The organism is Streptomyces sp. NPDC001351 (assembly GCF_042896045.1).
Classification (GTDB): Bacteria; Actinomycetota; Actinomycetes; order Streptomycetales; family Streptomycetaceae; genus Streptomyces.
Window position 1 is genome coordinate 226088 of record NZ_JBIAWS010000003.1, and the last position, 112932, is coordinate 339019.

The 112932-nt window shown below is 71.1% G+C and carries 105 protein-coding genes (2 of these 105 only partly in view); 45 read left to right on the forward strand and 60 right to left on the reverse strand.

Annotated features, from left to right (window positions below):
* Positions 1 to 534, reverse strand: partial view of a polysaccharide deacetylase family protein gene (locus ACFY1U_RS11375; protein ID WP_390693872.1) — the 5' portion only. 315 nt of this gene lie to the left of the window's left edge; only the first 534 of its 849 coding nucleotides appear in the window; the start codon lies at positions 532 to 534; its stop codon lies off the left edge, out of view.
* A gap of 290 nt (positions 535 to 824) precedes the next feature.
* On the opposite strand from ACFY1U_RS11375, the gene ACFY1U_RS11380 reads away from it, so the two are divergent.
* Positions 825 to 1604, forward strand: a complete 780-nt coding sequence (locus ACFY1U_RS11380; protein WP_390693873.1) for a hypothetical protein — start codon at positions 825 to 827, stop codon at positions 1602 to 1604.
* Between the two features lie 4 nt (positions 1605 to 1608).
* Here the strand turns inward: ACFY1U_RS11380 and lysX are convergent, their stop codons facing one another.
* A complete protein-coding gene (lysX, locus tag ACFY1U_RS11385) occupies positions 1609 to 4887 on the reverse strand; it encodes a bifunctional lysylphosphatidylglycerol synthetase/lysine--tRNA ligase LysX (RefSeq protein ID WP_390693874.1) in 3279 nt (1092 codons plus the stop codon).
* 90 nt (positions 4888 to 4977) lie between these two features.
* On the opposite strand from lysX, the gene ACFY1U_RS11390 reads away from it, so the two are divergent.
* Positions 4978 to 5439 carry a universal stress protein gene (locus ACFY1U_RS11390; RefSeq protein WP_390693875.1) on the forward strand — a complete coding sequence of 154 codons (462 nt, stop codon included), beginning with the start codon at positions 4978 to 4980 and terminating at the stop codon, positions 5437 to 5439.
* 46 nt (positions 5440 to 5485) lie between these two features.
* Here ACFY1U_RS11390 and ACFY1U_RS11395 read toward each other — a convergent pair whose 3' ends face one another.
* The gene (locus tag ACFY1U_RS11395) at positions 5486 to 6511 is read right to left on the reverse strand and encodes a GlxA family transcriptional regulator (RefSeq protein WP_390693876.1); all 1026 of its coding nucleotides are present in this window, start codon (positions 6509 to 6511) and stop codon (positions 5486 to 5488) included.
* A 155-nt stretch (positions 6512 to 6666) separates the two neighbouring features.
* Here ACFY1U_RS11395 and ACFY1U_RS11400 point away from each other — a divergent pair, with 155 nt between their 5' ends.
* Complete coding sequence (locus tag ACFY1U_RS11400) at positions 6667 to 7245, forward strand: cysteine hydrolase family protein (protein ID WP_390693877.1); 579 nt, start codon at positions 6667 to 6669, stop codon at positions 7243 to 7245.
* Positions 7246 to 7261: 16 nt separating this feature from the next.
* On the opposite strand, the gene ACFY1U_RS11405 is transcribed toward ACFY1U_RS11400, so the two are convergent.
* The 3 genes from ACFY1U_RS11405 to ACFY1U_RS11415 all read right to left on the reverse strand — a co-directional run bounded on the left by ACFY1U_RS11405 (position 7262) and on the right by ACFY1U_RS11415 (position 9474).
* Complete coding sequence (locus ACFY1U_RS11405; protein WP_390693878.1) at positions 7262 to 7972, reverse strand: helix-turn-helix transcriptional regulator; 711 nt, start codon at positions 7970 to 7972, stop codon at positions 7262 to 7264.
* A 10-nt stretch (positions 7973 to 7982) separates the two neighbouring features.
* Complete coding sequence (locus ACFY1U_RS11410; RefSeq protein WP_390693879.1) at positions 7983 to 8921, reverse strand: alpha/beta hydrolase; 939 nt, start codon at positions 8919 to 8921, stop codon at positions 7983 to 7985.
* 154 nt (positions 8922 to 9075) lie between these two features.
* On the reverse strand, positions 9076 to 9474 hold the full coding sequence (locus ACFY1U_RS11415) for a VOC family protein (protein ID WP_390693880.1): 399 nt from the start codon (positions 9472 to 9474) through the stop codon (positions 9076 to 9078).
* A 102-nt stretch (positions 9475 to 9576) separates the two neighbouring features.
* Here ACFY1U_RS11415 and ACFY1U_RS11420 point away from each other — a divergent pair, with 102 nt between their 5' ends.
* Entirely contained in the window at positions 9577 to 10566 is a 990-nt protein-coding gene (locus tag ACFY1U_RS11420) for a helix-turn-helix transcriptional regulator (RefSeq protein WP_390693881.1), read from the forward strand.
* Between the two features lie 88 nt (positions 10567 to 10654).
* Positions 10655 to 11536, forward strand: a complete 882-nt coding sequence (locus tag ACFY1U_RS11425; RefSeq protein WP_390693882.1) for a hypothetical protein — start codon at positions 10655 to 10657, stop codon at positions 11534 to 11536.
* Here the strand turns inward: ACFY1U_RS11425 and ACFY1U_RS11430 are convergent.
* Positions 11533 to 12348, reverse strand: a complete 816-nt coding sequence (locus ACFY1U_RS11430; protein WP_390693883.1) for an alpha/beta fold hydrolase — start codon at positions 12346 to 12348, stop codon at positions 11533 to 11535. The two genes, ACFY1U_RS11425 and ACFY1U_RS11430, sit on opposite strands and share 4 nt — an antisense overlap.
* A 57-nt stretch (positions 12349 to 12405) precedes the next feature.
* Between ACFY1U_RS11430 and ACFY1U_RS11435 the strand changes: the two genes are divergently transcribed.
* Positions 12406 to 12879, forward strand: a complete 474-nt coding sequence (locus ACFY1U_RS11435; protein ID WP_390693884.1) for a MarR family winged helix-turn-helix transcriptional regulator — start codon at positions 12406 to 12408, stop codon at positions 12877 to 12879.
* Position 12880: 1 nt separating this feature from the next.
* Here ACFY1U_RS11435 and ACFY1U_RS11440 read toward each other — a convergent pair whose 3' ends face one another.
* Positions 12881 to 14041 carry a CapA family protein gene (locus ACFY1U_RS11440; RefSeq protein WP_390693885.1) on the reverse strand — a complete coding sequence of 387 codons (1161 nt, stop codon included), beginning with the start codon at positions 14039 to 14041 and terminating at the stop codon, positions 12881 to 12883.
* Between the two features lie 254 nt (positions 14042 to 14295).
* Between ACFY1U_RS11440 and ACFY1U_RS11445 the strand changes: the two genes are divergently transcribed.
* From ACFY1U_RS11445 to ACFY1U_RS11460, 4 genes are all read left to right on the forward strand, one after another.
* Positions 14296 to 14841, forward strand: coding sequence for a sigma-70 family RNA polymerase sigma factor (locus ACFY1U_RS11445; protein ID WP_123969136.1), 546 nt, complete (start codon positions 14296 to 14298; stop codon positions 14839 to 14841).
* Between the two features lie 157 nt (positions 14842 to 14998).
* Complete coding sequence (locus ACFY1U_RS11450) at positions 14999 to 15514, forward strand: hypothetical protein (RefSeq protein WP_390693886.1); 516 nt, start codon at positions 14999 to 15001, stop codon at positions 15512 to 15514.
* A 152-nt stretch (positions 15515 to 15666) separates the two neighbouring features.
* Entirely contained in the window at positions 15667 to 16323 is a 657-nt protein-coding gene (locus ACFY1U_RS11455; protein ID WP_390693887.1) for a zf-HC2 domain-containing protein, read from the forward strand.
* 69 nt (positions 16324 to 16392) lie between these two features.
* On the forward strand, positions 16393 to 17688 hold the full coding sequence (locus tag ACFY1U_RS11460; RefSeq protein ID WP_390693888.1) for a protein kinase: 1296 nt from the start codon (positions 16393 to 16395) through the stop codon (positions 17686 to 17688).
* Positions 17689 to 17697: 9 nt separating this feature from the next.
* Here ACFY1U_RS11460 and ACFY1U_RS11465 read toward each other — a convergent pair whose 3' ends face one another.
* The 3 genes from ACFY1U_RS11465 to ACFY1U_RS11475 form a co-directional block, all read right to left on the reverse strand.
* Complete coding sequence (locus tag ACFY1U_RS11465; protein WP_390693889.1) at positions 17698 to 18561, reverse strand: Fpg/Nei family DNA glycosylase; 864 nt, start codon at positions 18559 to 18561, stop codon at positions 17698 to 17700.
* 56 nt (positions 18562 to 18617) lie between these two features.
* A complete protein-coding gene (locus ACFY1U_RS11470; RefSeq protein ID WP_390693890.1) occupies positions 18618 to 20720 on the reverse strand; it encodes a SpoIIE family protein phosphatase in 2103 nt (700 codons plus the stop codon).
* Positions 20721 to 20801: 81 nt separating this feature from the next.
* Positions 20802 to 21050 (reverse strand): hypothetical protein, encoded by a 249-nt coding sequence (locus ACFY1U_RS11475; RefSeq protein WP_390693891.1) that lies wholly within the window; start codon positions 21048 to 21050, stop codon positions 20802 to 20804.
* 134 nt (positions 21051 to 21184) lie between these two features.
* On the opposite strand from ACFY1U_RS11475, the gene ACFY1U_RS11480 reads away from it, so the two are divergent.
* On the forward strand, positions 21185 to 22609 hold the full coding sequence (locus ACFY1U_RS11480; RefSeq protein ID WP_390693892.1) for a lipase maturation factor family protein: 1425 nt from the start codon (positions 21185 to 21187) through the stop codon (positions 22607 to 22609).
* Between the two features lie 16 nt (positions 22610 to 22625).
* On the opposite strand, the gene ACFY1U_RS11485 is transcribed toward ACFY1U_RS11480, so the two are convergent.
* The 9 genes from ACFY1U_RS11485 to ACFY1U_RS11525 all read right to left on the reverse strand — a co-directional run bounded on the left by ACFY1U_RS11485 (position 22626) and on the right by ACFY1U_RS11525 (position 31142).
* A complete protein-coding gene (locus tag ACFY1U_RS11485; RefSeq protein WP_390693893.1) occupies positions 22626 to 22871 on the reverse strand; it encodes a hypothetical protein in 246 nt (81 codons plus the stop codon).
* A 402-nt stretch (positions 22872 to 23273) separates the two neighbouring features.
* Positions 23274 to 24107, reverse strand: a complete 834-nt coding sequence (locus tag ACFY1U_RS11490; RefSeq protein WP_390693894.1) for an amidohydrolase family protein — start codon at positions 24105 to 24107, stop codon at positions 23274 to 23276.
* Positions 24104 to 24418: an L-rhamnose mutarotase gene (locus tag ACFY1U_RS11495; RefSeq protein WP_390693895.1), complete on the reverse strand. Its 315-nt coding sequence runs from the start codon at positions 24416 to 24418 to the stop codon at positions 24104 to 24106. The genes ACFY1U_RS11490 and ACFY1U_RS11495 overlap by 4 nt, the downstream gene beginning before the upstream one ends.
* Positions 24415 to 25401, reverse strand: coding sequence for an aldo/keto reductase (locus ACFY1U_RS11500; RefSeq protein ID WP_390693896.1), 987 nt, complete (start codon positions 25399 to 25401; stop codon positions 24415 to 24417). The genes ACFY1U_RS11495 and ACFY1U_RS11500 overlap by 4 nt, the downstream gene beginning before the upstream one ends.
* The gene (locus ACFY1U_RS11505) at positions 25398 to 26153 is read right to left on the reverse strand and encodes an SDR family NAD(P)-dependent oxidoreductase (protein ID WP_390693897.1); all 756 of its coding nucleotides are present in this window, start codon (positions 26151 to 26153) and stop codon (positions 25398 to 25400) included. The genes ACFY1U_RS11500 and ACFY1U_RS11505 overlap by 4 nt, the downstream gene beginning before the upstream one ends.
* Complete coding sequence (locus ACFY1U_RS11510) at positions 26150 to 27502, reverse strand: L-fuconate dehydratase (RefSeq protein WP_390693898.1); 1353 nt, start codon at positions 27500 to 27502, stop codon at positions 26150 to 26152. Before ACFY1U_RS11510 ends, ACFY1U_RS11505 begins: the two co-directional genes overlap by 4 nt.
* A 34-nt stretch (positions 27503 to 27536) precedes the next feature.
* Entirely contained in the window at positions 27537 to 28562 is a 1026-nt protein-coding gene (locus ACFY1U_RS11515) for an ABC transporter permease (RefSeq protein WP_390693899.1), read from the reverse strand.
* A complete protein-coding gene (locus tag ACFY1U_RS11520; RefSeq protein WP_390693900.1) occupies positions 28555 to 30072 on the reverse strand; it encodes a sugar ABC transporter ATP-binding protein in 1518 nt (505 codons plus the stop codon). Before ACFY1U_RS11520 ends, ACFY1U_RS11515 begins: the two co-directional genes overlap by 8 nt.
* On the reverse strand, positions 30069 to 31142 hold the full coding sequence (locus ACFY1U_RS11525) for a sugar ABC transporter substrate-binding protein (protein ID WP_390693901.1): 1074 nt from the start codon (positions 31140 to 31142) through the stop codon (positions 30069 to 30071). Before ACFY1U_RS11525 ends, ACFY1U_RS11520 begins: the two co-directional genes overlap by 4 nt.
* A gap of 164 nt (positions 31143 to 31306) precedes the next feature.
* Here ACFY1U_RS11525 and ACFY1U_RS11530 point away from each other — a divergent pair, with 164 nt between their 5' ends.
* Both ACFY1U_RS11530 and ACFY1U_RS11535 read left to right on the forward strand, forming a co-directional pair.
* Positions 31307 to 32035, forward strand: coding sequence for a FadR/GntR family transcriptional regulator (locus ACFY1U_RS11530; RefSeq protein WP_390693902.1), 729 nt, complete (start codon positions 31307 to 31309; stop codon positions 32033 to 32035).
* A 54-nt stretch (positions 32036 to 32089) separates the two neighbouring features.
* Positions 32090 to 33004 (forward strand): LLM class flavin-dependent oxidoreductase, encoded by a 915-nt coding sequence (locus ACFY1U_RS11535; protein ID WP_390693903.1) that lies wholly within the window; start codon positions 32090 to 32092, stop codon positions 33002 to 33004.
* Positions 33005 to 33042: 38 nt separating this feature from the next.
* On the opposite strand, the gene ACFY1U_RS11540 is transcribed toward ACFY1U_RS11535, so the two are convergent.
* The 7 genes from ACFY1U_RS11540 to ACFY1U_RS11570 form a co-directional block, all read right to left on the reverse strand.
* Positions 33043 to 33510 (reverse strand): DUF4231 domain-containing protein, encoded by a 468-nt coding sequence (locus tag ACFY1U_RS11540; RefSeq protein WP_390693904.1) that lies wholly within the window; start codon positions 33508 to 33510, stop codon positions 33043 to 33045.
* Between the two features lie 91 nt (positions 33511 to 33601).
* Positions 33602 to 36622, reverse strand: a complete 3021-nt coding sequence (locus ACFY1U_RS11545) for an alpha-mannosidase (RefSeq protein WP_390693905.1) — start codon at positions 36620 to 36622, stop codon at positions 33602 to 33604.
* Between the two features lie 44 nt (positions 36623 to 36666).
* Positions 36667 to 38697: an endo-beta-N-acetylglucosaminidase gene (locus ACFY1U_RS11550; protein WP_390693907.1), complete on the reverse strand. Its 2031-nt coding sequence runs from the start codon at positions 38695 to 38697 to the stop codon at positions 36667 to 36669.
* A complete protein-coding gene (locus ACFY1U_RS11555) occupies positions 38694 to 39950 on the reverse strand; it encodes a glycosyl hydrolase (RefSeq protein ID WP_390693908.1) in 1257 nt (418 codons plus the stop codon). Before ACFY1U_RS11555 ends, ACFY1U_RS11550 begins: the two co-directional genes overlap by 4 nt.
* A gap of 29 nt (positions 39951 to 39979) precedes the next feature.
* On the reverse strand, positions 39980 to 40891 hold the full coding sequence (locus ACFY1U_RS11560) for a carbohydrate ABC transporter permease (RefSeq protein WP_390693909.1): 912 nt from the start codon (positions 40889 to 40891) through the stop codon (positions 39980 to 39982).
* Positions 40888 to 41790, reverse strand: a complete 903-nt coding sequence (locus tag ACFY1U_RS11565; protein WP_390693910.1) for a carbohydrate ABC transporter permease — start codon at positions 41788 to 41790, stop codon at positions 40888 to 40890. Before ACFY1U_RS11565 ends, ACFY1U_RS11560 begins: the two co-directional genes overlap by 4 nt.
* A 6-nt stretch (positions 41791 to 41796) precedes the next feature.
* Positions 41797 to 43089 carry an ABC transporter substrate-binding protein gene (locus ACFY1U_RS11570; RefSeq protein ID WP_390693911.1) on the reverse strand — a complete coding sequence of 431 codons (1293 nt, stop codon included), beginning with the start codon at positions 43087 to 43089 and terminating at the stop codon, positions 41797 to 41799.
* 221 nt (positions 43090 to 43310) lie between these two features.
* On the opposite strand from ACFY1U_RS11570, the gene ACFY1U_RS11575 reads away from it, so the two are divergent.
* The 3 genes from ACFY1U_RS11575 (at position 43311) to ACFY1U_RS11585 (ending at position 46451) form a co-directional block, all read left to right on the forward strand.
* Positions 43311 to 44381, forward strand: coding sequence for a LacI family DNA-binding transcriptional regulator (locus ACFY1U_RS11575; protein WP_390693912.1), 1071 nt, complete (start codon positions 43311 to 43313; stop codon positions 44379 to 44381).
* A gap of 413 nt (positions 44382 to 44794) precedes the next feature.
* Positions 44795 to 45904, forward strand: a complete 1110-nt coding sequence (locus tag ACFY1U_RS11580; protein ID WP_390693913.1) for a C1 family peptidase — start codon at positions 44795 to 44797, stop codon at positions 45902 to 45904.
* A gap of 31 nt (positions 45905 to 45935) precedes the next feature.
* Positions 45936 to 46451, forward strand: coding sequence for a hypothetical protein (locus ACFY1U_RS11585; RefSeq protein WP_390693914.1), 516 nt, complete (start codon positions 45936 to 45938; stop codon positions 46449 to 46451).
* A gap of 53 nt (positions 46452 to 46504) precedes the next feature.
* Here ACFY1U_RS11585 and ACFY1U_RS11590 read toward each other — a convergent pair whose 3' ends face one another.
* Positions 46505 to 46813, reverse strand: coding sequence for a protease inhibitor I42 family protein (locus tag ACFY1U_RS11590; RefSeq protein WP_390693915.1), 309 nt, complete (start codon positions 46811 to 46813; stop codon positions 46505 to 46507).
* Between the two features lie 90 nt (positions 46814 to 46903).
* Positions 46904 to 47452 carry an ATP-binding protein gene (locus ACFY1U_RS11595; protein ID WP_390693916.1) on the reverse strand — a complete coding sequence of 183 codons (549 nt, stop codon included), beginning with the start codon at positions 47450 to 47452 and terminating at the stop codon, positions 46904 to 46906.
* Between the two features lie 242 nt (positions 47453 to 47694).
* Between ACFY1U_RS11595 and ACFY1U_RS11600 the strand changes: the two genes are divergently transcribed.
* The 3 genes from ACFY1U_RS11600 to ACFY1U_RS11610 all read left to right on the forward strand — a co-directional run bounded on the left by ACFY1U_RS11600 (position 47695) and on the right by ACFY1U_RS11610 (position 49849).
* On the forward strand, positions 47695 to 47937 hold the full coding sequence (locus tag ACFY1U_RS11600; RefSeq protein ID WP_123969107.1) for a DUF397 domain-containing protein: 243 nt from the start codon (positions 47695 to 47697) through the stop codon (positions 47935 to 47937).
* A gap of 158 nt (positions 47938 to 48095) precedes the next feature.
* The gene (locus ACFY1U_RS11605) at positions 48096 to 49001 is read left to right on the forward strand and encodes a DUF5753 domain-containing protein (protein ID WP_390693917.1); all 906 of its coding nucleotides are present in this window, start codon (positions 48096 to 48098) and stop codon (positions 48999 to 49001) included.
* Between the two features lie 239 nt (positions 49002 to 49240).
* Entirely contained in the window at positions 49241 to 49849 is a 609-nt protein-coding gene (locus ACFY1U_RS11610) for a DedA family protein (protein WP_390693918.1), read from the forward strand.
* Between the two features lie 37 nt (positions 49850 to 49886).
* Here ACFY1U_RS11610 and ACFY1U_RS11615 read toward each other — a convergent pair whose 3' ends face one another.
* Positions 49887 to 50210: a hypothetical protein gene (locus tag ACFY1U_RS11615; protein ID WP_390693919.1), complete on the reverse strand. Its 324-nt coding sequence runs from the start codon at positions 50208 to 50210 to the stop codon at positions 49887 to 49889.
* A 545-nt stretch (positions 50211 to 50755) separates the two neighbouring features.
* Here ACFY1U_RS11615 and ACFY1U_RS11620 point away from each other — a divergent pair.
* From ACFY1U_RS11620 to ACFY1U_RS11630, 3 genes are all read left to right on the forward strand, one after another.
* On the forward strand, positions 50756 to 52099 hold the full coding sequence (locus ACFY1U_RS11620) for an amidase (RefSeq protein WP_390693920.1): 1344 nt from the start codon (positions 50756 to 50758) through the stop codon (positions 52097 to 52099).
* A 52-nt stretch (positions 52100 to 52151) separates the two neighbouring features.
* On the forward strand, positions 52152 to 52580 hold the full coding sequence (locus tag ACFY1U_RS11625; protein ID WP_390693921.1) for a VOC family protein: 429 nt from the start codon (positions 52152 to 52154) through the stop codon (positions 52578 to 52580).
* A gap of 104 nt (positions 52581 to 52684) precedes the next feature.
* Positions 52685 to 53326, forward strand: coding sequence for a LysE family translocator (locus tag ACFY1U_RS11630; protein ID WP_390693922.1), 642 nt, complete (start codon positions 52685 to 52687; stop codon positions 53324 to 53326).
* Between the two features lie 7 nt (positions 53327 to 53333).
* Here ACFY1U_RS11630 and ACFY1U_RS11635 read toward each other — a convergent pair whose 3' ends face one another.
* A complete protein-coding gene (locus tag ACFY1U_RS11635; RefSeq protein ID WP_390693923.1) occupies positions 53334 to 53819 on the reverse strand; it encodes a GNAT family N-acetyltransferase in 486 nt (161 codons plus the stop codon).
* Between the two features lie 53 nt (positions 53820 to 53872).
* A complete protein-coding gene (locus tag ACFY1U_RS11640; protein ID WP_180292383.1) occupies positions 53873 to 54046 on the reverse strand; it encodes a hypothetical protein in 174 nt (57 codons plus the stop codon).
* A gap of 376 nt (positions 54047 to 54422) precedes the next feature.
* On the opposite strand from ACFY1U_RS11640, the gene ACFY1U_RS11645 reads away from it, so the two are divergent.
* The 4 genes from ACFY1U_RS11645 (at position 54423) to ACFY1U_RS11660 (ending at position 57190) form a co-directional block, all read left to right on the forward strand.
* Positions 54423 to 55550, forward strand: a complete 1128-nt coding sequence (locus ACFY1U_RS11645; protein ID WP_390693924.1) for an ABC transporter ATP-binding protein — start codon at positions 54423 to 54425, stop codon at positions 55548 to 55550.
* 73 nt (positions 55551 to 55623) lie between these two features.
* Positions 55624 to 55764 (forward strand): hypothetical protein, encoded by a 141-nt coding sequence (locus tag ACFY1U_RS11650; protein ID WP_390693925.1) that lies wholly within the window; start codon positions 55624 to 55626, stop codon positions 55762 to 55764.
* Between the two features lie 114 nt (positions 55765 to 55878).
* A complete protein-coding gene (locus ACFY1U_RS11655) occupies positions 55879 to 56328 on the forward strand; it encodes a hypothetical protein (RefSeq protein ID WP_390693926.1) in 450 nt (149 codons plus the stop codon).
* A gap of 25 nt (positions 56329 to 56353) precedes the next feature.
* On the forward strand, positions 56354 to 57190 hold the full coding sequence (locus ACFY1U_RS11660; protein WP_390693927.1) for an SDR family oxidoreductase: 837 nt from the start codon (positions 56354 to 56356) through the stop codon (positions 57188 to 57190).
* Between the two features lie 23 nt (positions 57191 to 57213).
* Here the strand turns inward: ACFY1U_RS11660 and ACFY1U_RS11665 are convergent, their stop codons facing one another.
* The 8 genes from ACFY1U_RS11665 to ACFY1U_RS11700 form a co-directional block, all read right to left on the reverse strand.
* Entirely contained in the window at positions 57214 to 57447 is a 234-nt protein-coding gene (locus ACFY1U_RS11665; protein ID WP_390693928.1) for a hypothetical protein, read from the reverse strand.
* A 75-nt stretch (positions 57448 to 57522) separates the two neighbouring features.
* Complete coding sequence (locus ACFY1U_RS11670; protein ID WP_390693929.1) at positions 57523 to 59040, reverse strand: SDR family NAD(P)-dependent oxidoreductase; 1518 nt, start codon at positions 59038 to 59040, stop codon at positions 57523 to 57525.
* A 116-nt stretch (positions 59041 to 59156) separates the two neighbouring features.
* Entirely contained in the window at positions 59157 to 60491 is a 1335-nt protein-coding gene (locus ACFY1U_RS11675; RefSeq protein WP_390693930.1) for a wax ester/triacylglycerol synthase family O-acyltransferase, read from the reverse strand.
* Positions 60492 to 60635: 144 nt separating this feature from the next.
* Positions 60636 to 62966, reverse strand: a complete 2331-nt coding sequence (locus ACFY1U_RS11680) for a GH92 family glycosyl hydrolase (protein WP_390693931.1) — start codon at positions 62964 to 62966, stop codon at positions 60636 to 60638.
* A gap of 19 nt (positions 62967 to 62985) precedes the next feature.
* Entirely contained in the window at positions 62986 to 65598 is a 2613-nt protein-coding gene (locus ACFY1U_RS11685; RefSeq protein ID WP_390693932.1) for a PA14 domain-containing protein, read from the reverse strand.
* A 197-nt stretch (positions 65599 to 65795) separates the two neighbouring features.
* Positions 65796 to 67016: a glucose-1-phosphate adenylyltransferase gene (gene glgC / locus ACFY1U_RS11690; RefSeq protein WP_390693933.1), complete on the reverse strand. Its 1221-nt coding sequence runs from the start codon at positions 67014 to 67016 to the stop codon at positions 65796 to 65798.
* A gap of 79 nt (positions 67017 to 67095) precedes the next feature.
* A complete protein-coding gene (gene glgA, locus ACFY1U_RS11695) occupies positions 67096 to 68247 on the reverse strand; it encodes a glycogen synthase (RefSeq protein WP_390694510.1) in 1152 nt (383 codons plus the stop codon).
* 38 nt (positions 68248 to 68285) lie between these two features.
* Positions 68286 to 69023, reverse strand: a complete 738-nt coding sequence (locus ACFY1U_RS11700; RefSeq protein ID WP_390693934.1) for a (2Fe-2S)-binding protein — start codon at positions 69021 to 69023, stop codon at positions 68286 to 68288.
* 228 nt (positions 69024 to 69251) lie between these two features.
* Here ACFY1U_RS11700 and ACFY1U_RS11705 point away from each other — a divergent pair, with 228 nt between their 5' ends.
* Positions 69252 to 70370 carry a DMT family transporter gene (locus tag ACFY1U_RS11705; RefSeq protein ID WP_390693935.1) on the forward strand — a complete coding sequence of 373 codons (1119 nt, stop codon included), beginning with the start codon at positions 69252 to 69254 and terminating at the stop codon, positions 70368 to 70370.
* Here ACFY1U_RS11705 and ACFY1U_RS11710 read toward each other — a convergent pair.
* Positions 70360 to 71505 carry a transglycosylase family protein gene (locus ACFY1U_RS11710; protein ID WP_390693936.1) on the reverse strand — a complete coding sequence of 382 codons (1146 nt, stop codon included), beginning with the start codon at positions 71503 to 71505 and terminating at the stop codon, positions 70360 to 70362. The genes ACFY1U_RS11705 and ACFY1U_RS11710 overlap by 11 nt on opposite strands.
* 278 nt (positions 71506 to 71783) lie before the next feature.
* Here ACFY1U_RS11710 and gndA point away from each other — a divergent pair, with 278 nt between their 5' ends.
* Positions 71784 to 73223 (forward strand): NADP-dependent phosphogluconate dehydrogenase, encoded by a 1440-nt coding sequence (gndA, locus tag ACFY1U_RS11715; protein ID WP_390693937.1) that lies wholly within the window; start codon positions 71784 to 71786, stop codon positions 73221 to 73223.
* A gap of 499 nt (positions 73224 to 73722) precedes the next feature.
* Here gndA and ACFY1U_RS11720 read toward each other — a convergent pair whose 3' ends face one another.
* The 6 genes from ACFY1U_RS11720 to ACFY1U_RS11745 form a co-directional block, all read right to left on the reverse strand.
* A complete protein-coding gene (locus tag ACFY1U_RS11720) occupies positions 73723 to 74355 on the reverse strand; it encodes an aspartate/glutamate racemase family protein (protein ID WP_390693938.1) in 633 nt (210 codons plus the stop codon).
* A gap of 39 nt (positions 74356 to 74394) precedes the next feature.
* Entirely contained in the window at positions 74395 to 74748 is a 354-nt protein-coding gene (locus ACFY1U_RS11725) for a GNAT family N-acetyltransferase (protein ID WP_390693939.1), read from the reverse strand.
* A 35-nt stretch (positions 74749 to 74783) separates the two neighbouring features.
* Positions 74784 to 75203 carry an aspartate 1-decarboxylase gene (gene panD / locus ACFY1U_RS11730; protein ID WP_390693940.1) on the reverse strand — a complete coding sequence of 140 codons (420 nt, stop codon included), beginning with the start codon at positions 75201 to 75203 and terminating at the stop codon, positions 74784 to 74786.
* Between the two features lie 153 nt (positions 75204 to 75356).
* A complete protein-coding gene (locus ACFY1U_RS11735) occupies positions 75357 to 76328 on the reverse strand; it encodes an antibiotic biosynthesis monooxygenase (RefSeq protein WP_390693941.1) in 972 nt (323 codons plus the stop codon).
* A 6-nt stretch (positions 76329 to 76334) separates the two neighbouring features.
* Positions 76335 to 79052: a molybdopterin-dependent oxidoreductase gene (locus ACFY1U_RS11740; protein ID WP_390693943.1), complete on the reverse strand. Its 2718-nt coding sequence runs from the start codon at positions 79050 to 79052 to the stop codon at positions 76335 to 76337.
* Positions 79049 to 79876 (reverse strand): FAD binding domain-containing protein, encoded by an 828-nt coding sequence (locus ACFY1U_RS11745; RefSeq protein WP_390693944.1) that lies wholly within the window; start codon positions 79874 to 79876, stop codon positions 79049 to 79051. The genes ACFY1U_RS11740 and ACFY1U_RS11745 overlap by 4 nt, the downstream gene beginning before the upstream one ends.
* Positions 79877 to 80442: 566 nt before the next feature.
* Between ACFY1U_RS11745 and ACFY1U_RS11750 the strand changes: the two genes are divergently transcribed.
* Positions 80443 to 81486, forward strand: coding sequence for a PP2C family protein-serine/threonine phosphatase (locus ACFY1U_RS11750; RefSeq protein WP_390693946.1), 1044 nt, complete (start codon positions 80443 to 80445; stop codon positions 81484 to 81486).
* 138 nt (positions 81487 to 81624) lie between these two features.
* Complete coding sequence (locus tag ACFY1U_RS11755; RefSeq protein ID WP_390693947.1) at positions 81625 to 84438, forward strand: SpoIIE family protein phosphatase; 2814 nt, start codon at positions 81625 to 81627, stop codon at positions 84436 to 84438.
* Between the two features lie 156 nt (positions 84439 to 84594).
* Here ACFY1U_RS11755 and ACFY1U_RS11760 read toward each other — a convergent pair whose 3' ends face one another.
* A complete protein-coding gene (locus ACFY1U_RS11760) occupies positions 84595 to 85812 on the reverse strand; it encodes an acyl-CoA dehydrogenase family protein (protein WP_390693948.1) in 1218 nt (405 codons plus the stop codon).
* A gap of 119 nt (positions 85813 to 85931) precedes the next feature.
* Between ACFY1U_RS11760 and ACFY1U_RS11765 the strand changes: the two genes are divergently transcribed.
* The 6 genes from ACFY1U_RS11765 (at position 85932) to ACFY1U_RS11790 (ending at position 92831) form a co-directional block, all read left to right on the forward strand.
* Positions 85932 to 86768: an enoyl-CoA hydratase/isomerase family protein gene (locus ACFY1U_RS11765; protein WP_390693949.1), complete on the forward strand. Its 837-nt coding sequence runs from the start codon at positions 85932 to 85934 to the stop codon at positions 86766 to 86768.
* 93 nt (positions 86769 to 86861) lie between these two features.
* On the forward strand, positions 86862 to 87494 hold the full coding sequence (locus tag ACFY1U_RS11770; protein WP_390693951.1) for a hypothetical protein: 633 nt from the start codon (positions 86862 to 86864) through the stop codon (positions 87492 to 87494).
* Entirely contained in the window at positions 87491 to 90100 is a 2610-nt protein-coding gene (locus tag ACFY1U_RS11775; RefSeq protein WP_390693952.1) for a putative PEP-binding protein, read from the forward strand. Before ACFY1U_RS11770 ends, ACFY1U_RS11775 begins: the two co-directional genes overlap by 4 nt.
* Entirely contained in the window at positions 90097 to 91215 is a 1119-nt protein-coding gene (locus tag ACFY1U_RS11780) for an acyl-CoA dehydrogenase family protein (protein ID WP_390693953.1), read from the forward strand. The genes ACFY1U_RS11775 and ACFY1U_RS11780 overlap by 4 nt, the downstream gene beginning before the upstream one ends.
* A gap of 21 nt (positions 91216 to 91236) precedes the next feature.
* Positions 91237 to 91680: a Zn-ribbon domain-containing OB-fold protein gene (locus tag ACFY1U_RS11785; RefSeq protein WP_390693954.1), complete on the forward strand. Its 444-nt coding sequence runs from the start codon at positions 91237 to 91239 to the stop codon at positions 91678 to 91680.
* Positions 91677 to 92831, forward strand: coding sequence for a thiolase family protein (locus ACFY1U_RS11790; RefSeq protein WP_390693955.1), 1155 nt, complete (start codon positions 91677 to 91679; stop codon positions 92829 to 92831). The genes ACFY1U_RS11785 and ACFY1U_RS11790 overlap by 4 nt, the downstream gene beginning before the upstream one ends.
* Positions 92832 to 92884: 53 nt before the next feature.
* Here the strand turns inward: ACFY1U_RS11790 and ACFY1U_RS11795 are convergent, their stop codons facing one another.
* Positions 92885 to 93547: a TetR/AcrR family transcriptional regulator gene (locus tag ACFY1U_RS11795; RefSeq protein ID WP_390693956.1), complete on the reverse strand. Its 663-nt coding sequence runs from the start codon at positions 93545 to 93547 to the stop codon at positions 92885 to 92887.
* 144 nt (positions 93548 to 93691) lie between these two features.
* On the opposite strand from ACFY1U_RS11795, the gene ACFY1U_RS11800 reads away from it, so the two are divergent.
* The gene (locus ACFY1U_RS11800) at positions 93692 to 94297 is read left to right on the forward strand and encodes a TetR/AcrR family transcriptional regulator (protein WP_390693957.1); all 606 of its coding nucleotides are present in this window, start codon (positions 93692 to 93694) and stop codon (positions 94295 to 94297) included.
* An 8-nt stretch (positions 94298 to 94305) separates the two neighbouring features.
* On the opposite strand, the gene ACFY1U_RS11805 is transcribed toward ACFY1U_RS11800, so the two are convergent.
* The 4 genes from ACFY1U_RS11805 to ACFY1U_RS11820 all read right to left on the reverse strand — a co-directional run bounded on the left by ACFY1U_RS11805 (position 94306) and on the right by ACFY1U_RS11820 (position 98263).
* The gene (locus ACFY1U_RS11805) at positions 94306 to 95682 is read right to left on the reverse strand and encodes a 2-oxo acid dehydrogenase subunit E2 (protein ID WP_390693958.1); all 1377 of its coding nucleotides are present in this window, start codon (positions 95680 to 95682) and stop codon (positions 94306 to 94308) included.
* Between the two features lie 5 nt (positions 95683 to 95687).
* A complete protein-coding gene (locus ACFY1U_RS11810) occupies positions 95688 to 96701 on the reverse strand; it encodes an alpha-ketoacid dehydrogenase subunit beta (RefSeq protein ID WP_390693959.1) in 1014 nt (337 codons plus the stop codon).
* Positions 96702 to 96706: 5 nt separating this feature from the next.
* A complete protein-coding gene (locus ACFY1U_RS11815; protein ID WP_390693960.1) occupies positions 96707 to 97711 on the reverse strand; it encodes a thiamine pyrophosphate-dependent dehydrogenase E1 component subunit alpha in 1005 nt (334 codons plus the stop codon).
* A 96-nt stretch (positions 97712 to 97807) separates the two neighbouring features.
* Positions 97808 to 98263 (reverse strand): VOC family protein, encoded by a 456-nt coding sequence (locus ACFY1U_RS11820; RefSeq protein ID WP_390693961.1) that lies wholly within the window; start codon positions 98261 to 98263, stop codon positions 97808 to 97810.
* A 155-nt stretch (positions 98264 to 98418) separates the two neighbouring features.
* Here ACFY1U_RS11820 and ACFY1U_RS11825 point away from each other — a divergent pair, with 155 nt between their 5' ends.
* From ACFY1U_RS11825 to ACFY1U_RS11840, 4 genes are read left to right on the forward strand one after another with little or no spacing between them, the layout of a single operon-like run.
* Positions 98419 to 99699 carry an aromatic ring-hydroxylating dioxygenase subunit alpha gene (locus ACFY1U_RS11825; RefSeq protein WP_390693962.1) on the forward strand — a complete coding sequence of 427 codons (1281 nt, stop codon included), beginning with the start codon at positions 98419 to 98421 and terminating at the stop codon, positions 99697 to 99699.
* Positions 99700 to 99728: 29 nt separating this feature from the next.
* Positions 99729 to 100520: an SDR family NAD(P)-dependent oxidoreductase gene (locus ACFY1U_RS11830; RefSeq protein ID WP_390693963.1), complete on the forward strand. Its 792-nt coding sequence runs from the start codon at positions 99729 to 99731 to the stop codon at positions 100518 to 100520.
* 52 nt (positions 100521 to 100572) lie between these two features.
* Positions 100573 to 102396 carry a PEP-utilizing enzyme gene (locus tag ACFY1U_RS11835; RefSeq protein WP_390693964.1) on the forward strand — a complete coding sequence of 608 codons (1824 nt, stop codon included), beginning with the start codon at positions 100573 to 100575 and terminating at the stop codon, positions 102394 to 102396.
* Positions 102389 to 102703 (forward strand): putative quinol monooxygenase, encoded by a 315-nt coding sequence (locus ACFY1U_RS11840; protein ID WP_390693965.1) that lies wholly within the window; start codon positions 102389 to 102391, stop codon positions 102701 to 102703. Before ACFY1U_RS11835 ends, ACFY1U_RS11840 begins: the two co-directional genes overlap by 8 nt.
* Before the next feature lie 41 nt (positions 102704 to 102744).
* Here the strand turns inward: ACFY1U_RS11840 and ACFY1U_RS11845 are convergent, their stop codons facing one another.
* Genes ACFY1U_RS11845 through ACFY1U_RS11860 form a run of 4 tightly spaced genes read right to left on the reverse strand, consistent with a single transcriptional unit; the run spans position 102745 to position 105718 of the window.
* The gene (locus tag ACFY1U_RS11845) at positions 102745 to 103770 is read right to left on the reverse strand and encodes an NADP-dependent oxidoreductase (RefSeq protein ID WP_390693966.1); all 1026 of its coding nucleotides are present in this window, start codon (positions 103768 to 103770) and stop codon (positions 102745 to 102747) included.
* A 4-nt stretch (positions 103771 to 103774) separates the two neighbouring features.
* Positions 103775 to 103990: a transposase gene (locus tag ACFY1U_RS11850; RefSeq protein ID WP_390693967.1), complete on the reverse strand. Its 216-nt coding sequence runs from the start codon at positions 103988 to 103990 to the stop codon at positions 103775 to 103777.
* Positions 103991 to 103997: 7 nt separating this feature from the next.
* Positions 103998 to 104324, reverse strand: a complete 327-nt coding sequence (locus ACFY1U_RS11855) for a 2Fe-2S iron-sulfur cluster-binding protein (RefSeq protein WP_390693968.1) — start codon at positions 104322 to 104324, stop codon at positions 103998 to 104000.
* Complete coding sequence (locus ACFY1U_RS11860; protein ID WP_390693969.1) at positions 104309 to 105718, reverse strand: SRPBCC family protein; 1410 nt, start codon at positions 105716 to 105718, stop codon at positions 104309 to 104311. The genes ACFY1U_RS11855 and ACFY1U_RS11860 overlap by 16 nt, the downstream gene beginning before the upstream one ends.
* A gap of 382 nt (positions 105719 to 106100) precedes the next feature.
* On the opposite strand from ACFY1U_RS11860, the gene ACFY1U_RS11865 reads away from it, so the two are divergent.
* The 4 genes from ACFY1U_RS11865 to ACFY1U_RS11880 all read left to right on the forward strand — a co-directional run bounded on the left by ACFY1U_RS11865 (position 106101) and on the right by ACFY1U_RS11880 (position 111060).
* Positions 106101 to 107243 (forward strand): sugar ABC transporter substrate-binding protein, encoded by a 1143-nt coding sequence (locus ACFY1U_RS11865; protein WP_390693970.1) that lies wholly within the window; start codon positions 106101 to 106103, stop codon positions 107241 to 107243.
* A 67-nt stretch (positions 107244 to 107310) separates the two neighbouring features.
* Positions 107311 to 108888: a sugar ABC transporter ATP-binding protein gene (locus ACFY1U_RS11870; RefSeq protein WP_390693971.1), complete on the forward strand. Its 1578-nt coding sequence runs from the start codon at positions 107311 to 107313 to the stop codon at positions 108886 to 108888.
* 1 nt (position 108889) lies between these two features.
* The gene (locus ACFY1U_RS11875) at positions 108890 to 110020 is read left to right on the forward strand and encodes an ABC transporter permease (RefSeq protein ID WP_390693972.1); all 1131 of its coding nucleotides are present in this window, start codon (positions 108890 to 108892) and stop codon (positions 110018 to 110020) included.
* Positions 110017 to 111060, forward strand: a complete 1044-nt coding sequence (locus ACFY1U_RS11880) for an NAD(P)-dependent alcohol dehydrogenase (RefSeq protein WP_390693973.1) — start codon at positions 110017 to 110019, stop codon at positions 111058 to 111060. Before ACFY1U_RS11875 ends, ACFY1U_RS11880 begins: the two co-directional genes overlap by 4 nt.
* Before the next feature lie 35 nt (positions 111061 to 111095).
* Here ACFY1U_RS11880 and ACFY1U_RS11885 read toward each other — a convergent pair whose 3' ends face one another.
* The 3 genes from ACFY1U_RS11885 to ACFY1U_RS11895 form a co-directional block, all read right to left on the reverse strand.
* Positions 111096 to 111893, reverse strand: a complete 798-nt coding sequence (locus ACFY1U_RS11885) for a ThuA domain-containing protein (RefSeq protein ID WP_390693974.1) — start codon at positions 111891 to 111893, stop codon at positions 111096 to 111098.
* Positions 111894 to 111896: 3 nt separating this feature from the next.
* Positions 111897 to 112661 (reverse strand): SDR family NAD(P)-dependent oxidoreductase, encoded by a 765-nt coding sequence (locus ACFY1U_RS11890; protein ID WP_390693975.1) that lies wholly within the window; start codon positions 112659 to 112661, stop codon positions 111897 to 111899.
* A gap of 63 nt (positions 112662 to 112724) precedes the next feature.
* Positions 112725 to 112932 carry the 3' portion of an acyl-CoA dehydrogenase family protein gene (locus ACFY1U_RS11895; RefSeq protein ID WP_390693976.1) on the reverse strand. The gene runs 1034 nt beyond the window's last position, so only the last 208 of its 1242 coding nucleotides appear in the window; the start codon falls outside the window, past its right edge; the stop codon is at positions 112725 to 112727.

Here is a 112932-nt window from a genome sequence, read left to right on the forward strand (position 1 = left end):
GACGTCGCTGGTGCGTTTCATCTCGGAGCGGATCTCGGACCGCGTCAGCTGGGTCAGCAGCGGGTGGGTCCAGGTGTGGTTGCCGACGATGTGACCGTCGTCGGCCATCCGGGCCAGCAGGTCCTGGTTGTCGACGGCCATCTCGCCGCACACGAAGAACATGGCGCGGACGTCGTACTCGGCCAGGGTGTCCAGGATGTGCGGGGTGTAGCGGGGGTCGGGCCCGTCGTCGAAGGTCAGCACCATGGTGCGACCGCGTCCGTACACACGCACGAACGGCTGGTGCCGTACCCGGGTCCTGCGGGGTGCCCGGCGCACCTGCTGGTATCCGGTCAGCGGCTGCAGGCGGTAGTCGGACGGCTCTAGCGCATGGCTCTCCTGCGGGGCGGGATCGGGGCCGGGCGCGGGAGCGACGGGCCGAACCGTCTCGTCGTCCCCGCCCGACGCGAGCACCCCGGCGGCGCCGACCGCGCCCAGAGCGGCGGCACCCGCGATCAACGCCCGGCGCCTCGTGAGCAACTGATCCTTCTTCATGACTCATCAGTCGCCCGAACCGGCACCGACGGTCCCCCACGACACCGCAGCGGCGGCAGGAAAACACACGCCCGGCCCAAGCCGCCTGGCGTGTCTTGGACGGGCGGGGTAGGGCACGGCCGTGCGGCCGAATTCGCTTTCCTCCTTACGGGCATTGCGGCTACCGTCGGGTCCGTGCAGTGATCTCCCGCGCGGCGTCCCGGACGCCGCAGAAGCGAACCGGTCCGTCTTCGTGTCCGCGGCCGTCGGCCGTCGGCCGTCCACTGTTTCCGCTCGGAGAGATCACCGACATGCCTGCGCTTCCTCCTGCCCCCGGCGACACCCCCGCGGCCACCTTGGCGGCCTTCGTCGCCCGGGCCGCCGCCGACCCCGCAGTCGCCGGACTGGTCCTCAGCGGCTCCCAGGTGCACGACGGGATGCCGACCGTCCGCTCCGACCACGACCTGCACGTCGTGCTGCACGATGGCGACGCCTCGCCGCTCAGGGAACTCGACCGCTTCCGCTCGGCCCATCTGGACCTGGTGGTCCTCACGCTCGCCGAGTTCCGCCGGCGCGGACTGCCCGGCGACCCGGCGGCCTTCAGCCGGTACGCGTACGTGCACGCCCGGGTGCTCCTCGACCGGCTGGACGGCGAGATCGCCGCCGTCCTCGACCGCAAGCGGACCCTGGACCCGGACGAGGCGCGCACCGCCACGGCCGGCTACCTGGACGCCTACGTCAACCAGACCTACCGCTCCCTGAAGAGCTACCGCGACGGCCGCGGCGCTATGGGGCACCTGGACGCCGCCGAGAGCGTGCCGTACGCGCTGGAGGTGCTCTTCGCCCTGCACCGGCGGGTACGGCCGTACAACAAGTACCTGCAGTGGGAGCTCGAGCGGCAGCCCCTCGGCGACGACCGGTGGAGCGCCGGGCGGCTGCTGCCGGTGCTGCGCCGCATCCTGGCCGACGGCGATCCGCGCACCCAGCGGGCCTTGTTCGGCGACCTCGCACCGGCCGCGCGGGCCGCCGGGCACGGTGAGGTCCTCGACTCCTGGGGAGACGACCTGCGGCTGCTGCTGCCGCGGCCCTGAGCGGTCAGCGGCGGCGCACCAGCGGGAACGGCAGCGTCTCACGGATCGTCAGGCCGGTGAGGAACATGACCAGCCGGTCGACGCCGATGCCGAGGCCCCCGGTGGGCGGCATGGCGTATTCGAGGGCGTCCAGGAAGTCCTCGTCCAGTTCCATCGCCTCGGGGTCTCCTCCGGCGGCCAGCAATGACTGGGCGGTCAGACGGCGGCGCTGTTCGACCGGGTCGGTCAACTCGGAGTAGGCGGTGCCCAGTTCGGTGCCGAAGGCGACGAGGTCCCAGCGCTCGGCCAGCCGCGGGTCGCGGCGATGCTGGCGGGTCAGCGGGGAGACGTCGGTCGGGAAGTCCTTGTAGAAGGTGGGCAGCCGGGTCTTCTCCTCCACCAGGCGTTCGTACATTTCGAGTACGACCTCGCCGCGGCCGTCGTCCGGCGTGTACGGCACGCCGGCGCGGTCGCACAGCCGGTGCAGCACCGGCAGCTCCGTGTCCGCGTCGACCTCCTCCCCCAGCGCCTCCGAGAGCGCACCGTGCACCGTCTTGACCGGCCAGGCGCCCGAGATGTCGTACTCCTGGCCGTCCTTGCGGGCGATCGGCGCGCCGAAGGCGGCACGGGCCGCGCCCTGGATCAGTTCGCGGGTGAGGTCGAGCATCACGTCGTAGTCCGCGAAGGCCTGGTAGGCCTCCAGCATCGTGAACTCGGGGTTGTGCTTGTAGGAGACGCCCTCGTTGCGGAAGGTGCGGCCCATCTCGAAGACCTTCTCCAGGCCCCCGACGCACAGCCGCTTGAGGTACAGCTCGGGCGCGATGCGCAGGTAGAGGTCGAGGTCGTAGGCGTTGATGTGGGTGGTGAAGGGACGGGCGTTGGCGCCGCCGTGGATCTGCTGCAGCATCGGGGTCTCGACCTCCAGGTAGCCGCGCTCCAACAGGCCCTGGCGCAGGGCCTGTACGGCGGTGGAGCGGGCGCGGATCACCTGGCGGGCGTCGGGGCTCGAGACCAGGTCGAGGTAGCGCATGCGGACCTTGGCCTCGGGGTCGGCCAGGCCGCGGCGCTTGTCGGGCAGCGGGCGCAGGCACTTGCCGATCAGCTGCCAGGAGGTGACGAAGACGGTCGGTTCACCCTTGTCGCTCACGCCGGCCCGGCCGGTGGCGGTGATGTGGTCGCCGATGTCGGAGTCGGCGGTGAAGCGGTCCAGGGCGGGCCCGGAGTCCTCGCGGGTGAGGGCGAGTTGGCGGTCGCCCGACCAGTCGCGCAGGGTGACGAAGACGATGCCGCCGAAGTCGCGCACCAGCATGACGCGGCCGGCGACGGTGACCTGCTCGCCCTCGCGGACGTCCCCGAGGGCGTGGGTGCGCTGCGGGATGCCGACCGGGTAGGGGTCGACGCCGTCGGCCCGCAGCCGGTCGAGGGTGCGGTACCGGATACAGACCTGTTCGGGCAGGCCGGCATGAGGCTCGCCGGGCCCGGCCTCGCCCCCTCCGTCGAGGCCGAGCGCCGACAGCGACGGCAGGCCCTCGGTGGTCGCGGGCCTGGACGCGCCCTTCGGGTGCCCCTTTCCCCAGAGTTTGCGCAAGGACGGTACCGAAACGAAACCTTCGGCGATGCCGGAGGCCAGCCCGATACGGGCGAGGGAGCCTGCGTCGCCGTAGCAGATGAAACGCGGATACCACTCCGGCTGGTACTTGGCGTTGGAGCGGTACAGCGCCTCCAGCTGCCACCACCTGGAGAAGAAGAGCAGCAGTCGGCGCCACAGGCGCAGCACCGGTCCGGCGCCGATGCGGGCCCCCTCCTCGAAGGCCGAGCGGAACACCGCGAAGTTCAGCGAGATTCTGTGGATCCCCAGCTTGGGTGCCGCCTCGCACAGTTCGGCGACCATGAACTCCATGACGCCGTTGGGGGCGCTGCGGTCACGGCGCATCAGGTCGAGGGAGACGCCGTCGCGGCCCCAGGGCACGAAGGAGAGCAGCGCGAGGAGACGGCCGTCCTCGCTGAGGGCCTCCACGAGGAGGCAGTCGCCGTCGGCCGGGTCGCCGAGGCGGTCCAGGGCCATGGAGAAGCCGCGCTCGGTCTCGGTGTCACGCCAGGCGTCCGCCTTGTCGATCACCTCCTCCATCTCCTCGTCGGTGAGGCCGGCGTGGCGGCGGATGCGGCAGCGGGCGCCGGTGCGGCGCACCCGGTGCACGGCCTGCCGGGTGACCCGCATGTCGCGGCCGTCGAGGTCGAAGTCGGACACGTGCAGGATCGCCTCGTCGCCGAGCTGGAGCGCGCCGAGGCCCGCGCGGGCGAAGGCCTTGGCCCCGTCCTCGGAGGCACCCATCACGGCGGGCGCCCAGGCGTGCCGGCGGGCCACGTCCAGCCAGGCGGCGATGGCGTGCGGCCAGGCCTCCCGGTCGCCGACGGGGTCGCCGCTGGCGAGGCAGACACCGGCCTCGACACGGTAGGTGACGGCGGCCTTGCCGCTGGGCGAGAAGACGACGGCCTTGTCGCGGCGGGTGGCGAAGTAGCCGAGGGAGTCCTGCTCGCCGTAGGCCTTCAGCAGGGCGCGGATACGGGGTTCCTCGTCGCCGTGCAGGGCGCCTTCCAGGCGTTGCGAACGGAACAGGGTGGCGGCGGCGTTGAGCAGGGCGAGCGCGCCGAACAGGCCCAGCAGGAAGTGCAGGGCGGGGGGCGGGCGGCCGTCGAAGGAACTGCCGGAGACCAGGCCGCCGCAGACCCGGTTGGCGGCCCACAGCAGGTGCTGGCTCTCGGGCAGGGTGCCGGGGAAGAGGGCGACCAGGCCCCAGCCCACGAGGATGGCGACGGCGATCCCGGCCAGCAGCACCACCAGGGCCCGGCGTACGGCGGCACGGCGGGAGGCGGCGTAGAACTCCTTGCGGGCAACGATCAGCACGGTCAGTGCGAGACCGCAGAGGACGAGGGACGGGACGGACTCGACATACAGGCCGAGCGCCACGCCGAGGATGTCGTCCAGGGCCAGCAGGCCGAGGTAGACGACCACCAGCCACCAGGCGATCTTCTTGCGGGCGGCGGTCGCGGCGGCGAGCAGGAAGAGGAAGACGGCGTAGGCGAGATTGGCGCTGACCGGGATGATGAGCACGTCGAGGAAGCGGACCACCGGGCGCAGCAGGATGCGCAGCGGAGGGATGAGGGCCAGCAGGCCGCACAGCAGGCCGAGGGCGCCGAAGAAGGCCGCGAAGGCCCCGGGCACCTTGCTCGTCCGACCGCTGCCCGGCGGCCGTATCGGGCCCGGGGTGTCCTTGGCCGGGGAGGCCTCCGCTGTGGCACTCATGGTTCCGACTGTAGGAAGGGCTCGGCCGCCTCGCCCGTCGAGGGGCCCCGCACGGCGGCGGGACCTGCGGTTTCCGATAGCCTCACAGCCGTGACGGAACAGCACTCGCACCAGTTCGAGCGGGGCACGGACGGGCCCAAGGTCATCGTGGTCGGGGTGGACGGCTCGGACAGCTCGATGCGCGCCGCGGCATATGCCGCCGGCCTGGCCAGGCGCCAGCATGCGCTGCTCGCCGTGGTCTATGTACAGCCGGTGATGGCCGCGGGCGCGGCGATGGGCGCGCCGGTCGCCGAGACGACGGACGAGATCGCCGAGGACCTCAAGACCTATATCCGGGACGCCACCGAGCGGCTCAAGGGGATATTCGACGTCCGCTGGGAGTTCCACACCTTCCGCGGCGACCCCTACAGTGGCCTGGTCAAGGCGGCGGACGAGCTGAAGGCGGACGCGGTCGTAGTGGGCGCCTCCGAGCAGGCCGGGCACCGGATCGTCGGTTCGGTGGCCGTGCGGCTGGTGAAGGCGGGGCGGTGGCCGGTGACGGTCGTTCCGTAGCCGACGGGCGGCGGGACCGGGTCTCGTCGGACCCAGGCACCCGTGCTCACAGGGTTTCTGACGTCCTGCGTACCGGGCCGGCGCGGAATCTGGCACGGTACTCGCTCGGCGTCATGGCGAGGCGGCGGCGGAAGGCCCGGATGAGCGTGTCGACGGTGCCGAACCCGCAGGCGGAGGCGACGCGTTCCAGGGTGTCGTCGGTGGTCTCCAGCAGGTTGCGGGCCTTCTCGACCCGGGCCGACTCGATGTAGGCGTGCGGTGTCGTGCCGAGTTCACTCTTGAAGATCCGGGTGAGCTGGCGGTCGCTGACATGCGCGTACGCGGCCAGGTCCGGGACGGTGAGGCGCCGGTCGAGGTGGGTCAGGATGTGATGCCGGAGCTCCTCGACGCGCCGCGTCGTGGAGACCTGCTCCAACGGCACGCTGAACTGGGACTGTCCGCCGGGCCGCTTCAGATACATCACGAGTTCGCGGGCGACGCGCAGCGCGACCGGCTCGCCGAAGTCCTCCGCGACCAGCGCGAGGGACAGGTCCAGGCAGGCGCTGATCCCCGCGCCGGTCCAGACCTCGCCCTCCTCGCGGATGAAGATCGGGTCCGGGTCGACCCGCACCGCCGGATGGTCGGCGGCGAGCCGCTGCGCGGTCGACCAGTGGGTCGTGGCGCGCTTGCCGTCGAGGAGACCCGCGGCGGCGAGGATGTGCGCGCCGACGCACACCGAGGCCACGCGCCGGGTGCGATGGGCCAGCGCCTTCACCCGGGCCACCGTGCCGGGCTCGACGACGGGCTGGATCATAGGCTCTCCGTCGACCTCGACGGACTCCACGGAGCCGGGCACCAGCAGGGTGTCGATCGACCGTGCGCCGACGTCGTGGAAGGTGGCGTCGGGCAGGATCCGCACGCCGGCCGCCGTGGTCACCGGTTCCAGGGTCTCGGCGGCCAGGACGACCTCGTAGCCGGCTCCGTCCGTGGTCTCGTGCCGGACGAGGGAGAACACCTCCGGCGGGCCGGTGACATCGAGAAGGTCGACGCCTTCGAACAGAACGATCACGATCAGTCGATTCACGGTCCCCACCCTGCACCCCCGCTTTCACACCCGGCCGCGGGTGTCGTTTTCTGCAAGGAGTGCGTCATTGCCGACACGCCCGTACACGCCATAGCGTCGCACGTGTGTTCAACAGGTCGTTGAACAACCCGCCCGAGCCCCCGGCAAGACCCTGGAGAAGACCTGTGGCAAGCAAGACGCTGCGCGAACTCGACAACGCCGACCAGACCCCCGCCGCCCTCGCGTCCTCGACGCTCATCCTCGTCGACTACCAGAACACCTACACCCGTGGGGCGATGGAGCTCGACGGCTGGAAGCCCGCCCTGGACGCCGCGTCGGACCTGCTCGCCCGCGCCCGCAGGGCCGGAGCCGGCATCATCCACGTCCAGCACGACGACGGCGAGGGTTCGCTCTACGACATCCGCACGGAGATCGGCGGCATCCACCCAGGTGTGGCGCCGGTCGAAGGGGAGCCCGTGGTCGTCAAGCACGCCCCCGACGCCTTCCACGGCACCGACCTCGGCAGGCTCGTGGACGAGGCCGGGAACGAGACCGTGATCGTCGCCGGGTTCATGACCCACATGTGCGTCGCGTACACGACGGCGTCCGCTGCCCTGCGCGGCAACAAGCCCACCGTCCCGGCCGACACCTGCGCCACCCGGTCGATCGTGGACGTGTCCGCGGACGAGCTGCACCGCAGCGCGCTGGCGGCCATCGCCGACGCGTACGGCGTGGTCGTCGCCTCCGGAAAGGAGCTGGTCTGACAGATCGTCTTCCTGGCTAGGTCAGCGGGGCCAGCGCGGCAGGCGGCACCGCGTCGGCGGCTGCCGAGCCGTGCAGCAGGTCCGCCAGGTCATGGGGGCCTGCCTGCTCGCCGGTGGTGGCCGCTGCCGCGATCCGGTCCAGCCGGAAGCCCCGGCCGGCCCGCCGGGTGCGGCACCAGGCGATGAGGTACCAGCGGCCTTCGGCGGTGAGCAGTCCGGCCGGTTCCACCTCGCGCTCGCTCTCGCGTCCGGCCGCGTCGACGTAGGACAGGCGCAGCACCTCGGCGTCGGTGAGGGCCTGTTCCACTGCTGCGCGGACCCCGGGGTCGGTCCGCGCCGGCAGCGCGACGATCCGTGCGGAGAGTTCCCGGGCCGCCGCCGAGCCGGGACCGGTCATCGAGGCAACGATCTTCTGGTACGCCGTGCGGGCCGCCCCGGCGTAGGGGGCGCAGGCGTCGGCCGCGGCGAGCGCGGCGGCCAACGCCGCTGCCTCGTCGGCGGTGAAGTGCATCGGGGGCAGCGTCGTCGCCGGGTCGATCGTCCAGCCTCCGCCGCGCCCGGGTGTGGTGCGCACCGGAACGCCGGACTCCATCAGCGCCTGCAGGTCACGCTGGACGGTGCGGGTGCTGACCTCGAACCGCGTGGCGAGCACGGCGACCGTCAGCGGTCGCGGTGCCGCCGCGCGCAACTCTTCCACCAGCGCATAGAGCCGGGCAGTGCGGTTCATGGGGCCGACGCTACCGTCCCGCCGTGGTCAGGAACTCCCGCTCACGCCGCTGTTCCCGCTCGGTGACGGTCAGGGGGAACAGGGTGAATCCGTGCATCGCACCGGCGACGACGCCGAGTTGAACGGGCGCACCCGCCGCCTGCCACCGCTGGGCCAGAAACAGCGAGTCGTCCAGCAGTGGATCCTCGGTGCCCACGACGATCCGGGCGGGCGGCAGACCGGTCAGGTCGGCGAAGAGCGGCGAGATGTCCGGGTCGCGGCGCTGCTCCGCCCCCATGCCCGGGGTGAACAGCTCATAACTGCCGGACAGGGATTCGGTGTTGCTCAGCAGCGGCTTCGAGCCGAACGACCGCTGGCTCGGTGTCATCGACAGGTCGTACGGTCCGAAGAGCAGCTGGGCCGCCCGGAACGCGCCGGTGATGTGGTGCCGGTCGCGCAGGCGCAGCAGGGTGACGACGCTCAGGTGGGCGCCGGCCGATTCGCCGCCGATCAGCAGCCGTCCGGTGCCGAACTCGGCTGCGGCGTGCTCCACCAACCACCGGGCGGCCGCTTCGCAGTCGTCGGGTCCGGCGGGGAACGGGTGCTCCGGCGCCAGCCGGTACTCCACGCTCACCACCGCCAGCCGCGCCTGCACGGCAAGCCGCCACAGCCTCTCGTCCTGCCCGCCGGCGGAGCCGAACGCCCAGCCGCCCCCGTGCAGGTGCAGATATACGCCGTCGACCTGGTCCGGCACGAACACCCGCACCCCGACCCCGCCCGCAACGACCCGGTCCCGGCCCTGCGGCAGTCGCACCGGCGGGGTGTTGCCGCCCAGCCGGTTGCGCCGCAGCAGCGCCAGCACGGTTGCGTCGGGCGCCTGCCCGCGGGCCGGACGGCTTGCGGCAGCAGCCTCGAACTGCTCGTTGAAGGCCAGGGTCTCGGCGAGGCAGTCCTCGTCTGTGATGGTCATGACGCCGACCCTCGCAGCCGTCCGCGACAACGCCCTGTCATCCTTTCCGGGTGAGCTGCGTCACGCCGCGAGATGTGGCGGCCCGGGGCCTTGGTTGCACGAAAGCCATCGAAGGTGAGCTGTACGGCGAGCGCGGGCCGGGCCGTGCATGGCGTCAGCGTGCGAATTTTTCGACGGCCTGCGGGGTGACGGGGGTGAAGAAGTTGACGAGGTTGCCGTCCGGGTCGCGGAACAGCAGCGACCGGTTGCCCCAGGGCATCGTGGTGGGCTCGTTGACGAAGTCGGTGACGAAGCCGGTCAGGTTCCGGTGGACGCGGTCCACGTCGTCGACGAGGAACTCGGTGATCACGCTGTGGTTGTCCGCCGGGCGGGCGGAGCCCGGGGCGAACAGCGGGACGGTGCGGGTGCCGGCGATCGCGAGGGTGGCGCCCGCGGTCCTGAGTTCGGCGAAGTCCTCGGTGGCCCACGTCGCCCGCGCCCCGGTGACTCGCTCGTAGAAGTCGACGAGGCGTGCCACGTCGCCGGTGATGATGCGGATCGAGACGAAGTCCATGGGAATCTCCTTGGCCGTGCTGGAAGCGAAGCGGGCGTGCATGTCGCAGGCTAGGAGAAATAGGGGACAGAATCGGTCCTGTATTCGCGTTAGGCTGCGGACATGCCTCGACCCACCGGCCGCGTGCTGACACTCCTGGAGCTGCTGCAGTCGGGCGGCACCCGGACCGTGGCCGAGCTCGCCGACCGTCTCGGCGTCGAAGGGCGCACCGTGCGGCGGTATGTGGACCAGCTGATCGACCTGGATGTGCCCGTGGAGTCGGTGCGCGGCCGCTACGGCGGGTACCGGCTGGCTCCCGGGTACCGCTTGCCTCCGCTCATGCTCAGCGACGACGAGGCACTGGCCGTGCTGCTCGGCCTGGTCGCCGGCCGCCGGGCGGGCCTGACGACGGCGGAGCGCACGGCGAACGAGACGGCATCGGCGAAGATCCGGCGGGTGCTGCCCCAGCACATCGCCCGCAGGCTCGACGCCCTTCTGGAAGCTCTCGCCTTCACGGACCGGCCCGGCGAGTTGGACCACCCGGACGCCGGGCTCCTGCTCACGGTCGCCGATGCGGTGCGCCACCGCCGGCCGGTCTCGATCCGCTACACCGACCGCGACGGACGGCGCAGCGAACGCACTCTGCACGCGTACGGGATCGTCGCGCATGCGGGCCGGTGGTACGTCACGGGCAAGGACGCCCGGATCGGCGAGGACCGGACCTTCCGGCTCGATCGCATCGCGGACGCAAGGACCCTGCCCGGCTCGTTCGAAGCGCCCGTGGGCCCCGGTCCGGCACAGCGTCTGTTGTCAGGATTCGCCGCGGCCGAGTACCGGCATGAGGTGACCTTGCGGATCCAGGGGACCGTTGAGCAGATCCGCGCGCACCTCCCCGCGGGCGTCGCGAGCGTGGAGGAACATGAGCCCGCGGCCGGCCAGGACCCGGCAGCCGAGGGCTGGCTGCGTGTCGAACTGCGGGCGGAGCGGCTCGACTGGTTGCCTCCGGTACTCGCCGCACTCGACCGGCCGTTCGTCATCGAGCGTCCCGCTGAACTGCGCGACCGCGTCATCGCGCTCGCCGATCGCCTCATGTCCTGCGCCGGCCGGGCCTGACAGCGAGGAACCCATGTCGTGAGAGACACGGCTAGAGTTCTGCGTCGGCCCGGACAACACGGCTGCGACACGGGGGAATTGAGCGCTGATGGGATCAGCTGGAAGACGTGACGGGCGCGGGGCGGTCGTGGGCGCCGTGCTCTGTGTGGTGGCCGTGCTGCTGCTCGGCGGGTGCGGGACGCAGGTGGCCGGCCCGCGGGCGTCGCCGTCGGCGACCGGTCCGATCCCGTGGACAGTTTTCGAGCCCTCGGAGGTCACCGGGGCCCGCCTGGCCGACGGCGGCCGTACTGTGCTGTTCGACGCGCAGGTGCCCAGCGGTGCGCGCCCGTGTGTGCGGGACTTCAAGGCGGTGCTCACCGACCCCGTGCAGAAGGACCTCGTGCGGGTGCAGCTCACCTTCTCCTCGCCGTCGGGGGACCGGAGGTCCGGCTGCGACAAGGAGCGGTCGGCCACGGCGCGGGTCAGGCTGCCCGTCGCCCTGGGCAGCCGGGAAGTGGTCGTCGACGACTATGTGCAGTTCACCGCCGGCGGCGCGAAGGCGCCGGCGTTGCGGCTGTGCGGGAAGCTGGGCTGCACCCCGCCGGCGACGGGCTGTACGGACGCCTCCTACGACCAGGCGCTGATGGCGGTCGACGCACCCGAACACACCTACCGGGACTCGCAGGAGTGCGACGGCAAGTGGCTGGTGATGGACTTCTCCTGGCGGACCGGACCGGCCTGCGGCGACGACTCGGCGCCCGGCTGCTCGTCCCGGCTCGGTGACCGCTGGTTCTTCAGGGCCGAGAAGTCCGCCTGGGTGCCGATCGTCGAGGGGGCGGCGGGAGGCTGCCGGGTCGTGCAGCGCAGGGCGCCGGCGTTTCCGGCCTCGCTGTGCAGTGGCCTGGCTCCGCTTTCTGCCTCGTTGCACCCGAGTTATCCGCCGGTGTCCGCCTCTCCGAGCCCGTCCCCCTCGTCGAGCGGCCGCTCCTAGAGGGCGCGGAGGAACTCCAGCAGGATGTCGTTGAAGACCTCCGGCTTCTCCATGTTCAGGTAGTGGGCGGTGTCTTCGACGGTCTGGGCACGCCCGTCGGGGACGGTACGCGCGAGGCGTTCGGCCGCCTCCAGCAGCTCGGGGGGCTCCAGGGTGCCGTTGACGGTGAGCACCGGGACGTCGATCTTCGGCAGGCGGGACCAGGAGTCGGTCACGCGCACGTGCCAGTCCTTCTCGCCGGGCGTGTGCTTGGAGATGGTGTGGAAGGCCATCTCCCGCAGGCGGCGCGCGATGCCCGGGTCCACGTCCTCGGCACGGCGGTACGGGCCGGGCACGACACGCACGAACGCATCGAGCCAGCCCTCGACGTCGCCGGCGCCCAGGGTGCGGGCGTACTCGGCCTGGATCTGACGGGTCCAGTCGTCCGTGTACTGGAAGTCGCCGGTCGCCGCGCCGCAGGTGACCACCGCGCGCACGAGCTCGGGGTGCTCCAGCACGGTGTCGGTGGCGATCACGCCGCCCATGGACAGGCCGACTAGGACGGCGGGGCCCGCGTCGAGGTGGCGGAGCAGGGCGGCGAGGTCGTCGGCCCAGCGGAAGGGCTCGGTGGCGTTGGCGGAGGATCCGTGGCCGCGAACGTCCGGGGCGATCACACGGTACCCGGCGGCCAGGGCCGGTATCTGGTCGTCCCAGACGCAGTGGTCGACGTATCCGGAGTGGAGGAGCACGACGAGATCACCGGAGCCGGTGTCGAGATAGGCGAGGTCACCGTCGGAAGACGGGAAGAGGCGAACGTCCGAAGCACCATTCATGACAACCAAGGTGTCATCTTCGGAGGGATTTGACAACCGGGATGTCATGATGGCCGGGTGAACGACATCGACAAGCCCCTCACCCCCGACGAGCTGGGCCACCGCCTGACCGAGGTGTTCGACCTGGTCGGCCCGCTGTACCGGCGCGCCGTGCGCAAGGTCGAGCAGGGCGAGGCGGTCGAGGGGGTCTCCGTCGGCATCCGCGCCGTCCTCGACCTGCTGCGGCAGCACGACCCCATGACGGTGCCTCAGATGGGCCGGGTCCTGGCGCTGAGCCGGCAGTTCGTGCAGCGCATGGTCAACGACGCGGCGGCCCAGGGGTGGGTCGAGGCCGTCCCCAACCCCGCGCACCAACGCTCGTCCCTGATCCGGATCACGGAGGAGGGCCGGGCGACCATCGCCGCCATCCTGGGCCGTGAGCACCATCTCAACCGGCAGGTCGGCGGCGATCTGACGGATGCCGAACTGCGGGCGACCGTGCGGGTGTTGAGGGAGATGCTGAAGACCTTGGACCACGTGGACGTGGACTGACCTACTGCCCCATCGTCAGCCCGTCCTTCGCCGCACCCCTGCTCAGCACCACGGTGCGGATCGCGTCGCGCACGGCCTTCACCTCGGCGCCCTGGGCGATGGCCTGGTTGAGGTTCACCGCGCGCCCCGCGTCGACGTCGAACATCAGCGGGACGAACTCCGCCTTGGCGACCTCCCAGCGGCCGCCCGCCCGGGCCGGACGGGTGAAGGTGAAGCGACCCAGGGTGGACTCGTTGCCGCGCGGGTCCTGGGCGCCCGACCTGTTGGACATCTCTCCGGCGATCTGGTCGCCCAGGCCGTAGACGACCCAGGTGCCGTTGACCTTCTCGTACGCCTGCGGGACATGGGCGCGGGTGCCGAGGACGAGGTCGACGTCGGGGCGGCCGCCGGTGCGGGAGGCCGTCAGCTGCCGGGCCAGGGCGAGCTGCTGCTGGTCGGGCGCGTCCTGCCATTCGGTGCCCCAGTACACGGAGACGACGACCACGTCCGCGCCGGCCCGCCGGGCCGCCCGCGCGTCCTCGATGATCCTGTTCCCGTTCAGGAGACTGACGGCCCATGGCGCGCCCTGGGGCAGCGGGATGCCGTTGGTGTCGAAGGTGTAGGCGAGGTGGGCGACCCTCGCGGGTCCCGCGCGCAGGATGGTGACGGTGCGCGCCTCGGCCTCGGTGCGGGCCGAACCGGCATGCCGTACGCCCGCGCCGTCCAGGGCGTCGAGGGTACGGCGGACGCCGTCGGCGCCGTCGTCGAGGCTGTGGTCGGAGGCGGTGGAGCAGCCGTCGTAACCGGTGGCGGCCAGCCCCCGGGCGATCTCGGGCGGGGACGTGAACAGGGAGCGGCCCGAGTAGTGGCCGTTCGCGCCGTAGACGGTGTCCATGTGACACAGCGCCAGATCGGCGCGGGAGACGACGGGTTTGATGCCGGAGAACATCGGCCGGAAGTCGTAACCGGCGCCGCCGCCGTCGAAGCGGGCGCGGTCGATGATCGAGCTGTGCGGGATGATGTCGCCGGAGGCGACCAGCGTGAAGGTACGGGCGGCGGACGCCGCCGGGGCCCCCGGGTCTCCGGTACGGGTGGCCGCCTGCCGATGCTGGGCCTGGCAGGCCGCGCCCGCGGTCAGAACGGCCATCAGGGCCAGGGCAACCTTTCGTCTCCGTGCAATCATCAGCTCACCCCAACTGTTGTCACATTTACGTATAAATAGGTACGAACCTGAGTGCGCGGCCAAACAACCGCGCCACCCCGATTAACCCGTCCGGTGCCCGCGAACGGGCGCGCCGGGCCGCTCGCGGGGTGCGCCGGACCGTTCGCGGGCGCATGGAACCGTTCGTCGTACCGTTCGTCGACGCGATCGACCGTCCGTCGCAGATCCCGGCACGGGCCCTGTCCCGGGGCGGCACCCTGCGGTGCCATACGGCCATGACGGCCGGAACCACCCTCACGAACGCGACGACCGCCGAGCACGAGCTCGCCGCGCTGCAGCGCGAGCACGGCCGCCCCCTCTTCGCGCTGCTGCTCCGCCTGTGCGACGGCGACCGGCAGCGCGCCGAGGACCTGGTGCAGGAGACCCTGGTGCGCGCCTGGCAGCATCCCGAGGCACTGCGCGCCGACGACTTCGACTCCGTACGGCCCTGGCTGATGACCGTGGGACGGCGGCTCGCCATCGACGCGCGGCGGGCCCGCCAGGCACGGCCGCCCGAGGTCGGGGACGCGGTCCTGGAGAACGCGCGGGTGATCGGCGACCACGCCGAGCGGGCCGCAGCCGCACTCGATGTCCGCGAGGCTGTGAAGACACTCACTCCGGAGCACCGTGAAGTCCTGGTGCTCGTGTATTTCCAGGGGGCGAGTGTTGCGGAAGCCGCCGAAACCCTCGGAATTCCTCCCGGTACGGTGAAGTCCCGCGCGTACTACGCGCTGCGCGCCCTGCGCCGGGTGCTTCCCGGATATGCGGCCGACCTGCGGTGAAACCGACGGCTGAGTCAAACCTCCGTAAAGCGCCTTGCTGAGGACCCCGGTTGAGCAATCAGCTGTCCTCATCCGTGTTCCGGACTGGGGGCTCGGGGCCCCGCGACCGGGGCCCGGAGTCGGGCGACGCGCACGCACCGGAGGAAGGCAGGAAGGGATGCTGCACAGAGGTCAAGAGAGCACGGACGGCACCGGCGGCGGTGAGCTGGTCGTCCCGATGGCCTGGCTGTACGCCGAGTACATCGCCGACGAGCTGCTGCGGACGGGCGATCTGATGCCGCCGACGTCCTTCGAGTTCCGCGCCGGGCGCGACGCCCTGGCGCTGACCGTCTTTCTCTCGGACACGGACGGCGAACTCCCGGGGATCCGGGTGGTCTCCCAGCTGGAGACCTGGCTGTCGCTGACGGCGTACGACCAGCCGTGGCAGGACTGGGTGCGCGAGCGGATGGCGAAGCTGGCCGCCCAGGCGGCCGAATCCGGCGGCCCCGCCCCCGACGTGGAACTGGCCCGGGCGGCCTGGCGCTGGCTGGAGGAGACCGAGCTGCTCGCACCCGATCTGAACGCGGTGCCGGGCGGCGCGGCGGTGGTCGGCGAGGACGAGGGTCCGAAGGTGTGGACGAAGGCGTGGCAACTGGGCCTGCCCCTGGGCCACCTCGCCATCCACCTTTTTTAGACTCGTTTTGATTCGGACCAATCCGCGGGCCGGACGGCTCCGAATCCCAGGGTTTGCGATTCTCCGTATGCCCTGAGTGATTCGACTGTCTGGTGCGTACCTGTGGGAGCAAGGAGTAACCCCACCCGCACCCAACGGCACGAGGATTCGGCATGAGGTCCCAGGAGAGGCATCGCGACGTCGCCGCGTACGCGCTCGGCGTGCTGGACGAGGCGGACGCCTTCCGCTTCGAGGACCACCTCATGGAGTGCGCGCGCTGCGCCGCTCACGTGACCGAATTCGGGCCCATCACCCGGCAGATGATGCTGTACCGCCGGGCGACGCCACGGTTCGTGAGCCCCATGACCAAGCCCGGCCCGCAGTTGCTCGACCGGCTGCTCGGCGCGGTGGCGGCCCGGCACCGGGCCGGCCGGCGGCGCTTCCTGTACGCCGTGGCCGCGTCCCTGGCGATCGGGGTGGCCGGGCCGGGAATCGCGATGACGATGGCCGGCGGCGGCACCACCGACACGGTGCGGATCGCGGCGACCGACGCGAAGTCGGGCGTATGGGCCCAGGTGACCACCCAGGACGAGTATTCGGGCAGCCAGATCAAACTCGAGGTGAAGGACGGCGCGGGCCCGCGCCCCTGTCGTCTGGTCGCCATCGGCCGCGACGGCTCCGAGCAGATCCTGACCAGCTGGACCGTTCCCAGCCACGACGCCCGCCCGATCACGATGCAGGGCAGCTCCTCCATGCACACCGGCGAGATCGCCCGCTACGAGCTCCGCACCGCGGACGGGGAGCATCTCGTCACACTCCAGTCCCACTAGCGCCACCGCGGCAGTGCCTCACCGCCCGGTGTGACACCCCCGTCCGACGCTGCGCTGTAGGCAGTGGTGATGTCGGAATCCGGGATGGGTGTGCACGTGCTGCTGGCGGACCGCTATCAGCTGGAGGAACTGCTGGGCAGCGGCGCGATGGGCGAGGTGTGGCGCGCGGCCGACCGGGTCCTGGACCGTCCGGTGGCGATCAAGCTGCTGAAGGCGGAGGACACCGCCGACATCGAGCGGTTCCGCATGGAGGCGCAGACCACGGCCCGTCTCAACCATCCGCATGTGGTGGGCGTGTACGACTTCGGCTCCGATCACGGCCGGCTCCATCTGGTGATGGAACTCGTGGAGGGCCGGACCCTGGCCCGGGAGAGGTCCCGGCGCGGCAGCCTGACAGCACGGGAAGCCACCGCCATCGCCGCGCAGGTGGCGCAGGGGCTGTCCGCCGCGCACCGCCAGGGAGTGATCCACCGGGACATCAAGCCCGCCAACGTCATGCTGACCGCCGACCGCACCGTGAAGATCACGGATTTCGGCATCGCCCGCTTCACCGACGAGAGCGCCGGCACCGCGACCGCCCCCGGCAAGATCCTCGGCACCGCCGACTACCTTGCTCCCGAGCGGGCCCTGGGGCGGTCCGCTCAGCCCGCCTCCGACGTCTACTCGCTCGGCTGCGTGCTGTACGAACTGCTCACCGGCCGCCCGCCGTTCGGCGGCGCGACCTCGCTCGCCGTGGTGCAGCAGCACGTCGGCACCGCCCCGCCGCCGCCCCACCGGTTGAGCGCCGGCATACCCCGGCCGCTGTCCGACTACGTGCTGCGCCTGCTGGCCAAGGACCCCGCGCAGCGGCCGAGCGCGGAGGAGGCGGCCGAGTGGCTGGGCGCGCGGGAATGGGAAGTGGACGCGGCCGCATCGGCGGAACCTACGCAGCCGCTGGACCCGGTGGAGCCGGACAGTAAAGCGCTCAGCCCCACACCGCCGGCCGTCACGTCTCCACGAGCGCTCCAGACCGGCGCCCCCGCACCGCATTCCCGTCCCCACAACCGCCGAAGGCAGGCCTCCAAGGCCCTGCTGGGTGGCGTGGCCGTCGCCCTGTTCGCCGCGGCGACGGCCCTGGGGGCCGCGCTGAACTCCGACGGCGACCGCCCTGCCTCGACCGTCTCGCCGAGGCCGGCAGCGACTCGTGCACCTTCCTCGCACCCGACGGCCGTAGCCTCATCGCCCGCGGGCGGGACCGCCGGGGCCCGCACCGCGCCGCCGTCCGCCAAGCCGACTCCGCCGAAGGACCACAAAGGCCCGCAGCACGGCGGGAAGGACAAGCACGGCAAGGACAGGACGAAGGGCCGCAAGGGACCGGCCGGCTGACCCGCGCGGCTACTTCAGCAGCCGCGACATCCTCCGGTCCGCGAGCGGTTTGCCGCCCGTCTGGCAGGTCGGGCAGTACTGGAGCGAGGAGTCGCTGAAGGAGACCTCGCGGATGATGTCGCCGCACACCGGGCAGGGCTCTCCGGTGCGGCCGTGGACGCGCAGACCGCTCTTCTTCTCCGCCTTCAGACGGCCGGCCGCCACGCCCCGCGAGCGCTCGACCGCCTCGGTGAGGGTGGTCCGCAGGGCCTTGTAGAGCCGGGCGGTGTCCTCGGGGGTGAGGGTCGCGGCCAGTTTGAAGGGGGACATCTTCGCCGCGTGCAGGATCTCGTCGCTGTAGGCGTTGCCCACGCCGGCGATCAGGCTCTGGTCGCGCAGGGCGCCCTTGAGCTGGCGGCGCTCGGATCCGAGGAGAGCCGCGAGACGGCTTTCGTCGAAGTCGTCGGCGAGCGGGTCGGGGCCCAGGCGTGCGACGCCCGGGATCTCCTGGGGGTCGTGGACGACGTAGACGGCGAGGCGTTTCTGGGTGCCCGCCTCGGTGAGGTCGAAGCCCTCGCCGGTCTCCAGGGCCACCCGCAGCGCGAGAGGGCCCTTGCCGGGGCGGGGCGGGCCGTCCGGGAGCCGGTCCTTCCAGTGCAGCCAGCCCGCGCGGGCCAGGTGGGTGACGAAGTGCGGGCCGCCGTCCGTCTCCAGGTCGAGGAACTTGCCACGCCGGTGCACGGCGGTGACCTCACGGCCCTCGACGGCGGTGAGGGGCGGGTCGTACGTCTTGAGGACGCTGATCGCGACGGGCAGCACCCGCACGATCTCGCGACCGACCAGGTGCTCGGTGAGGAAGTCCTTGAGCGCTTCGACCTCGGGGAGTTCCGGCATACGTCCAGAGTGCCACCCGGCACCGACAGTGGCGGGCGGGAGCTGCCGCGGTGGGTTCAGTCGCCTTCGGTCCAGTCGCCTTCGGGGACCAGGAACTCGCACCACACGCACTTGCCGCCGCCGCGCGCCTCCACCCCCCACACGTCGGTGAGCAGGTCGACCAGGAGCAGGCCCCGCCCGGACACCCCCGACTCCCCCGCATCACGGCGGCGCGGCAGGGCGCTGGAGGAGTCCTCGACCTCGACGCGCAGCCGCCGCTCGCTGCCGCCGAGGACCCGCAGGGTGACGATCGCGGATCCCTCGGTGTGCATCAGCGCGTTGGTGATCATTTCGTCGGCGACCAGCTCGATCTCGTCGGCGCGCTCCTTGGCGCCCCACGCGCGCACCGTGGCCCTGATCATGTGCCGGGCCTCGGTGAGGGCCTCGGGGTCGCCGGGGGCCACGTGCTGCTGGAGCCGGCCGCCGGACCGCTGGGCCTCCAGGCCGCGGCGGCGCAGCAGGAGCAGGGCCACGTCGTCGTCGCCGTCGCGTTCCTCGGCCACGGAGATGAGACAGTCCGCGAGATCCCGTACGTCGTCCGGGCCGCTGGTGATGAGGGCGGTGAGGGTGCGCATGCCGTCGTCGAGGTCGGCGCCGGGCTGTTCGACCAGGCCGTCGGTGCACAGCAGGAGGGTGTTTCCGGGGTCGAGTTCGAGGGTGCCGACCGGGTACTCGAGGCGACCGAACTCGGCGGACAGACCGAGCGGCAGTCCACCCGGCAGGGAGACACGGCGGCAGCTGCCGTCGGCGTCCCGGATCAGCGGGTCGATGTGGCCGGCCCGGACCACCTGGACCACTCCGGTGGCCAGGTCGGCCTCCGCGTACAGGCAGGTCGCGAAGCGATCGGTATCGAGTTCGTGGAGGAAGACGGAGGCACGGGCCATCACGGTGGCGGGCGTGTGTCCCTCGGCGGCGTAGGCGCGCAGCACGATGCGCAGCTGGCCCATGACGGCGGCCGCGTGCGTGTCATGGCCCTGGACGTCGCCGATGACGGCGCCGACCCGGCCGCCGGGCAGCGGGATCAGGTCGTACCAGTCGCCGCCGATGTCCCGGCCCAGGGAGCCCGCGGTGGAACCGGAGCGGTAGCGGACGGCGACGTCGGCGCCTCGGACGCTGGGGATGGTCCGCGGCAGCATCGCCTGCTGAAGACCGGTGGCGAGGTCCTTCTCCTGCTCGTAGAACATGGCGCGCTGCATGCTCTGCGCGATGCTGCTGCCGAGGGCGAGCAGGACGTTGCGCTCCTCGGGCGAGAAGCCGCGCCGGTCGCTGTAGAGCAGGCCCATGGCGCCGATCGGCCGGGCCTGGACGATCAGCGGGAGGTAGGCGGCCGCCGTGATGTCCAGGCCGGTGAGGTGCGGCCACAGCACGGGGTAGCGCTCGGCGAACTCCTGCGGCGACTCGATGAAGCGGGGCGTGAGGGTCCGTACGACCTCGCTCATCGGGTACGGCTCGTCGATGCGGGTGAGGTCGGTGCCGGGGACGAAGCTGCCTGCGGGGCCCTCCGCCACCAGCCGGATACGGCCGGCCTCCACCAGGCCCACGACCAGGCTGGTGGCACCGAGGTGGGTGAGACCATGGGTGTCCTTGAGGACGTCGATGACGTCCTGGACGGTGCGGGCGTGCGCGAGGGCGGCCGTGGTGAGCTGGACGACGTTGGTCTGCTCGCGCCGCGCCGCGTCCTCGGCGGCGTGCTCGCGGCGGTCCCGGCTCTCGCTCAGCTCCTGGGTCGCGTCCCGGACGATGCCGATGATCCGGCGCGGACGGCCCGTCTCGTCGCGCCGTATGTAGCCCTGGGTGTGGGTCCAGCGCAGGGTGCCGTCGCGGCAGCGGATGCGGAAGTAGGTGCCGTAGTTCTCGCTGCCGTCCTTCAGGGCCTGGGCGACCAGGCCGTCGATCCGGTATGCCTCCGCCCTGGGGACCCGGACGCCGAGCGTCTCGGGGTGGTCGTCGTATTCGTCGGGGCGCAGGTCGAAGACCTCGTGGGCCTGGGCGTCCATGTGGAACAGACCGGTGTCCAGGTCCCAGTCGAAGCTGCCCATGCGGTTGAGCGCCAGGATCGGATCCGGGTGGGCGGGCCAGTCGTCCGGGAGAGACAGGGCGCTCACGCCCCGATCAACCATGGGCCCACCTTGCCAGGGTTCACGCGATTCTTCGACCGGGATGCGCCGAGGAATTCCCGGCTCTGCGGTCACCATCGGTGCTCAGCCGTCGAAAATGCCCGTGGGGCTGTCGAAGATGCTGCGGCTGGTGGTGTCGCCGGGGCTGGGTCCGCGGCCGTCGGGGAGGCCGGGGGTGCCCGGCACGGACTCGGGGCTCATCCGGCCGGTGGCGCCGGGCGTGGCGGCCGGAAGGACCTCTTGGCTCGAGTCCGCGTCCTGGCCGCCGCAGCCGCCGACCAGGAGCACCGCGAGCGCGCAGGCCATGGCGAAGGTTCTGGTGACTGTCCGCACCGCTTCCTCCCGCCTCGCTCAAGACAATTCGTCACTATTGTCTGCGTCACTCACTCGGGTTACGCAAGCGGAAGATGGACACACGGAGAGTGACGTGGGGTTCGGCGCGACAATGGAGTGAGGAGGGCACGGCCGTGGAGTGGTTCATCGCACCCGAGTACTGGTGGAGCCGGCTGGTCTTCCAGCGGGCTCTGGCCGGGCTGTACCTCGTGGCGTTCCTGGCGGCGGCCCTGCAGTTCCGTGCGCTGATCGGCGAGCGGGGCATGCTGCCGGTCCCCCGCTTCGTCGCCCGGGTGCGCTTCCGGCAGGCCCCCAGCCTGTTCCAACTCCACTACTCGGACCGCTTCTTCGCGGCCTGCGCCTGGACGGGCTGCGCGGTCTCGGCGGCGCTGATCGCGGGACTGGACTCCCGGCTCCCGCTCTGGGCAGGCATGTTGCTGTGGCTGGTCCCCTGGGCGCTGTACCTCTCGATCGTCAACGTCGGCCAGACCTGGTACGCCTTCGGCTGGGAGTCGCTGCTGCTGGAGGTGGGCTTCCTGGCGGTCTTCCTCGGCAACGACGAGGTGGCACCGCCGGTCGTGGTCCTCTTCCTGCTGCGCTGGATCCTGTTCCGGGTGGAGTTCGGCGCGGGCCTGATCAAGATGCGCGGCGACGCGTGCTGGCGGAAGCTGACCTGTCTGTACTACCACCATGAGACCCAGCCGATGCCGGGCCCCCTGAGCTGGTTCTTCCACCACCTCCCCCGGCCCCTGCACCGCGTCGAGGTGGCCGCCAACCACATCACCCAACTCGTCGTCCCCGTGCTGCTGTTCACCCCTCAGCCGGTCGCCACGGCGGCCGCCTCGCTGATGATCGTCACCCAGCTGTGGCTGGTCCTGTCGGGCAACTTCGCCTGGCTGAACTGGATCACCATCGTCCTCGCCGTCTCCGCCCTGAAGCTCCCGGCCGGTCCGCCGTCCGCCGCGCCCGGCGCCCCGCTCTGGTACGAGGTCGTGGTCCTCGCGGTCGCCGCGCTGCTCCTCGGGCTCAGCTACCACCCGGTCACGAACATGATCTCCCGCCGTCAGATCATGAACCGCTCCTTCGACCCCCTCCACCTGGTCAACACCTACGGCGCGTTCGGCAGCGTCAGCCGGATCCGCTACGAGGTGGTCGTCGAGGGCACGGACGATGCCGTGCCGCACGAGCACTCGGACTGGCGGGAGTACGAGTTCAAGGGCAAGCCTGGCGATCCACGGCACTGGCCGCGCCAGTTCGCGCCCTACCATCTGCGTCTGGACTGGCTGATGTGGTTCGCCGCGCTCTCGCCCTCGTACGCCGGCGCCTGGTTCGGCGCCCTGGTGGAACGGCTCCTGGAGAACGACCGCGACACACTCCGCCTGCTGCGGCGTTCCCCGTTCCCGCCCGACGCCCCGCCCCGCTACGTCCGGGCCCGCCTCTTCCGCTACGAGTACACGAGCTGGCGGCAGCTTCGGGAGACGGGGGCCTGCTGGGAGCGGACGTATGTGCGGGAGTATCTGCCGCCCACCCGGCTGGCGGGGGTCGCTCAGCGGAGCTGACCTGCGGCGCCACGCGCTACGCGCCGGGTCCGTCCGGCTCCTCGGCGGGCGTGGACACGGGCTCGGGCGCGGAGCGGGTCTCGCCGGGGCCGATGGGCTCCGGCAGGTGGCGAAGGACCATGCTCGCCGGCCCGAGGGTCGGCCCCGTCACGGTGATGCGGTCACTGCCCGCCGGGACCGTGACGTGCCCCCCGGAGCTGAAGACCGCGGAGCCACGGACCTGCAGCGCGGTCGATCCGGGGTTCGGCGCGGTGGCGTACACGCCGATGCCGCCAGCGTTCGCCGACGTGGCGCCGATACCGCCCTCGCCGAGCGCGTCACCCTCGACCCCGATGCCGTACTGGGTGAGGTCACGGCCGATGACGCCGCTCGTCCCGCCGCCCCAGACGCCGGTACCGCCACCCGTGTCCTGGCCCTAGACCGCGGCCCCGCTGCGGAGACGCCGTGCACACCGGCTCCGTTCGCGCGGGTCGCCCCGTACACCCCGTCGCCGTTGTAGCTGTACGCCCGCACGGCGCACCCCTGGTAGGACACGCTGTACAGACCGTCCCCGTTTCCCCGGTGCCGGGGAAGGAAGCCAAGCTCACGACCGGGGGCCGTAAAGCGCGCGAGGGGTGCCAGAAAAGACGTAAATCTCCGTGCCGTGCGGCCAGTTCCAGGGGTGTCAAAGACCGTAGACGCGGGTGGCCGTGGCGTGGAAGACGTCCGCCCGGGCGGCCGCGTCGAGGTCGGCTGTCAACTCCTGTGTGGCGGACAGGACTTCGCCGTACGTCGCCCTATCCGTGCACACCGGCCAGTCCGAGCCGAACATCAGGCGGGCGGGGCCGAAGGCCTCCAGGGCGGTGTCGGTGTACGGGCGGAGTCCGTCGACGGTCCATGAGCCGGGGGCGGCCTCGGTGACCAGGCCGGAGAGTTTGGCGGCCGTGTTGGGCAGGGCGGCGAGGGCGTGGAGCTCGGTCGCCCAGGGTTTCAGGGCGCCGGAGTCGATGGGCGGCTTGCCCAAGTGGTCGAGGACGAAGGTGAGTTGGGGGAGGGCGTCGGCCGCCTTGGTGCAGGCCGGCAGTTGGTGCGGGAGGACGACGAGGTCGTAGACCAGGCCCGCGTCGGCCACGGCCGCCAGGCCTCTGCGTACGTCCGGGCGCAGCAGCCACCCGGGGTCGGGTTCGCCCTGGACCTGGTGGCGGATGCCCTTGAGGTAGTGTCCGCCGGGTAGTTCGCGCAGGCGGGCGAGCTCGTCGGTGATGTCCGGGCGGGTGAGGTCGGTCCAGCCGACCACACCCGCGATCAGGTCGTGGGCGGCGGCCAGGGCCAGGAACTCCGGGGTCTCCTCCGGCACCGTGATCGTCTGGACGAGGACCGTGCGGTCGACTCCGGCCGCCTGCGCCTCTGGGATGAGGTCGGCTAGGGTGAAGTCCCGGCGCAGCGGGCTGAGTTCGGGAATCCACTCCTGGTCGCGGACGGAGAGGTCCCACACGTGGTGGTGGGCGTCCACCGTCATGGCAACTCCCAGACCACGGGCAGACCGGCGGCCGCGCCCTCGTCGGAGTAGTCGTGCACGACGTCCAGCAACTGCGCCATGCGGGCCTGCCAGGCGATGTTGACCGGGAGTTTCTCCAGTTCGGCGAGGAGACGGGCGTAGTCCTCGCACTCCAGGACGTGGAAGAGGTCGGTGCGGCTGCGCCAGATCGTCCAGGAGGTGGCGCCGGCCGCGCGGATCGCGTCCGTGAGTTCCGTCGGGACCTCGCGGTGCGCGGCCTCGTACTCGGCGATGCGGTCCGCGCGGACCTTGGTGTGCAGGGCGACTCTCATGAGGCTTCCTCGACGGGTACGGGGGCCTCGGGCGGCAGGAGCCCTTCGGCGCGCAACTGCTGCCAGAAGGCGGCCGAAGGGGGCGTGGCGAACTGCTCGGCACAGTCGCGGACCTCCGCCGCCGAGCGAGCACCCACGAGGACGCTCGCGACCGCCGGATGGGCGGCGCAGAAGGCGAGGGCGGCGGCGCGCACCGTGGTGCCGTGCCGGTCGGCGACCGCCTTCAGGTGCAGGGCACGGTCCAGCAACTGTGTCGGAGCGGCCGCGTAGTTGTACGTCGCTCCCGGCTTGGGGTCGGCGAGCAGACCGGAGTTGAAGGCGCCGCCGATGACCACCGACGTGCCGCGTTCCCGCGCCGCGGGGAGGAGTCCGGTGAGCGCCGGCTGCTCCAGGAGCGTGTAGCGGCCGGCACACAGGACGACGTCGACGTCGGTGTCGCGGACGAACCGGGTGAGCATCCCGGCCTGGTTCATGCCCGCGCCGATGGCGCCCACGACACCCTCCGAGCGCAGCTTCTCCAGCGCCGGGTAGCCCTCGTGAAAGGCCTGCTCGGCGTGGTCGTCGGGGTCGTGGAGGTAGACGACGTCGACGTGGTCCAGGCCGAGCCGTTCCAGGCTGGCCTCGATGCTGCGGCGTACGCCGTCGGCGCTGAAGTCCCACACGCGGCGGTGGGTGGCGGGCACGGCGAATCCGTTGGCGAGGTCGTCGCCGCCCTCGTCGGAGGGCTCGAGGCGGCGGCCGACCTTGGTGGAGATCGTGTAGGCGCTACGGGGGTGTTCGCGCAGGGCGGCGCCGAGGCGGCGTTCGGACAGGCCGAGGCCGTAGTGCGGGGCCGTGTCGAAGTAGCGGATGCCCTGCTGCCAGGCGGCGGCCACCGCCTCGTGCGCCTGTTCCTCGCTGACCTCGGTGTAGAGGTTGCCGATGACGGCGCCGCCGAAGGCCAGGGCGCTGACCTCGACGGCGCTGTTGCCGAGCCGGTTCACTGGCCCACCGGCCTCAGACGCAGGCCCTGCATGCCGCCGTCCACGGCGAGTGAGGTGCCGGTGGTGGCGCCGGACAGGGGGCTCGCCAGGTAGGCGATGGCGCCCGCGACTTCGGCCGCGGAGACGAGGCGGCCTGTGGGCTGGCGGGCCTCCAGGGCGGCGCGCTCGGCGACGGGGTCGTCGGCCGCGTCCAGCAGGCGGCCGACCCACGGGGTGTCCGCCGTACCGGGGTTGACGCAGTTGACGCGGATGCCCTCACGGACGTGGTCGGCGGCCATGGCGAGGGTCAGCGAGTACACCGCGCCCTTGCTCGCGCAGTACAGGGCGCGCTGCGGCAGGCCCGCGGTGGCGCCGATGGAGCACGTGTTGACGATCGCCGCGTGCTGCGAGCGGCGCAGATGGGGCAGGGCAGCGCGGGAGACGCGGACCATGCCCACCACGTTGACGTCGAGGACGCGGTGCCAGTCGGCGTCGTCGTTGTCCTCGATGGTGCCCTGCGCGCCCACGCCCGCATTGTTGATCACGATGTCGAGGCCGCCGAGCTCGGCGACCGCGGCCGCCACCGCCTCCCGTACGGACGCGTCGTCGCTGACGTCGGCCCGGAAGCCGAGCAGCGGCTTGTCGACCGAGGCCGGGTCGAGGTCGAGGACGGCGACCTGGGCGCCGCGGGCGGCGAGGAGTTCCGCCGTCGCCCGGCCGATGCCGGAGGCCCCGCCCGTGACCAGGGCCTTCAGCCCCTCGAAGTCGTTCATGCCGCCCGTCCTTCTTTCTTCTCGTCGAGGTCGGCGGCCCAGAAGGTGCCGCCGGGGAAGGTGTACCGCGCGATGGACTCCGGGCGCATGGCCGCCGAGAAGCCCGGCGCGGCGGGTGCCGTGTAGTGACCCTCGCGGATCACCACCGGATCGAGGAAGTGGTCGTGCAGATGGTCGACGTACTCGATGACCCGGTCCTCGGTGGTGCCGGAGACCGCCACGTAGTCGAACATCGACAGGTGCTGGACGAGTTCGCACAGGCCGACGCCGCCCGCGTGCGGGCACATCGGCACCCCGAACTTGGCCGCGAGCAGCAGGATCGCGAGGTTCTCGTTGACGCCGCCGACGCGGGCCGCGTCGATCTGGAGGACGTCGATGGCACCGGCCTGCAGGAGCTGTTTGAAGACGATCCGGTTCTGGACGTGCTCGCCGGTCGCCACCTTGACGGGCGCCACCGCGGTGCGGATGGCCGCGTGGCCGAGGACGTCGTCGGGGCTGGTGGGCTCCTCGATCCAGTACGGGTCGAACTCGGCGAGGGCCTCGGTCCAGCGGATCGCCTCGTCGACGCCCCAGCGCTGGTTGGCGTCGATGGCCATGCGGATGCCGGGGCCGACGACCGAGCGGGCGACCCGGCAGCGCCGTACGTCGTCGTCGAGGTCCGCCCCCACCTTCAGCTTGATCTGGGTGAACCCGTCGGCGACCGCCTGGGCGGCGAGCCGGGTGAGCTTCTCGTCGCTGTAGCCGAGCCAGCCCGCGGAGGTGGTGTAGGCGGGGTAGCCGCGCTCCAGCAGCCGGCCGGTGCGCTCCGCGGAGCCCGCGCGGCCCCGGCGCAGGATCTCCAGCGCCTCCTCGGGGGTGAGCGCGTCCGTGAGGTACCGGAAGTCGATCTGGGCGACCAGCCACTGGGGATCGGCCTCGGCGAGCAGCCGCCACAGGGGCTTGTCGGCGCGCTTGGCCGCCAGGTCCCACACGGCGTTGACGACCGCGCCGATCGCCATGTGCATCACGCCCTTCTCGGGTCCCAGCCAGCGCAGCTGGCTGTCGCCGATCAGGTCGCGGTAGACGGCTCCCGGGTCGGCACACACCTCGTCGACGGACCGTCCCACCACGTGGTGGCGCAGCGCGTGGATCGCGGCGACCTGGACCTCGTTGCCACGCCCGATGGTGAAGGTGAAGCCGTGCCCCTCCGGCTCGTCCTCGCCGTCGGTGCGCAGCACCACGTACGCGGCCGAGTAGTCGGGGTCCGGGTTCATCGCGTCGGAGCCGTCGAGCTCGCGCGAGGTCGGGAACCGGATGTCGTAGGTGTCGACCGCGGTGATGCGGCAGGAGGGGCCGGGCGTCGGGGACACGGAGGGCCTTTCGGTCGGGGGCAGGGGGCGGGGGTCAGTCCTGGGCGCGGCCCGTGGTGAGGCGGGCGAGGATGAGCGCGAGCAGGATGATTCCGCCGTAGATGGCGTCGATCCAGAACGACGGCACCTGGGCCATGGTCAGCATGGTCTTGACCACACCCAGCAGGAGTACGCCGGTCAGGGCGCCGAACATGGTGCCCTTGCCGCCGTCGAGGCTGATCCCGCCGATCACGGCGGCGGCGAACACCGTGAAGATCATGTTCTGGCCCTGGTTGGCGCCGATGGCACCGACGTAGCCGGTGTACATCAGACCGCCGATCGAGGCGAGGACACCGGCGACGACATAGACGCCGAGCCGGACCCGGTCGACGCGGATGCCGGCGGCGCGGGCCGCCTCCAGGTTGCCGCCGATCGCGTACAGCGAGCGGCCCACCCGGTGGTACTTGAGCACCAGCCCGGCGATGGCGAAGGCCGCGGCGGCCACCCACACGGAGATCGGGATGCGCAGGAACGTGGTGGTGGCCGGCGAGAAGAACGAGTCGGGCATCCCGAACAGCGTCTTGCCCTTGGTGGCACCGACCAGCAGCCCGCGCAGGATGATCAGCATGGCGAGGGTGACGATGAACGCGTTGAGCTTCACCTTCACCACCAGGATGCCGTTGAAGGCACCGATGGCCGCGCCCACCAGGGGGATGGCCAACAGGGCCAGTCCGGCGGGGAGTTCGGTGCCCCAGCCGGCCTCGGCGGCCGGCAGCACCAGCAGCGCCGCCACCGCCGGCGCGATGCCGACCACCGACTCCAGCGACAGGTCGAACTTGCCGGTGATGAGGACCAGCGACTCGGCCAGCACGACCATCGCCAGCGACGCCGACGAGGCCAGGATGGAGATCAGGGTGGCCTCGGTGAAGAAGGAGTCGTTCAGGAGGGCGCCGAGCAGAAGCAGCAGCAGCAGCGCGGGTACCAGGGCGAGTTCGCGGGCGCGGCGCAGCAGGACCGCCCTCGCCGCCCGGGCGTCGGGCATGCTCACCGGCTTCACCGGCGGAGCCTTGGTGTCAGCCATGGTCCACTCCTTCGATGGAGGCGATCAGCTCATGGTCGCGCCAGCCTGCCGGGTGTTCGGCGACGACGCGGCCGTGGAAGAGGACGAGGACGCGGTCGCAGCGGCGCAGGTCGTCGAGTTCGTCGGAGACGACCAGGACCGCGGTGCCGTCCTCGCGGGCGCTGTCCACGCGGGCCAGCAGTGACTCCTTGGACTTCACGTCGACGCCCGCGGTGGGGTTGATCAGGACGAGCAGCCGCGGGTCGGAGGCGAGGGCGCGGGCCATGACGACCTTCTGCGCGTTGCCGCCGGACAGGTCGGCGACGGGCTGCTCGGGGCCCTCGGTGTGGATGTCGAGGCGGTCGATCAGCTCGGTGGCGAAGCCGCGTCTGCGGTCGGTGCCGATGAAGCCGAAGCGGCCGAGCCGGTCCAGGACGCTCATGGTGGCGTTGTCGCCGATGGTCATCCCGGCGACCAGGCCCTGGTCGTGCCGGTCGCGCGGGACACAGCCGACCCCGGCCTTCAGTGCGGCCCGCACCGAGCCGAACCGCAGCCGCTCACCGTCCAGTCGGGCGCTTCCACCGATGGGTTCACGCAGGCCCGCGATGGCCTCCGCCAGCTCGATCTTGCCGCTGGCGCTGGATCCGGCGAGTCCGACGACCTCGCCGCGCCGCACGGTCAGGTCGACGTCCTCGTACGCGTCCGAGGTGAGCCCGCGGGCCTCCAGCAGAACGGGCGCGTGCTCGTCGACGAGCCTTTCCTGTACGGCCTGTTCGGCGATCACCTCGATGGACTCCCCCGCCATGGCCTCGATCAGCGCCGCCCTGGGCAGGTCAGCGACGGGGGCCGTGGTGATCCAGCGGGCGTCGCGCAGCACGGTGACGGTCTGGCAGACCTCGTACACCTCCTGGAGGTGGTGCGAGATGAACAGGAACGTGACTCCGGAGTCCTGGAGCGCGCGCATGCGGCTGAAGAGCCGCTCGATCTCGCGCTTGTCCAGCTGGGCGGTCGGCTCGTCGAGGACGATGAAGCGGGCACCGAAGCTGAGCGCCCGGGCGATCTCCACCATCTGGCGGTCCTCGACCTTGAGGTCGGCCGTGCGGGCGTCCGGGTCGACGCGCACGTCCCAGGTGTCGAGGAGGGCGGCCGCCTCGCTCTTCAGCCGGCGCCAGCTGATGAAGCCACGCTGCAACGGCTGCCGGTTGATGAAGAGGTTCTCGGCAACCGTCAACTCGGGCACGACCGTGGGGTGTTGGTAGACGCAGGCCACCTTGCGGCGCCAGGCGTCCCGGTCGGCGAGCGGAGGTGCGGGTTCACCGTCGAAGCGGACCGTGCCCTCGTCGGGCGCCTGGAGTCCGGTGAGGACGTTGACCAGGGTCGACTTTCCGGCGCCGTTGCGGCCGACGAGGGCGTGGGACTCGCCGGCCAGCACGGTGAGGCGGCCGTCCGCGAGGGCGGTGGTGGGGCCGTAGCGCTTCACGATGCCCCGCGCCTCGACGAGGGGAACGGGCGGGCTGTCCTGGGCGCTCACTTGACCGTGTTCCCCCACAGCTTGGGGTCGTCCACGTTGTCCTTCGTCACCAGCGGGGCGGGCAGCTGGTCCTCGAGGATGCCGCTGGGCAGCTTGACGATGGTCGAGTCGTGGTCGGTCGGGCCGGGCTTGAAGGTCTTCCCCTCCATCGCCGCCTTGATGTAGTACATGCCGTACTTGGCGTAGGCGTCGGCGGGCTGGGAGACGGTCGCGTCGATCTCGCCCCTGCGGATGGCGTCGAACTCCTGCGGGATGCCGTCGTTGGAGACGATGGTGATGTGGCCCGCGGAGCCGGCCTTCTTCAGCAGGCCCTTGGCCTTGAGGGTCTGCAGGGTCGGCGCCAGGTAGACGCCTCCCGCTTGCAGGTAGATGCCCTTGATGTCGGGGTTGGCGTTGAGCAGGGTGCCCAACTGGGAGGCGGCCGTGTCGGACTCCCACTTGGCCGGGATCTCAAGCACCTTGAGCTTCGGGTACTTCTTCTTCACGCAGTCACGGAAGGCCTGGGAGCGGTCGCGGCCGTTGACCGAGGCGAGATCGCCCATGATCTGCACGACCTTGCCGCTGGTGACATGCTGCCCGAGGTAGTCGCAGGCCTTGGTGCCGTAGGCGACGTTGTCGGCGCGTACGACCATGGCGACCTTGCCCTTGTCGGGCGCGACGTCGACCGCGACGACCGGCACGCCCTTGCGGTCGGCCTGGTCGAGGCCGGCCTCGATGGCGGCGCTGTCCAGCGGAGCGACGACCAGGCCCTTCACACCCTGGTTGAGCTGGTTGCTGATGTCGGTGATCTGCTGTGAGGGGTCGCTGTTGGAATTGACCGTCTTGAGCGCGTCGACGCCTTCGGACGTCGCCATCTTCGGCACGTAGTCGTTGTACGACTGCCAGAACGGCGAGGTGAGCAGGGGCAGGATCACCCCGACCTTGCCGGTGCCGCCGCCTCCGGCGCTGCCGGATCCGCCGGTGTCCTTGGTGCTGCCGCACGCGGCGAGCGCGAGCGAGGCGCCCGCGGCCACGGCCATCACACCGACCGTTCGAAACCTGTTCCGCTTCCCCACTGTCCTGCCGGGCATCTGGCGGCTCCTCGTTGAGGGTGTTCGAGCAGATGCCCGCATATTTATCAGACCACTTCCCCGGAACAACACCCTCCGACACCAGATTTTCGCGGCTTCCGGCGGTATTGGTCGGACCACCTCCGCGATTAGACTGCGGCGCACCGGGTGACAGGAGGAACGGCGTGGACGAGACCGCCCCGCAGAAGGGCACGGTGACGCAGCGCGCCATCGAGCGGATCAAGGCGATGATCGGCGAGGGCCGTCTGGAGCCCGGCCAGCGGCTGCCCACCGAACGCGATCTCGCCGCCCAGCTGGGCATCTCCCGCAGCTCGATGCGCGAGGCGATCCGCGCGCTCACGGTGCTCGGCGTGCTGGAGGCCCGGCACGGCTCCGGCATCTACGTCACCCAGCTGGAGGCCGGCGACCTGCTGGAGACGTTCGGGGTGGTCGCCGATCTGTCCCGGGGTCCGCGGCTGGTGGAGCTCCTGGAGGTGCGCCGCATCCTGGAGTCGACGGCGACCGCACTGGCGGCCGCCCGCATCACCCCTGACCAGCTGGCCGAGGTCGAGAAACACCTCACGGCGATGAACGCCACCGACGACCCGGAGGTGATCCTCGCCCACGACCTCGCCTTCCACCGCGAGATCGCGGCCGCCGCGGGCAACGACACCATGGCGGCCATCCTGGAGGGCCTGTCCTCCCGCACCTTCCGCGCCCGCGTCTGGCGCGGCTATCAGGAGGAGGGCGCCTTCGCCCGCACCCGGCGGGAGCACGCGGCCATCTACCGGGCGCTGGTGGCCCACGACCCGGAGGCGGCACGGGCGGCGGCGGCCGCGCATGTCGGCGAGGTGGAGGAGTGGCTGCGGGCGCAGCTCGGAGGTCAGGCGCGAACGTCGGCCTCGCCGTCCTGACGGCGTCCTGCCGGACGGGCCGCGTTCGGCTCCGGTCGTCGATACGTTGGAGTCATGCGATTTGCCATCTCCATCCCTCAGTTCTATCGAGACGGACAGTTCGATCCGGGAGCCTTCCGCGCATACTTCGCGAAGGCCGAGGACCTCGGATACCACAGCGCATGGGCGCAGGACTCGCCGTTGGGGACCGGGTCGGTGCTCTCGCCCATGGAGGCCATGACCTACGCCGCCGCGTGCACGACCCGGCTACGGCTGGGCACCACCGTGTTCGTCAGCACCCTGCACCAGCCCGTGCACTTCGCCAAGGCGCTGGCGACCATCGACCAGATGAGCGGCGGCCGACTGGAGGTGGGGGTCGGCTCCGGCGGCCCTGACCGGCCGTTCGCCGCGTTCGGCATGGACAAGGCCCGGTACTTGGCCCGGTTCACCGAGGGCATCGCCCTCACCAAAGCCCTGTGGACGCAGCCGAGCGTCACCTTCGACGGCGAGTTCTGGCAGCTGGAGGACGCCGCGTTGGAACCGAAGCCGCTCCAGAAGCCGCATCCTCCGCTGTGGTTCGGCGGTTCGAGCGAGTCGGCGCTTCGGCGTGCGGTGCGGCTGGGCAACGGCTTCTTCGGCGCGGGGTCGTCGACCACGGCCGCGTTCAGGGAGCAGGTCGCGTTCGTCACCGAGGCGGCGGCCAAGGCGGGCAGGACGGACTTCTCGATCGCGAAACGGGTCTACATCGACATCGACGCGGACGCAGAGCTCGCCCGTGAGCGGGTCAACGCCGGTCTGGCCCGCGTCTACGGCCGGCGCATTCCCCGCATCGAGGCCGCCGCGATCGCCGGCACTCCGGAGGACTGCGTGGCCGCCGTCCGGGAGGTGATCGACGCCGGCGCGGGCCTCGTCCTGTTCACACCGATCGGCGACCCCACCGCCCTCGCGGAACGCATTGCCGCCGAGGTGATCCCCGCACTGGCGGTCTGACCTCCACCGGTCCCCCGAGTGCGCGCAAGCTGCCGCGTTCAGCCGCTCGCCGCGGGCAGCGAGGCGTTGGCGCGCTGCGCCTGCGTCTCGGCCCACTCCCGCAGCTCGCTGCTGCCCACCTCCTCGATCACTGTCTGCAGGGCGGCCCGCGCCGCCGCATCGCGTTCCGCGGGCGGCAGCAGCAGATAACGGTCGACGGCTCGTCGCAGGGCCTCGTGGGACTGCCCGCCGGCGATCCAGCGTGCGCCGGGGTTGTACAGCTGCCGCAGGCCGGTGAAGAAGACGGCGCCGCCCGCGATCAGCGCGGTCAGCCAGGCCGGGGCGTGCAGCCCGGCCGCCACGACCGTCGCCGAGGTGGAGGCGAGGGCGCCCAGTTCCGTGGCGTGGTGCAGCCGTCTGGCCCGGTCGCGGGTGCGCCCGTAGAACGCCAGGTCCTGCCGCGCGAGGGCCAGTACCGGGTCCGGCTGCGCGGACCAGTCCGGGTCGGTGACCGTGCTTCGTCTCATCGGCACATCATCGGGGCCACACGCGCGCGGAGGAAAGGCCGGCCGGGCGCCAACCCGGCCGGCACCGCACCGATCCCGTCTTCGGTCCGCCTCAGGCCCGCCGGAACCGCAAGGTCACCAGCTGGAAGGGGCGCAGCCGCACACCGACCCGGTCCCCCTCCCGTCGCTCGATCGCCGCCTCGGGCACCGGGCGTTCCAGCAGATCCGTCTCCGTCACGCCCGCCACCTCGAATCCGGCCGTGAGCGTGGCCCGGGCGCGTCCGCCGTGGGCCTCGTGGAAACGGACCACCACGTCGCCGCTGCCGTCGTCGGCCAGCTTGACCGCGGTGACCACGACCGCCTCGTGATCGACGCTCACCAACGGGGCGACCTCGGCTGCCCCGTTGAGCCGCCCCTCCCGCACATTGATCCGCCACCCTTCGCGTACCGCGTCCGCGATCCCGGCCCCCGGCACCAGCGCATGCCGGAAGCGGTGGACGCCCTGGTCGGTCTCCGGGTCCGGGAAGCGCGGGGCACGCAGCAGCGACACCCGGACCGTGGTGGTCGTACCGCGGTCGCCGTCGGTGCGGACCGTGCGGGTCACGTCATGGCCGTACGTCGAGTCGTTGACGACGGCGACACCCCAGCCGGGCTCCTCGAAGTGCACGAAGCGGTGGTTGCAGGCCTCGAACTTGGCGGCTTCCCAGGAGGTGTTGGTGTGCGTGGGCCGGTGGACGTGCCCGAACTGGGTCTCCGACGCATACCGCTCCGCGTGCACGTCGAGCGGGAAGGCGAGCTTGAGGAACTTCTCCGTCTCGTGCCAGTCCACCTCCGTGTCCAGCACCAGCCGCCGCTCCCCCGGTGGCAGCGACAGCACCTGCGTGACGTGCGAGGCACCGAAGGACCGGACGATCCGCACCGACGCGCCGTCCTCACCGGCGACCACCTCGTCCACGTCCGTGAGATCGGTGACCGTGTTGCGGTAGAACTCGTCCACGTCCCAGGCGTCCCACATGTTCGGGAAGTCGGGATGGAGCTGCAGGAGGTTCGCGGCACGCCCCGGAGCGACCGTCTCCCGGTCGGCTGCGAGGTCGTAGGCCGATACGACGAGGCCCTGCGCGTCGATCTCGCAGCGCAGCAGCCCGTTGTCGAGGACGAATCCGCCGGCCGGGCGCGCAGCCAGGCCTGTCCTGCCCTCCGCGACCGCCGTGCCCGCACCGCCCGCCGGGACCCCGTGCCGGGCGTGCGGCGCCGAGTTGAAGACGAGCGGCGTCGATCCCTCACCGGCCAGGGCGCGTTGGGCCGCAGTGACGATGGCGTCCAGTTCGGCCGCCACGCGCTCGTACGTCGCCCGCGCCTCCCGGTGCACCCACGCGATCGACGACCCCGGCAGGATGTCGTGGAACTGGTGCAGCAGCACCGTCTTCCAGACGCGGTCCAACTCCTCGTACGGATAAGGGAATCCGGTGCGTACGGCGGCCGTCGCGGCCCAGAGTTCGGCCTCCCGCAGGAGGTGTTCGCTGCGCCGGTTGCCCTGCTTGGTCTTCGCCTGGCTGGTGAGGGTGGCGCGGTGGAGTTCGAGGTAGAGCTCGCCGACCCAGACGGGCGGTTCGGGGTACTCGGCCTCGGCCTTCTCGAAGAACTCCTGCGGGGTCTCCCACACGACCCGCGCCGAGCCCTCCAGGTCCCGCAGCCGCGCCGCCTTCGCGACCATCTCGCGGGTGGTGCCGCCGCCTCCGTCGCCCCAGCCGGTCGGGGCGAGGGAGTGCCGGGCGACTCCCTTGTCCTTGAAGTTGCCTGCCGCGTGGGCGATCTCGCTGCCCTTCATGGAGCAGTTGTAGGTGTCCACGGGCGGGAAGTGCGTGAAGATGCGGGTGCCGTCGATGCCCTCCCAGCGGAAGGTGTGGTGCGGGAACTTGTTCGTCTGCGACCAGGAGATCTTCTGCGTCAGCAGCCACTTGGAACCGGCGGCCCTGATGATCTGCGGGAGTCCGGCCGCGAAACCGAAGGTGTCGGGCAGCCAGGCCTCTTCGTTCTCGATGCCGAACTCGTCGAGGAAGAACCGCTTGCCGTGCACGAACTGGCGGGCCATCGCCTCCGAGCCGGGCATGTTGGTGTCCGACTCCACCCACATCCCGCCGGCCGGCACGAACCGTCCGTCGGCCACCGCCTTCTTCACCCGCGCCCACACCTCGGGCCGGTGCTCCTTCACCCACGCCCATTGCTGGGCCTGCGACATGGCGAACACGAAGTCGGGTTCGTCGTCGAGCAGCGCGGTCATGTTGGAGGTCGTACGGGCGACCTTGCGGACCGTCTCGCGCAGCGGCCACAGCCACGCCGAGTCGATGTGCGCGTGTCCGACCGCGCTGATGCGGTGGGCGGAAGGGGTGGCGGGTGCGGACAGGACCTCGGCCAGGCGTGAACGGGCCTCACCCGCCGTGCCGTTGACGTCCTGCAGGTCGATCGCGTCGAGTGACCGCTCCACCGCGCGCAGGATCTCCCAGCGGCGCGCCGACTCCACGGGCAGCTCGGCCATCAGCTCGCCGAGCACCTCCAGGTCGATCACCAACTGCCACACCGTCTCGTCGAACACGGCGAGGTCCATACGGGTGAGGGTGTACTGCGGTTCGCTGCCCGCCGTCTCCTTGTCACCCAGCTGAGTGGGCAGGAACGGGTGGTAGTCGAGGATGACGGGGTTGGAGGCCGCCTCGACGTGCAGGCGCACCTCCTCGCCGCCCTCGACCGGGGCGCCGATCCGCACCCACTGGTTGCGCGGGTTGAGGCCCTTCACCGGGGTGCCGTCGGGCCGGTATACCAGGCCCTCGCACTGGAATCCGGGCATGTTCTCGTCGAAGCCGAGGTCGAGGATCGCCTCGACGGTCCTGCCGGCCCAGGCCTCGGGGACGGTCCCCGTGACGCGGAACCAGCTGGTGCCCCACGGAGCACCCCACCGGGCGCCGACCGCGATCGGCTCGGGCTCGGCCGCCAGCCCCTCGGCCACCGGCACCGGCTCGCCGGGGGCGTGCCACACCGCCACCTCCAGCGGTACGGACTCGGGGTACACGGCGGGGCGGATGCGCTCGTCGAGGACGCGCTTGAGACGGGCTTCGACCAGGCTGCGGTCGTCATGCATGCGGGGTGCTCCGTAGGTCTGCCGGTGCTTCCGGTGGCGGATGGTTACCAGGTGTGGGTCACGGTGACGGGGGCCGACGTGGTGTACAGCTCCCCTACTGCGCGCAGCTCCAACCGGGCCGCCTGCTCTCCCTGTTCGGGCTGCAGGCCGCTGATGAAGTAGGCGTGCTGGCCGGTGGCCCCGAGAAAGCGCCGGGTGCCGTCGGGCAGGAGGCGGTGCAGCGTGTAGTGGCGTACCGCGCCCGGGGGCGGGTTCCAGGCCAGGCGCAGGTCGCCGCCGGAGGCCGCGGTGATCCGCAGCCCGGAGGGGGCGGCGGGCGTGTCGACGGTGTCGCGCACCGCAAGCCCGCCGAGCCGCCACCGCACCGGGCCGTCGGTGGCGGTGAGCCGTACGGCGATCGCATGGAGCGTTCCGGAAAGGCCTGTGAGCGGCACGGTCACGGTCTGCCAGCCGTTGACCGACTTCACAGCCGCGCCCTGCCTCCTGTTGACCGAGTTCACAGGCAGATAGCTGTACGGCGGTGTCACACCCGGAGCGCTCGGCTCGGCGGTCGCCACGGCGAGCTCGACGTTCACAGCCCCCGCGTCGATCCGGTGCGTCAGCTCGACAACCGTGTCAACGGTGATCGGCAGCCGTGTCGCATACAACTCCACGGTCGCGGGTTCGTCCAGTTCACCGTCCACCAGCACACTGCTGCCGCCACGCCACGCCTCCGCGAAGTCGAACGACACAGCAGGCCGCTCCCCCTCCGTCCGCACCACCCACCGCCGCGAGGGCAGCCGGTCCTGCAGCCCCAGGTGGTTCCACGGCGTGTCCGAGGTGACCGCCCCGTCCTCGTACCACCGCAGCCCGTGCCCCGTGTTGAACACGCTCGCGAACGGCACGGCCGACACCGTGGACCGGTCCGCGACCGACACCGCCGGCGCCCGCCACGGGTCGGAGGCGTCGGGCTGCGACGGATCGAGTGAACGACCGGTCCAGAACCGGTCGTCGGCGGCGTGGAAGTCTGCCGGGGTCCGGGAGGCGGGCAGGTGGTTGCGCGTCCATTCGGGCCGGTAGAAGCCGATCGAGGTGACGTGGGCCTTGGTCGAAGGCACGATGGCGTCCCAGCTCACGCTCGTGTTCGACCCGTTGGACTCGACATCGACACCCGCCCACAACTCATAGCGGCTACGCCCGAGTTGCTGCGCCCTCTGCCCGGACGACGCCAACGTGCCCGCACTCCACCGGAAGTCGACGAACATGTCGTCGGCGGCCTGGAAGAACGCCTGGTTCTGGCTGTCGAGCGCCCCCTGCCAGCTCACCGTGCCGTTCACGGTCATCGCGTCGTACCAGGTCACCCGCTGCCCACGGGCGGCGGCCAGCGACTTAAGCTCCGTGACGAAGCCGAGCATGTCGGCGCCGAGCGCGGCATTCCCGCCACCGGTCTCGGCGTTGACGAACCACCCGTCGAACCCGTAGGCCGCCGCGACGGCAACGAGTTGAGCGGCGAGGGGGTAGTGCCCGGAGGAGTCCTTCTGCACCAGGTCCCGTGTCCACTGCAACTGCCCGCCGTACGCGGTGGGCGGCAGGAAGATGGTGCCGAGCACCGGGACGCCGTGCCGGTGGGCGGCGTCCACGATCGGTGCGTTCGGGGCGAGGATCAGCCCTTCACCGGAGGAGCCGCCCCAGAACACCAGCTCGTCCATGTACGCCCAGTGCGTGAGCGTGTAGTAGTCGGCGGTCGCCGACCCCTGTGAGGGGTTGCCGGAGGTCGGTCCGAAGGACACCAGCGACTGGATGCGGGCCTGTCCGGATCGGGCGGTGGCGTTCGCCGGCGTCGGGGTGAAGCGGGGAGCCAGCGGCACGGACGCGGTGTTGAAGGCGAGGTCGGTGTCGTCGGCGGCGCGCCAGGCCTTCAGGCTGCGCCAGGTGATGCCGGTGCCCGGGGTGCCGGAGGGCAGGGAGTCCGGGTACCAGTAGGAGGCGTACGGCGGGGTCGCGGTGGCGGCCTTCGGCGCGGCGGAGGCCGGCAGCGGCGGCACCAGGGCGGCCGCGGCGCCGGCGAGCAGGACGGTGCGTCTGGTGGGGTTCACGAGCTGGTTCCTCCTTGTGGGGTGCGGAGTACCTGTCCGGGAGTGACGACTTCGGTGATGCCGCGTGCGGTGAGGTGGTCCTTGTCGTCCGCACGGGTGTCCAGGACGGTCGTGGGTCGGGCACCGTCGGCGGTCAGCCGGAAGAAGGCGTCGAAGACCGGACCGCCGGGGGCGCAGAGCGAGCGCGTGGCCGGGTCGGCGGGGACGACCAGCGCGGTGGTGCGGGATGCGGGAGGCGCATGTTCGCGTGCTGCCGTCTGCGCCAGCGCGTGTGCCGTGTCCTTGGGCTTCCGGTCGTTCGTCAACAGGCCCAGCCCGTATTCGAGTTCGGGGAAGTCCGCGAGGCTCCGGGACACGTCGTGCGAGCACCACCAGGTGATGCCCCACAGGTCGGGGCAGTCCAGGGCATGGGCGACCGTGGCCGCGGTGAAGGCGGCGGCGTGCTGGGGCGGGATGAGGGGCGCGGGTGCGCCGACTTCCTGGAGCCAGACGGGGCGGTGCGGGTCCTCGGCCCAGGCCTTGCTCAGTTCGACGAGATACGCAGCATGGTGTTCCGTGGGGACGGACGTACGGCCGTGCCGCTGGGCCGTGCCGTTGAAGACCCAGGAGTGTACGGCGGTGACGGCGCCGTGGCGGGCGGCCTGGGCCGGGGTGAAGGGCATGTCGTCCTGGTACCAGGTGGCGTCGTACTCGGCGTGCAGATGCAGCTTGCCGGGGGCGCCCTGCTCGCAGGCGGCGAGCATGCGCGCGAGCCACGCGTCGATCTCGTCGGAGGTGGCTCGGTCCGGATCGGGATGCGGTCCCCCCGAGAACTGGTTGACCTCGTTGCCGAGGGTCATGCCGAGGAAGTTCGGCCGGTCGGCGAGGGCGGCGGCGAGGGCGCGCAGATAGGCGGCCTGGCCGTCGAGCACGTCCGGGTCGGTGAACAGGTTCCGCCGGTGCCAGGTGCGGGTCCAGGCGGGCAGGAAGTCGAAGCTGCTCAGGTGCCCTTGCAGACCGTCCACGTTGATGTCGAGCCCGCGCTCGCCCGCCGCGTCCGCCAAGGCGACGAGCTGCTCGACCGCCCGCGGCCGGATCAGGCTCCGGTTGGGCTGGAAGTACGGCCACAGCGGGAAGACCCGGATGTGGTCGAGGCCGAGCGCGGCGATGGAGTCGAGGTCGGCCCGTACGGAGTCGAGGTCGAAGTCGAGCCAGTGGTGGAACCACCCTTCGCTGGGGGTGTAGTTGACGCCGAAGCGCACGGCAGCAGGCATGCGGAAGTCCTTGAACTCGATGGCGGCGATCAGCCCTTGACGGCACCCTCGCCGACCCCGCGGAAGAAGTACCGCTGCAGACAGGCGAAGAGGGCGATCAGCGGTGCCACGGCGATGACCGTGCCCGCGGCGACGAGCCGTTCGTCGCCTGCGAAGGTGCCGTGCAGATAGTTGAGGCCGATGGTCAGCGTGAACTTGGAGGGGTCGCTCAGCACGATCAGCGGCCACAGGAAGTCGTCCCAGGCGCCCATGAAGGAGAAGATCGCGACGACGGCGATCGTGCCCTTCACCGCGGGCAGCGCGATGCGCAGGAACCGCTGCCAGACGTTGGCGCCGTCGACATAGGCCGCCTCCTCGATCTCGTACGGCAGGTTGAGGAAGGCGTTGCGCATCAGCAGCACGTTCATGGCTCCGATGCAACCTGGCAGCACCACGCCGACCAGGGTGTTGTTGAGGCCCAGCTCCCGCATGGTGGTGAACTGGGCGATGACGACGCCCTCCACCGGTACGAGCATCGCGAGGATGAAGGCGAGGGTGGCCACCCGGCGGCCGCGGTAGCGCAGCCGGGCCAGCGCGTAGCCGGCCAGGGCCGATCCGACGCAGTTGGTGACGACGTTGGCGGTGGCCACCTTGAGGGAGTTGAACGCGTAGTCCCAGACGGGGATGGTGTCGGCGACCCGCTCGTAGTTGTGCAGGGTGGGGTGGCCCGGCAGGAAGGTCGGCGGGGAGCTGTAGATGTCCTCGGTGGGCCCCTTGAGCGAGGTGGACAGCTGCCACAGGAACGGGCCGACGGTCAGGGCGAGTACGGCGAGCAACAGCACATAGCGCAGGACGAGTTCCCAGGCCCGGATGCGGCGGCCGTGCTCGTCGGTGACGTGCACGCGGGGCTCTCGTACGGGAGCCGGCGCCTCCACGGGTCGTACCTTCTCGACGACGCTCATCCGTCCTCCTTCCGGTCGGTGCGCAGCACGAGCAGCATCAGGGCGACGGTGACGACGAAGACGACGACCGAGAGGGCGGAGGCGTAGCCGACGCGGCCGGTGAGGCCGGTGCCGGTGCGCTGGACGAGCATGACGAGGGTGGTGTCCTCGCCCGCCGGTCCGCCGCTCGGGCCCGCCATCAGGTACACCTCGGAGAACACCTTGAAGGCGGCGACCGAGGAGAGCGCGCCGACCAGAACCATGGTGGAGCGGACGGCGGGCACGGTGACGGTGAGGAAGCGGCGGACCGCGCCCGCGCCGTCGACGGCGGCGGCCTCGTGGAGTTCGCGTGGCACATCGGCCAGCGCCGCCAGATAAATGATCATGTAGTAGCCGAGGCCCTTCCAGACCGTGACGGCCATGGCGCTCAGCAGGAGCAGCCACTGGTCGCTGAGGAAGCCGACCCGCGCGACCCCGATGGTCTCCAACAGGGAGTTGATCAGACCGCGTTCGTCGAGCAGCCACACCCAGATCAGCCCGACGACGACGATCGAGGCGACGACCGGGGTGTAGAAGGCGGACCGGAAGAAGGTGATGCCGGGGATGTTCTTCTGCACCAGCAGCGCGAGCAGCAGGGGCAGGACGACGAGCGCGGGGACGACGCCCAGCACGTACAGCGTGCTGTTGCGCAGACCGATCCAGAACATGTCGTCGTGCAGCAGTTCGCGGAAGTTGGCGAGACCCACGAACCGGCCCGGGATCAGGGTGCGGCGGTCGGTGAAGGCGTTGACCAGCGTGGAGACGAACGGGTACAGGATGAACGCGCCGGCGATCAGCAGCCCCGGCGCGGCGAACAGCCAGGGACTGGTGGGCAGTTGGCGCCTGACGCGTCGCCCCCTGGATACGGCAGATGTGGCCATCGCGCGCTAGCCCTGCTGCTGGAGGAGGGTGTTGCAGGCCCTGACAGCGTTGTCGAGGGCCGTCTTGGGGCTCTCCTTGCCCTGCAGGGCCTTGGCGACCTCGTTGCGCAGCGCCGTCTTCATCTGCTCACTGAACAGGACGGGCGTGTAGTTGACCGCGTTCTTCAGCGACTTGGCGGCCGCGATGCGCACCCGGGTCTCGTCGGTGCCGTCCTCCTTGGTGAAGTACGGATCGTCCAGTGAGCCGGCGGTGCTGGGGAAGATGGCGACCTTCTCGGCGAAGGACATCTGGTGCTCGGCGTCGGTGACCCAGTGCGCGAAGGCGACCGAGGCGGCCGTGTGCCTGGTCCTGGAGTTGACCATCACGCCCATCACATACATGTTGACGTGGCCGGTGCTGGTGATCTGGTCGGTGATGCCGATGTTCTTGTACAGGTTGGGAGCCTGCTTCTTGAAGTTGCCGAGGTCGAGGGCGCTGCCGGGGTTCATGGCGACGGCCTCGGTGAGGAACTTCTTGCCGGACGACTCGGGCGTGGCGGTCAGCGCCTGCGGGTCGAGGGCCTTCGCGTCGTACAACTCCTTGTATTTGGCCAGGAGTTGGACGCCCTTGGCGTCGTTGAAGGTGAAGGCGGTGCCCTGCTTGTTCATGAGCTCGACGCCGTAGCGGCCGAAGTCCTCGATGGTGGGGACGTTGGCGAGGGTGGCGACCTTGCCGTCGCTCTTCCTCGCCAGTTCCAGGGCGTCCGCGAAGAGGTCGTCGTACGTCTTCGGCGGCTGGTCGGGGTCAAGTCCGGTCTTCTTGAACAGGGACTTGTTGTAGAACAGCGGGCCGGTGTTGAGGTACCAGGGGAAGGCGTACGTGCCGGTCATGCCCGGTATCCGGTGGCTGGCCCAGGCGCCCGCCAGGTACTCCTTCCTGTACTTCGCGGCGACCTTGTCGAGGTCGAGGGCGAGTCCGGCCTTGGCGAGCGGGGCGACGAGGTCCGGGGAGACGTTGACGACGTCGGGCAGGGTGCCGCCGGCCGCATCGGCGCTGATCTTGTCGGCGTAGCCCTCGGCGGGCTGGTCGACCCACTTCACATGGGTGCCCGGGTGCTTCTTCTCGAAGTCGGCGATCACGCCGTCGAAGTAGTCCTTGAAGTTGGCGCGCAGGTTCCAGGTCTGGAAGGTGATGTCGCCCTCGATCTTGCCCGAGGCGTCGCCCGAGCCCCCGCCGTCGCTCCCGGAGCCGCAGGCGCTCAGCGGCAGGAGAAGGGCGGAGACGGCGAGGGCGGCGAAGGTTCTGCGGGATGTGGGCACGGTGACACGGCTCCCTTGGCGGCGTCGGCGGCTGGGACGCCAGCGACCATGCCCGCGGCTCTCGGTGAAAGTCAATGGACTGATCCCAGCTAAAGAAATTCAGGCGGCATTAGTACAGGTCAGAGACGTGTTGCCGGAAACTTGCCAGTCATCACTAATGCGCTTTAGGGTTCTTGCACTCAAGCGCATTAGCTACCGACCCGGAAGAAATGGGGAGCAACGTGCCGGCCAAGCGTTCCCCGGCCCGCCGACCGACGATGAAGGACATCGCGCAGCGCGCCGGTGTCTCCGAGAGCGCGGTCTCCTTCGCGCTCAACGGCCGGCCCGGAGTCTCCGAGGTCACCCGCGACCGGGTGCGCCGTGTCGCCGAGCAGCTGGGCTGGCGGCCCAGCACCGCGGCCCGCCAGCTGTCCGGGGAGGGCGCGGCCACGGTCGGCTTCGTGCTCGCCCGCCCCGCGGACACGCTCGGCGTGGACTCGTTCTTCCTCCAGCTGGTCTCGGGCATACAGGAGGTGCTGGCGGAGCGTCATCTCGGCCTCCTCTTCCAGGTGGTGGAGGACGTCGCCGACGAGTGCGCGGTCTACCGGCGCTGGTGGGCCGAGCACCGCGTGGACGGCGTCCTGGTCGTCGACCCGCGCACCGACGACCCGCGGCCCGACCTGCTCGACGAACTCGGCCTGCCCGCCGTGGTGATCGGCGGCGCCCCCGACGAACGCCACCCGGGCCTGTCCACGGTGTGGGCGGACGACGCGGGTGCGATGGCCTCGGTGGTGGACGAGCTGTACGCGCTGGGCCACCGCCGGATCGTGCACATCGCGGGCCTTCCGGGCCTCGCCCACACCGAGCGCCGTATCCGCACCCTGCGCGCCGAGGCGGAACGCCGGGGGCTGGGGGAGGTGGAGTCCGTCACCACCGACTACTCGGACGCGGCGGGCGCGGCCGTCACCCGCCGGGTCCTCGGACGTCCCGCTCCCCCGACCGCCCTGATCTACGACAACGACGTGATGGCCGTCGCGGGCGTGGCCACCGCGACCGAACTCGGCTTCTCCGTACCTGCCGACGTGTCGGTGCTGGCCTGGGAGGACTCCGCCCTGTGCCGCATGGTCAAGCCCTGGCTGTCCGCCCTGTCCCGCGACAGCGTGGAGTTCGGGCGTACGGCGGCCAGGGAGCTGACCGCGCTGGTGGACGGCGGACCCGCGCGGACGGTGCGGGTGCCGGTGCCCCGGGTGATCGTGCGGGACAGCACCGGGGTGGCGCGCGGGGCCGTCGGGATCGACGGGGAAGGCCCCTGACCCCGCACCCTGACCCCGCACAAGCGCCCGTCCGCAAGAGGAGCGGTGTCTCTCCCTTGTGGTACCCGCATTCCGTCGTATTCCCGACCCCCTGGTTCTCTGCTTAGCTGCCTCTCGACAGCCGCGGAGCACCGGGGGTTGCCGCTGTCGCTCAACTACGGGGGTACGGCTGTGAAAGCCTCTCAGAGAATGTGATCTCTCTCCAGGCGGGAGTCGGCGTGCAGCGCCGTCCGCCCCGCCGTTTCACAGGTGCCACCGTCTCCAGCGTTTCCCGCCGTGCGGCGACGTGTGCCCGCACGGCGTGACGGACGCGCCCCGCCCCGTCCGGGTTCGGTCGCGCTCCGCCCTGCCCTGCCCGCCGTGCGGCGGCCGCAGGGGCACCGACACGCCCCGAGCACGAAGGAGTGTTCCTCATGCCTGTCAACGACCCGTTGGACCTCGACCACCTCAGGTCGGTACTCGACCAGGCGGGCAATCCGTGGCACATGACCACGACCAGCATGACGGCGCTCACCGAGGAGCAGCGCGTGGTGCGCCTCGGCGTCCCCGTCGAGTCCGGTGACCGCTCCGCGATCGAGAGCGCGAAGCAGAGCAACATCGCGGCCGCCGTGTCCGCCACCGCCGACTCGGTGGGCGCGCCCGCCGCGTTCGACCTGCGCAACATCGGCGGCGTGAACTACACGACGCCCGTCAAGAACCAGGGTTCGTGCGGTTCCTGCGTGGCCTTCGGCACCGTGGGCATGATGGAGCACGTCACGCGCTTCAGCTACGGCGCGCCCTATCTGCCGGTCGATCTGTCCGAGGCGCAGGCGTTCTACTACTACGGCCGCCAGGCCGGCCGCACCTGCTCCACCGGCTGGTTCCCGGAGCCGCTGGCCGACCAGGCGCGCGACAACGGCATCACCATCGAGGAGTACTTCCCGTACACGGCGGGCGACCAGGACGCCTCCAAGCTCAACGCGGACTGGCCCAACCGCCTGGTGAAGATCCGCTCCTGGCAGTCCGTCACCAACAACCCGGCGGCGATGAAGGAGAACATCGCCCGCTACGGCTCCATCACCGCCTGTTTCCTGGTCTACCAGGACTTCTTCAGCTACTCGAGCGGCGTCTACCGGCACCGCACCGGTGACCTCGCGGGCGGCCACTGCGTCACGCTCGTCGGCTACGACGACGCGCAGCAGTGCTGGATCGGCAAGAACAGCTGGGGTCCGGGCTGGGGCGAGCAGGGCTTCTTCCGCATCGGTTACGGCGAGTGCGGCATCGAGACCTGGCACAACGTGGCGGCGCTCGGCACGCTCATCCACAACTGGCTGCCCGACCAGCGCATCCTCGCGCTGTGGAGCAACGAGGCCGACGCCAATGTGTGGGCGTACGGCGAGCTGCGCGGCTGGCTGAACCTCAACGGCTCCGTCGGCGCGACCGACGCGGCGATGCTCGCCGAACTGGCCGCGTCCAAGGCGAACGGCGCCAAGGTCGGCCTGTACGAGGACAACGGCAGCGTCCAGCAGATCTACGCCTGGTGAGACCGGGCAACCAGGGAGAGGAGAGCACGACATGAGCCCGCAAAGCAGCGGCCCCAAGCAGCCCCAGCAGCAGCCGCCCACGACGCAGGCGGTCCGCTCCGCGGCCGAGCAGGACGAGGCCGGGCGGCCCGTACTGCTGCCGCCGGGCGTGGACATCGGCCTCAACGGCAGCGCGCTCACCGCGCCCGGCAAGCCGGCCAGTGATGTGATGGTCGCGCGGTTCGAGCAGACGGCGTCCGGCGAGGCCCGGCCGACGATCACGCCCGAACTCCGCGGCGACCTGCAGGCGTTCGCAGCGGCGCAGGCCGCCACGGCGGTCACGGGCACGTGGACGCAGAACGCGATCGTCGACGCGATGTGGTCGATCAACCAGACCCGCAACGCCTTCCTGCACGTCAAGGGCGGCGCCTGGAAGAAGATCTTCAACGGCAGCGACTGGGCGTTCACCGCGCTGACGACGCTGGCCTCCCAGGCCCGCCAGACGGGCCGGCCGATCTCCTTCCGTGAGGAGGCGGACGGGCTGGTCCACGAGATCTATCTGCTGTAGCCCTGCCCGGCGAGGGGCCGCGTCCGAGCGTGCCGGGCGCGGCCCCTCGCGCGTCACTCGACGGTGACGCGCAGCGCGTACCGGCCGGCCACGTCCTCACCCCACGGCTGCCTGAGCGCGAGCTCCAGCCGCCCCTGGCCGGCCTTGGTCGGCCGCAGCCGCAGCACCCGGGTGCCGCCGGCGCCCGGGGCGAGCTCTCCCGGCGGCGCATAGTCGCTGGCCGCCACCTCCAGCCCGCCCTCGATGCCCTCGACGTGCCACCGGTAGCCGGTGGTGGCGTTCTCGGCCAGCCGCACCACGAGGTCGTCGCCGAGCCCCACCCGCACCTCGCCGTCCTGCGCCGACACCTGTACCTCACCCACAAGACCGCACCTCCTCGGCTCTGGTCCTATCGGTGTACTCCGCCTTCCGGTGCCTGGCCAGCCGGTGCGACGGCCGAACCGACAGCGGCGTCAGAGCCGGAACAGGGCCCAGACCAGCTTTCCGCCGGCGGCCCGCGGATTCCATCCCCATGCGTCGCTCAGGACGGAGACGACCTGCAGTCCCCGCCCCGACTCCGCGAGGTCGTCGGCCTGCACGGCGACGGGGATCAGGTCGCTCTCGTCGGTGACCGCGCACACGGCGCAGGACAAGCGGTCCCAGTACGCGAGCCACAGCGCCGGCTGCAACTCCGCCTCGCCGTCGGCTGCCTGGCCGTAGCGCAGGGCGTTGCTCAGAAACTCCGAGACAGTGACCGCCACGTCCTCGACGCGTTCTTGCGTGGCCCGTTCGACGAGCGTCGTCCGCGTGAAGTCGCGGGCGACGTGGGCGGATTGGGCGATCGGCGGTACGACGAGGACCGAGCAGTCGGCGGGGCCGGGGCCGTCCGCGGAGCTCGGCGCGAGGGGAAAGCTGAGCCCGGGCCCGGGCCGGCCGATGTGGTCCACGGCCTGGCACAGCCACTGCCAAGCCGCCTCGATACGCAGGGGGTTGACCGGTTCTGCGACTTGCTCTGCGGACATCGCGACCCCTGGTACCCCTGCGGAGAGAACAACCGAGCGCTACACCTGTGCGAAGTATCGTGCTACGCCCGGCAGTCCGTACGCAAGTGCATCGGCAATTACCCCTGCAATTGCAGATGATCTTGCGAGCGGCGGGCACCGGACGCTATCGTCCCGCACATCACCCGTGGATGCAATTGAGGATGCAATTGCAGCGCCGACCACGAGTCCACTCAACGCGACTTCATCTCAAAGAGGTTCAGATGCAGCACGTGAGCAACGGCATGCCTGCCACCGAGCTGGCAGGGGCGGTCTGGCGCAAGAGCCACCACAGCAACCCCGAGGGCAACTGCGTCGAGCTCGCCGCCCTCCCGGACGGGAGCGTCGCCGTCCGCAACTCCCGCCACCCCCAGGGTCCGGCGCTCGTCTACACCAGTGCCGAGATCTCCGCCTTCGTCCGCGGTGTGAAGGACGGCGACTTCGACGGCCTACTCCCCGCCGGCTGAGGTCGGGCACACCCGCGGACGGCCGGAGGGCGGAGGCCACTGGTCGGCGCCCTCCGGCCACTTCACGCACCGCAGTCGTACGACGCCTCGGTGCTACCCTCCTTGGTTGAGTCCCGAACACATGCAGACACGGCCGGTGCGGCGGCGAGGGGATGACCATGACGGCAGTTCAGCGAGAACCCGCTCCCTCCGAGGCCGACGTCCTGAGCCCCCGGCGCGGCGGGCCGACCGTGCAGCGCATCATGCTGGGCACGCGCCTGCGCCGCCTGCGCGAATCCCTCGACATCAGCCGGGACACGGCGGCTGCGGCCATACGCGCCTCGGACGCCAAGCTGTGCCGCATGGAGCTGGGCCGCGTCGGCTTCAAACAGCGCGACATCGCCGACCTGCTCACGCTGTACGGCGTCCAGGACCCCGACGTACGCCAGGAGTTCCTCGACTCGGTGCGGCGGGCCAACGAGCCCGGCTGGTGGCGGGCGTACGGAGACGCGTACCCGAGCTGGTTCGAGCAGCACCTGGGCCTGGAGGAGGCCGCCTCCCTCATCCGGACCTACGAAGTCCAGTTCATCCCGGGCCTGTTGCAGACCCCGGAGTACGCCGAGGCCGTCATCCGGCTCGGCCACCCCATCACCTCCCCGGACACGATCGCCCGCCGCGTCGAGCTGCGCATGACCCGGCAGGAACTGCTCTCCCGGCCGGACGCGCCGAGGTTGTGGGTCGTGGTGGACGAGGCGGCACTGCGCCGCCCGCTCGGCGGGGCCGAGGTGATGCGCGCCCAGCTCCAGCACCTGATCGAGGCGGCTTCCTGGCCGAACGTGACGCTCCAGGTGCTGCCCTTCCACGTCGGCGGTCACGCGGCGGCCGGCGGACCGATCACCGTGCTGCGCTTCCCCGTCCCGGACCTGCCGGACGTCGTCTACCTCGAGCAGCTCTCCAGCGCCCTGTACCTGGACAAGCCGGAGGAGCTCGACCACTACCTGGCGGTCATGGACCGCCTCAGCCTGGTGGCCTCGCCGGCCGTGGACTCGGTGCCCTTCCTCGAACAGGTCCTCAAGGAGACCTGAGCCCGCCGCGCCGCGACCAGGACACCCTCCGCTTCGCGCGTGAGTTCGATCCGCAGGGCATCCACATCGATCCGCAGGCCTCCCGGGAAGGCCCGTACCAGGGGCAAGGTGGGCCTGCGCACGACCGTGCGGGAGAGCCGCCCGTCCGCTCCAAGCCGGACCGCGGGCCGGTCCACAACGGCCGCGGGCTAGGCCGCCGCTGCCGGGTACTCGTACCCGGCAGAGAAGGGGGTCGGCAGATGCACGCTCTTGTCGACTGGCTCGCCGACCTGTCCGGGCCCGTGGTCTACCTCGTGATCACGGCCCTGGTGTTCGCCGAGGACGCGCTGTTCTTCGGTTTCGTCCTGCCGGGCGAGACCGCGGTGATCGTCGGCGGTGTGCTGGCCCGGCGGGGCAACGTGGAGCTGGTCTGGCTGACGCTCGCCGTCGTCCTCGCGGCCATCGCCGGGGACAGCGTGGGCTACGAGATCGGCCGGCGCGCCGGACCGCCGCTCCTGTCCCGCGGGCCCCTGCGCCGACGGGCCGATCGGGTGGAGAAGGCGCGCGACCTGATCCGCCGGCGTGGTCCGGCGGCGGTCTTCGTCGGCCGCTTCGTCGCCCTCTTCCGCTCCCTCGTCCCGGCGCTGGCGGGCGCCTCGAACATGCGGTACCGCCGCTTCCTGCTCTACAACGCCGTCGGCGGCCTGGTCTGGGGTGTCGGCAACGCCCTGCTCGGCTATGCGGCGGGCGCAGCCTACGAACGCGCCGAGAGCCTGGTCGGGCGGAGCGTCGCCCTGGCCTTTGCCGCAATCGTCGTCGTGGCCCTTGTGGTCTGGCGAATCCGTCGGCACCGCCGCTCCCAGTCCTGAACCTCGGTCGTGGCGCCCGGGGGATGACCACACGGCCTCAGACCCGTGAGCGGTACAGCGCGAACCGTACGGCGTCCCGCGCCCCTGTCACCCGCAGCCGCCACCGCCTGGCCCGTACCGGCGCCGACAGGAGCAGGATGCGGCTCGCGCCGATCCTTCCGGCCCGGGTCACCTCCGCCCAGTCCCCGGCGCGGTACGCCTCCACCACGAAGCTCTCCACGCGGATGGATTGACGGCGATCGCCCGCCTCCGAGGCGAGCGTGCGGACCAGGGTGTACCAGCTGTCCCAGTCGTAGTCCTCGACCTTGCCGGGCGGGATGCGGCCCTGGCCGCGGCCGCCGCGCCAACTGCTCGATGCCACGGTGTGGTTGGTGTAACGGGACGGGTAGAGCACGAAAGTGTAGGAAGGCGGTCTGCTCCAGGGCCTGCCAGGCGATCTGCCGTGCGGTGGGGCGCACCAGGGAGGCCTTGCGGACCAGCTCGACGGGGTCGGGGGCGGGGACCCAGCCGGAGGATGCGGCCGGGGTCGTCGGCCGTTTCGGCGGCGTGCGCCTCGGGCGCGGTGGTGAGGGGCAGGGCGGCTGCGGCGGCGACTCCGGCGGCGGCCGTCAGGACCTGACGTCTTGGGACGGGGACTCATACTCATGAGCGGCTCCCGATTCATCCGAGGTCTGATGATGGGGTGGGTCCGGAGGCCTGCCAATGGGAAGTGAGCGGGCTGAAGTTGACCCATTGATCGGATGACCTGCGGGGGCAGGTGCCACAGCTGACCGGCGCCCCGCAAAAAGTCCAAGAAGAGCCGCCCGAATGTCCAAGAGCGAGTGCTCTCGACGCGGAGGCCGCGGCCGGGCAGAGTGCTCTGCGTACTCATGAGTAGTTGCCTGCACCGCACCCCGAGGAGTGCCCGTGACCAGCTGGGTCGGCCGAACCGCCGCCGAGATCGCCGCCGCCGTACGCGAGAAGCGGGCCACGCCCCGTGAGGTGGTGGCCGAGCACCTGGAGCGGATCGAGCAGCTGGACGGCCGGGTCGGGGCCTTCCGGGTGGTGCGCGCCGAGGCGGCGCTCGCCGAGGCCGACGAGCTGGCCTCCCGTGACGATCTGGCCGAACTGCCGCTGGCCGGTGTGCCGGTGGCGGTCAAGGACAACTTGGCCGTGCGCGGCGAGTCCAACCGCGTGGGCTCCGCCGCGACGCCGGACACGCCCGCCACCGACGATCACATCACGGTGGCCCGGCTGCGGGCGGCCGGTGCGGTGGTCGTCGGGCTGACGAACGTGCCCGAGCTGTGCGTCTTCGGCACCACCGAGGGCGTCCACGGGACCGCCCGCAACCCCTGGGACCCGACCCGCACGGCGGGCGGTTCCTCGGGAGGCAGTGCGGCCGCGGTCGCCGCCGGCCTGGTGCCGATCGCCCTCGGCAACGACGGCATGGGCTCACTGCGCATCCCGGCCGCCAACTGCGGCCTGGTCACCATCAAGCCGGGCCACGGGGTCGTCCCGGCGGGCATCAGCGACGGCGACTGGTTCGGCATGTCCGAGAACGGTCCGCTCGCCACGACGGTCGAGGACGCCCGCCTGATGCTGGCGGTGCTGGCGGACACCGAGACGGCACCGCCGTCCGAACCCGCCATGCGCAAGATCGCCGTCTCGCTGCGCAGCCCCCTGGCAGGCGTCACCATCAGCACGCCGTACACGACCGCGGCCCGCGACGCGGCCGGCGTCCTGATCAAGGCAGGCCACCAGGTCCGCCGCGCCGACCCGCCCTACCCGCTCTCCATGAGCACGATGTCCCTCGCCCACTGGACCGCGGGCACGGCGGTGGACGCCCAGGGCCTGGACCCGCGCCTGCTCAACCGGCGCACCCGTGTGCACGCCGCCATCGGCCGCCGCTTCCTGAGCAGCGTCCGCGACGGCGACAGCCGGGAGCGACTGCGCCGCCGCATGGAGCCGTTCTTCGCCGAGTACGACGTCCTGCTCACCCCCGCGCTGGCCCGCCGCTCCCCCAGGTCCGTGGCCTGGCACGAGCGGGGCTGGCTGGCCAACGTCCTCGCCAACACCAACTACTCGCCCCTGACCCCGCCGTGGAACCTCACCGGCTGGCCCGCCATGTCCGTCCCCTTCGGCACCCTGCCCTCCGGCGCCCCCTGCGCGATCCAGCTGGTGGGCCGCCCGGGCTCGGAGGCGATGCTGCTGGAGGTGGCGCAGCAACTGGAGAAGCTGCATCCGTGGCAGCGGACGGCAACGCTGGACTGACGAGAGCGGTAATGAGCGGCAGAGCCCCAAGTGCCCTTGGTACGGTGCCCCGATGTCAGCGATCAAGAAGTTCCAAGTCACCTTTGACTGCGCAGAGCCCGAGCGTCTCGCTCGTTTCTGGTGCGAGGTGTTGGGATATGTCGTACCGCCGCCACCCGAGGGGTTTGCCACTTGGGATGATTTCAAGCGTTCGCAGCCACCTGAGCAGCAGGATTCATGGTTCGCCTGCATAGATCCCTCAGGTGTCGGCCCCCGCCTCTACTTCCAGCGCGTCCCCGAGGGGAAGGCTGCCAAGAACCGGGTGCATCTTGATGTGCGGGTCGGCACCGGACTCGTGGGGGAGGAACGCCTCGCCGCACTTGAGGCCGAATGCGCACGGCTGGTCCCGCTCGGCGCAGTACACGTGCAAACGCTGTACGACGGCAACGACTCGTGCATCCCGATGCTGGACATCGAGGGCAACGAGTTCTGCATCGACTGAGCCCATGGGGCGGCACCCGCAAAGGATCTTCCAAGCCGTCGGGGCGGTGGCGGCCGGGAAAATGGGGCTGAAGAGCGGCCTCTGCCCGTGCTTGCATGGATCGCATGATGTCCACCGACCGTCTGCTCGCCTTCGCGGCGCTGTCCTTCCTGCTGATCGTGATACCCGGGCCCAGTGTGCTGTTCGTGATCGGACGGGCCCTCGCGCAGGGGCGCCGGGCCGCGCTGACCACCGTCGCGGGCAACACGCTCGGCGCCTATCTGCTGGTCGTCGCGGTGGCGTTCGGCATCGGGTCCGTCGTGGAACGCTCGGTCCTCGTCCTCACCGTGCTCAAGCTCGCCGGCGCGCTCTACCTGATCCACCTCGGAGTGAAGGCGTGGCGTGAACGCGGGTCGCTGCGGGCCGCGTTCACGGGCGGCGAAGTGCCCGCGCACAGCGGACTGCGCACCTTCTGGGAGGGATTCGCGGTCGGTGTCACCAACCCGAAGACCATCGTGTTCTTCGCGGCCGTACTGCCGCAGTTCGTGGACCGCGACAGCGGACATGTCACCGTGCAGATGCTGCTGCTCGGCCTGGTCTTCAATGTGATCGCGCTGGCTTCCGACAGCGTGTGGGGACTGATCGCGTCCACCGCCCGCGGCTGGTTCGCCCGCTCCCCGCGCCGGCTCTCCATGGTCGGCGGCGTCGGCGGCCTCACCATGATCGGCCTCGGGGTGACCGTGGCCGTGACGGGGCGCAAGGACTAGCCAGGCCCTACAGCGCCCGGTACATCACATGCAGTCCCACCCGCCGCCCGTAGCGCGGATGCTCGTACGCCTCCGGGACCGTGCCCAGGATCTCGAAGCCCAGGGACGTCCACAGCTGCACGGCCGGGTTCGTCTCGACGACGGCGTTGAAGACCATCGCGCGGTAGCCCGCGGACCTGGCGGCGGCCAGGACGTGTTCGGCGAGGGCGCGGCCGATGCCGCGGCCCGCCCGGTCGGGGTCGACCATGAAACCGGCGTTGGCGATGTGGGCCGCGGGGCCGCCGTAATTGGGGGTGACGAAGGCCGAGCCGACGACGGCGCCGTCCTCGTCCTCGACGACGTAGACACGCTTGGCCGGGCTCATCCACAGGGCCCGGGCCGCCTCCTCGGAGGTGTCCGGGTCCCAGGTGTAGGTCTCTCCTGCGGCGACGATTCGATGCCAGAAAGGCCAGATCCGCGGCCAGTCCTCGGCCGCGGCTTCTCTGATCTGCATGGGCGTGAGTCTCGCACGCCCATGCAGCCGGCGATCGCGAAGGTCCTGCCGGGTCAGTCCACGCTGGGCAGGATGTGGGGCTCGGCGAGGTCGTCCTCGTAGCCTGCCAGGCGGATGGGGGCCGCGTGGGCCCACACTTCCAGGCTGCCGAGTTCGTCCGACCGTCGGCCGGGGCGCTCCGTGCGTTCCTTGGGGCGCTGTTCGCGATTCGTCTTCTCCGGTGTCACCGCGCACTCCTTATGTGTCGGGTCACCCTCGGGGCGTGCCGGTCACTTTGCGGTCCAGCGCCTGACGCCCGCTCGGGTGTGAGTCGAAAGCAGTTCGGACGCGGTGGCGCCGGCAACTCGTGTCAGAACAGGCCGTTGTCTGCCGGCTTGCCCCGGGACGGACGTGGGTGTGGGTTGGACCCGGTGGTGCTGCCCGTCTACTCCAGATTAACCAAATGAGCGGGCATCCGCTCTATGGGGCTGAAAACTTGGGGTTACTGTCATAAGTCGTCCGGTTTCAAACCCCTCTCCTGTCACTCGTTCGGTAGACAGCCCTCCCGAAGGGGCAACACCCGTTCCATGCTGGGTGCGAGAGACCTGTCCGGGAGGGGCTGCCATGGCGTCTGTCACCTTCGACCGGGCCACCCGGCGCTTCCCGTCGATGGACCGGCCGGCCGTGGACTCGCTCGACCTCGAGATCGGGGACGGTGAGTTCATGGTCCTGCTCGGCCCTTCCGGTTGTGGAAAGTCGACCTGCCTGCGCATGCTCGCCGGGCTCGAGGACGTCGACTCGGGTTCGATCCTCATCGGCGTCCGGGACGTGACCCATCTTCCGCCCAGGGACCGCGACATCGCGATGGTGTTCCAGGACTACGCCCTGTTCCCGCATTTGTCGGCTGCCGACAACATCGGCTTCGCCCTGAAGATCGCCCGCATGTCCCGGGGGCACGCCCGGCAGCGCGTCGACCACGCCGCCTCCGTCCTCGACCTCGAACAGTTCCTGGGCCGTCGGCCCAGGTCACTGGCGGGCGGCGAGCGGCAGCGGGTTGCGACGGGGCGGCTGCTCGTGCGGGATCCGCGGGTCTATCTGATGGACGAGCCCTTGTCCAATCTCGACGCCCGGCTGCGGGCGCAGACCCGTATGCAGATCGTGCGGCTGCAGCACCATCTCGGCACCACCACGGTGTACGTCACCCACGACCAGGCCGAGGCGATGGCCGTCGGCGATCGCCTGGCCGTGCTCAAGGACGGTGTGCTGCAGCAGGTGGGCACCCCGAAGGAGGTGTACGCGCACCCGGCCAACACGTTCGTGGCCGGTTTCATCGGCTCGCCCGCGATGAACCTCTTCCGGCTTCCGCTGTCCTCGGCCGGGGCCCGGTTCGGCGCCCTCGACGTGCCGCTGCCCCGCGGCACCTTGCGCGCGGCCGCGGCCGGGGGCACCGACGAGATCGTCCTCGGGGTCCGGCCGGAGCAGTTCGAGTTCCTCTCGCCCGAGGACCGGGAGACCCCGGGACTGGATCTCGTGGTGGAGAGGGTCGAGGACACCGGCGCCGTCGTCTACCTCCATACGACGGCATGGTCCGGCGAGGGGCTCGCCCGCCTCGTCGTCCGCCTCCCGGGACGCCCCACATACGACGCCGGGGCCGCCTTGCGGGTGACGGTCCGCGCGGACGCCGTGCACTGCTTCTCCGCCCTGACGGGACAGCGTCTTCCCGACACCACGGACGCCTCCCCGGTGTCGTGAGGTCACCGAGCGCGGCGGACCGGCCACGCACTTCAAGCCCCCTACGAAGCCTGGTCCGGCGAGAGGGGCGGCCATGTCGTCCGCCTCCCAGGACGCGCCACGTACCGCGCCGGGCCCCTTACGGGTGACGGTCCGCGCGGACGCCGTGCACTGCTTCTCCGCCCTGACGGGACAGCGCCTTCCCGACACCACGGACGCCTCCCCGGTGCCGTGAGGTCACCGAGCGCGGTGGACCGGCCACGCAGTTCAAGTCCCGTTGGCCGAATCGCAAGGCGGCCATGATCTGCTGGCGGGACGGCAACGGCTTGTCCGGCGGAAGGACTGGCGCATGGAGCTGCGCAGTGTCGAGGAGCTGATGGATCTGCTGTACGCCTGCCGGGGCTCGTGGGACGCCCCGGGCCTGCGAAGTCGCCGGGTCGATCTGCACCAGCACGCGCTGCAGACCGCAGCGCTGCTGCGGCGCCGCCGCCCCGCCGACAAGGAGCTCCAGGTCGCGGGCCTGGTCCATGCGATCGGCCCGCTGCTGCGGCCGGGCGACGAGAGTGGCCACCCACAGTGCGCGGCCGACGCGGTGCGGGGCCTGCTGGGCGAGCGGGTCGCCCGGCTGGTGCGCGAGCAGCATCGCGGCGAGCTGCCCGCCGACGACGATCTGCAGTGCCTGCGCCAGGCGGACGAGGAGGGCCGCAGCGCCGGCTTCGACGCGGGGGTGCTGGAGGACTGGCGCACGGTGCTGGAGCTGGTCGCGGCCCGCAACTCCCGTCTTGGGGCTGTCGACTGACGGCCCGTCATGAGACGGTACGGCGATGACGTCGTCGTACGCACGCAAGGGGCACGCATTCGACGGATACGGGCTCGAGGGCAGGGCCGCCGTCGTCACCGGGGCGACCCGCGGGATCGGACGGGCCGTCGCCGGGCAGCTGGCCGCGGCGGGGGTGCTGGTGTGCGTGACCGCGCGGGACGCGGACGAGGTGCGCTCCACGGCCGAGGAGCTGGGCGGCATCGGGGTGAGCGGCAGCGTCGCGGATCCGGATCATCTGCGGGAGGTCACGGAGCGGGCCCTGCGCGCGTTCGGCCGGATCGACGTCGTGGTCAACAACGCGGCGACGAACCAGCCGTACGGACCGCTCATGGACGCCGATCCCGGAACCTGGCGGGAGGCCTTCGCCGTGAACGTCGAGGCGCCGCTCAGGCTGGTGCAGTGGGCGTGGCGGGCCTGGATGCGCGAGCACGGCGGCTCGGTCGTGAACGTCTGCACGGAGGGCGCCGGGCATGTCGGGCCGAACGTCGGCGCGTACGGCACCAGCAAGGCGGCCCTGCTGCATCTGACGCAGCAGCTCGCCGGTGAGCTGGCGCCGAAGGTGCGGGTCAACTCGGTCTCCCCCGGCCTTGTGCGCACCCAGATGGCGCGGTTCGTGTGGGAGCCGGGCGAGACGCAGCTGGCCGCCGGGCTGCCGCTGGGGCGCATCGGTGAGCCGGAGGACGTCGCCCGGGCCGTGGTGTGGCTGGCCTCGGACGCCGCACAGTGGATCACCGGCGCGGATCTGCTGGTGGACGGCGGCACACGCGTCAGGACGGCGCACTCCGCGCGGGAGTACGCCGTCCACGACCGTCTTCGCTCATACGCACCACCTCGCTCATGACGGTGGTCATGGCTGTGGCTCCCTCACGGGAACAGTGCGATCCCCAGGAGGACCAGCAGGATGATGCCGGCGACGAGCGCGACCGTGGCCCACGTGCCGCGGTGCTTCACCGAACTCCCGCCCCCGCCGCCGCGCGGCCGGTCCTCCGGCAGTACGGCATGGTCGGGGCGGTCGCTGCCGTAGAACTGTTCGTCGGTCGGATAGCGGTTGCGCGGGTCGTTCTGTGCTCGCGGATCAATGCTGTGTGGACTGCTCATGGTCACTCCCTGGCGCGGTAATCACCAGGGTCCGGGTTCCCCAGGGGCGCCGGGCCACACGTCGGGGCCGGTGGCTCACCACTTGCCGGGCGCGTAGTCCTTCAGGAAGACGCCGTACAGGTCCTCGCCCTGCTCGCCGCGCACAATCGGATCGTAGACCCGTGCGGCCCCGTCGACCAGGTCGAGCGGGGCGTGGAAGCCCTCCTCGGCCAGGCGCAGCTTGTCGTAGTGGGGGCGCTCGTCGGTGATCCAGCCGGTGTCGACGGAGGTCATCAGGATGCCGTCGGTCTGGAACATCTCCTGGCCGCTGGTCCGGGTGACCATGTTCATGGCGGCCTTGGCGGCGTTGGTGTTGGGGTGACCGGCGCCCTTGTAGCCGCGGCCGAAGACACCCTCCATCGCGGAGACGTTCACGACGTACGCGCGTCCGCTGGCCGCCTTCCTCGCGGCGTCCGCCATGACCGGGCGCAGCTTGCTGATCAGGATGAACGGCGCCGTGTAGTTGCACAGCTGGGTCTCGAGGAGCTCGACCGGCGAGATCTGCTCGATGGTCTGCACCCAGGTGTTGGTGTCCACGACGTCGGGGACCAGTCCACCGGCGTCGATGGCGGTGCCGTCGAGGTGCCGGGCGACGCTGGCGTTGCCGGCGACCAGGGCGAGGTCGGCGACCTGCTGGGCGTCGAGGCCGCTGGTGCCGAGGGGCAGGGCGGCGAGGCCGTCGACCGCGCCGGAGTTGAAGGCGCCGATGACGTGGTGGGCGGGCAGCTCCCCGGCGGGCAGCGGCGCGCTCTCGCCGTCGACCAGGGCGGCGTAGGCGGAGGGCAGGCGGCGCACGGTCTGCGTCGCGTTGTTGACGAGGATGTCGAGCGGGCCCGCCTCGGCGACCTGGTCGGCTAGGGCCACGGCCTGCGCCGGGTCGCGCAGGTCGATGCCGACGACCTCCAGGCGGTGCATCCAGTCCGCGGAGTCGTCCATGGCCTTGAAGCGGCGGATGGCGTCCTTGGGGAAGCGCGTGGTGATGGTGGTGTGCGCGCCGTCGCGCAGCAGCCTGAGCGCGATGTACATGCCGATCTTGGCGCGGCCGCCGGTGAGCAGGGCACGCTTGCCGGTGAGGTCGGCGCGGGCGTCGCGCTTGCCGCGGTTGAGGCGGGCGCAGTCGGGACAGAGCTGGTGGTAGAAGTAGTCGACTTCCACGTACCGGGTCTTGCAGGTGTAGCAGGAGCGGGGGCGCTGGAGTATCCCCGCGATCTTGCCCTGCTCCGTCGCCGACGACGGCAGGATGCCCTCGGTCTCGTCGTCGATGCGCTGGGCGGAGCCGGTCGCGGTGGCCTCCGTGACCGCCTTGTCGTGGGCGGTCTTGGCGGCCCGGCGCTCCTGGCGGCGGCGCTGCTTGACCGTGCGGTAGATGCCCGCGGTGGCCCGGCGCACGGCGATCGCGTCGGGGTGGTCGACCTCCAGCTTGTCGAGTTCCTCCAGGACGCTGAGGCAGACGGCGAGCCGCTCCGGGTCGATGCCGGGGCCGTACACGACCTCGTCACCGGGCTCGTACACGACCTCGTCCGTGATCGCCGAGCCTTCGTCTGTCACCGTCATCGCGCTGCCGCTTCCCTGATCACCCGCGCGGCGCTCCGACCGCGTCCGCTTTCGAACGGGGAATTGTACGGAGCGCCGGGCCGGTCCTCCAAAATCCGCAAGCCCGACAAGGAGGGTCAGGAGCCGCAGGCGGTGATGAGCGTCTCGACCTCCTCGGTGAGGGCGGCGGCCAGCCGGTCCAGGTCCGGTACGGCCCGGGCGTCGGCGACGAGGCCGTAGTGGACGTGTCCGCGGTAGGTGGAGACGGCCACCGCCAGGGACTGTCCGCGGGCCAGCGGCGCGAACGGGAAGACCTGCGTGACCGGGTTGCCGCCGAGCTTCAGGCCGAGGCTGGGCAGCGGCACGCTGGTGACCAGGATGTCGAACCAGAGCCGGGCGGCCTGGCTGACCAGCGGTCCGCCGAGCCGGTGGCCGAGCGCGGGCACATGGTCGGCGAGCAGGGCGACGGCGCCCGCGCCCCGGTTGGGGCCGGCGTCCTTGTTGCGGTCCATGGCGGAGCGGACCGTGTCGAGGCGGCCTAGCGGGTCGGGGTCGTCGACGGGAAGCCGTATCACGTAGCCGGAGAGCCGGTTGCCCTGTGGGCTGGCGGTGCGCGGGCGACGCTTGGAGACGGGGATCAGGGCGCGCGGCCGGACCCCGTCGCTGCCGTCGCCGCGTTCGTCGAGCCAGCGCCGCAGGGCGCCCGCGACGAGGGCGATCAGGACGTCGTTGACGGTGCCGCCCTGGGCCTTGCGCACGCGGTGCACGTCGTCGAGGTCGAGGACCACGCCGGCGGTGCGGCGGGTGCCGGTGGCCTCGGCGGTGAACGCGGGCGAGGAGCGTACCCCCAGGCTGGACACGGCGAGCGAGGCGCCGATGTCGAGGGCGCGCCCCACGTCGGACAGGGTGCCCCGGACCAGCCCGGGCAGCTTGCGCACGTCGGGCAGCAGACCCGGCCTCGCCTCCGCGGGGCGCGGCTTGCGCTCCGGCATGTCCATCGGGTCCAGGATGGCGGCGGCCAGAGTCAGCGCCCGCAGACCGTCGGCCAGGGCGTGGTGGAACTTGAACAGCACCGCGAAGGACACGCCGTCCTCCCCCGGCAGCACATGCGCCTCCCACGGCGGCCGGCCGCGCTCCAGTGACCGCTCCATGAGCCGGCCGGCCTCGGCGTGGAAGTCCGCGGTCGGCGCGTGCAGCCGCACATGGTGCAGCGGATCGAAGCCGGGGTCGGGCTCACGGGTGGCGCTGCCGAAGGTCAGCGGCCGCAGCGGGGACGGCTGCCATATGTCCCGGATGCGCATCCGCAGCCCGGGTACGGCCGCGGCCCGCGCGGCGAGCAGGTCGGCGGCATGGGCGCCCGCGGTGGGCGAGTGCGCCGAGAAGATCCCCAGCGCGCCGAGGTGCATGGGGTGTTCGGCGGACTCGATGTTCCAGAACGCCAGGTCGAGAGGAGCGAGCAGGTCAGAAGTCAATGGCTTGCCTCGCGTCGACGACGGGTGAGCCAGCAGTCAACCTCCCCCAAGCGATTACGGTCAAGTACGATCAAGCTACGCACAGTTAACAGCAGATTAAGTCCCGCCCCTCCGTCAGAGGCGGGACTCAAGAGACACCTGAGGTCACTTCAGCGCGGGTGGTGCCGACTGCGCCGATGTTCCCCACTCAGACGGGCGCGAGCCGACCGTGAAGTCGAGCGCGCGCAGGGAGCGCAGGGAACCGGTCGTCAGGTAGGTGCGGTCGTAGGCGACCCCGTCCGTGCGGGCCGACTGGATGTACCGCTCGGCGGCGGAGGTGCCGGGCGCGGTGATCGTCAGGGCGCCGCGCGGGAAGTAGCGGCGGTCCAGCGTCAGGTCGACCCGGTCGAACACGGGTGTGGACAGCCCCCAGGTGTCGTAGCCGGGCTGCACCGGGAAGATCCCGATCGACGACAGCACGTTCCAGGCGGACATCGTGCCGAGGTCGTCGTTGCCGGTCATGCCGGTCGGCGCGTCCGTGAACAGGGTCAGCGCCGCGTGCACGACGTCGGTCGTCTTCCATGGCTCGCCGGTCGAGAGGTAGGTGTAGGGCGCGATGAGGTCGGGCTCGTTCTGCGGGTTGTACTTGTCGGCGTTGTAGTAGTCGTACGGGCCGTTGACCCACACCTCGCGGGCGGTCTTCGCGGGGTCGGCCAGCAGCCGGTCGTAGGCGAAGAAGGAGTCGAGCCGGTTGTTCGCGGCCTGCTCGCCGCCGATCAGGGAGACCATGCCGGGCAGGTCCTGCGGTACCAGCCACTGGTACTGCCAGGACGTGCCCTCGTGGAAGCCCTCGCTCTGCGCAGGGTCGGTCGGCCCGGTGAAGGCGCCGGAGGAGTCACGGGCGCGGAAGAAGCCGGTCGAGGGGTCGAAGAGGTGGCGGTAGCTCTGCGCGCGGGCGGCATACCGGTCGGCGTCCGCCGGGTGCCCGAGACCGCGGGCCATCTGGGCGAGCATCGCGTCCGACAGGGCGTACTCCAGGGTCGCCGAGGCGCCGTGGTCGTAGTCCGAGTCGCCCGGCTTCACATGCGGGCGGCCCTTGATGTACGGCGCGAAGCCCTCCGCGATGTACTCCTTGTCGGCCTCCCGGCCCACCGCCGGCGAGTCGGCGGGCGGCACGCCGTCGGCGTTCTGCTTCAGCGCCCGGTAGGCCCGTTCTGCGTATCCTCCGGCCCCCTTGAGCAGGCCCTGCTGGTAGGCGTTGGTGAGGAACGGGGTGACCGGGTCGCCGGTCATGATGTTCGTCTCGACGGTGCCGTAGCCCCACTTGGGCAGCCAGCCGCTCTCCTCGGAGATCTTGATCACCGAGATCGCCATGTCGCGGGCCTCGCGGGGCGCGAGCAGGGACAGCAGCTGGGACTGGGTGCGGTAGGTGTCCCACAGGGACCAGTTCTGGTAGTAGGTGAAGCCGTCGGTGCGGTGGATCCTCTGGTCCCAGCCGGTGTAGCGGCCGTCGGCGTCGCTGCCGATGTTCGGGGCCAGGAAGGACCGGTGCAGCGCCGAGTAGAAGGTCCGGCGCAGGCTGTCCTCGCCGCCCTTCACCCGTACGTCGTCCAGGCGGTCCTCCCACGCCCGCTGCGCCGCGTGGCGTACGGCCTCGAAGGAACGGCCGCCCTCCGCGCCGAGGTTGACCGCGGCGCCGTGCGCGTCCACGTAGGACAGGGCGGTGGTCGCCTCGACCGTGCGGTCCTTGGTGGTGTCGAAGCGGACGTACGCGCCGCCGCGGCCGGTCTTCGAACCCGCGGTCACGGTCGAGCCGTCCCAGGTGCCGTACGCGGTGAAGGGACGGTCGAAGCGGGTGATCGTGTAGACGGTGTACGGCTTGGTGTCCTGGCAGAAGCCGCGGCCGGTGATGGCGGTGCGCACGGTGCGGCTGTCCAGGATCTCGACCTCGGTGGAGACGGTGGTGTGCAGCGACTGGGCCGCGTCGAGGAGGACGTTCGCCTTGTCGGTGGCCGGGAAGGTGTAGCGCTGCACGCCGGTGCGCGCGGTGGCGGAGAGTTCGGCCTCGATGCCGGTCTTCAGACCGACCCGGTAGTAGCCGGGGCTCGCGGCCTCGTCGTCGTGGCTGAACTCGGCGGCGTACTTGGCGTAGTCCGTCTGCGTGACGTCACCCGTGGTCGGCAGTACGGGCAGATCCCCGCCGAGCCCGCAGCCGACGCCCGACAGATGGACCAGGGAGAATCCGCGGATGTGGTTCTGGGAGTAGTCGTAGCCGGTGTTGTGGCCGGTGTCCGGCGAGAGCTGCACCATGCCGAAGGGCACGGCGGCGCCGGGATAGGTGTTGCCCTCGTTCTCGGTTCCGATGAACGGGTTGACCAGATCGGTGAGTCGACCGCCGTTCGGCTCGGTGGCCTGTGCGGTGGCGGGTGCGGCGAACAGCGCGGACGCCGCCAGCGCACCTGCCGTGCACAGACGCAGGCGCCGGGTCCATCTCATGTCGGAAGTCCTCCGGGGTTCAGGGGGTCGGGCAGCCTGCGGGAGTCGCCTGGGAAGCGTCGCGGATCAGGGCCTGCTGGGCCGTGCGCACACGCTGGACGTCCGGTTTGAGTACCTTGCGGTCGTACGTCAGCAGGCCGTTGAGCTCGCCCTCGACGTCGGAGATCTGGGTGTAGACCGCGCCGTTGCTCCCCTTGCAGGCCAGGGCGTGCACCTCGGCGAGCTTGGTCAGGTAGTCGTCGGTGTAGGCCGCCGGGTCGACGTCGACGTACGACTGCTGCACGGACCAGGCATGTCCGGGCACCGCGAGGCCGAGGCCGCCGTACTCGCCGGTGACCAGGGCGCGTCGGCCGTCGGGGTGGGGCGGCAGGGCGGGGCTGGGGTAGCCGTGCTCGTCCATGATGTCGCCGGTGCCGCCGTCGGCCCCGAGGTTGAGCCCGGACATGGAGTTGACCAGGCGGGTGGGGTCCCAGGCCTTCGCCTGGTCGGCGACGCGGGCCTCGTCGTACTGCCCCCAGCCCTCGTTGAAGGTGACCCACATGACGATCGACGGGCTGCTGATGTGCTCGTCGATCATCTGCTTCATCTCGCGCTCGTACTCCGCGCGGGCCTCGGCGCTCGGGTTCACTCCGGCCGTCATCGCGGGCATGTCCTGCCACACCAGGAGGCCCAGCCGGTCGGCCCAGTAGAACCAGCGGTCGGGCTCGACCTTGATGTGCCCCCGCACCGCGTTGAAGCCCAGCCGTTTGTGGATCTTCAGGTCGTACGCGAGGGCGTCGTCGGTCGGTGCGGTGTACAGGCCGTCGGGCCAGAAGCCCTGGTCGAGGGTGGCCATCATGAAGACCGGTCTGCCGTTGAGGAGGGTGCGCGGGACGCCGTTGACCTTCTCCACCGCGACGGAGCGCATCCCGAAGTAGCTGCCGACCCGGTCGGCGCCGACAGTGACCTTCAGGTCGTAGAGGAACGGGTCGTCGGGCGACCACAGGTGCGGGTCGTGGAGGGTCAGGGTGAGCGGGGCGCCGGTGCGGCCGCGGGCCGTGGCGACCTTGCGCCGTCCGTCGTACGCGGTCGCTGTGATCGGGAGGCCGTCGCGAACTCCCTTTGGCTCCATGGTGAGTTGGCTCCTGGCGACGTCGGGAGTGAGCTTGAGGGTGTCGACGTGATCGGTCGCCACCGGCTCCATCCACACCGTCTGCCAGATGCCCGAGGTGGGCGTGTACCAGATGCCGCCGGGGTCCAGGCGCTGCTTGCCGAGCGGAGGGTTCTCGCCGGTGGCGGCGTCGGTGGGGTCGTAGACGCCGACGATCAGTTCCTGGGTGCGGCCGGGCTTGAGGGCGTCGGTGATGTCGGCACTGAACTTGTCGTATCCGCCCTGGTGTCGGACCACCTCGGTGCCGTTGACATACACCTCGGCCAGCCAGTCGACCGCGCCGAAGTTGAGCCGCAGCCGTTTGCCGGAGCCGATCTTCCAGTCGGCGGGCACGGTGAAGGTGCGGCGGTACCACATGCGGTCCTCGTGCCGTTCGAGGCCGGAGAGCTGGGACTCCACGGGGTACGGCACGAGGATGCGTTCGGCGAGGGTCCTGCCGACGGGCGGCTTCTCCCCGGCCGTGGCGGCGGCGAACTGCCAGCGGCCGTTGAGGCTCAGCCAGGCGGGGCGGGTCAGCTGCGGGCGCGGGTATGCGGGGAGGGCGTTGTCCGGGCCCACCTGATCGGCCCATCGCGTGCGGAGCTCGTACGTGGAGCGGTTGGGGCCGCTGCTCCAGAACTCCTTGACAACGTTGCCGTCAGCGGTGGCGAGGCCGCCGTCTCCGTCGTAGCGGACGTCGGCGGTACCGCGTGCGGTGCCGGTCTTGTTGCCGACGACGGGTTCCTTCAGGTCGACGAGCAGCGCCCTCGGGTCGGCGGGGTCCACCTGGGCGGCTTCCAGGGGCCACTTGGCGCCGCCGATCACCGCTTCGAGGTGGTCGGTGAAGCCGGCCGGGGGTGCGGCGAGGCGCTGGGGGAAGTCGAGCCTGAGGGTGCGGCCGGTGCCGTTGACCGTGGCGGCGGTGGCACCGTCGTAGGCCCATCCGTCGGGGAGGCGGAACGCCGACTGCGGGACGGGCTCCTTGCTGCCGCCGGGCCGGGTCCAGCGCAGGTGGAGGTTGGAGCCGCCGTAGTGCTCGAAGTACTCGACCTTGATGTCGTAGGCCCTGCCCGCCGTCAACTCGACGGGCTCACCGGTCTGTTCGCGGTCCCAGTCGTCCACCCAGTGGTCGATGACGAGCTTCCCGTCGATCCACAGCCGGAAGCCGTTGTCGCCGGTGATCGAGAAGGTGTGGGGGCCGGTCCTCTCCGGGACGATCTTTCCGGTCCAGCGGACGCTGACGTCGTCCGACTGCCCGGTGGTGAAGGCGAGGCGCGGCTCGAGGTCGTCGAAGTCGAGGTTCGGGTCGAATCCGGTGGCCTTGAGCCGGTCGAAGTCGAAGGCGCCGGGGGCGGACTGGGTGTAGTACTCGCCCTTCAGGCCGTGGATCTCCACGGGGTCGTCGGCGGCGGCGTTCACGGTGGGGGCGGCGGCGAGTCCGGCGGCACCGAGGGCCGCTGCGAGCAGTAAGGCGAGTCTGTCTCTGAGGCGTCGGAAGTGCACGGAACCTCCCATAACAACGTTGTCATGGACAGCAGTTGGCATGACAACACGGATTCCGGATTCCGTCCAGGGACATGACAAGCCGCACCGAGGTGCACCGTCCGGGCGACGCGTTCTACGCCCCGCCCGGCCATGCGCCCGTCCACACCGAGCCCGGCAGCGGGTATCTGCGGATCACCCCCGAGGTCGAGCTGCGCCTATGTGACCAGCTGTCCCTTGCCGAGCGCGATCACCCCGCCCTTGGAGACGGTGTACAGCTCCGCGTCCCGCTCCGGGTTGACGCCGATCGTCGCGCCCGGCGGTACCTCGACGTTCTTGTCCAGCACCGCCCCGCGCACGACCGCGCCCCGCCCTATGTGGACGTTGTCGTGCAGCACCGAGCCCTGGACCACGGCGCCCGGGTCGACCCTGACGCCGGGCGACAGGATGGAGCGGGTGACCTGGCCGCGGATGAGGCAGCCCGCGCTGATGATGGACTCGCTGGCCATGCCGCCCGCGTTGAAACGGGCCGGGGAGAGCTGGTTGGAGTGGGTGTAGATGGGCCACTGCCTGTTGTACAGGTTGAAGGCGGGCCGCTCGGCGATCAGGTCCATATGGGCGTCGTAGTACGCGTCCAGGGTGCCGACGTCGCGCCAGTAGCCCCGGTCACGGTTGGTCTCGCCGGGCACGTGGTTGGCGCTGAAGTCGTACAGCTGGGCCTCGCCGCGCTCGGTGAGCGCGGGCAGGATCGAGCCGCCCATGTCGTGCACGGAGTTCTCGTCGTCGGCGTCCCGCTGCAGCGCCTCGATCAGTGCCTTGGTGGTGAAGATGTAGTTGCCCATGGAGGCGAAGACCGTCTCCGGGTCGTCCGCGAGGCCGGGCGGGTCGACGGGCTTCTCCAGGAAGCGCTCGACGGTCAGGCCGTCCGAGCCCGGGGTGATCACACCGAACTGCGAGGACTCCGCGCGCGGCACGCGGATGCCCGCGACCGTGACGCCCGCGCCGCTCTCGATGTGCTGGGCGAGCATCTGCCGCGGGTCCATGCGGTAGACGTGGTCGGCGCCGAAGACCACGACGTACTCGGGCCCTTCGTCGTGCACCAGGTTCAGCGACTGCAGCAGCGCGTCGGCGCTGCCCAGGTACCAGCGCGGGCCGAGCCGCTGCTGGGCCGGGACCGGGGTGACGTAGTTGCCGAGCAGGCTCGACATCCGCCAGGTGGTGGTGATGTGCCGGTCCAGCGAGTGCGACTTGTACTGCGTGAGCACGCAGATGCGCAGGATGTCGCCGTTGACGAGGTTGGACAGGACGAAGTCGACGAGGCGGTACGTACCGCCGAAGGTGACCGCTGGTTTCGCGCGGTCCGCAGTCAGGGGCATGAGGCGTTTGCCTTCTCCGCCCGCCAGTACGATCCCGAGCACCGAAGGTCCGCCACGACGCATGGCCGCTCCCCTCACCGTGGTTGATCCATGCCTGCCCCTGAGCAGCGCGCAGTAAGCCTGTTCGAGGAACCCGGCCGTTCTATTCCTGTTTGAGGATTTCCTCGTAAAGACGGACCGTACGGCGGGCGACGGCATCCCAGCCGAACTCCCCCACCGCACGCTCCCGGCCGGCCTCGCCCATCCGCCGGGCAGCCTCCGGATCGCCGATCAGCTCGTCCAGCGCCCGTGCGAGGCCCGCCTCGAAGTCGTCGTCCACGTCGACGAGCAGGCCGGTCTTGCCGTCGTCCACGACCTCGGGGATGCCGCCGACCCGGGAGGCCACCACGGGTGTCCCGCAGGCCATCGCCTCCAGGTTGACGATCCCGAGAGGTTCGTACACCGACGGGCAGACGAACGCGGCGGCGTGCGTGAGGAGTTGGATCACCTCGGGGCGCGGCAGCATCTGCGGAATCCAGTGCACGTGCTCGCGGACACGGCTGAGCTCCTGGTAGAGGTCGCGGAACTCCCGGTCGATCTCCGGTGTGTCGGGCGCCCCGGCACACAGCACGACCTGCACGCCCGGGTCGATGTCCCGCACCGCCCGCAGCAGATGGGGCACACCCTTCTGGCGGGTGATGCGGCCGACGAACAGGATGTACGGACGGTCGGTGTCCAGGCCGATGCGGTCGAGCACGTCGGTGCCGTGGTCGGGCCGGTACAGCGTGGTGTCGATGCCGTTGTGCACGACCTGCACCCTGGCCGGGTCCAGGGCCGGATAGCAGGTGAGGATGTCCTCGCGCATGGCGCCGGAGACGGCGATCACGGCGTCGGCGCTCTCGATCGCGGTGCGCTCGGCCCAGCCGGAGAGGGCGTAGCCGCCGCCGAGTTGCTCGGCCTTCCAGGGACGCAGCGGCTCCAGCGAGTGCGCGGTCATCACATGCGGTATGCCGTACAGCAGCTTGCCGAAGTGGCCGGCGAGGTTGGCGTACCAGGTGTGGGAGTGCACCAGTTCGCGGCCTTCGAGGCCGGCGGCCATCGCGAGGTCCACGGAGAAGGTGCGCAGCGCGTCGTTGGCGGTGTCCAGGGCGGCCCAGGGGCGGTGGCGTACGACACCCACCCCGCGGCCCTCGCCCCAGCAGTGCACCTCGAGGTCGACCAGGGAGTTCAACTCCCGGGCGAGGAACTCGACATGGACGCCGGCGCCGCCGTACACATCCGGCGGGTACTCCCGGGTCAGCAGTCCGACTCGCACCCGCAACCCCCAGCTCTCGGCGACCGGTTCCCTCATGGTCACCCAGATGCGCCGCGCGCGGAAGAGCGCGGCGGTCGTGTGAAGCAACAGTCACCACACACGCCCCCGCCGGGCACACGGTAATAGAGGCAGCAGCTGCGGCGCCGGAAGGCGGTGCCGGTGAGGGTGCCGGCGTCCGACAGGAGGGGGTGAGCGAGGAGTTCCCCGGCGAGGGTGCGGGTGCGGGCGGCGGCCTCGGTACGGCCGTGCAGGCCCGCCCACCGGTCCAGTTGCCGGGCGGCTCCCGCCAGCGCTGAGGCCGCGTTGCCCCACAGCAGGCCGGGGGCGATCCGGTGGTGGGCCCGCAGCGCCGTCGCCAGCGGGGCGAGATGGCCGTGCAGGACGACGTCCGCGAGGGTCTCGGGCTCCGCGGGCAGCGGACGGACCCGGGTCAGCCACAGGTCGTCGGGGGCGGAGGCGTCGGGGTTCCAGTGCAGCAGCCCCGGATCCAGGTCGGGCACGCGGCCGTACAGCGCCGCGCAGCCGAGCGTCACCGACCACAGCCGGGCCGCCAGCCCCTGCTGGGCCACCGAGGCCGCGATCCGCAACTCCGGGGCACGGATGGCATGGGCGACCTTTTCAACCCGGAGAGCAAGAGCGTTTCCGCACACATCGGAAGACCGGTTCTCGTACGCGTCGGCGAGCGTCGGCAGTGGCGTGCCTGGCGCTCCGCCCGTCCGCAGTGCGAAAAAGCCGCCGAGCGGTCCGAGGGCGGCAAGATCCTGATCGAGCTCCACGAAGAGCAGTAGTACCAAGGTCCCTAGGGGTTCCCACTGGGGGGTGTCCACCCCGTGTCGCCCACCCTGGGGAGGACGGCGCCCGGTTCGTACTCCATCGGCAGTAGGACCCATTGCGTGCTCTGGGACGACGACGGGAACAGATCGACACGGCATCGTGTTCGGTATGAAGGCCGACCGTTCGCCGCGCAGGGCTCCGCGCCCCCGCCACACGCAGAGGAGCAACTCATGAGTGCCCTCGCGTTGTCCGTCCTCCTCTCGCTCGTCTCCGCCGTCGCCTACGCCGGCGGGGCGATCGTGCAGGAGTACGTGGCGGTGTCCTCGCCCGTTCAGGAGTACGCGCCGCTGCGCCGGCCGACCTGGTGGGCCGCGGTGGCGCTCAACGGCCTTGGTGGACTGCTGCACGTGGTGGCGCTGGCCTACGGCCCGCTGAGCCTGGTGCAGCCGCTGGGCGCGCTGACCATCGTGTTCGCGCTGCCGATGGCGGCTCTCTTCGTGGGCCGCAAGGCCGGGGCGACCGCCTGGCGGGGCGCGATCATGGCGACCGCGGGCCTCGCCGGTCTGCTGGCGCTGGTCGGCTCCTCCGACGCGCAGTCCCTGGACACGGCCCAGCGGATCGCCGTCGCCGTGGTCTCCGGCGGCGTCGTGGTGGCCCTGATGATCGCGGGCCGGGCCGCCCACCGGCACCCGGCGGTCCGCAGCATGCTGCTGGCGACCGCGTCCGGCATCGCCTTCGGCATGTCCTCGGTGTTCACGAAGACCGTCGCGGTCGACTGGACCGCCGGCGTCTCCGCGGGCGACATCCCCGCCCTGGCCGTGATCGGCGTCTTCGCCACGGCCGGCATGCTGCTCTCCCAGGCCTCCTACCGCGGTGCCGGACTCGCGGCGCCGCTGGCCACGCTGACCGTGGTGAACCCGGTGGTGGCGGCCGCGGTCGGCATCACGATGTTCGGCGAAACCTTCCGCTACGGCAGCACGGGCACCGCGCTCGCCCTGAGCTGCGGAGTGGTCGCGGCCGGCGGCCTGATCCTGCTGACGACGGAGCGCCTGGCCCGCACCACCGCCGAGTCCGCGCCGCAGCCGGCCGAGGCCGCCGCCGCGCCGGTCCCGGAATCCGTCGAGGAGTCCGTCAAGGGCCTGCTCGCCGCGATCCCCGAGCAGCCGGTGGCCGACCTGCGCGCGGAGATCCTCGTCCCCGCGCAGGTCGGCCCCACCGTCCTCGCGGTGGCCTACGACGACGAACGGCCCCCGGACCCGGCCCGCTACCGCTTCTACGGCCCCCTCTACGGCGGCTCGTACGTCCCGTCGCCGGACGTCGACCGGCACCGGGAACACGTCAAATCCTGACGCCACCGGCCCTGAGATACGCGAGAGGGTCGATGTCGGTACCGAATCCGGGCCCCGTCCGCACCTCGAAGTGCAGATGCGGGCCCGTTGCGTTGCCCGTCGACCCGGAGCGCCCTATGCGCTGCCCGCCGCCCACGCCCTGCCCGGCCTTCACGGAGATCGCCGAGAGGTGGGCGTACTGGCTGTAGCGGCCGTCGGCGTGCCGGATCACCACCTGGTAGCCGTAGGAGCCGCCCCAGCCGGCGGAGACGACCCGGCCCGCGGCGACCGCCTTCACGGTCGTGCCGGTGGGCACGGGGAAGTCGACGCCGGTGTGGTAGCCCTTCGACCAGGAGGACCCGGCCACGTGGTACGGGGTGCCGATCGGGCCGCTGACCGGGGCGACGAGGGAGTGGCCGGTGGTGGCCTTCTCCTCGGTGGTCTGCTTGGTGGCCGAAGAGGCCTTCTCCGCCGAGGGCTTGGAGTGGGCGTGGTGCGTGGCGGGGGCCTTCGCCCGCAGGTTCAGCCGCTGCCCCGGAAGGATCAGGTCGGGGTCGGCACCGATGGTCTTCCGGTTCGCGGAGTACAGCCGCTGCCAGCCGCCCCGGACGTGCTCGGTCTCGGCGATACGGGAGAGGGAGTCACCGCGGACCACGGTGTACATCTCGGCCGTACCGGCCCGGGACTGGGGCGTGGACTGCGGCTTCACGTCCTCGACGGCAGTCTTCACGGGGGTCTTCTTCGCGGCGGAGGCCGGGTGGACGTCCGGGCTGCCGCCACCCCGCGTCAGTCCCGCCTGCTGCGAACACACCGGCCAGGCACGCGGCCCCTGCCCCTCCAGGACCTTCTCCGCCACGGCGATCTGCTGGTCCTTGGTGGCCAGGTCGGCGCGCCGCGCGTACTTCCCGCCGCCGTAGGACTCCCAGGTGGACTGGGTGAACTGCAGCCCGCCGTAGAAACCGTTGCCGGTGTTGATGCTCCAGTTGTTCGTCGACTCGCAGGCGGCGACCTTGTTCCAGGTGGACACGTCGGCCGCATGGGCGGTGCCGGTGCCGATCAGCGGGATCGCCATGCCGGCGCCGCCGACCGTGACGGTGAGTGAGGCGCGGTTGATCCTGTTCGGCTGATACCGGCGGTGCCGGCCGCGTACGGCCATGAAGATCCCCCTCGACATATGCCAGAAGGGCCAAAAGTAAGCGCCCCGAACAGGCCATGACAAGACAGCAATCGGCCGCCCTGTCCCTCGAACAACCAGGGATGCACGCCAGTTGCGCAACGGCTGAGGCGGCCGGGGCCCGTCGTGCGTATCTGCCTGCGAAAAGTCGTCGACCCCGGACATGCGCACGGCGTACCGGCACGTCAGGATGGTCGTCGGAGCGATACTGACGTGCACGACCGGCACCACCGATACCGGATCCTTTAGGAGCCAACCGAATGAGCAACTCAGCCCAGATCGGCGTCACGGGACTCGCGGTCATGGGCCGCAATCTCGCCCGTAACTTCGCGCGCAACGGCTACACGGTCGCCTTGCACAACCGCACAGTGGCGCGTACGAACGCCCTGGTCGAGGAGTTCGGGCACGAGGGCGACTTCATCGCCGCGGAGACCGCCAAGGAGTTCGTGGCGGCGCTGGAGCGGCCGCGGCGCCTGGTCATCATGGTCAAGGCGGGCGACCCGACCGACGCGGTGATCCAGGAGTTCGCCCCGCTCCTCGAGCCCGGCGACATGATCATCGACGGTGGCAACGCGCACTTCGCGGACACCCGCCGCCGGGAGCGCGAACTGCGCGAGCAGGGCATCCACTTCGTCGGCATGGGCGTCTCCGGCGGTGAGGAGGGCGCGCTCAACGGGCCGAGCATCATGCCGGGCGGCCCGAAGGAGTCGTACGACTCGCTCGGCCCGATGCTGGAGAAGATCTCCGCGAAGGCGAAGGACGGCGCGCCCTGCGTGACCCATGTCGGCCCCGACGGCGCCGGGCACTTCGTGAAGATGGTCCACAACGGCATCGAGTACGCCGACATGCAGCTGATCGGCGAGGCGTACCAGCTGCTGCGCGATGTGGCCGGATACTCCCCCGCGCAGATCGCGGAGATCTTCCGCACCTGGAACACGGGCCGCCTGGACTCCTACCTGATCGAGATCACCGCCGAGGTGCTGTCCCACGTGGACGCGGCGACCGGCAAGCCGTTCGTGGACGTGGTGGTGGACCAGGCCGAGCAGAAGGGCACCGGCCGCTGGACCGTCCAGATCGCCCTCGACCTGGGCGTACCGGTGTCAGGCATCGCGGAGGCGGTCTTCGCCCGCTCCCTGTCGGGTCACGCGGCGCTGCGCGAGGCCTCCCGCGGGCTGGCGGGCCCGAAGGCCTCCCCCCTGTCCGAGGCGGAGGCGGGGGCGTTCGCGGACCGCGTGGAGCAGGCCCTCTACGCCTCGAAGATCGTGTCGTACACGCAGGGCTTCCACGAGATCGCTGCCGCCCGCGAGGAGTACGACTGGGACATCGACCTGGGCGCGGTCTCCGCGATCTGGCGCGGCGGCTGCATCATCCGCGCGGCCTTCCTGGACCGCATCCGCTCCGCGTACGACACCCGGGCCGACCTGCCGAGCCTGCTGTCCGACGAGACGTTCGCGCGGGAGATCGCGGACGCCCAGGACGACTGGCGCGAGGTCATCGTCGCCGCCACCCGCCAGGGCGTCCCGACCCCCGGCTTCGCCGCGGCCCTCGCCTACTACGACGCCCTGCGCGCGGAGCGGCTGCCGGCCGCGCTGACGCAGGGCCAGCGTGACTTCTTCGGCGCGCACACGTACCGGCGCACGGACCGGGACGGCTCGTTCCACACGCTGTGGGGCGGGGACCGGTCGGAGGTCGACGCGTAGCGGTTCGGTGTGCGAGGCGGCGGGCGGCCCTGGCGGCCGTCCGCCGCCTTCGTCTGCCCCGCCTCGCCGACCGCTGCGGTCGAGCCCCTGTCGGCGGTGGTGCGAGACGGTGCCGCAGCAGCCGTACGCCGGTCGCCGGGTTCAGGTCAGCGGAGGACCCGGCTCCGGGTTCGGCACCGGTTCCGGTCCCGGCGGGATCGGCGACGGGGACGGTGTCGGGTCCGGGGGTGAGGGCGGTGTGGGTTCCGGCCCGGGTGGTGCCGGGGGTGTGGGCTCGGGGCCGGGCGGTGGCTGGGGGTTGGGGACCGGCGACGGGTACGGGTCCGGGGGCTGGGGGCCCGGACCAGGCGTGGGACCCGGTGGTACGGGATCGGGGTGCGGATCGGTCATGGTGTCCTCCGGCCAGTCGGTCGACGTGGGCTCTGGACTACTGCCCCGCGTACCCGACGTCCGCCTTCGCACTCACCCGCCCGCGGGACGGCACGCCGTCCAGGTGGGCCTACCCGGCGCGCACCGCCCGCGCGGCCGCCGCGAGGCCGGGACGCGGGCTGGACAGCACCGGGACCAACGTGGTCGTCAGCTGCTGGGCCGGGGCCATGGAGCCCTGGGCGAGGACGATCGCGTCGGCGCCGGTGACCGCGTCGGCCGCGGCCGCCACGAGCCGGGCGCAGCCCTCGCCGTCGCCCGCCGCGAAGCGGTCCCAGGCACCCTCGACGAGCCGCGTCCGCACCTCCACGGGACGTCCGGCGCGACGGGCCTCCTCCTCGATCAGGGACACCGTCGGCCCGAAGGTGCTCTGCACGCTGGCGAGCACGACGATCCGCGAACCCGCGGCCACCGCGGCGGCCGCCATCGGACGGTCGCTGCGCAGCACCGGCACACCGGGGGTGGCCGCCTCCGCGACGGCACCGATGGTCGAGCAGGTGCACAGGACGGCCTGCGCGCCTTCCCCCACCGCCTTGTCCAGCACGGCCCGCACCTCGTCCGCCACCGCCTCGGGCCCCTCACGGCGGGCCCGGGCCAGCAGTTCCTCGTCGACGAAGTGCCGCAGTTCCAGGCCCTCGTGATCCTCGTCCCGCAGGGCCTCGAACACGGGGATGTGCGCGGACGAGGTGTGCAGGAGGGCGAGCATGCGGGCGGCAGGCCTTTGTGAGAAGGGATACGGGCGGGCTCAGAAGCGACCGGGGTGCGCCACCAGCCACTCCTTCGCCGCCCGCAGCAGCTCCGGGTCGGCGGCGGGGGCCTCGTCGGGGTGGCGTTCGGCCCACTTGATGACGTACGGGCACAGCGGGGCGACGACGGCGCCCTCGCGCCCCGCGATGGCGTACAGCTCCCGTGCCAGCGAGCCCGCGATGCCCTTCCCCTCGTGGGCCGGTTCCACGATCGTGTGGACGGGGACGAGGGCGCGCCCGGGAGATTCGAGGACGAAGTACTCGATGTGGCCGACGACTTCACCGTCCGTACCGTCGCCGATGGCTTCCAGGCGGCCCGCCGCCCGGTCGTCGCGGATCTCGATGTCGCTCATGGGCACGCTCCTGGTTCCAGGGGTCCGAGTGTGGATCAGGCCGGTACTGCCTGCGGGCTGCGCTCCTGGTCCGAGCCCGGTACCGGCTCGGACGGGTCGGCGCCCAGGGCCACGATGCGGTTGTCGCGGTCCACATGCACGACGCGGGGCACCAGCGCCCGCGCCTCGGCGTCGGTCACCTGAGCGTAGCTGATGATGATCACCAGGTCGCCGGGGTGGACGAGATGGGCGGCTGCCCCGTTGATCCCGATCACTCCGGAGCCGCGCTCACCCTCGATGACGTACGTCTCCAGGCGGGCGCCGTTGGTGATGTCGACGATGTGCACGAGCTCACCGGGCAGCAGGTCGGCGGCGTCGAGGAGATCGGCGTCGATGGTCACCGATCCCACGTAGTGCAGGTCGGCCTGGGTGACGGTGGCGCGGTGGATCTTGGACTTGAACAGAGTACGCAGCATTGGGACTCCTGTAAGACGGCTCCCTGCCTGCTTTGTGCAGGTCAAGGGCGGTGTCGACTCTACACCGGGACACGCCGGTCGAGGATTGTGAGGAACATCGCTCCGCGTGAAGAACCGCTCGGCTTCAGGACGGCAGGCTGCCGAAGTCGCCGGTCAGGGCAGCGTCCAGAACCGGACCGTGACGAGGTAGAAGACGACGACCCAGAAGGCCATCGCCACCGCGACCCTACCGAGACCACGGAGGTTGGCCCTGGCCGGTTCGTCCGGTGCCGGCCGCAGCCATCGCCCGAGCAGCGGGTTCACGTAGTAGGGCATCGTCAGGAAGCTCATGAGGAAGCTCGACAGCAGGTTGCCCACGAGCAGGCCGATCCAGAGCGGCATGTGCAGCGGGGACAGAGCAAGCGTCAGCAGCACGACAGTCGGGTACAGGCCGACCCAGACCGCGAGGGAGGTCCTGGTCTCGGAGGGTGGCGACGGTGCCTCCTTGCCGTTGCCCTCGAAGGCGAACCAACTGCCGAACGAGTTGTCGATCGTGTGCAGTTGGAAGTCGCTGAACTTCTCGCCCTCGGCCAGGATCCTCTGCCGCTCGGGCGACGTCAGCCAGGCGTCGAGGTGTTCCGCGCTGTCGTAGCGGTACAGCGTGGTCCATTCCGCCTGAAGCCCCTCGATGGGGCGGAAGAGCTCGGTCCCGCGAAACCCCTCGAACTTGCTCTCCTCCTCGACCATGTGGTGCTGCCAGGCGAGGAAGTCGTCGACCTGGTTCGGGGAGACGCGGTGAGTGACCACCACGGTGACCAGCGGATCCAGTGACTGGGTGCCGCTGCTGACCACCTGCTGGGTCGCCGGACCGTCGAAGTACTTGGCGCCGACGTCGAGATACGTCTGCCTGGTCGCGCTGTTGATCCACGCCTGCAGATGCGCCACCGAGTCGAACCGGTACACGACGACCCAATCGGACTGCAGCGCCGTCGGCGGGGAGATCTCGGCGCCGAGGAAACCGGGGTAGTAGGCGGCCGCGGCGTTGAGATCCTCCTGCCATGACTCGAACTCCCGCTCCATCCCGGGCAGGACCTTCTGGCCGATGATCGCCGTCGCCGCGGCGGCTACGTTCTTCTCGGTGTTCATGGTGGCTCAACCTGTCGACACCGACTGCTCCGCAGGGAGCCGGCCGTAAATGCGTTCCGGAGTCAGCGGCAGCGCACGGTAGCGGACACCCGTGGCGTCATGCACCGCGTTCGCGAGCGCGGGGGCCACTGGGTTGATGCAGCACTCCGCCATCCCCTTCGCCCGCAGTGGCCCGACCGAATCCGCCGAGCCCACCAGGAGGACCTCGGTACGGGGGATGTCGGCGTAGGTGGGGATGCGGTAGTTCCGGAGGTTCGGGTTGAGCATGACGCCGTTGCCGTCGACCTGATGGTTCTCGGTCAGCACGAAGCCGATTCCCTGGGCGACACCGCCCTCCACCTGTCCCCGGACCTGCGCCGGGTTGATGATCACCCCGGCGTCGGCCGCCTGCACGCTGTACAGGATCCGTATCTCACCCGTCACGCGGTGCACGGCGACCCGGAACCCCTGCGTGTTGGAGGTGACGCTCCGGGGTGAGCCGTATGCCTTGCGGGCGGCGGTGAAGCGGATGCCACGTCTCCGGGCCAGCGCGACGAGTTCGGCCAGCGACACCCGCCGGTCCCCGCAGACGACACCGTCGTCGTCCATCGTGCACATCACGACATGGATGCCCGTGTGCGCGGCGGCGAATTGCAGAATGCGGTCGCGCACGCCATTGGCCGCCCGCAGGACCGCATTGCCCGCCACGAAGAGGCCCGCGCTCGCGAAGGCACCGGTGTCGAATCCCGTGCGGTCGGTGTCGGACTGCACCAGACGGATCCGTGACGGTGTCGTGCCCAGCTGGTTGGCTGCGATCTGGACATGGGCCGTGGAGGTTCCCTCCCCGAACTCCGGGGTACCGACGGCCAGTTCGTAGATGAGATCGTCGCCCAGCGTGACCCATGCCTCGGAGAGGTGGTCCGTCGGGGGCGCGGTCTCGTGCAGGGAACTCGCGACGCCGGCTCCGACGAGCCACTCCGGGCCGGGGGGCGGCTGGTCGGCCGTGCGAGCCAGTGCGTCGCCCACCAGGTCGATGCACCGCGCGAGGCCGTCCTCGGTGAAGATCACGTCGTCGGGGCCCTCGTGCATCGCGAGCAGGGGCTCACCCGGCCGCACGATGTTGCGCCGGCGCAGTTCGAGCGGGTCGATGTGCAGGGCGCGGGCCAGTTCGTCCATGGCCGACTCCACGGCGAACGCCGGCTGCGTCATGCCGTAACCGCGCAGCGCCCCGCTCGGCACGGTGTTCGTGTAGACGGAGTACGCGTCGTACTTCTTGTTGGGGCAGCGGTAGAGCATGACGGCGGCTCCGCCTGCGTACAGCGTTTCGCCGCCGTGGTTCCCGTAGGCGCCGGTGTTCGACACGTTGCGTACCTGGAAGGCGGTGAGCGTTCCGTCGGCCTTCGCGCCGAGCTTGACCGTCAGGCTCATCGGATGCCGCGGCGAGGCCGTGGTGAACTCCTCCTCACGGGTGTACTCGAAACAGGTGGGCCGTCCGGTGTCCAGGGTGGCGAGCGCGACCAGGTCCTCCGCGATCACCTCCTGCTTGCCGCCGAATCCGCCGCCGACGCGCTTGCAGAACACCCTCACCTGGTCCGGGCGCAGCGCGAACAGGTACTCCAGCTTGACTTTCGCGATCGACGGTGACTGGGAACTGGTGCGGACGTTCAGCCGACCGTCCTCCATCCAGGCGATCGAACCATGGGTCTCCAGATGCGCGTGCTGCACCCGCGGTGAGAAGTACGTGCCTTCGTGGATCACGTCGGCCGCGGCGAACCCCGCATCGACGTCACCGATGTGCGAGTGGAGTTCGACCAGGATGTTGTGGCCGGGGTCGCGGACGAACGGATCGTGGGAGCCGTGCAGCTGGGGTGCGCCGTCGGCCATCGCCGCCTCCGGGTCGAACACCGCCGGCAGCACCTCGTACTCGACCGCGAGCCGCCGGCAGCCCTCCTCCGCCGCCCCGATCGTGTCGGCCAGGACCGCGGCGACGCGCTGACCGGCGAAGCGGACCGTGTCGTCGAGGATGTAGGTGTCGTCCGGGTCGACCAGGTGGTCGGTGTGGATCGCCGAGGTGAAGCGTCTGCGGGGTACGTCCTCCCAGGTGTAGACCCGATGCACGCCGGGCACCGCGAGGGCGGCGCTCTTGTCGATCGAGAGGATCCGGGCGTGGGCGTGGGGCGAGTGCAGCACCTTGAGGTGCAGCATGCCGTCGATGCGCGTGTCCATGGTGAACTCGGCGTGACCGGTCACCACGTCATGGCCCGCGGGCGCGCCGACGCTCGTCCCGACGGCCTTGCCCGGTGCTGCCGTCTCCACCGCACCGACGCCCTTCACGGCGTCCTCGATCGCCCGGTATCCGGTACAGCGGCAGAGGTTACCCTTCAACGCCCGTGGCAGGTCTGCCTTCTGGTCCTCGGTGAAGGTCGCCGACGTCATGATCATCCCTGCGGTGCAGAAACCGCACTGGAACCCCGGGGCGTCCTCGAACTGCCGCTGCATGGGATGCAGGGCGCCTGGTCGCCCAAGGCCCTCGATCGTGGTCACCTCACGGCCGTCCGCACGGAAGGCGGGGGTGATGCAGCTGTGTACCGGTACCCCGTCCAGCCACACCGTGCAGGCGCCGCAGTCGCCGGCGTCACACCCCTTCTTGACGCCGAAGTGGCCGAGTGCGCGCAGGAACGTGCGCAGACACTGGCCCGGGGCCGGTTCCCGGTCGAATCTGCGGCCGTTCACGATGTAGGTCATGGCAGGTCCCCAGCCGTGAGTTCGCGGCGGATCTCTTCGGCGAAGTGCCGTGACAGGTGCAGACGGTGGTCAGGGGTCCCGTTGGGATCGGCGAACCAGACGTCGGCAGGCACGGCGTCGATGCTCTGCCGCAGGGTTCGGGCATCGGGCACGGACACGAAGGCGATGCGGACCGGCCGTGTGGTGCCGGCGGTGACGGTGAGCAGCAGGTCATTGGCTCCCGGACGTTGCGTGCCGACGAGGAACACCGTCGAGCGGCCGAGCCGGGTCAGCGTGAAGCGACGGTGCGCGGTGCGTTTGCGCAGCGCGTACTCCGGAATGGTGATGCGCCGGAGGATCTCCCCGGGGGCGAGAATGTTGCGGTGGTCGCCCGTGACGAAATCGAGGGCGTCGACGAAGCGTACGGAGCCGTCGGGCGCCCACAGCTCGTACCGCGCCTCGAGCGCGACCGTCAACGTGATCATCGGGCCGGCGGGCAAGGACATGCAGATGTTGCCGCCGACGGTCGCCGCGTTCCAGACCTTGAACGAGGACAGGAATGCCTCGCAGCTCTTCCGGAAGAGAATTCCGGCGGTCCAGGTCTGAGGCCATGGAAAGGCGTACAGGTCGCGAATGGTGCAGGTGGCGCTGATCTCCAGACCCTCGTCCGTCGGAACAAGAGGCTCCCAACGCAACGCCGTCAGGTCGATCAGCCGTCGCAGGTCCGGCTGCTCCGTGGAATAGAGCCATGTTCCGCCTGCGAGCCAGGCGTCGCCCTCGTGCCAGTCCATGCCTGGCTGGTCGGACGGCTGCCGGATTACTTCGGTGATGGTGTTGAGGTCCATGAAAACCGACCTACGGGAGAACGGACCTACGGGAAGGCGACCGTCCCCTGGGGCTGTTGGCGTGGACTTCCCGCTGACCGAGCGGGTGCCACCGTGCCGCACCGTCGGGCGGCCGAGCCGCGAGGGGACAGCGGGCGCACACAGTTTCGCCCCAGTTTATCCCAGCATGCGGATGACGGCCCGTCCGAGGACAGCTGAGAGTGACCGACAAACTCCGGGCAGTCACACCGGCGTTCTTGCGCCGCCCCTGGCGTTTTATCCGTGCGGTCATCCCGCAGCCGTCCGACCACGTCGGCCACCGCCTACTGTGCCGCCCCTCCCGGACATGAAGGCCATGACCTGTGGTTCGCGCCAACGGCCGTGGCCCCAGACCACGTTCGCCCTCGAAGAGAGGGAGGCTCGGCCCGGAGAGGCGCGAGCTTCACCTCGGCACGCATGGGCGCCGATGCTCTCACGAACGAAGCCCGTTATGCCCCATTAAGATGATTTTTGTGATCAGGACAGGACGACCCCGGCGCCACCGCCCTTCATCCGATGCCCGACGCGAGATCGTCCTGCTGTCCCCCGTGATTCTCACCGCCCTCATCACCGGCCTGGCCTTCGCCACTCCCAGGGAGATCGCCTTCAGCCGTCTCCTGCCTGCCGCACCCGCCCTGGCCGCTGCGATGTGGCCCGTGCTCCCGACGATCGCGCTGGGGGCGTTCTGCCTGCTGACCATGATCGGGCTGAGCCTCGTGTACTCCGATCTCGGAACGCCCTACACGGCGGCTGCGATCGTCGCGGTCACTTTGACGGCCGCATATACGAGTCATCTTCGGCTCCAACGAGAGGAAACGCTCTTCCAGGTCCGGCTCGTCGCCGACGCAGCGCAGCAGGTGTTGCTGCGCCCGCTGCCGCACCGTGTCCAAAGTCTCGATGTCGAGTCGCTGTATCTGGCGGCTCAGGAGCAGGCCCGGATCGGAGGCGACTTCTACGAGGTGGCCGACACGCCGTACGGGGTTCGGCTGCTCATCGGTGACGTGCGCGGCAAAGGGCTGCCGGCCGTGGGAGCCGCCTCGGCGGTGATCAACTGCTTCAGGGAGAACGCGTACGACCAGCCCGACCTGAGGGGCGTCATCCATCGGCTGGAGACGAGCATGAGGCGCTACAGCGTCGCCATCCTTGACCCGGATCAGCCTGAGCGCTTCGCCACTGCTCTGATCGCCGAGATCCCCAGTGTCGGCGGACACGTCAAAATCCTCAATTGTGGCCATCCTCCGCCACTGGTGATGCGCAACGGCGAGATCCGCGTCCTTGAGCCCACCGTCCCCTCACCGCCCCTCAACCTCGCGACCCTCCTCGGGGACGACTACAACGTCGACACCGTCGCCTTCGCCTCAGGCGACCAGATGCTGCTCTACACCGACGGCGTGACGGAGACCCGGGACCGGGCCGGCACGTTCTTCCCGCTACCGGAGTGGATGCGGCAGCTCGGTCCGGCGACGCCCCGTGAGCTGCTGGACCGGCTTCACCGGGACCTACTCCGTTACAGCGGCGGAAGGCTCGATGACGACATCGCGGCCGTCGCCGTCCGCTGTAGGCGCCCCGGGACTCCAGAGCGCTCCGCGTAGGTGGCTGGAAGCCGTGTCACGACTACGTCTGCTCCCGGCGAGCAGGCGACCGCGCCAGGCCGTGTCCGCAACGTCCCGCCTGCCGCGCGACGGATTTGATCAGCGTCGGCTTGCCCGCAGTGGTGCTATCAAGGGTGTATGGAGGCATTCTCCGGACGCCCTCTGGGCCCGGAACGTCATCCGCCCGTCGGACGCTCGCGCAAGGGGCGCGCTTCCCGGATCCTGCGCAGTGCGGCCGGTCAGGTGTTCCTCCTCCAGGTCGTCATCGTGGTCCTGCTGGTGGTGGCCGCGGTGCTGGGCATGGTGCTCCAAGCGGCGAGTTACGCTCTGCAGCAGGGACGACGGGAGTCGGTCATCGCGGCCCATTCGTTCGCGAGTGCCCCTGGCGTGGCCGCGGCGCTGCGGAGCCGGGACCCCTCAGCGGTGCTCCAGCCGCGGGCCGAGGCGGCGCGCAAGCGCACAGGCATGGATTTCGTCGTCGTCGTGAGCACGAAGGGGATTCGCTACACGTACCCCTATCCGCGGGAGATCGGGAAGAAGTTCGTCGGCGACATCGCACCGGCGCTGAAGGGCCGTACCGTTGTCGAGCAGGCCGGTGGGCCGCCTCTGCCCGCGGGCCGGGGGACGGACGTGCAGGCGGTGGTCCCGGTGACCGACTCGCGCGGCAAGGTGGTCGGCCTGGTCTCCGCCGGAATCACGGTCAAGAACGTGGCGGGGCTGTGGTTGCCGCAGCTGCCGATCATCCTGGCCGGCGGCGCGGTCGCGCTGGCGCTGGCCGTGACGGGAACGACGCTGGTGTCCCGGCGGCTGCGGCGGCAGACCTACGGCCTGGCTCCGGTGGAGCTGGCACAGCTGTACGAGCACCACGACGCGGTCCTGCACGCGGTGCGGGAAGGGGTGCTGATCACGGGCGTCGACGAACGGCTGCTGTTGGCGAACGACGAGGCGAAGCGGCTTCTCGGACTGCCGGCTGACGTGCGGGGGCGCTCGGTGCGGGAGCTGGGACTGTCGGAGCCGGTCATGAGCCTGCTGTCGTCGCGGGAGGAGGTCACCGACGAGGTGCGTCGCGCGGGGGACCGACTGCTGGCGGTGAACAAACGGCCGACGTACCCGCAGGGGGACCGGGGAGGCAGCGTGGTGACCCTCCGGGACACCACGGAGCTGGCGGAGGTCTCGGGTCGGGCCGAGGTCGCGCGGGAGCGGCTGAAGCTGCTGTACGAGGCCGGGGTGGCGATCGGGACGACGCTGGATGTGAGGCATACGGCCCAGGAGTTGGCCGACGTGGCGGCGCCGCAGTTCGCCGACCTCGTGACGGTGGATCTGCTCGACGCGGTGCTGCGGGGGTGGGAGCCGACGGCGGAGGGCTGGCGGCATCTGCGCCGGGCGGCGATCGGCGGCGAACAGCGGATGATACCGGTGTATCCGCTGGACGAAGTGATCGCGTTCTCGCCCCATACCCCGCAGATGCGGACGCTGCAGGAGGGGCGGGGGATGCTGGAGAGGGACCTGCGCCGGTCACAAGGCTGGCGGGAACAGGACCCGGAGCGCTCCCGGAAGGCTCTGGAGGGCGGGCTGCGGTCGCTGGTGGCCGTGCCGCTGCAGGCGCGGAACGTACCGCTGGGCGTGGCGAACTTCTACCGGACGGCGGATTCCCCCGCGTTCGAGCCGGAGGATCTCACCTTCGCGGAGGAACTGGCCGTACGGGCGGCGGTAGCCATCGACAACGCCCGGAGGTTCACCCGGGAGCACGCGATGGCGGTGGCGCTGCAGCGCAGTCTGCTGCCGCGTGGACAGCCGGAGCAGGACGCGCTGGAGGTGGCCTGGCGGTATCTGCCCTCGGAGGAGGGGGTGGGCGGGGACTGGTTCGACGTCATCCCGCTTCCGGGCGCGCGCGTGGCCCTGGTGATGGGTGACGTCGTCGGTCACGGGCTGCACGCGGCGGTGACGATGGGTCGGCTGCGCACCGCTGTGCACAACTTCTCCACCCTGGACCTGCCCGTGGACGAGGTGCTCGGGAACCTGGACGACCTGGTCGTGCGCATGGACAACGAGACGAACAGGGGTGCTGCCGCGGATGGCCACGAAGGGGAGGGGGTGACCGGAGCGACCTGTCTGTACGCGGTCTACGACCCGGTGGCGGGGACCTGCACCATGGCCCGTGCGGGACACCCGGAACCGGTGGTGGTGCGCCCGGACGGGACGGTCACCTGCGTTGGTGTGCCGGTCTCGGCACCCCTCGGTCTGGGCGGCTACCCCTTCGAGAGCGCAGAGGTGTCCCTGCCGGAGGGTTCACAACTGGTGCTGTACACCGACGGGCTGGTGGAGAACCGCACCCACGACTTCGACGTCGGGATGGAGAGGCTGCGCCGGGCTTTGGGCGGTTCCGGAAAGCGCACTCCGGAGGAGATGTGTCAGGCGGTGATCGACGCGCTGAAGCCGTCACACCCCTCCGACGACATCGCGCTGCTGACGGCACGTACCCGGATGTTCCCGCGCTCGCGCGTGGCCGAGTGGGACGTGCCGCCCGATCCGGCGTTGGTTCCCTCGGTGCGGGCGCGCTGCAGGGAGACGCTGCTGGAGTGGGGGCTGGAGGAGACCGGATTCGCCACGGAGCTGATCGTCAGCGAGTTGGTCACGAACGCGATCCGGTACGGCTCGCCGCCGGTCGGCGTGCGGCTGTTGCACGGGCGGCGTCTGATCTGCGAGGTCTCGGACGGCAGCGGTACCTCGCCGCGCCTGCGGCGGGCGGCGACCACGGACGAAGGCGGGCGGGGGCTCTTCCTGGTGGCGCAGTTCGCGCAGCGATGGGGAACGCGGTACACGACCCGCGGCAAGGTCATCTGGACGGAGCAGCTTCTTCACGACGGCGAATCCGCCGCCTCGGGCCTCGCACCGGTCGACTTCCTTCTCGACCAGTTCGACCTCGACCAGTTCGATGATGCCGGTTTGTGAGCCGACGTTGACCCCGAGCGCCATGGACAGCGGCATGTCCCGCGCAACGAACCCCTCTGGCCCGTTCGACGGGGCTCGACTCTGGGGACCGGCGTCGCCCCGCTCGCTTGGCGGCTGTCGACTCGCACCAGGCGGGCTGTGCCGACTGCGGGGCGATCAACCGTCCGCGGGGTCCGGGCGCGGCTGACGATAGGGCCGCACCGCGCGGCGCGCTATGGCGAAACGGTGCGTCTCCGACGGCCCGTCGTAGATCCGGAACGGCCGCACCTCCCTGAAGAGACGGGCCAGCGGGGCGTCGGCGGCCGAGATGCCGAGCGCTCCGCAGATCTGCACCGCCCGGTCGACCACCCGGTTCACCGCCTCCGCCACGAAGGTCTTGGATACCGAGGTGAGCTGCGAAGCGGCGGCGGAGCCGGTGTCCAGCTCCCAGGCGGTACGCAGGATCAGGGCGCGGCAGGCCTCGATGTCGATCTCGGAGTCGGCCAGCATCTGCTGGACCATGCCGAGATCTCCCAGCGCCGAGCCGAACGCCATCCGGCTGCCCGCCCGCTCCAGCGCGACGTCCTGAGCGCGCCGGGCGGCTCCCAGCCAGCGCATGCAGTGGGTCAGCCGGGCGGGACCGAGCCGGACCTGGGCGCCTTCGAAGCCGCGGTCCACCGCCCCGAGCACCTGCTCCTCCCCCACCACGCACCCCTCGAAGACGATCTCGCCGTGCCCGGCGAAGAGCGACTCGTCCAGGGTCTCGATGTTGCGGACGATGCGCATGCCGGAGGTGCCCGCGTCGACCAGGAACATGGTGGCACCCCCCGGGTCGCCGGGGCTGCCGGAGGTCCGGGCCATGACGATGGCGAAGTCGGCTCCCTGGGCACCTGTGATGAACCACTTGCGCCCGTCGATGCGCCAGCCGCCGGACACCCGGCTCGCGGTGGTCCGCAGGGAGCGGGGATCGGCACCCGCTCCCGGAGCCGGTTCGGTCATGGCGAAGCAGGACCGTGTCGCGCCGGCGGCGAGCGGGCGCAGATACCTCTGCTTCTGGTCTTCGGTGGCCACCTTCTCCAGCAGGTGCATGTTGCCCTCGTCCGGGGCCGCGCAGTTCAGCGCCAGCGGTCCGAGCAGCGAGTAGCCCGCCGCTTCGAACACCACTGCCTGTCCTCGCAGGTCGAGCCCGTGTCCGCCCCACCGCGTCGGTACGTGCGGAGCGAACACACCCGCGTCCCGGGCCGCTTTCTGCAGGGTCTCCCGCAGTGCCTCAGGGGCGTCGTGCACGGACCCACCGCACTCGCGCTCGGCCGGAATGACCACCTCGCGCACGAACTCGGCGGTGGAGGCGGTGAGTTGAGCGACAGTCGGGTCGACATCGAACTGGATGGGCACGGGACCTCCCGCCGACGGGCGTACGGGCATCGGCGCCCGTCGCATCCTAGAAACTGTATAGCGTCTTCAGTATCTTGCCGGGAAGCACCCGGCGACGGGAAGACGACAGGAGAAACGTCATGAGCCTCCCCGTGAGCACCGAGCCGGTCCGGATCGTCCGCCGTCCGGACGGAGTCGTGGAGCTGAGGCTGGACGATCCCGGTCGGGGCAACTCCCTGGACCTGAGGACGGCCGAGGCGCTGCGGGACAGGGCCGTCGAGGTGGCCGCGGACCCGGGCGGCGCGGTCCTGCTGCGATCGACGGGCGGCAGCTTCTGCGTGGGCGGTGACCTGCGCGCATTCACCGGCCGCGGTGCACAGACCGGCGCCTACGTGCACGCCGTGGCGAGCGCCGCGCACGACGCGATACAGGTCCTGCACGGACTGCCGGTGCCGTTGGTGACCGCCGTGCGCGGCGCGGCCGCGGGCGGCGGGATCGGCCTCGCACTGGTGGGGGACATCGTCCTGGCGGCCCGGTCCGCGCGGTTCCGGCTGGCGTACACGGCGATCGGACTCACACCGGACTGCGGGGCGTCATGGTTCCTGCCGCGCCTGGTGGGCCCCCGCAGGGCGGCGGACCTGATCCTCACCAACCGGGTCCTGACCGGCGACGACGCCGAACGGTGGGGCCTGGTCTCCCGGTCGGTGGACGAGGACGAACTGGACGACGCGGCGCATCGGACCGCGGCCGATCTCGCTGCCGGGGCCGGTGACGCGCTGCGGGCCGCCAAGGGCCTGCTGCGCGCCGGCTCGAGCGCCGAACTGCGCCGCCACCTCGCCGAGGAGGCTCGGCTGATCGCCACCCTGGCGGACGGCCGGGAGGCACAGGACCGCATGGCGTCGTTCCTCGCCGCGGGCAGCCGCCCGAAGGCGGGCGACAGCCGGGCCGGGGCCAGGGAATCGGAAAGTGTTTCTTGAGTCCCTCTTCACTAACGGGCCCGCCGGGGCGTAACCTCCGGGCAACACAGAACCGAGGAACCGGTACCACAGAACCGGGGAAAAGGTGTGGCGATGCAATCTGCTGCCGTGGACCTTCCGGACGCGTCCGACGAGCCCCTCACCGAAGCCGTCGTCGACCTCGTTCTGCGTGGCATGTGGCGTGGCCGGCCGGAGTCCGAGCACCGTCCGCTGGTCGACGCCGGGCTGGCGATGGTGAAAGGGCCCGTGGTGCTGCCGACCGAGCGCGCCAAAACCGCCGCGGCGCAGGTCCTGCGGGTACCCGCGGGCTCCGAGCAGGAGGCACGGATCACGGCGGCGTACGAGGCGTTCCTGCCGGTCAACCGCAAGATCCGCGAGGTGTGCACGGCATGGCAGTGCCGTCCCGACGGCACCGCCAACGACCACTCCGACGATGCCTACGACGCCGAGGTGCGCGAGGCACTGGAAGACGTGCACGAGGCCATCCGGCCCGTGCTGCGCCGGCTCGACCGGGTACTCACGGGCAGCGGGCAGTACCTGACGGCCCTGGAGGAGGCCCTCGACCGCTTCGACGACGGCGAGCCTGCATGGCTGGCCTCGCCGCTGTGCGACTCGTACCACACCGTGTGGATGCGGCTGCACCAGGAGCTGCTGCTCGTGCTGGGAATCAGCAGGGCCGAGGACGAGGCCCGAGAAGAGGAACTGGTCGCAAGGAGCCGGGGTTGAGCGTCACCGACCGCGAGGCGGGCCCGCTCGCACAGTCCGGGGCGCCCTGGGGGACCCACGGACGGATCCTGGTGCCCTACGGACAGGGACGGACCCGGGGCCTCGGCTCCGACGAACTCGGCGCGCACGGCGCGGCGATGGACCGGCTGGTGGCCCTCGGCCTGCCGGTCGTGCCGGGGCTCACCGTGCCCGCGGGCGCCGCCGCTTCGCTGTGCGAACCCGACACCGCCGAAGCCGCCGTGCACCTGGTCGAACAGCTCTCGGGGCGGCGCATCGGGGAGGCGGCCCGACCGCTGCTGCTGCGCCTGTCGGCGAGCGCACCGACCGAGATCGCCGGACTGCCGCCCGACCTGGCCTGTCTCGGCGTCACTCCCGCCCGTGCCGACGACCTGTGCGCCGTCATCGGGCGGGCGGACGCACTGTACGAGGTGTGGGCCACCACCGTTCGCATGATCGCCGAGTACGCCCTCGACGTGCCCGGCGCGCTGCTCGACGACGCCCTCCTGGACACGCCCGCGCCCCGGGCACGGGTGGAGGTGCTCCTCTCCCTGGCCGCGGAACACGGCTCCCGGCCCTTCCCCGACGACCCGGCGCAGCAGCTCGCGCTGGCCGCCCGTGCCCTCCTCGCCCGGTGGGACTCGCCGCGTGCGAGAAGGTCCCGCCGCGCCCAGCGGCTCCCCGCCGACCTGGCCCTCGCCCTGCATGTGCAGGCCCTGCGGATCGGCCCGGCGGACCACTCGGGCTACGGTACGGCGGTCAGCCGTGACCCCGAGACCGGGCGCCTCTCCCCCCAGGGCTCCTTCTTCCGGGGGGTGCGCCGCAGCGCCCCGCCGCCGCACACCGGTGAGCCGCTGGACCGGCTCGCGGGCGGCACCGCCCTCCTTGAGCACTCGCTGCTCACCCTGGAGCGCCATCTGCGCGCGCCGGTGTCGGTCGACTTCGAGGTACGCGACGACGAGATCTCCCTGCTCGCCGCCTCGGCGCAGGCCCGCCCGCCGCTGCGGGCGTCGGTGTGTCTGGCCGCGGACCTGGCCCGGGACGGGGCGCTCGGCCGCGAGGAGGCCGTACGGCGTGTCACGCCCGCGCAGGTGCAGGAACTGCTGCATCCCCGACTACGGCTGACCGGCGGGGAGGAGCTCCTGGTCAAGGGGCTGCCCGCGTCCCCTGGGGCGGCGACCGGAGCGGTCGTGCTGTCCAGTGAACGTGCCCTCGAACTGGCCGCGGACGGCACTCGCGTCGTGCTCGTGGCCGCCGAGACGACCCCGGCGGACGTCCCCGGGATGCTGGCCTCCGCCGCCGTGCTGACCGGCAGTGGCGGTATCGCCTCGCATGCCGCCGTGGTGGCACGGGGCGCCGGCAAGCCCGCGGTGTGCGGCGCCGAGGGGCTGCGCGTGGACCTGGCCGCGGGGACGGTCCGCTTCGGGGACCGGGTGGTGCGTGAGGGCGACCCGGTCTCACTGGACGGCCGTACCGGCGCCGTGTACGCGGGGACGCTGAGCGTCAGTGTGGCCGGACCGCCGGCTGAACTCTCCACCTTGCTGGAGTGGGCGGACGATGTGCGCCGACTGGGGGTGCGGGTCAACGCCGACACCGCGGCCGAGGTGGACACGGCTCTCGCCCTGGGCGCGGAGGGTGTCGGGTTGTGCCGTACGGAACACCAGTTCCTGGGCGACCGGCTGCCGCTGATCCGCCGGGTGCTCCTGGCCGCCGACCCGACCGCCCGCGACGAGGCGCTGCCGGCACTGGAGCGCGCCCAGCACGAGGACTTCCTCGCGCTGCTGGCCGCGGTCGGGAACCGCCCGGTCACCGTGCGCCTGCTGGACGCCCCGCTGCACGAGTTCCTGCCCGCCCCCGGGCAGGCCCTGGACGCCGGCGAGGAGCAGCGGGCCGCCGCGCTGCGCGAGGCGAACCCGATGCTCGGGCTGCGCGGTGTGCGGCTGGCGCTGCTGCACGAGAGGCTCTACCCGGCGCAGGCCGAGGCGCTCTTCACCGCCTGGGCCGAGGTCGCCGCCACCGGTGTCCGGCCGGAGCTGGAGGTGATGATCCCGCTCGTCAGCCTGCCGCAGGAACTGGCGGCCGCGGCCGCGTACGTACGCGGTGCCGCCGACGCCGTCGCCTCCCGCACCGGGGTGGAGGTCCCGTACCGGCTCGGCACGATGATCGAGACCCCGCGGGCCGCCCTGCTGGCCGGCGAACTCGCCGAGCACGCCGAGTTCTTCTCCTTCGGCACCAACGACCTCACCCAGCTCACCTACGGCTTCTCCCGGGACGACGTCGAACGGCAGGTGCTCGCCTCGTACCAGGAACGCGGGTTCCTGACCGCCAGCCCGTTCGCCCGGCTCGACCCGCACGGGGTGGGCGCCCTGGTCGGCCTGGCGGCCGAGCGGGCACGGAGCGTACGACCCGGCATCAAGCTGGGCGTGTGCGGTGAACACGGTGGGGACCCCGAGTCGATCGCCTTCTGCGACGACCTCGGTCTCGACTACGTCTCCTGTTCCGCGCACCGCGTGCCGGTGGCGCGGATGGCAGCCGCGCACAGCGCCCTGCGCCGACGGCGGTACGTCGACAACGACGAACGGCGCGACGAGAGCGGGAGTGCGCGATGACGAGCACCATGACCGGCGGCACGGCCCTGTCGGACACCGAGCTGGAGGACCTGCGCGAGACCGTGCGCTCGGTGTGCGCGGATTCGGGCGGCACCGCCGCGGTGCGCCGGCTGTCCGAGGAGGCCCCCGGCATCGACGCCGGCTTGTGGGACACCCTCGGCCGGCAGGTGGGTCTCGCGGCCCTCGGCCTGCCCGAATCGGCGGGAGGCATCGGCGGCCTCGTCGAGATCGCCGCCGTCTGCGAGGAGTTGGGCAGAACACTGGCACCGGTGCCGCTGCTGTCCTCCACCGTGCTGGCCGGGCAGGTGCTGGCCGGCTGCGGTACGGCCGACAGGGCGCTGGCCGAGCTGGCCGGAGGCACCGTGCACGCCCTGGCGGTGGCCGCGCCCGACGGGACGTGGCGGGCCGACGCCGTGCCGGTGGCCGTCTCCTGGCAGGGCGGCGTCCCCCTGCTGGACGGCACCGCGCCGTTCGTTCTCGACGGCGCCGACGCCGAGGCGCTGGTGGTGGCAGCGGCCGGGACCGACGGCGTGGACCTCTTTCTGGCCGACCCGCACGTGCCCGGGGTCACGGTGCGCCGGGTGCCCACCTTGGACCTCAGCCGGGGCCAGGCGGTGGTCACCTTCTCCGGTGCGCTCGCCCGGCCGCTGACCGTCGGCGGCGAGGGGGCGGACATCGTCTCTCACGCCCTGGACGTGGCCCTGGTGGCTCTGGCCGCCGAGCAACTGGGCGGAGCGCAGGCCGCCTTGGACATGACGGTGGCCCATGTGCGCGACCGTACCCAGTTCGGCAGGGCGATCGGCAGCTTCCAGGCGGTCAAGCACGCCTGTGCCGACATGCTGCTCCAGGTCGAGGCCGCACGGTCGGCCGTGGTGCGCGCGCTCCGGACGGACGCCTCGCCTCGGGCGCTGGCCGAGGCGGCGGCGGTGGCCCAGGCGTGGTGCGGCGAGGCGTTCGTCTCCGTCGCCGCCGAGTGCGTGCACCTCCACGGCGGGATGGGCTTCACCTGGGAGCACGACGCCCACCTGTACTTCCGGCGCGCCCAGTCCGACGCGGTGCTGCTGGGCGGCGCCGCACACCATCGGGAACGGCTGGCCGGGCTGCTGGGCTGGTGACGTGGAAAGGAGGGCCGGAGCGTGCCCATCAGGCTCATCGACGAGTCGTTGTTCGAGAACCGGGGCAACCGGGAGTTCGACGGCGAGGATCCACCGCGTCTCCTGGGCGCATGCTGCTCCGGCTGCGGCACCGTCGTCTTCCCTCACCAGGACTCGTGCCCCAGGTGTCCGGACGGGGCGATGTCGGTGCGGGTGCTGCCGGTGAGCGGGCGCGTGTGGTCATGGACGCTCCAGGCGTTCGGGCCGAAGCCGCCGTACCGGGCGCCGTCCGGCGGCCACCGGCCCTACCACGTCGGCTATGTGGACCTCGGTGAGGTTCTGGTCGAAGCGCGGCTGGCGGTGCCCCGCGCGCAGATCCGGATCGGTCTGCCGGTCCGGCTCACCACGGTGCCCGTGTACCGGGACGAGGACGGAACCGACGTGGTGACCTTCGGGTTTCGCCCGGAGCGGGACGGGGAGCGATGAGCCGGCCCGACGATGTGTACGTGGTCGGATGCGGGATGCATCCCTTCGGCCGCGACGAGAGTGTCACCGGAATGGACATGGCCGAGCGTGCGATACGCGCGGCGCTGACCGACGCCGGCGTCGCCTGGGAGGACATCGGCTACGCCGTCGGCGGCTCCGATGTGTCCGGCAAGCCCGACACCCTGGTGGGCCGTCTGGGCCTGACCGGAGTGCCGTTCGTCAACGTGCAGAACGGCTGCGCGACCGGTGCGTCCACCGTGCTCACGGTGGCCAACGCACTGCGGGCGGGCGAGGCCTCTCTGGGACTGGCGGTGGGGTTCGACAAGCACGAGCGGGGCGCACTCCACGTCTCCGCGGCCCGCTACGGCCTGGGCGACTGGTACGCCGAGACGGGCATGATGCTCACGACCCAGTTCTTCGCACTGAAGACCCAGCGGTACCTGTACGAGCACGGAGTGTCGGAGCGGGCACTGGCGATGGTCGCCGCGCGAGCCTTCCGCAATGGCTCGCAGCACCCCCTGGCCTGGCGGCGCAAGCCGCTGACGGAGCGGGAGATCCTGGACTCCGCCGAGGTCAGCCCCCCGCTCACCCAGTACATGTTCTGTTCGCCCGGGCAGGGAGCGGCGGCGCTGGTGCTCGCACTCGGCGACCGTGCGTTCGATCTGTGCGAACGGCCGGTCCGGCTGGCGTCGCTGGCCTTCCGGACCCGGCGGTTCGGTTCGTTCGAGGTGTTCTCGCCCTGGCTGCCGCCGGGACCTCACCACAGCCCGAGCGTCGACGCCGCGGAGGCGGCCTTCCGCAGGGCGGGGGTGCGGCCGACGGACGTACAGGTCGCGCAGTTGCAGGACACCGACAGCGGCTCGGAGCTGATCCACCTGGCGGAGACGGGGCTGTGCGGTCACGGCGAGCAGGAGGAACTGCTGGCCACCGGGGCCACCGATCCCACGGGCCGGATACCGGTCAACACCGACGGCGGCTGTCTGGCGGGAGGGGAGCCCGTCGGCGCCTCGGGGCTGCGTCAGTTCCACGAGGTGGTACGGCAGCTGCAGGGCCGCGCGCCCGGTGTGCAGGTGCCCGGCGCTCCCCGAGTGGGTTTCACCCATGTGTACGGGGCGCCCGGGATCAGCGCGTGCTCGGTCCTGATGGTGTGAAGGCGGTGCGCAAGCCGTGCGGCACGGCGACAGAAGCGCCCTGGTGACCCGCCTCAGGTGTCTGACCCGGCCCGCTCCGCCGGCTTCTGCTCGGCGGCCACGATGCGCAGTGCCAGCGCCCTGACCGCTTCCAGTACGGACTGGGAGGGCAGTCGGGAGAGCGGTCCCCCCTCCGCCCGCAGCGCCGTGACGAGCATGGTCGTACTGATCAACGTACGGACCGCGAGCGCCTGGGTCGCGTGCCGGGCCTTGGCCGCCCTGGGGCTGCGTGTGGTGCCCTCGGGCAGATAGTCGTAACCGCGCTGGATGTGGCGCTGCTCGAACTCGTCCCGCAGCACCTTGACGTTGCCGCTGGCGGAGGCGACCTGGACCTGGTAGAGACGGGCCTCGTCCGGGTTCTGCTCCACCCAGTCCCACACGGCGTCGATGACCCGGACCAGACCCTCCGCATCACCGGGCTCGGACGCCGGCCGGGCCGCCTCCACCACCTCGTTCAGCTGGTCGAACACCCGGCGCATGGCGAGTTCGAGCAGCTCCTCCTTGCCGTCGAAGTGGTAGTAGACGGCCGTGGGGACCACCTCGGCCTCGTCCGCGATGTCCTGAATGCTGGTCTCCGCGAATCCGTTGCGGCCGAAGACCCGCACGGCGGCGGCGATGATGTGCTGCCGCCGCGAGGGTCGGTGGGCGGGCTGCTTGCCGTTCTTCGTGGTGGCCATGATGCTCCCTGCCGACTGCCGTGAACCCCGCGTCCTCGGTCCCTGGGTACTGACGATTCTATCCAGTAACTCCAACCACCCGTCCGCATAATTCCTGCTGTCTGCCTGCATCTGGAGCACCGAGATCACGGCATACTTGACACCATGACGACATCCGGAACCCGCGCCGCCCACCGTCCGTCGCGCAAGCAGTGGGTGATCGAGGCGGCCACGGAGTTGTTCGCCACGCAGCCGCCGGACGAGGTGACGGTGGCCGACATCGCCGCTCGCGCGGAGATGACCTCGGCCGCGGTGTACTACCACTTCTCCTCCAAGGACCAGGTCCTGGCGGAGGCGATGCGGGCGTTCGCCGTCGCGCTGCGCGAGCAGTTGGAGGCCCTGACCCAGGCCCATGAGCCCGGTGCGGACGTGGGGGCGGCGGTCAACGCGCTGCTGGCCTGGCTGGGCGAGCACCGGTCCGCCGCCACCGTGTTCTTCGTCTCGTCGGCCGGTATGAGCCAGGAAGCGGAGGCCCTACGCCAGGAGAGCCGCACCCAGTTGCTGAACGAGCTGGTGGGCCTGATCCGCAAGGCCCGAGAGTCCGTCTCCGACGCGGAGGCGGCGGTGATCGGCCTGGGCCTGCTGGCGCTGCTGGAGACCGCGGCGATCTCGCAGGTCCGGGGCGACGACGTCTACCGGTCGCTGGGACACCGCTCCTTCGTCCGCGAGGTCGGCGATCTCGCGCAGCGGATCGCCGACCCGGCCACCTAGGGCTCGGATCAGACCAACAGGCGGAGGGGCTTGCGCAGCAACTCACCGACCGTGCGCAGAAATTCGGCGGCCGGTGCCCCGTCGACGGCGCGGTGGTCGAAGGTGAGGCTCAGGGTGAGCACCCGTGTCCGCAGGGGCCGCTCGTCCACCCACTCCACACCGTCCCTGAGCCTGCCCACGCCGAGGATCGCCACATTGCCGGGGTTGATCACGGGCGTGAAGAAGTCGACGCCGTATCCGCCGAGCGAGGTGACGGTGAAGGTGGCCCCTTCCATCTGCGTGGGGGAGATCCGCCCCTCCCGTGCCGCCTGGGCCAGGGACCTCGACCGGCGGGCGATCTCGGGCAGCGGCAGCGCCCCCGCATCCTCGATCACGGGGACCATGAGACCGCCCGGGACGGCGACCGCGAAGCCCAGGTGGATGCCGTCGAGCAGATGGATACCGTCCTCCCGCACTGTCGCGTTGAGCAGCGGGTGCTCGCGCAGGGCCAGGGCGGCGGCCTTGAGCAGGAAGTCGTTGATGCCAGGCACCGGCAGTTCGCTGTCGGCCCACTCCTCCTTGAGCCGGTCTCGCAGGGACACCACGGCATCCATCCGGACCTCGTAGCCGTGCGTCAGCTGTGCCATCTCCTGAAGGCTGGCGTGCATCCTGCGGGCGATGGTGCCGCGCATTCCGGTGAGCGGGAGGACGTCGCCGGGCCGGGGGGCCGCGTCGCGGCGAAGAGGCGGCGGGGCGGCTGCGTCGAGATCGGACCGGCGGATCCGGCCGCCGGGTCCGGTGCCGTTCACAGCGGAGAGGTCGATGCCCCGCTCCTTCGCCAGCTTGCGGACCAGCGGCGAGAAGGGGGCGCCGTCCGCCGGGAACGGTGCGCCGAGATCGCCGGGGAGGGCCGCGAGGAAGTCCTCCACGTCCTCCGAGACGATCCGACCGCCCGGCCCGGTGCCGTGTACGGCGGTGAGGTCGACGTCGGCGGCCGCGGCGACCCGCCGGGCGTTCGGCGAGGACAGCAGCCGGTCACCGGTGCCGTTGACGGAGGGCGCTGCGGCGGCTCCGTCGGCGCGCGGGGTCGCACCGCCATCGCTGAGGGCAGCCACGACGGCCGTATTCGAGCCGGGCGTCGGCGCACCCGCCGCTTCCGGTGGCTGCTCGCCCTCGGCCAGCAGCCAGCCGATGAGGGCCCCGGCCGGGACGGTGGCGCCCGCCGGGACCACCGGGTGGAACAGTCCCCCGGCCTCCGCCTCGACGTCCACGTCGACCTTGTCCGTGGCCAGCCGCAGCAGCGCGTCACCCTCTGCCACGGCCGCGCCGACGGGCACCAGCCATTCGTCGATGGTGCCTTCCTGCATGGTCAGGCCGATCTTCGGCAGCAGAACCTCGACCGCCATGTCGGTCACGACCTTTCGAGGAGGCGCCGGCAGCCCTGGGCGATGCGGGCGCGATCGGGCACGTACGCCTTCTCCAGGACCGGAGAGAAGGGCACCGGGGAGAAAGGGGCGCCGATGCGCAGGACCGGCGCGTCCAGGTAGTCGAAGACGGCGTCCTGGATCTGGGCGGCGATCTCCGCCCCGATCCCGCCGAAGGTGACGGCCTCGTGCACCACGAGCACCCGGTTGGTGCGGCGGACGGAGGCGAACATCGTCTCGGTGTCCAGCGGCTGCACGGTGCGGGGGTCGATCACTTCGATCTCCACGCCCTCGGCCGCGAGTTCGTCGGCCGCCGCGAGGGCCTCCCCCACCATGCGGCCGAGGGCTATCACGGTGACGTCGGAGCCGTGCCGCGCGGTGTGTGCCCGGCCGAGCGGGATGCCGTAGATCTCCTCGGGCACCTCGCTCGTGGTGCCGAGCAGGACCTTGTTGAGCATGACGACGACCGGGTTGTCGTCCCGGATGGCCGAGACGGTCAGTCCCTTGGCGGTGTACGCGTCGCACGGCATCACCACCTTGAGGCCGGGCACATGGGCCAGCCAGGCCTCCAGGCTCTGGCTGTGCTGGGCCGCGGCGCCGAGGCCCGCCCCGGAGGCGGTGGTGATGGTGAGCGGCACGGACACCGCGCCGCCGAACATGTACTTCATCTTCGCCGCCTGGTTGACGATCTGGTCGAGGCAGACGCCGATGAAATCCATGAACATCAGGTCGACGACGGGGCGCAGCCCCCGGGCGGCGGCTCCCACGCCCAGGCCGACCAGGGCGGCTTCGGAGATCGGGGTGTCGATCATGCGGCGGGGGCCGAACTCGTCGAGCAGGTTGTCGAACATGCGGAACACTCCGCCGTATCCGGCCACGTCCTCGCCTGCGACGAAGACGTTCTCGTCCTCGCGCATGGCCTGCGCGAGACCCTCGTTGAAGGCCTTGACGTAGGTGAGTTTCCGCGTGGCGACGGCCGGCGCTTCGGTGGTGGTGGTCATGGCGGTCATCCCGAGTAGACGTTGAGCAGCAGGTCGGCGGGGTCGGGCAGCGGACTGGCCTCGGCGTAGGCGATGGCCTCGGCGATCTCGTCGCGCGTGCGCCGCCATACCTCGTCCAGCTCGGCACGCGTCGCGGTGCCGTCGGCGACCGCCCGGCCCTCGATCAGGTCGATGGGGTCTCGGGCCTTCCACTCGGTGACCTCGTCGTCCGAGCGGTACGGATGACGCAGGCCCTTGACGCCCTGGTGGTCGAAGTAGCGGTAGGTCTTGGCCTCGATCATCATCGGGCCCGCACCGGACCGGGCGCGTGCGACGGCCTCGGCGGCGGCACGGTGGACGGCGACGGCGTCCATGCCGTCGACGATCACGCTGGGCATGCCGTAGGCGGCCGCCCGGTCGGCGACGTCGGTGAGGAGCATGTGTCCGGACTGCGGGGTGAATTCGGCGTAGCCGTTGTTCTCGCAGACGAAGACCACGGGCAGGCCGAGGATCGCGGCCATGTTGGCGCCCTCGTGGAAGGCGCCGATGTTGGTGGCGCCGTCGCCGAAGAAGGTCACGGCGACGCTGTCCTCGCCCTTGTAACGGGCGGCGAAGGCGGCGCCCACGGCGATCGGGACGCCCGCCCCGACGATGCCGTTGGCGCCCAGCATGCCGCGGGTGAGGTCGTTGATGTGCATGCTCCCGCCGCGGCCGAGGCATGCGCCGGTGACCCGGCCGTACAGCTCGGCGTACATCTCGCGGAAGCCCACGCCCTTGGCCACGGCATGCCCGTGCCCGCGGTGGGTGGAGGTGATCTGGTCGTCGTCGCGCAGGGCCGCCATCACGCCGGCGGCGACGGCTTCCTGGCCGACATAGAGATGCAGGAAGCCGGGCAGTTTGCCCGCCTCCATGAGCTTTCCCGCCTCGGTCTCGAAGAGCCGGATGCGCACCATGCGCTCGTGCAGGTCCCTGATGACCTGCGTGCTGACCTGCGTGGGTTTTTTCGACGCCGTCGACGCTCGTTGAGCCATCGTCCGTCCCTTCGCCCGAGGGAAGTTGCCGAGCAATCGGACTTACTTATGCCGGTCTACAGTAACCAGCTTCGGGCACCTTACTGAACAGAGTCTCTAATTACTATGCCTCGCACCGGAGTCGTGGCCCCGTTCGTCGACCAACTCCACGACGTTGCCCTCGGGGTCCGCCCAGAAGCTGATCCGCCGGCCGTGCGCCGGGACCACGACGGGGTCCGACAGCGGCCTCGCACCCGCGGCCGTCAGCGCCGCCACCACCGGGTCCATGTCGTCGAGATGGAAGGTGAGATACGACAGCCCCGCACGCCCGGCCGACCAGGGCGTCACACGGGCCGGCACCGGCGCCGACCGGGGAAGGATCAACTTCACGCAGCCCCCCGAGGGCACCCGCAGCCACACCACCACGAGCTCGCCGCCGAGCCCGGCGGGGCCCGCGACGGACTCCGGCACGCGTGAGCGGCGCTCGGCGCGGCAGCCGAGGATCTCGCAGTAGAAGCGCTCCATCAGCTCCAGGTCCCGCACCACCACGCCCACTTCGAACGGCCGAGTCATGACCATCACACCCACCCCCACGGGACACCGAGCGGAGACTTCGGCACTTTCTATTGACAGAGCACACTAAGTCCTGTTGCAGTTTCGGACACAACCCAGCCGTCGCTTTCCGAAGCCGGTCACCGGCTCGCGGCTGGGAGGATTGTGAGGACATCGTGGTCCAGACCAGTTCGCCGCAGATTCGGGAGACGGACGCCGAGAGCAGTTCGCCGGCCCCGGCTCCCTCGGCCCCCGAATACTCGTCGTGGATCAGCCAGGACCGGTCCACCGACGCCGCATCCGTGACGATGCGCCAGGAGGCCGCCGAACTCGTCGAGCGTGTGCTGACGCACTACCGCGACAACACCACGCACGAGACGGACGGCCAGTGGACGGAACCCGTGGCCAACTACCTCGACGCCGACCGCTGGCAGCGGGAGATGGACGCCGTCCACCGCAGCGTCCCGTTGCCGCTCGCGATGTCCTGCGAGCTTCCCGGGCCGAACACCTACAAGGCGATCGACGTGCTCGGCATCCCCGTGCTGATCACCCGTGACCGGCAGGGCGCCGTGCACGCGATGATCAACGCCTGCCGGCACCGGGGGGCCAAGCTCCTCGAACCCGGCTGCGGAGTGTCGAGGCGGCTCACCTGCCCGTACCACTCCTGGTCGTACGACCTGGCCGGGGAACTGCGGGGCGTGTACGCCGAGAAGACCTTCGGGGAGGTTCCGCGCGAAGGCCGCAGCCTCGTCAGGCTCCCGGCCGGGGAGCGCGCGGGGATCGTCTTCGTCTCGCTGGACCCGGCAGCCGAGCACGACCTGGACGACTGGCTCGGCGATCTGCAGCCCCTGCTGGAGGGCCTCCGGCTCGCGGAGTGCCACCACTACTCCACGAGCGAGCTGACCAGTCCCAACTGGAAGGTCACCCTCGACGGGTATCTGGAGACCTACCACTTCGCCTCACTGCACCCGAAGACCGTGTTCGAGACGAACCTCTCGAACATGATGGCCCACGACACCTGGGGCCCCCACCAGCGCGTCGCACCGGCCCTGCGGCCCATCGCGCAGGCAGCCGAACTGCCCCCGGCCCAGCGCGACCCCGGGGACTGCGTCGGGCCCATCTACTGGCTCTTCCCGGGCCTGGCGATCGCCGGCGGCTGGCGCCAGAAGATCGCCGTCTCCCTGGTGCTCCCCCGCACGGCGACCGAGTCGGTGACCCAGCAGATCATCCTGCTGCGGGAACCGGCGGTCACCGAGGAGGAGCGCCAGGCCGCCGACCGGTTCGGCGCGTGGTTCCACGAGGTGGTCCGCGACGAGGACTACGCGACCACCTACGGAGTCCAGCAGGGCCTTGCGGCCCTCGACGGGACCGACTTCGTCTTCGGACGCAACGAGCCCGGGCTCCACCACTTCCACCGCACCATTCACCAGCACCTGGACACCAGAGCCGCCAGGTGACGTACCAACAACACTCGCGGGAGAACACCATGGTGGCTACGGGCAGTCTCGACGGACGTGTCGCGGTGATCACGGGCAGCACGCGCAGCATCGGCCGCGCCATCGCCGAGGCCTTCCTGGCCGACGGCGCCACGGTCGTCGTCAGCGGCCGCAGCGAGGTCAAGGGCAAGCAGGCCCTGGAGGAGATGGGCGCCGGGGACCGGGCCGTCTTCCACCCCTGCGACGCGGGCGTCCAGGAGGACGTCGAGGGCCTCGCCGACTTCGCGGCCGAGCGCTTCGGCCGACTCGACATCTGGGTCAACAACGCCGGGGGCACCCAGGGCTTCGCCCCCGTCCACGAGCTCAGCGACGAGGCCTGGAACCACGCCCTCGCCTTCAACCTCAACGCCTACTTCTACGGCACACGGCGGGCACTGCCGAAGATGCTCGCGGGTGGCTGGGGCCGCATCATCAACATCTCGTCCGTCGAGGGCAAGCAGGCGAACAAGCCGGCGATCAGCCACTACATCACCAACAAGCACGCCATCCACGGACTCACCAAGGCGACCGCCTTCGAGTACGGCACGCAGGGCATCACCTGCAACGCCATCTGTCCCGGCGCCGTCGACACCGACCTGATGCGTGCCGCGGGACCGGCCGCAGCCGAGGCCGAGGGCATCAGCTACGAGGAGTGGCTGAGCCGCTTCGCCGAGCACGCCGCCACCAAGAAGATCACCACGGTGGAGCAGATCGCGGCCGTCGCCTCGCTGCTCGTGAGCGACGCAGGGGCGGGTATCACCGGCACGCTGATCAGCGTGGACGGCGGAACGGCGCAGTGGTAGGCGCGGGACGGGCACGGGCAGGCACGGGTACGGACAGCGGGAGACCTCGGTCATGAAGAGCTGGATCACGGACTGGCAGCGCAGTGAGCGGCTGCCGCACTACACCCGGGCCAATGCGGGCGAGACCCTGCCGGACCCCGCCAGCCCGCTCGGCTGGACCCTGGTCTGGGGGCGGGGCCTGAAGGGCTGGCGTCGCGGATTCGTCGGGTTCGGCATCTACCGCGAGGAGGAGGTGGCCGGCCCCCGACCGCCGTTCGTCGGCATGTTCGGCGGCCACTTCTACCTCAACCTGTCCCACATGCGGCTGTTCGGCATCCGCATGGGCCAGACGGCGGACCAGATCGACACGGCCTTCGTCGGTCAGCGCTCCGACACGCCGGTGTACGTCGCGCACCCGGACGACCACGACGAGGAGCTGACCGCCAAGGCGGGCGCGACGCTGCAGCGGATGCTCGGCCAGGCCGGCTTCCCCGAGGCCGACGCCGACCGGGAACGGCTGCGCGCCCTGCGTCGCTCGCGACCCGACCTGACGCAGCTGTCCGACGCCGAACTGGTGGCGCGGGCACGGTCGTTGCTGGACGAGGTGGAGACGACCTTCCAGCGGCACGTCGAGTCGTCGCTGCCCGCGTCCGTCGGACCGGCGATCCTCGGCCCGCTGTGCGCGAGCGTGAACCGCCCCGACGCCATGCTCGACCTGATCGGCGGTCTCGGCGACGTCGACTCGGCCTCCCCTTCGACCGGGTTGTGGACACTGTCCCGCCAGGTGGCGGCCTCGGCCGAGCTGAGCGCTCTGTTCGACCAGGGCCCGGCCGCGGTGGGGCAGGCGCTCGACGGGGCGAGTGGGGACGTGAAGGCGTTCCGTGACTCCATCGAGGAGTTCCTCGCGGAGTCAGGCGACCGCGGCCCCAACGAGTGGGACATCCACGCGCTGTCCTGGGAGGCGGCGCCCGTCCAGGCGCTGGCCCTGGTCGACCGGATCCGGCACAGCCCCGACGACGACTCCCCGGCCGCCCGACGGGCTCGGCTGACGGAGGGGCGTGAGCGGACGGCGCTCGAGATCCGGGCCGCGCTGCCCGAGGACGCGCAGCCGATGTTCGACGCCGGCCTGCACGCCTCGCAGGTGTGGATACCGGCCCGCGAGCGCACCAAGGCGAACTGCGTCACTGTCGTCAACGAGATCCGCATGGCCGTACGTGAACTCGGTCGCCGCGGCGTCGAGGCGGGGCTCTTCGCCCGTCCGGAGGACGTGATGATGCTGCTGGACACCGAGCTCGACGACTATGTCGACGCCCCGGAGTCCTTCGGCCCCGTGATCGCCCGCCGGCTGGAGGAGTACGCGCAACTGCACGAGCTGGAACCGCCGTTCTTCGTCGCCGACGACGCGCACACCGAGATCGACACCTGGCCGCGACGCACCGAGGAGCGGACCCCGGCGGCCGTCGAGGGGGATGTGCTCGGTGGGGTGGGCGGCAGCCACGGCACGTACACCGGAAGGGTGCGGGTGGTCACCGACCCGGCCTCGTGCGAGGCGCTGGAGCCCGGCGAGGTGCTGGTCGCGCCCATCACGGACGCGGCCTGGACCCCGCTGTTCCTGGTCGCCGGAGCGGCCGTCGTGGATGTGGGCGCGCTCAACAGCCATGCCGTGGTGGTCTGCCGCGAACTGGGCATCCCGGCCGTGATCTCCGTCGAGGGCGGGACGGCGCGGCTGCGGGACGGCATGGTGATCACGGTCGACGGCACCGCGGGCACGGTCACCGTGGACAGCGTCCCGGCGCCGGTCGGCACCGGAGAACACCGCGGGCCCGCCGCCTCCTCTGCACCGGGGCGACGGGCCCGCGGGCACGACCGGCCATCGCGAAAGGAACCCCGTGGCTGAGGAAATCATCGTCGCCGGCTGGATGGACTACGAACCCGGCGACCGCGACACGATGGTGAAGGCCCTCGCCGAGCTGGGCCGGCGCACCCGCGAGGAGGAACCCGGCTGCCTGGACTACGCCATGACCGCCGATCCCACCGACGTGCGGCGTGTCCGGGTGTACGAGCACTGGGCCTCCCGGCAGGCCCTCGACGAGCACTTCACCACCGAGCACATGAAGGATTTCCGGGCGGCCGTGGCGGGGCTGACCCGGGTGGGAGTCTCCCTGACGACCCATACCGTCGCCGCCTCACACCCCATGCGCTGAAACGGCGCCCCCGCCGGGGGCGCCGTTTCCGTCTGCGCGCATCAATCGGCCAACCGCACCAGCATCTTGCCGACGTTGCCCCCGCCGAGCAGGGACAGCAGCGCCCCCGCGGCGTTCTCCAGGCCGTCCACGACCGTCTCGCGCGCGGTGATCCGGCCCTCGGCGAGCCAGCCCGCGACCCGCTGCTCGAACTCCGGCCGCAGGTCGTCGTGGTCGCGGACGATGAAACCGCGCAGCGTCAGCCGCTTGAGGACCGCCTGGATCAACTGGTTGAGGTCCGCGGGCCGTCGGTCGCCGCCGAACTGCGACATCATGCCGCACAGGGCGACCCGGCCACCGGCGCGCAGCGCGTGCAGCGCGGCGGCGAGCTGCTCACCGCCGACGTTGTCGAAGTACACGTCGACGCCGTCGGGGGCCAGCCGGGCCAGCGCGTCGCGCACCGGCTCGGCCCGGTAGTCCGCGGCCGCGTCATAGCCGAACTCCTTCACCAGCAAGGCGCACTTGTCCGGCCCTCCGGCGGTCCCGATGACGCGGTCCGCGCCCAGCAGGCGCGCGAACTGGCCGGCGGCGCTGCCGACGGCGCCCGCCGCCGCCGACACGAGGACGGTGTCGCCCGGACGCAGCTGCGCGATCCGGGTCAGGCCCACGTACGCGGTGAACCCGGTCTGGCCGAGGAGGCCCAACCAGGTGGGCAGCGGGGCAACTGTGGGGTCGATGCGACCGGCGCCGTCGGTGTCCGCCACCTCGAGCACCGCCCGCTCCCGCCACCCGAACTGATGACGCACGTACGTGCCGGGCGGCACCGAGGCGCTGCGGCTCTCCTCCACGACACCGAGGGCGCGGCCGTCGAGGGGCGAGCCCGGGGCGAAGTTGTGCGTGTAGTGCTTCTCGGTGGTCTCCAGACGCCCGCGCATGGACGGGTCGACGCTCATGTAGAGGTTGCGCACCAGCAGTTGCCCCTCCCCCAGGAGCGGCAGCGGGCGTTCCTCGACGGCGAAGTCACCGGGGAGCGGTTCTCCGTCAGGCCGGCGCACCAGACAGACCACCCGGGTGGTACGGGGCTCCACGGGCTCAGTCCTCGGGCTGCCGGCTGCTGCGCCGCTGGGCGAGACGGCCGACCCAGCCGGCCATCTGGAGGTCGGCGTGGCGCAGTTCGCCCGACTGCCACCGGGCCTGGAAGTCGAAGACGCCCTGTGCCCCGGTCCCGGGGTCGGTCACCTCGACCAGTCCGTCCTCGGTGAGCCGGTACACGTGCCCGGTCAGCGGGTGGATCACTTGCTTGGACATGGGGGCCTCACTCCTGCACTCGGCGGCGCACGCCGCTCTTGGTCACGGTCACCGGGCCCTCGACCAGGAGCCGGCAGGCGAGCCGGGTCGAGCCGTCCACCGGCCGGCGCAGGGACTCGATGCCCTCGCGCTCCAGCGGGCCCACGGGGGAACAGTTCTCGGCGCCCTCCTCGACCTGGACGAAGCAGGTGCGGCAGGTGCCCTTGCCTCCGCAGACGGTGGGCCAGCGGTAGCCGAGTCGTTGGGCGGCGGTGAACAGGTCCTCGCCGTCGAGGACTTCGAGCTCGACGCCGGAGGGTCTGACCGCCACCCGGTGGGTCACTTGTCCATCCACTGGTCGAGAGTCCGGTTGAAGTGGCGGATGCGGCTCTCCTGGTAGTTGGCCAGGGTGATGCCCGGCTTGCGCATCGCCTTCAGGCCCTGCTGGACGTAGGGCAGGTTCTCGCAGTCCTGGTCGAAGACGGGGCCGAGCACACCGAGTTCGGGGATGTCGGCGAAGAGCATGTCCTCCGGTACCCAGCGGATCTTCGCCGGAGGCGGCATCTCGCCGGGCTCCTTGGGGGACGACATGAAGATGATCTCGGCGGTGCAGGAGTCGGGGTCGAGGCCGTTGGGCCGGAACCGGTAGATGATGTTCGACTTGGCGCCGCCCCAGGGGTTGAAGTTGGGGAACAGCAAGTAGTTGATGGCGTCCAGCAGTTCGGTGTCGGGGGTCTGTGAGAAGTCCTGCCGCGAGGTGGCCGCCAGTTGCGCGCGCATCCGCTCGGCGAGGACCTGGCGGGCGGTGCCGCCGGGAGGGATCGCCGGCAGTTCGTCGCCCTCCTGCCTCACCAGGTCACGGCCCTGGGCGGCGGCATAGAAGGCGCGCGAGTCGTAGAAGGTCTCCAGGACGTCCTCCTCCGTGACCGAGTCCGCCACGTGCGGGCTGGGCGCGCCCTGGATGTTGATCATCCGGTTCCAGTTCGGCTGGTCCGCCATGACGTCGTACTGCGAGTTGGCGTCGGCGAGCCACGGCAGCATCTGCGGATGCGTGGCGATCACATGGAAGGACTCGATGAACGCGTCCTGGGCGATCTTCCAGTTGCAGGGCAGCACCTTGCCGATGTGCAGCGATTTGTAGCGCTTCTCCAGCGGCCAGATGTAGTAGTCGTCGAAGGTGCCGCGGTAGCTGTCGAAGGACTCGGCGTACGGGTCCATGTTGATGAAGACGAAGCCGCGCCAGGTGGCCACTTGAGCCTCGGGAAGTGCGAACTTCTCCGGGGTGACGTGCGGGAAGTCCCAGGCGCAGGGCGGGGTCTGCATCGTGCCGTCCAGGTTCCAGGCGAACCCGTGGAACGAGCAGCGGAACTCCGTGACGTTGCCGCCGCCGGTGCGCAGTTTGCGTCCGCGGTGCAGGCAGACGTTGACGAAGGCGCGGATCTCGCCGGGGGCCGTGCGGACGACGATGAGGGAGTCGTCGCCGATCTCGTACACCTCGTGGTCGCCGACGTCGGGAATCTCGCTCTCCAGGCAGGCGAACTGCCAGACGCGCCGCCAGACCTGCCGCACCTCGCGTTCGGCCCACTCGCGGGAGGTGAAGCGGGCGGTGTCGATGTCCTCACTGCCGAGGTAGTCGTTGCGCTCGTACCTCAGGGCGGGGGGAACGGGGCGGCTGTCCTGGTCGAGGTAGTCCTGGACGCTGGGCCCGGGGCACCGCGCGGTACCCAGCTCCGACGTTTCGTCCATCATCTCTCCTCCGGCAGAAACTTTAGAGTGAGTGTAGTTACGAGGTGCGGTGCGGAGCAACACTCTCGACCGCAGATGAACACCACGTCTCCCGAGGTCAGCGCGGAATGTGCCAGAGGGCGCAGAAATTTCTCGACGTCCCCTCTCCCCAAGCCCGCTGTGGCGTGTCACACTCCGACCCACTTGAGGCTGTAGTGCCTCATAAGTTTCTTCGATCCGGGACGGTCTTGGTCCGGCCCGGTGCCAGCGCCCCCGGATCTCACCCAGGCGGCCCGCGCCGTACCCCACGCCGGCGAATGACGCACCCCTCATACCTGTTGCGTGCCGTTCCGCCCCGCGCCGCGGGTCGCGGCAGCCCAGGCGCCCCACCACGGGAGTCTCAACGATGAGTTCCACACCCGGTCGCGCGGTCCGCCGCGCCCTCACCGCGATCGTCCCCGCCACCGCCCTGCTCACCCTGACGGCCTGTGGGAGCGGCACCACACCGGCCGCCGGCGCCTCGCAGGCCGCGGCACCCGGCTCCCCCGGCCTCGCGGCGGCCCGCACGGCTCTGAAGACCTACGCGCAGCGCCCGACCGCGATCTCCGTCACCCAGCCCGTCGGCAAGCCCATCCCCAAGGGCAAGAAGATCGACTTCATCCTCTGCGGCGTCCAGTCCTGCAAGGACCTCGCCGACTTCTTCACCCAGGCCGCGGGACAACTCGGCTGGACGGTCAAGCAGATCGCCACCCAGGGCACACCGGAATCCGTACAGGCGGCCTACGAGCAGGCCGTGCGCGACAAGCCGGACGCCGTCATCGCCTCCGGTTTCCCGCGCGCGGTCTACAGCAAGCAGCTGGCGCAGCTGAAGGCGACCGGCGTCCCGGTCGTCCAGTCGAACGCCGACGACGTGGTGGGCGACGGCATCTCCCTGCTGAAGAACGGCCCCAAGGACGTCGGTGTCCAGGGCCGGATGCTCGCCGCGTGGGTGGTGTCGAACAGCGGCGCCAAGGCGGACACCGTGTACTTCGACCTGCCAGCCTACACGATCCTCAAGCCCGTCAAGGACTCCTTCGCGGCCAACTACAAGCAGTGGTGCGCGGGTTGCGCGCTGGACAACGTCGACGTGCCGATCACCTCGGTCGGCAAGGACATGCCGGACCGCGTGGTGTCCTATCTCCGTTCACACCCGAAGGTGACCCATGTCGTCTTCTCCCTGGGCCTGCTCAACGTGGGCGTGCCCGCCGCGCTGAAGACCGCCGGCATCACCGGCAAGCACATCGTCGTCAACGTCGGTGACGCGCAGAACTACCAGTACATCCAGAGCGGCCTGACCGACGGCGCGATGGCCCTCAACTCCCACGAGACCGCCTGGCTCCAGGCCGACGCGCTGGCCCGGCACTTCACCGGCCAGTCCATGGCCGTGGACCAGCAGGCCGCACTGCCCAACATGCTCGTCACCAAGGACAACCTGCCCTCCGCCGCCGGCGACTTCCCGATCGTCGAGACCTACCAGCAGCAGTTCAAGGCGCTCTGGGGCCTGAGTTGACCTGGCCGACCGCCGCCGGCCCGGGCCGGCGGCGGTTCTTTCCCCGCCCTCGGACGGAGGACCAGCCGTGACTGACATCCCGTCAAAAATACCGCGGTACAAGGACGGTGGAGCGCCGCGAACGCAGCCGCCGATCCTGCGGGTAGCCGCTCTGTCGAAGAACTTCGGCGCCACCCAGGCACTGACCGACGTGGACCTCGAGGTCGCACCCGGCGAGATCCACGCCCTCATCGGACCCAACGGCTCCGGCAAGTCCACCCTGATCAAGATTCTCGCCGGCTACCACCACGCGGAGCCAGGTGCGGTGGCGGAACTCGACGGCGAGCCCTTCGACCTCGGCCACGCCACCACCGCCCGCCACGACCGGCTCCGTTTCGTCCACCAGGAACTCGGGCTGGTGGGCGAGTTGAGCGCCATCGACAACCTCGCCCTCAGTCACGGCTTCGCCCGCACCGCCCTGGGCAACATCGACTGGCCCGAGATGTCGAGGCGGACGACCGCCCTCGTCGAACGCTTCGGTGTCGACATCGACGTACACCGTCCCCTGGCGAAGGCAACCCCCGTTCAGCGCACGGTGGTGGCCATCGCCGCCGCGCTGCAGGGCTGGGAGGGCGGCCGCGGTGTCCTGGTGCTCGACGAACCCACCGCCGTGCTTCCGCCCGGCGAGGTGGCCCGTCTCTTCGACATCGTGCGGGAGATCCGTGACGCCGGCGCCGGCGTCCTGTACGTCTCGCACCGCATGGACGAGATCTTCGCGCTCGCCGACCGCGTCACGGTCATCCGCGGCGGACGCCGCATCGCCATCCGCCCGGTCGCCGAACTCACCCCGCGCTCACTGGCGGAACTGATGGCGGGCGAGGAGACGCACACCGCCACCGACCCGGACCACCGTCCGGCGCCCTCCTCCCGTCCCACCCATTCCGTACTGGAGGTCCGCGATCTGCGGGCCGGGCCACTGCGGGGAGTCGACCTCGACCTGGCGCGGGGCGAGCGCCTGGGCATCACCGGTCTGGTCGGATCCGGTCACGAGATCGTGCCGTACGTGGTGTGCGGCGCGCACACCGGACCGGTGAGCGGCCGGCTGCGGCTGCCGGAGCGCTCCGAGCGATGGACCCCGGCGCGTGACGCCGATGCCCTGGGCCTGCCCCTGGTCCCGGCCGACCGGGCGGTCGAGGGAGTCATCGGCGACTTCTCGGTCGGCGAGAACCTCACCCTCCCGCTCCTGCACCGACTGCGTGCCCGGGTCGGGCGGCTGCACCGGCGCCGCGAGTCCGCCCTGACGGAGGACTGGATCCGACGGGTCGGGGTGCGCACGGCCGGCCCCGGCGCCCGGATCACCACCCTGAGCGGCGGCAACCAGCAGAAGGTCGTCATGGCCCGCTGTCTGGCCCAGCAGCCGCCCGTGCTGGCGCTGTGCGAACCCACGGCGGGCGTGGACATCGCCACCCGCCTGCAGCTGTACGACCTGATACAGCGGCAAGCAGAGGAGGGCATGGGCGTCATCGTGTGCTCCTCCGACACCGAGGACCTGCTCGCGCTGTGCACCCGCGTCCTGGTGGTACGGGACGGCCGGATCGCACGGGAGATCAGCGGCCGGGACATCACGGAACGCGCGCTCGTGCACGCCATGGAAGGAACCGAGTGAGATGACATCGACCCCGACCCGGGCGGTGGCGCCGTCCGCAGCACAGAGGTCCGCGCCGTTCCTCCGGGGGACACCGGTCCGACGAGCGGCGGCCGCCCTGTCGTTCCGGAACATCGGCGCCGTGTACGTGTGGCTGGTCATCGTCGTGATCTTCTCGGTCTGGGCGCCGGACACGTTCCCGACGGTCATCACGGTGAAGCAGGTGCTGAACGGCAACGCGGTGGCCGGCCTGGTGGCCCTGAGCGTCGTACCGCCCCTCGCTGCACGCGTCTTCGATCTCTCGGTCGCCTACACCATGTCGCTCACCAGTGTGCTGACCGCCCGCTTCCTGGTCTCCGCCGGACTCGGGCCCGGCGCGGCGGTCGCCCTGGCGATGACGGCCGCCCTGCTGGTGGGAGTCGTCAACGGCATCGTGGTCGTGGTCCTGCGCGTCGACTCGTTCATCGCCACCCTGGCCACCGGCGCGCTGATCCAGTCGCTGATCACGATGGTCACCAACGACAGCTCCATCACCGGTGTGCAACTGCTCGCCAAACCGTTCGCGAGCATCGCCCAACTCGACGCGGGCGGCATCACCCTGCCGGTGCTGTATCTGCTGCTGGCCGCGCTGACCATCTGGTTCCTGCTGGAACACACCGCCACCGGACGCCGGTTGTACGCGACCGGCTTCAACGCCGACGCCGCCCGACTGCAGGGCGTGCGCACCGACCGGCTGCGCTTTCTGACGCTGGTGGCCTCCGCGCTGCTCTCCGGTTTCGCCGGCGTCGTCTTCGCGTCCTCGGTCGGATCCGGATCGCCGACCGCGGGCACCCCCTATCTGCTGTCGGCCTACGCCGCCGCCTTCGTCGGGGCGACCCAGTTGCGCGCGGGCCGATTCAACGCCTGGGGCACCGTGCTCGCGGTCCTCCTGCTCGGGACCGGAATCACAGGACTGGGCCTCGCCACCAGCGCGCAGTGGGCCGCGAGCCTGTTCGCCGGCTCCGTCCTCATCGTGGCGCTGGTCCTCACGGGTGGCCGACTCACCCTGCCCGCCGTTCTGCGCCGCCGGAGGGGAAGCCACGCGCGTGTCGGCTCCGAGGCTTCCTCGGTGGACGGTGCCCTGCCCACCATCGACAAGGAGACCGGAGAATGAAGGCTGTGCAGTACCGGAGGGTCGGACACGCCCCCGAGGTCGTCGAGGTTCCCGCGCCTCAACCGGGGCCGGGACAGGTGCTGTTGAAGGTGACCGCCGCGGGGCTGTGCCACTCCGACCTCGCCGTCATGGGGTGGCCCGAGGAGCGGTTCCCCTACCCTCTGCCGATGACGCTCGGCCATGAGGGCGTCGGCACCGTCGCGGCCGTGGGCAGCGGTGTCACCGCGGTGGCGGAGGGCGACGAAGTGGCGGTGTACGGACCCTGGGGCTGCGGACAGTGCCCCAAGTGCGCCGTGGGGAAGGAGAACTGCTGCCCGCATGCCGCGGGGCTCGGCATCCTGCCGCCGGGACTCGGCTCTCCCGGTGCGCTCGCCGAGTACATGGTGGTGGACTCGCCCCGCCATCTGGTGCCGTTGAACGGACTGGACCCGGTACGGGCCGCCCCGCTCACCGACGCGGGGCTGACTCCCTATCACGCCATCAGGAGGTCACTGCCCAAACTGGTCCCGGGCAGCACGGCGGTGGTGATAGGAGTCGGCGGCCTGGGTCATCTGGCCGTGCAGCTGCTCCGGGCTCTGACACCGGCCACGGTGGTCGCCCTCGACGTGAGCAAGGAGAAGCTGGAACTCGCCCATACCGTGGGCGCCCACGAGACGCTGCTCTCCGACGACGCGGCGGCCGCACGGGTGGGGGAGCTCACCGGCGGGATCGGAGCGGAAGTGGTGCTGGACTTCGTGGGCGCCGAGCCGACGCTCGCCGTGGCCGCGGCCGCGGTGGCCGTCGAGGGCGATGTGACGATCGTCGGCCTCGGCGGAGGCACCCTGGCCGTCGGCTTCGGCGGCGGCCTGCCCTTCGAGGTCTCCGCCTCCTTCCCCTACTGGGGCAGTCGCCGGGAACTCATGGAGGTGGTCGAACTGGCGCGACAGGGTCTGGTCTCCTCACACGTCGAGACCTTCACCCTCGACGAGGCGCCGGCGGCCTACGAACGTCTGCACGCCGGTGACATCAAGGGCCGCGCGGTAGTACTGCCACACGCGTGAGCCGCCCCCGCGCAGGGCCGGCGCCCGAGTCCGACTCAGGTGCCGGCCCGCTGCTGTGCCGGACTCCGGCCGGCCACCGTCCGCTCCACGCAACGCCGCAGGACCGCCAGGAACTCCGGGGTCTCCCAGGGGCCGCGGTCCACGCGCCCGGTGTCGTCCACGCCCAGGTCCTGCATGTCGTAACGGCCCCTGCAGTGACCGAGGGTGAAGTAGCAGACCTCGCCGAGACCGTGCCGCTTCAGGTACAGCACCGGTCGGGGCGCAGCGTCGAGTGCCGCCGTGTCGCCCTCGGCGAAACCGCGGCACGGCCCCGTGTACTCGGCGTGCAGCAGCACCTCCAACTCCCCGTGCAGCTCGCACACATACAGCTCGTCGGTGACCGTGAACGGGCCGATCCCGGCGACCAGCGGATGGCCGGGATCGGTGACGCGCACCTCGTACGGCTCGATCGGCGGGTGGGCCAGGAACTGGCTGCCGAGCACCTGAGCCAGTTCCCCGAGGAGGCGTGGCGTCGTGAACTCCCGCGCGCCGCCGTGTGTCGACGGCTCGATCACCGCGTTGGTGCCGTGCAGGGCGAGCCAGCGCCCGCCCCGCTCGACCACCCGGGCGAGCGCGGCCCGCTGCGCCGGGCGGGGCCGGACGTCGCAGGTGTAGGTGACGAGCAGGTCGGCCCGCTCGAGGGCGTCCATGCAGTCGTAGTCCTGGTGGACGGTGGTGCGCACTCTCGGGTGCTCACCGAGGAGTTCCAGCAGCCGCAGCCGCGCGTGGTCGAAGTCGTGCCACCGGCCGCCGCACACCAGCACGGCGTCCAGGCGGCCGGCCGGGCCCGCCACGGCTCAGTACTGGACGCGGGTGAGCAGCCCGCCGTCCACCACGAGGTTCACCCCGACGCAGAAGGAGCCGGTCCGCCCGAGCAGGAACGCCACTGCCGCGGCCACGTCCTCGGCGGTGCCGTAGCGGCCGATCGGCAGCTTGGCGAGTACCTCCTCGTACACCTCGGGACGGCTGGTGCGGATGGTCTCCCAGGCGCCGCCGGGGAAGTCGACCGGGCCGGGCGAGACGGTGTTGACGCGGATCCCCTTCGGCGCGAGGGCATGCGCGAGAGCCGAGGCGTGCTGGACGACGGCCGCCTTGAGCGCGGAGTACGAGTTCGCCCCGGCCGGACGCGCGGTGTCGGAGGCGTTGGTGGTACCGATGGCCACGACGGCGGCCCGGTCGGAGACCTCCAGGTACGGCAGGGCCGCCTCGACGAGTCCCGCGAACGGGATCAGGTCGCCCCGGAGGCTGGCTTCCCACGACTCGGGGCCCTTGACATTGCCCGCCGACACATTGGACACCAGCAGGTCCAGGCCGCCGAGTTCACCGGCCGAGCGCTCCACGAAGCGTGCGAGGGCGGCCGGGTCGGTGACGTCGACCGGTTCCGCGAACACGGTGGCCCCCTCGGCCCGCAGTTCGGCGGCTGCCTTGGCCAGCCCTTCCTCGCCCCGGGCGCACAGCGCCAGCGCGCAGCCCTCGGCCGCCAGGGTGGCGGCGATCGCCCGGCCGATGCCCCGGCTGGCCCCGGTCACCAGCGCCTTCGCGCCTGTCAGTCCCAGATCCATCGATGTCACTCCTTTGTGATTGCCGAAACGGTCCCGGTCACTCAGCTGCCGGGAGAAGGCCCTTCACTTACCGGGCAGTTGCGAGAACGGAGCCCGGTCCGTCCGCGGCTCCGGCGGCAGCTTCAGCACCCGCTCGCCGATCAGGTTGCGCTGGATCTGATCGGTGCCTCCGGCCAGTCGGTAGCCGGGGGCGCCGAGGAGATGCTGGGTCCAGGCGAAGGTGCCCGGTTCCCCGGTGTCGGCGCTGATCCGCGCTCCCATCAGCTCGCCG

Excerpts from the sequence above, each read along its gene's own strand:
- ACFY1U_RS11380 (WP_390693873.1), top strand. The coding sequence starts at position 825 with ATGCCTGCGCTTCCTCCTGCCCCCGGCGACACCCCCGCGGCCACCTTG.
- lysX (WP_390693874.1), bottom strand. The coding sequence starts at position 4,887 with ATGAGTGCCACAGCGGAGGCCTCCCCGGCCAAGGACACCCCGGGCCCG.
- ACFY1U_RS11405 (WP_390693878.1), bottom strand. The coding sequence starts at position 7,972 with ATGAACCGCACTGCCCGGCTCTATGCGCTGGTGGAAGAGTTGCGCGCG.
- ACFY1U_RS11410 (WP_390693879.1), bottom strand. The coding sequence starts at position 8,921 with ATGACCATCACAGACGAGGACTGCCTCGCCGAGACCCTGGCCTTCAAC.
- ACFY1U_RS11415 (WP_390693880.1), bottom strand. The coding sequence starts at position 9,474 with ATGGACTTCGTCTCGATCCGCATCATCACCGGCGACGTGGCACGCCTC.
- ACFY1U_RS11420 (WP_390693881.1), top strand. The coding sequence starts at position 9,577 with ATGCCTCGACCCACCGGCCGCGTGCTGACACTCCTGGAGCTGCTGCAG.
- ACFY1U_RS11425 (WP_390693882.1), top strand. The coding sequence starts at position 10,655 with ATGGGATCAGCTGGAAGACGTGACGGGCGCGGGGCGGTCGTGGGCGCC.
- ACFY1U_RS11430 (WP_390693883.1), bottom strand. The coding sequence starts at position 12,348 with ATGAATGGTGCTTCGGACGTTCGCCTCTTCCCGTCTTCCGACGGTGAC.
- ACFY1U_RS11440 (WP_390693885.1), bottom strand. The coding sequence starts at position 14,041 with ATGATTGCACGGAGACGAAAGGTTGCCCTGGCCCTGATGGCCGTTCTG.
- ACFY1U_RS11445 (WP_123969136.1), top strand. The coding sequence starts at position 14,296 with ATGACGGCCGGAACCACCCTCACGAACGCGACGACCGCCGAGCACGAG.
- ACFY1U_RS11450 (WP_390693886.1), top strand. The coding sequence starts at position 14,999 with ATGCTGCACAGAGGTCAAGAGAGCACGGACGGCACCGGCGGCGGTGAG.
- ACFY1U_RS11455 (WP_390693887.1), top strand. The coding sequence starts at position 15,667 with ATGAGGTCCCAGGAGAGGCATCGCGACGTCGCCGCGTACGCGCTCGGC.
- ACFY1U_RS11460 (WP_390693888.1), top strand. The coding sequence starts at position 16,393 with ATGTCGGAATCCGGGATGGGTGTGCACGTGCTGCTGGCGGACCGCTAT.
- ACFY1U_RS11465 (WP_390693889.1), bottom strand. The coding sequence starts at position 18,561 with ATGCCGGAACTCCCCGAGGTCGAAGCGCTCAAGGACTTCCTCACCGAG.
- ACFY1U_RS11470 (WP_390693890.1), bottom strand. The coding sequence starts at position 20,720 with ATGGTTGATCGGGGCGTGAGCGCCCTGTCTCTCCCGGACGACTGGCCC.
- ACFY1U_RS11490 (WP_390693894.1), bottom strand. The coding sequence starts at position 24,107 with ATGACGGTGGACGCCCACCACCACGTGTGGGACCTCTCCGTCCGCGAC.
- ACFY1U_RS11495 (WP_390693895.1), bottom strand. The coding sequence starts at position 24,418 with ATGAGAGTCGCCCTGCACACCAAGGTCCGCGCGGACCGCATCGCCGAG.
- ACFY1U_RS11505 (WP_390693897.1), bottom strand. The coding sequence starts at position 26,153 with ATGAACGACTTCGAGGGGCTGAAGGCCCTGGTCACGGGCGGGGCCTCC.
- ACFY1U_RS11515 (WP_390693899.1), bottom strand. The coding sequence starts at position 28,562 with ATGGCTGACACCAAGGCTCCGCCGGTGAAGCCGGTGAGCATGCCCGAC.
- ACFY1U_RS11525 (WP_390693901.1), bottom strand. The coding sequence starts at position 31,142 with ATGCCCGGCAGGACAGTGGGGAAGCGGAACAGGTTTCGAACGGTCGGT.
- ACFY1U_RS11535 (WP_390693903.1), top strand. The coding sequence starts at position 32,090 with ATGCGATTTGCCATCTCCATCCCTCAGTTCTATCGAGACGGACAGTTC.
- ACFY1U_RS11540 (WP_390693904.1), bottom strand. The coding sequence starts at position 33,510 with ATGAGACGAAGCACGGTCACCGACCCGGACTGGTCCGCGCAGCCGGAC.
- ACFY1U_RS11545 (WP_390693905.1), bottom strand. The coding sequence starts at position 36,622 with ATGCATGACGACCGCAGCCTGGTCGAAGCCCGTCTCAAGCGCGTCCTC.
- ACFY1U_RS11555 (WP_390693908.1), bottom strand. The coding sequence starts at position 39,950 with ATGCCTGCTGCCGTGCGCTTCGGCGTCAACTACACCCCCAGCGAAGGG.
- ACFY1U_RS11560 (WP_390693909.1), bottom strand. The coding sequence starts at position 40,891 with ATGAGCGTCGTCGAGAAGGTACGACCCGTGGAGGCGCCGGCTCCCGTA.
- ACFY1U_RS11565 (WP_390693910.1), bottom strand. The coding sequence starts at position 41,790 with ATGGCCACATCTGCCGTATCCAGGGGGCGACGCGTCAGGCGCCAACTG.
- ACFY1U_RS11580 (WP_390693913.1), top strand. The coding sequence starts at position 44,795 with ATGCCTGTCAACGACCCGTTGGACCTCGACCACCTCAGGTCGGTACTC.
- ACFY1U_RS11585 (WP_390693914.1), top strand. The coding sequence starts at position 45,936 with ATGAGCCCGCAAAGCAGCGGCCCCAAGCAGCCCCAGCAGCAGCCGCCC.
- ACFY1U_RS11595 (WP_390693916.1), bottom strand. The coding sequence starts at position 47,452 with ATGTCCGCAGAGCAAGTCGCAGAACCGGTCAACCCCCTGCGTATCGAG.
- ACFY1U_RS11600 (WP_123969107.1), top strand. The coding sequence starts at position 47,695 with ATGCAGCACGTGAGCAACGGCATGCCTGCCACCGAGCTGGCAGGGGCG.
- ACFY1U_RS11605 (WP_390693917.1), top strand. The coding sequence starts at position 48,096 with ATGACGGCAGTTCAGCGAGAACCCGCTCCCTCCGAGGCCGACGTCCTG.
- ACFY1U_RS11610 (WP_390693918.1), top strand. The coding sequence starts at position 49,241 with ATGCACGCTCTTGTCGACTGGCTCGCCGACCTGTCCGGGCCCGTGGTC.
- ACFY1U_RS11625 (WP_390693921.1), top strand. The coding sequence starts at position 52,152 with ATGTCAGCGATCAAGAAGTTCCAAGTCACCTTTGACTGCGCAGAGCCC.
- ACFY1U_RS11630 (WP_390693922.1), top strand. The coding sequence starts at position 52,685 with ATGATGTCCACCGACCGTCTGCTCGCCTTCGCGGCGCTGTCCTTCCTG.
- ACFY1U_RS11635 (WP_390693923.1), bottom strand. The coding sequence starts at position 53,819 with ATGCAGATCAGAGAAGCCGCGGCCGAGGACTGGCCGCGGATCTGGCCT.
- ACFY1U_RS11645 (WP_390693924.1), top strand. The coding sequence starts at position 54,423 with ATGGCGTCTGTCACCTTCGACCGGGCCACCCGGCGCTTCCCGTCGATG.
- ACFY1U_RS11650 (WP_390693925.1), top strand. The coding sequence starts at position 55,624 with ATGTCGTCCGCCTCCCAGGACGCGCCACGTACCGCGCCGGGCCCCTTA.
- ACFY1U_RS11655 (WP_390693926.1), top strand. The coding sequence starts at position 55,879 with ATGGAGCTGCGCAGTGTCGAGGAGCTGATGGATCTGCTGTACGCCTGC.
- ACFY1U_RS11660 (WP_390693927.1), top strand. The coding sequence starts at position 56,354 with ATGACGTCGTCGTACGCACGCAAGGGGCACGCATTCGACGGATACGGG.
- ACFY1U_RS11665 (WP_390693928.1), bottom strand. The coding sequence starts at position 57,447 with ATGAGCAGTCCACACAGCATTGATCCGCGAGCACAGAACGACCCGCGC.
- ACFY1U_RS11670 (WP_390693929.1), bottom strand. The coding sequence starts at position 59,040 with ATGACGGTGACAGACGAAGGCTCGGCGATCACGGACGAGGTCGTGTAC.
- ACFY1U_RS11680 (WP_390693931.1), bottom strand. The coding sequence starts at position 62,966 with ATGAGATGGACCCGGCGCCTGCGTCTGTGCACGGCAGGTGCGCTGGCG.
- glgC (WP_390693933.1), bottom strand. The coding sequence starts at position 67,016 with ATGCGTCGTGGCGGACCTTCGGTGCTCGGGATCGTACTGGCGGGCGGA.
- ACFY1U_RS11705 (WP_390693935.1), top strand. The coding sequence starts at position 69,252 with ATGAGTGCCCTCGCGTTGTCCGTCCTCCTCTCGCTCGTCTCCGCCGTC.
- ACFY1U_RS11710 (WP_390693936.1), bottom strand. The coding sequence starts at position 71,505 with ATGGCCGTACGCGGCCGGCACCGCCGGTATCAGCCGAACAGGATCAAC.
- gndA (WP_390693937.1), top strand. The coding sequence starts at position 71,784 with ATGAGCAACTCAGCCCAGATCGGCGTCACGGGACTCGCGGTCATGGGC.
- ACFY1U_RS11720 (WP_390693938.1), bottom strand. The coding sequence starts at position 74,355 with ATGCTCGCCCTCCTGCACACCTCGTCCGCGCACATCCCCGTGTTCGAG.
- ACFY1U_RS11725 (WP_390693939.1), bottom strand. The coding sequence starts at position 74,748 with ATGAGCGACATCGAGATCCGCGACGACCGGGCGGCGGGCCGCCTGGAA.
- panD (WP_390693940.1), bottom strand. The coding sequence starts at position 75,203 with ATGCTGCGTACTCTGTTCAAGTCCAAGATCCACCGCGCCACCGTCACC.
- ACFY1U_RS11735 (WP_390693941.1), bottom strand. The coding sequence starts at position 76,328 with ATGAACACCGAGAAGAACGTAGCCGCCGCGGCGACGGCGATCATCGGC.
- ACFY1U_RS11740 (WP_390693943.1), bottom strand. The coding sequence starts at position 79,052 with ATGACCTACATCGTGAACGGCCGCAGATTCGACCGGGAACCGGCCCCG.
- ACFY1U_RS11745 (WP_390693944.1), bottom strand. The coding sequence starts at position 79,876 with ATGGACCTCAACACCATCACCGAAGTAATCCGGCAGCCGTCCGACCAG.
- ACFY1U_RS11755 (WP_390693947.1), top strand. The coding sequence starts at position 81,625 with ATGGAGGCATTCTCCGGACGCCCTCTGGGCCCGGAACGTCATCCGCCC.
- ACFY1U_RS11765 (WP_390693949.1), top strand. The coding sequence starts at position 85,932 with ATGAGCCTCCCCGTGAGCACCGAGCCGGTCCGGATCGTCCGCCGTCCG.
- ACFY1U_RS11770 (WP_390693951.1), top strand. The coding sequence starts at position 86,862 with ATGCAATCTGCTGCCGTGGACCTTCCGGACGCGTCCGACGAGCCCCTC.
- ACFY1U_RS11780 (WP_390693953.1), top strand. The coding sequence starts at position 90,097 with ATGACGAGCACCATGACCGGCGGCACGGCCCTGTCGGACACCGAGCTG.
- ACFY1U_RS11790 (WP_390693955.1), top strand. The coding sequence starts at position 91,677 with ATGAGCCGGCCCGACGATGTGTACGTGGTCGGATGCGGGATGCATCCC.
- ACFY1U_RS11795 (WP_390693956.1), bottom strand. The coding sequence starts at position 93,547 with ATGGCCACCACGAAGAACGGCAAGCAGCCCGCCCACCGACCCTCGCGG.
- ACFY1U_RS11800 (WP_390693957.1), top strand. The coding sequence starts at position 93,692 with ATGACGACATCCGGAACCCGCGCCGCCCACCGTCCGTCGCGCAAGCAG.
- ACFY1U_RS11805 (WP_390693958.1), bottom strand. The coding sequence starts at position 95,682 with ATGGCGGTCGAGGTTCTGCTGCCGAAGATCGGCCTGACCATGCAGGAA.
- ACFY1U_RS11810 (WP_390693959.1), bottom strand. The coding sequence starts at position 96,701 with ATGACCACCACCACCGAAGCGCCGGCCGTCGCCACGCGGAAACTCACC.
- ACFY1U_RS11815 (WP_390693960.1), bottom strand. The coding sequence starts at position 97,711 with ATGGCTCAACGAGCGTCGACGGCGTCGAAAAAACCCACGCAGGTCAGC.
- ACFY1U_RS11820 (WP_390693961.1), bottom strand. The coding sequence starts at position 98,263 with ATGACTCGGCCGTTCGAAGTGGGCGTGGTGGTGCGGGACCTGGAGCTG.
- ACFY1U_RS11830 (WP_390693963.1), top strand. The coding sequence starts at position 99,729 with ATGGTGGCTACGGGCAGTCTCGACGGACGTGTCGCGGTGATCACGGGC.
- ACFY1U_RS11835 (WP_390693964.1), top strand. The coding sequence starts at position 100,573 with ATGAAGAGCTGGATCACGGACTGGCAGCGCAGTGAGCGGCTGCCGCAC.
- ACFY1U_RS11850 (WP_390693967.1), bottom strand. The coding sequence starts at position 103,990 with ATGTCCAAGCAAGTGATCCACCCGCTGACCGGGCACGTGTACCGGCTC.
- ACFY1U_RS11860 (WP_390693969.1), bottom strand. The coding sequence starts at position 105,718 with ATGATGGACGAAACGTCGGAGCTGGGTACCGCGCGGTGCCCCGGGCCC.
- ACFY1U_RS11865 (WP_390693970.1), top strand. The coding sequence starts at position 106,101 with ATGAGTTCCACACCCGGTCGCGCGGTCCGCCGCGCCCTCACCGCGATC.
- ACFY1U_RS11875 (WP_390693972.1), top strand. The coding sequence starts at position 108,890 with ATGACATCGACCCCGACCCGGGCGGTGGCGCCGTCCGCAGCACAGAGG.
- ACFY1U_RS11880 (WP_390693973.1), top strand. The coding sequence starts at position 110,017 with ATGAAGGCTGTGCAGTACCGGAGGGTCGGACACGCCCCCGAGGTCGTC.
- ACFY1U_RS11890 (WP_390693975.1), bottom strand. The coding sequence starts at position 112,661 with ATGGATCTGGGACTGACAGGCGCGAAGGCGCTGGTGACCGGGGCCAGC.